Genomic DNA, 112,929 nt, shown 5'->3' with positions numbered 1-112,929 from the left:
CCGTACGAGCTGCCATGGAAGGTCAGTTTCCGCTCGCCGAGGGCGGCCCGGAGGGCGTCCACGTCCCGGACCGTCTGGGCGGTGTCAAGGTGGTCGAACACCGGGCCGGTACGGGCCCGGCAGTCGGCACCGAGCCGCCTGTTGTACGCCATGGTGGCGTCGAAGTCCGCCTGGCTCTTCAGCTCCGGTGACGGCCGCTCGGCAAGCAGGGCGCCGGAGCAGGTCACAGGGGCGCTGCCGCCCACGCCCCGCGGGTCGAAGCTGACGATGTCGAACCTGCGGCGGATCTCGGGGCTGAACCGGCTGATACGCCCCACCACCATCTCCACACCCGAATCGCCCGGCCCGCCGGGGCCGAACACCATCGAGCCGACGCGTGCGCCGGGGTCGGTGGCCTTGCGGCGGGCCACAGCCAGGTCGAGTCTCGGCCCGTCCGGGTGGGTCCAGTCGACTGGCACCGAAAGAGTGGCGCACTCGGCTCCCGGCTTCTCCGGGTCGTCACACGGTGCCCACCGCAGGGCCCCTGCGGCAGACGGCGACGCGTGGACCGCGGGAGCGGCGGGGAGGCCGGTGATGACGGCCATGGTGGCTGCCACGGCCATGGTCGTGCCTCGCACGGCAATGCGCCGCAGTGCGGATCTGCCCCTTAACGGCATGGAACCTCCTCGTGAAGAGAGCGGTCGTGTCAGGCATGCGGACCCGGCCCGTGCACCGTCGTCACGTTAGGTGCACTGTCGACCATGTGGAGCCCCTGTCAGGGGCTTCTCCGGGTCTGATCGGGGACTGCTCAGGGGCGATCGGGGCCCCAGGGCGGAAAAGGTCCGGGTCGGGTCAGGGAAAGGGCTCTGCCGCAGTCTCGGTCGGCCCGCCAGTCGACGCCGACCTCTACGAGAAGGGAAACACCAGCGAGCGGCTGATCAACAAGCGGAGGCCGCGGCATCGGCCACCCGATACGACAAGAAGCCGGACAGCTACCTCGCCGGCCTGCTCCTACGTGCCTCGATGATCTGGGACAAAGGCCCTCGATGGGCCACCCATTGATCAGGACTCGCTACGCGCCCAAGTTGCATGTGCCGGGACACTCCGGCAGCGGGCTTGTGGGCCGCCTGCCATGCGGCGCGGAGTCGCCCGGGACTGGCGGCCGTGGAATCCTCGACGAGGAGCGGTAGCATGCGCGGTCCTCGGTTTCGGGCGGGCTGTCGGTCGGCCGGTTACGGCCACGAGAGCCGCAGTCACAGGGCCGCCAAGCATCGCCCTCGGGCCGGACTCGGTTCCGCCGTCAAGCTGAGGGAGCCTGCCACCAGAGGAGGGCATCAGCGTGTCGGCCCTGCGCTTGAGGTAGCACGCCAGCGGCCGGTGCCAGCCTGCAAGCAGATGCCGCGAAGCCAGGAAGCCGGTCCGGCTGTCAATGCCGAGCCTCAATCACCGCTGCACCACCTTGGTGGTTGAGCCCGTCGGTCATCCGGTCCAGCTCGGGGCGCGGGCGACGGTCGTTCCGTCGAGGTCAACGAAATGACGCTGGACGCCGCGTCGTACGTCTTGGATTACGACTTCGACGTCTGAGTGCGAGCGCGGCCAACCGGCGTGTCTGGCCTCGCTGCACGTTTGGTGCGTGGTCGGCCCTGGCGGATGTCACTCTTGGCCATCGACGAAGCCCGGCCGTCGGTCGGGTCCCGGGTCGCTCCCGGGCCGCCCCCGGACAGGACCGGGGATGCAGCCGCTCCACAGAGCTGGACGCCCTCGGAAGCCGACCACGCGTTCAGCACACCAGCGACGACCACTGACGATGTCGGGTGCCGCAGAAGTCACGAGCACGTCCCTCGCTCGCACGCTCGGCACAAGTGAGGGGCGTATCCACCGGGTGTTGTCAGCCCATGCTCTTCGCGCCGTCCAGGGTCTCCCGGATGATGTCGGCGTGACCGGCGTGCTGGGCGGTCTCGGCGATGATGTGCATCAGCACCCGGCGGGCCGACCACTGTGCGTCGGCCTCGAACCACGGGGCCTTCGGCAGCGGCCACGCGGCGTCGAGGTCGGGGAGGGTGGCGACCAGGTCGTCGGTGCGGCGGGCGACCTCGGCGTAGGCGGCCAGTACGCCGTCCAGCGTCTCACCGGGCAGCATGCGGAACTCGGCGTCCCGCTCGGCCCAGTCGGCCTCGGTCATGGCCGTGAAGTCGCCCATCGCGGACGGGCCCTCCAGGATGAAGTCGACCCAGCCCCGCTCGACCGACGTCACGTGCTTGATCAGACCGCCCAGGCACAGCTCGCCGGCGGTGGGCCGGAGGCCGGCCTGCTCGTCGGTGAGGTCGCGGGTGGTGAAGCGCAGGAAGTGCCGGTGCTTGGCCAGCATCTCCAGCAGGTCGGCGCGCTCGCCGGTGGCTGCCGTCGCCGTGGCCGCTTCGCGGGTGGTCTGCTCGTTGGAGGTCATGGTGTCCGCCTTCCGGGGTTCCTGCTCCGTCGGTGTAGGACCACGCTATGAGGCATCGAGGTCAGATCTTGTCCTACTTCGCGCGGGGCACCCGCGCATCTCGCGCGACCGTCCCGCCCTCAGCCGTTACGATCGCGGCCGAGGGCGGGACGTAGCGCAGCGGTCGACGCGAGCGGTCTCCAGAACCGCGAGGACGCCGGTTCGAATCCGGTCGTCCCGCCCTCTTCGAGGGACTTACGCGGGCTCCACCGGGAGCCACAGTTCGCAGGTCGCCGTCGAGAAGTCCCCCGCGCGGTCGAGGACGGCGACGATCGAGGGGCCCGGGCGCAGTCGCCACGGGTTGGACGGGAACCATTCCGAGGCGGTGGCCGCCCAGGTCGTCTGGAGGGTTTCCGGGTACGGGCCCGCGCTGCGGAAGACCACCCACCGGCCGGCCGGTACCTCGATGGCGTCGAGGTCGTCGGGGGCCGGGGTGTCCCGGGTGACGGCGACCCCGTGCAGGTAGGTCAGTTCGCTGCCCTCGGGGCTGTCGGGGGCCAGGTCGTCGCAGACCTGGAGCAGGCCCGCCGGGTCGGTGTCGCCGAGGGACTTCAGGCGGGCGTGCTCCTGCTGCGGCAGCGCGGCGATGTGCTGCTGGATGTGCGGGTTGACGCCCTCGTGGATGAGTGGGACGCGGGTGGCGTGGCCGATCAGGCGGAAGGCGGGGCGGTCGGCGAAGCGGGTGTCCATGGGGGTGCTCCCTTCGACGGTCAGGCGGAACCTGAGCTGCGGTTGTGTCTGAAGGGGGCCTCCGTCACGGCGTACGTCACGCGGAGCGGCGCCGTGGACCGTCCGGAACGCACGTCCGAACGCCTCCGTGGAGCCGTATCCGTAACGTACGGCGATGCTCAGCAGGTCGTCCTCACCGCGTACGACGTCGGCGGCGGCGACCGTCATGCGGCGCCGGCGCACGTACTCCGACAGCGGCATGCCCGCCAGCGACGAGAACATCCGGCGCAGGTGGTACTCGGTGGTGCCGAGCGTTCCGGCCAGTGCGGGGACGTCGAGTTCCTCGGTGAGGTGTTTTTCGACGAGGTCGATGAGCTTGTTGAGTGCCGAGATCACGAGGCCTCCTTTCGACATCCACCGTGGCAGGGGGCGGGGGTGCGCTTCCCGATCGTTGGGGTCCGGTTCGGTCGGGTGCGGGGGAGGGGCGTGGTCAGGGGTGCGGCATGCCGTACAGCTCCGGCAGGTCCACCAGTTGTACGTCCGGTGACGTGTCGGCGGCCTGGCGGGTCTTGTCGTTGAAGCCCGTGCCGCTGAAGCAGAGGAGCTTCGTGCGGCTGGTGTCGTAGCGGGCGGTGCGGGTGATGACGTCGCGGATGTGGCACAGGCGGTCGATGTGGGCGATGCCCGTCGTGTCGTTCCACTCGGCCTCGCCGATCGCCAGCAGGGGAGGCTTTGTACCGTCGGCGACTCCCACGACGGCGACGTCCACCTCGTGGAACGTGCGTGTCGGAGGGTCGTTCACGACGCCGTGGCCGACGTGGGCGGGGAGACCACCGAGGAGGTCGGGGTCGGCGTGATGCAGGGCCCACTCGCGGCAGACCTGTTCGAAGTGGGGGCCGAGGACGTTGGCCACGAAGCGGCGTCGGCTGGCCTTCCAGACCCGGGCCGCGTTGCCCGGGCGTTCGAGTTGGGGCCAGACCGGGCGCATCACGGCGTGGTAGAAGGCGATCAGGGGTTCCGAGATGCGATAGGTGGAGCGGTTGGCGCGGAAGGCGTCCGCCTCGCGCTGAAGCAGGCCCGGCGTCCTCCAGGACGTTGATGGGATGGGCGATGTCGGTGGCCTTGCGTTCCAGGTAGCCGGCCATGCCGCCGCGCGTGGTGTTGCCCTCGGCCACCGCTCCGAGTACCGAGAGGTAGAGCGCGGTGTCGCGCAGGTCGGGTTCCTCGGCGAGGAGGTAGCGCGCTTCGCGGAAGAGGGGCGTCTCCGGGTTCAGTACGGTGCGGATCACCCAGTCGTCGAAGTCGTCCGGTCCGGAGGGGCTGTCCCATCTCTGCGGCGCTCGCGGCTCAGCCCGCCGTCGTCAGCCGCCCTCGCCCCCGCCGCCGGCCTCGCAGCCCCTCCCACGCCGCCCCCAGCGCCAGTGACTGGGCCAGCGCCGACAGCACGATGCCGCCGACGAGGAACCACGCCGGGGCATCGCCGCCCCAGCCCGCCTCGCCGAGCCACGCCACGAAGCCGAAGGCCGGGAAGGTGAACAGGGCCGGCCAGACCCAGATGAGGGAGGCGTCCGGGTTGTTCGCGAACAGGGGTTCCAGTGCCGCGACGGCCATCGCGCCGCCGACCAGGGCCAGGTAGACGGCCGAAGCGCGGTTGGCGACGGTCAGGCGGGTGAGCGTGCGTATCCGGGTGCTGGTCTTCATCGGGTCTCGGTCTCCCCGGGGTCGTCTTCGTCCTCTTCCTGTTCCAGGGTGGGACGCGGCACGCCGGGGAGCCTGAGTACCCGTACTCAAAGCGGGGCCGGGCCTAGACCGTCAGCGGTACCTCGTGGATTTCGTCCGCCCTGTGGCCCGCGCGTTCGTGGACGCGCTGGACCGCGTCGGCCGACGGGCCCTCGGAGAGGCAGTAGATCGTGCCGGAGCCGGGGTCCGCCCACGCCCGCTCGAAGTGGACGTTCTCGTCCTTCTCCAGGGCGAGGTCCGCCTGGTGGGCCTGGTGGAGCTGGTCTGCGGTGATGCCGTGCATGCCGTGGTGCACGTCCATGAAGTGAGCCATGGCCTCGCACCCCCTTCAGGGTCTTCGCTGGGTCCTTCTTCCAGGGTGCGCGCTTACGGCGGCCGGGGCGAACCGGCCGCCGTGCCCTCGCTCAGCCGGCGCTGACGCTACGAGCGGGTCAGCCGCACTGGCAGGGGTTTCCCGACTGGCAGCCGCAGCCGCAACCCGAGCCGCAGCCGCAGGCCGCGATCAGGGGCAGGGCGCGGATCTCCGGGGGCCGCTCGGTGCGGCGTTCCCGGGTGGGGTCGGGCTGCTTCGTGCCGGGCGTGCTGGGGGAATCGGCCATGGTTCCTCCTGGAGGCTGGTGTGCCTCGGTCCATTGCACGCCCGGAGCGGCCGTCGCATCAACGGCGCACTGGGGTGACCAGGTGCGCCCCCAGGCGGCCCGAGCGGTCTCAGGCGCCCTCGACCTGCGTCGTCGGCTGGATGTCCGGCTGGAGCTCGTCCGCGTGCTCGCCGGTGACCAGGTAGACCACGCGCTTGGCGACCGCGACGGCGTGGTCGGCGTAGCGCTCGTAGTAGCGGCCCAGAAGGGTGACGTCGACGGCCGTCTCGATGCCGTGCTTCCAGCGGTCGTCCATCAGGTGCTGGAAGAGGGTCCGGTGCAGGAGGTCCATCGCGTCGTCGTCCTGCTCCAGCTGGAGGGCCAGGTCGACGTCCTTCGTGGTGATCACCTCGGCCGCCTTCGCCATCAGGCGCTGCGCGAGCTGGCCCATCTCCAGGATGGTCGCGTGCAGGTCGTGCGGCACCGCGCGCTCCGGGTAGCGCAGCCGGGCCAGCTTGGCCACGTGCTGGGCCAGGTCGCCCGAGCGCTCCAGGTCGGCCGACATCCGCAGCGAGGTGACGACGATGCGCAGGTCGGTGGCGACCGGCTGCTGCCGGGCCAGCAGGGTTATCGCCCGGGCCTCCAGCTCGTGCTGGAGTTCGTCGACCTTCTGGTCGGCCTCGATGACGGCCTCGGCCAGCTTCAGGTCGGAGTCGAGGATCGCCGTCGTGGCGCGTCCGATCGCCGACCCGACCAGCCGGGCCATCTCCACCAGACCGTCGCCGATCGAATCCAGTTCCTCGTGGTACGCGTCCCGCATCAGGGTTCCCTCTCGTGCGTCTGTTTAGGAGGCTCGCGCCGGTTCGCATCGGCTCGCACCCCTTGCCGTGCCCCCACGCTTACACGTTCCGGCCTGTACGCGTCCGTTTCCGTCACCACAAATGAACCATCCCTGGCTCCAAGGTGAACTCTGGGCGACGAGTGTTCGAGGTCGCAGTCGGATGGCTGGGGCGGGACCGTTCGCCGTGCCTAACCTGGAGGCATGGACGTGAACGCGGCGGTCGCCGCAGCGGCAGCGATCGCCGGAGTGCTCACCGGCGTCATCGCCATGCTGGCGTTCCGCTGGAGTGAGCGGGAGCAGAAGCGCCCCACGCGCACCTCGCTCCACACGGACCCGGTGCTCCCGCCCGGCGTCGACACCGTGCTGTCGGTGCTCCGCTCCTCCGCCGTCGTCCTCGACGAGGCCGACGCGGTGGTCAAGGCCAGCTCGGCGGCGTACGCCCTCGGACTGGTCCGGGGCGGCAAGCTCGCCGTCGAGCCGATGCTCCAGATGGCCCGCGACACCCGCCGCGACGGCGAGATACGGCAGGTCGAGCTGGACCTTCCGCGGCGCGGGAACGGGCGGGGGGAGGCCCTCGCCGTCTCCGCGCGCGTCGCGCCGCTCGGGTCACGGCTGGTGCTGCTGCTGGTCGAGGACCTCACCGAGGCCCGTCGCATCGAGGCCGTACGGCGCGACTTCGTCGCCAATGTGAGCCATGAGCTCAAGACGCCGGTCGGCGCGCTCTCGCTGCTGTCCGAGGCCGTGATGGACGCCTCCGACGATCCGGGGGCCGTGGAGCGGTTCGCCGGGCGGATGCAGATCGAGGCCACCCGGCTCACCAACCTGGTGCAGGAGCTCATCGACCTGTCCCGGGTCCAGAACGACGACCCCCTCGACGACGCCGAGCCCGTCCGCGTGGACGAGCTGGTCGCCGAGGCCATCGACCGCTGCCGGCAGGCAGCCGGCACGAAGCAGATCACCATGGCCGCCGGAGGAACGGCGGATCTGCACGTGCGCGGCAACCGCGGCCAGCTCGCCGCCGCGCTCGGCAACCTCGTCGAGAACGCCGTCAACTACTCGCCCGCCCGCACCCGCGTCGGCATAGCCGCCCGCCGCGTGAACGCTCCCGGCGGCGACCTGATCGAGATCGCCGTGACCGACCAGGGCATCGGCATCTCGGAGAAGGACAAGGAGCGCGTCTTCGAGCGCTTCTACCGCGTGGACCCCGCCCGCTCCCGGGCCACCGGTGGTACCGGTCTGGGTCTCGCGATCGTCAAGCACGTGGTCGCCTCGCACGGCGGGGAGGTCACGGTGTGGAGCGCCGAAGGCCAGGGCTCCACCTTCACGCTGCGACTGCCGGAGTCGGGCCCCGCCCGCGACCGTGCACAGCGGCGACCCGACCGCACCGGACTCAGCGCCGAGAACGAGCGGTCCCCCTCATCCCCCCATACTTCCCCGTACGAAACGCTTCCCGCTCCGGAGGTCCTTCCGTGACCCGTGTGCTCGTCGTCGAGGACGAGGAGTCCTTCTCCGACGTCCTGTCGTACATGCTCCGCAAGGAGGGCTTCGAGGTCGCCGTCGCGACCACCGGCCCCGACGGACTCGACGAGTTCGAGCGCAACGGCGCCGACCTCGTCCTCCTCGACCTGATGCTGCCCGGTCTGCCGGGCACCGAGGTCTGCCGCCAGCTGCGCGGTCGATCGAACGTCCCCGTGATCATGGTGACCGCCAAGGACAGCGAGATCGACAAGGTCGTCGGGCTGGAGATAGGGGCCGACGACTACGTCACCAAGCCCTTCTCCTCCCGCGAGCTGGTCGCCCGCATCCGTGCCGTACTGCGCCGGCGCGGCGAGCCGGAGGAGGTCGCCCCGGCCGCCCTGGAGGCCGGTCCCGTCCGCATGGACGTCGACCGGCACGTGGTGACCGTGGGCGGCACCAAGGTCGACCTGCCGCTCAAGGAGTTCGACCTGCTTGAGATGCTGCTGCGCAACGCCGGCCGCGTGCTGACCCGCATGCAGCTGATCGACCGGGTGTGGGGCGCCGACTACGTCGGTGACACCAAGACCCTCGACGTCCACGTCAAGCGGCTGCGCGCCAAGATCGAGCCCGACCCGGGTGCGCCGCGGTACCTGGTGACGGTGCGCGGGCTCGGGTACAAGTTCGAGCCGTAGAGCGGCCGGCGCTCCCGGGCGCCCACGCGACGTACGGCGAAGGGCGGGACCTCCAGGGAGGTCCCGCCCTTCGCCGTGCCCGCGGTGCTCAGTGGCCGGCTTCGGCGCCGGTCCCCTCGGAGGCGGTGGCCGCTCCGGTCTCGTCCGCCTCGCCGGAGGGGGTGCCAGTGGCGCCCTCCGGGCCGGTGGCGGACTCGCCGTCGGACGGAGCGCCGGAGGTTTCGCCGTCGGACGGACGGCCGGACTCACCCTGGGACGGCTTCGCCGACGCGCCGGGCGCCGCCGGGACGTCGCTCGGGCCCCACTCGGAGAAGTAGCTCTCGGCGGGGACGACGAAGGCCTCCAGGCCCACCTCGCCGGTCTTGCTGAAGGTGAAGGTGATCTTCTGCGCGTTGCCGTCCTGGACGGCCTCGCGGCTGCTCGGCAGGACGGCGGAGGCGTTGCCCTCGCCGCCGAGGATCAGGGAACCGCCCGCCGGGACGGTGAGGCCGCCGTCGGCGCCCTTCTGGCCCTTGGCGGGCTTCAGCTCAGCGGACTTGTCGGTGCCGTCCACGGTGATGGACTCGAGGGTCTGGTCCGTCCTGCCGTTGTTGAAGAAGGTGGCGGAGACCACGGCGGGGCCGGTCGACTCCAGGTCGGGCTGCGTGATGACGACCGCGTTCTGGATCTGGATGTCACCGACCGTCGTCGCAGCGTTGTCCGGCTTGATCTCCAGCGACTGGGCGTTGTGACCGGCACCGCACGCGGCGAGCGAGGCGATCGAGAACGCGATGGCGGCGGCGGCGAGGGCGCCGCGTCGAAGGCTGCTGCTCACGGCGGCGGCAACTCCTTGGACTCGAGCGAGGCGGCGGCAACGGATAAAGCCGCCCTAAGTGACTGTCAGCGGCCTCAGGCTACCGAGCCGTTCCCGGGCGGCCGCACCCGACCCTCCCCGAAGGGGATCCGCTTCGCCCGGCAGGCGGTAGGACGGGCCGCGCGGCCCACTCACTTCCGGGTGCACGGCGAGGGCGCCGGCGGACTGCTCCGCGGCTCGTTTTGCGGCCCGCACTCGTCCGCCATTCACATAAGAAGCCCTTCGTCATACCGGTCGCCGATCGGTGCGCGAATTTTCCGTGAAGGAATGCGCGGACGGACAGGAAATCGATCATCCGAGCGTCGGCCGGGGCGGCTCGTGATCAATTCCGGAATCGGCCGGAACCCCGTCCCGGCCACCGAACGGAGTAGCGGAAGTCGCACGCCTGGAACCGGACATATGGGGATCTTCGGACAGGTGAGACGGCCTCCGGATGTGTGTGACATGCGCGTTTCGCCCCGCCCGAAGAGCCGCTCCGACCTGCGAATACTTTCTTCCGCTCGCCCGGCGCAGCACGTTCATGTTGCTGTTGTCAAGCCCCGAGATATGCCCTGACCTGCGAAAACGCCATTCAGAAGACGCCGTATCCGTGTTACCCTGGATAGCCACGGAAGGGGTACCTGTCACATGACGTTCAAGGTTGGCGACACCGTGGTCTATCCCCATCACGGGGCCGCGCTGATCGAGGCTATCGAAACTCGCCAGATCAAAGGCGTGGACAAGACCTACTTGGTGCTGAAGGTCGCCCAGGGCGATCTGACGGTACGTGTGCCAGCGGACAATGCGGAGTTCGTCGGCGTGCGTGATGTGGTCGGTCAGGACGGGCTGGACCGGGTCTTCGAGGTGCTGCGCGCGCCGTACGCCGAGGAGCCCACGAACTGGTCGCGTCGTTACAAGGCAAACCTGGAGAAGCTCGCCTCCGGCGACGTCATCAAGGTCGCGGAAGTCGTACGCGATCTGTGGCGCCGCGAGCGCGAGCGCGGACTCTCCGCCGGTGAGAAGCGCATGCTCGCCAAGGCCCGCCAGATCCTGGTGAGCGAGCTGGCTCTCGCGGAGAACACCAACGAGGACAAGGCGGAGGCCCTGCTCGACGAGGTGCTCGCCTCCTGACGCGCCTCCCGAGGCGAGGCGCAGGCCGCTGCCCGCTCGGTTCAGCGCACTGAAATGCCGCGGTGCCCGATGACATCTCTGCTGTCGCCGGGCGCTGCGGCATGTCCGTACCCGGACCAGGTCCTCGTACGATCACCCGGGAGACTTCCCCCGTCCTGGCGTGCCGGGCCCGGGCTGCTGGCTCGACCAGGGTCACGGAAGGGTCCGGTCAAGGCGTCGCGCCCGGCACGGTGAGGCCATACCCAACTAGGTCGAGCACACAAACCTGACAGGAACCGATGTCTGACGAATCACGTCACTCGCCCGCTCAGATGCTTCCCCACACCCGTGCCAACACCCGCACCGCGGTCGTGATTCCGGCCGCCGGCCGGGGCGTACGGCTCGGACCGGGCGCCCCGAAAGCCCTACGCGCGCTGGGCGGCACGCCCATGCTCATCCACGCGGTGCGGGCGATGGCCGCCTCCCGCCGGGTCTCCCTGGTCGTGGTCGTCGCCCCGCCCGACGGCGCGGCCGAGGTCAAGAGCCTGCTCGACGCGCACGCGCTGCCGGAGTGGACGGACTTCCTCGTCGTCCCCGGCGGTGAGTCGCGGCAGGAGTCCGTACGGCTCGGTCTGGACGCGCTGCCGCCCGAGTACGACATCGTCCTCGTGCACGACGCGGCCCGGCCGCTGGTTCCGGTGGACACGGTGGACACCGTGATCGAGGCCGTGCGCGAGGGGGCGCCCGCCGTGGTGCCGGCGCTGCCGCTCGCCGACACGGTCAAGCAGGTCGAGCCGGCCGCCGTGCCGGGCGAGCCGGAGCCGGTGGTGGCGACGCCGGAGCGGGCGCGGCTGCGTGCGGTGCAGACGCCGCAGGGATTCGACCGGGAGACGCTGGTGCGGGCCCACGGGACGGTGACCGAGAACGTCACCGACGACGCGAGCATGGTCGAGCAGCTCGGGCTGTCCGTGGTGGTCGTGCCGGGGCACGAGGAGGCGTTCAAGGTGACGCGGCCCCTCGACCTCGTGCTCGCGGAGGCGGTGCTGGCGCGCAGGAGGCTGAACGATGGGTTCTGACACGGACGGTTCCGTCCTGCTGCCGCAGGTCGGGATCGGTACGGACATCCACGCCTTCGAGGACGGGCGCGAGCTGTGGTGCGCCGGACTGAAGTGGGAGGGCGAGGGGGCCGGGCTGGCCGGGCACTCCGACGCGGACGTCGTCGCGCACGCGGCGTGCAACGCGTTGTTCTCGGCGGCGGGGCTCGGGGACCTCGGGCAGCACTTCGGCACCGGCCGCCCGGAGTGGTCCGGGGCCTCCGGGGTGACGCTGCTGACGGAGGCGGCGCGGATCGTACGGGCGGCGGGGTTCCGGATCGGGAACGTCGCGGTGCAGGTGGTCGGGCCGAGGCCGAAGATCGGCAAGCGGCGGGACGAGGCGCAGAAGGTCCTGTCGGAGGCCGTGGGGGCGCCGGTGTCCGTGTCCGGCGCGACCACGGACGGGCTGGGCTTTACCGGGCGGGAGGAAGGGCTGATGGCGGTGGCCACGGCATTGGTCGTGCGGGTGGGCTGAGCGGGGGCGAGCCGACCCGGCGGCGGGCCGGTGGCGGCGGGCGTGCCGTGCGGGGCCGCGCCCCCGCACCCCGCGGCTCCGGGCCGGGGCGGGGGACGATCGGGCAACGACGTGGGCACGTGCGGCCCGTGGCACTGCCCCGCGCCCACTACCCTGGAGACGTGACTATTCGCCTGTACGACACCAGCGCCCGGCAGATCCGTGACTTCGCCCCCCTCACGCCGGGCTGCGTCTCGATCTACCTGTGCGGTGCCACCGTGCAGGCCGCCCCGCACATCGGGCACATCCGGTCCGGGCTGAACTTCGACATCATGCGCCGCTGGTTCGCCTACCGCGGCTACGACGTCACCTTCATCCGCAACGTCACCGACATCGACGACAAGATCATCAAGAAGGCCGCGGACCAGAACCGCCCCTGGTGGTCCATCGGGTACGAGAACGAGCGGGCGTTCAACGACGCCTACGACGCCCTCGGCTGCCTCCCGCCGACGTACGAGCCGCGTGCCACCGGTCACATCACCGAGATGGTCGAGATGATGCGCGGCCTCATCGAGCGCGGCCACGCCTACGAGGCCGAGGGCAACGTCTACTTCGACGTACGGTCCCTGCCCGGGTACCTGTCGCTGTCCAACCAGGACCTCGACGAGCTGCGCCAGCCCTCCGGGGAGGGCGAGACCGGCAAGCGGGACCCGCGGGACTTCGCCATGTGGAAGGCGGCCAAGCCCGGGGAGCCGAGCTGGGAGACGCCGTGGGGGCGGGGGCGGCCCGGCTGGCACCTGGAGTGCTCGGCCATGGCGCACAAGTACCTGGGCGAGGAGTTCGACATCCATGGCGGCGGGATCGACCTGATCTTCCCCCACCACGAGAACGAGATCGCCCAGGCCGAGGGCTTCGGCGACGCCTTCGCCCGGTACTGGGTGCACAACGCCTGGGTCACCATGAGCGGCGAGAAGATGTCGAAGTCGCTCGGCAACAGCGTGCTCGTGAGCGAGATGGTCAAGCAGTGGCGGCCGGTCGTGCTGCGGTACTACCTGGGCACCCCGCACTACCGCTCCACCATCGAGTACAGCCAGGAGTCCCTGCGCGAGGCCGAGTCGGCGTACGCGCGCATCGAGGGATTCGTACAGCGCGTCACCGAGCTGGCCGGCCACGCCGTCGAGCCCGCCGCCGAGGTGCCGCCCGCCTTCGCCGACGCGATGGACGACGACCTGGGCGTCCCGGGGGCCCTCGCCGTCGTGCACACCACTGTCCGGCAGGGCAACAGCGCGCTGGCCGCCGACGACAAGGAGGCCGCCGTCGGGCGCCTCGCCGAGGTGCGGGCCATGCTCGGTGTGCTCGGGCTCGACCCGCTGGCACCGCAGTGGGCGGGGGAGCAGGAGCAGGGCGAGGACCTGCGGCACGTCGTCGACAGCCTCGTACGGCTCGTGCTCGACCAGCGCGAGTCCGCGCGGGCCCGCAAGGACTGGGCCACGGCGGACGCCATCCGCGACGAGCTGGGACGGTCCGGGCTGGTCATCGAGGACGGCCCGCAGGGGCCCCGCTGGAGCCTCGGCTCCCGCTGACCCGGCCGGGTGCCGGAGCCCGGCCCCGTAGATCGATTGTGCCGCCCGGCCCTCCGGGCGGCACACTGCACAAGACGCACGTACGACGCACACTCCCGTAGAGAGCGGAGACAGGTAACTCATGGCCGCGAACAACCGCCGCATGTCCGGCAAGAAGGGCGCGCAGGTCGGCAGCGGCGGCAAGCGGCGCCGGGGCCTGGAAGGCAAGGGGCCGACGCCTCCCGCCGAGATGCGCAAGGGGCACGCCAAGCAGCGCGCCGCCAACGCCAAGGCGCGCCGCGCCACGGGACGCACCCAGCAGCGGCGCGGCGGCGGACGGTCGACGTCCGAGCTCGTCGTCGGCCGCAACCCCGTCTACGAGGCCCTGCGCGACGGCGTGCCCGCCTCGACGCTCTACGTCCAGCAGTTCATCGACAACGACGAGCGGGTGCGCGAGGCGCTCCAGCTCGCGGCCGAGCGCGGCGGCATCAACCTCATGGAGGCGCCGCGCCCCGAGCTGGACCGGATGACCAACGGGCTCAACCACCAGGGCCTCGTCCTCCAGGTCCCGCCGTACGAGTACGCGCACCCCGAGGACCTGGTCGCCGCCGCGCACGACGAGGGCGCGGACCCGCTGATCGTCGCCCTCGACGGCGTGACCGACCCGCGCAACCTCGGTGCCGTCGTCCGCTCCGTCTCCGCCTTCGGCGGACACGGCGTGGTCGTGCCCGAGCGGCGCGCGGCCGGCATGACGGCGGGCGCCTGGAAGACGTCCGCCGGCACGGCCGCCCGCACGCCGGTGGCCCGCGCCACCAACCTCACCCGGGCGCTGGAGCAGTACCAGAAGGCCGGGATCACGGTCGTCGGCCTCGCCGCCGACGGCGAGGCCGAACTCGGTGACCTGGAGGCCCTGGACGGGCCCGTGGTCATTGTGGTCGGCAGCGAGGGCAAGGGGTTGTCCCGGCTCGTCGGGGAGACCTGCGACTTCCGGGTGCGGATTCCGATGCCCGGCGGCGCGGAGTCCCTGAACGCCGGTGTGGCGGCGGGCATCGTGCTGTACGAGGCGGCGCGGCGGCGCTCCTGAACGGGCGTTCGGCGGCGTAACCCCTACGTGGTGTTCCGGGGGATTCGGGCAGGCTTGACGCGGTCCGGACAGATCTGGACGGTCAAGGCAGTGTCCTAACGACACGTCACTCGGTTAGATGAGTGTGGACACCAGAACACCCCGCACACCCACGGGGGACCGCTCGTCGGGATACGACGACGCTCCCGCGCTGAGCATGGTGAAGGTGCCGAGCGATCCGGCCCAGGTCATCGTCAATCACGCGACCTTCCGCGTGCAGCTCGGTGCCTCCGCCGGGCGGACCCGGTCCCCGCGGATCGCGCGGCACTTGAGCGCCACCCAGGACCCCGCCCGCATGCCCGTGACGGGCACCGCACCCGGCGCCGCCCGCCGCCGCGCCGTCGTCTGGAGCGGGCGGTCCGACCCCGACGACACCGGCGCCCACCGCCTGCTCCAGGCGGTGCGGGCCGGCGCCGGCCGCCACGCCGAGGACCCGGCCGCCGACACCTCCGCCGACGCCGGAGCCACCCAGGTCATCCCCCGCGTCGGCATCGACGGAGGCGCCCCGGGCCACGACGGCTACCAGGGCTACGACGGCTACGACGACGGGCCCGCCACCCAGACCATCGAGACCCCCCTCGTCGGCGCCCAGCGCGGCCCCGTCCCCGAGGGCACCCGGCTGCTGCCCGCCATGCGCACCGTCGGCAGCGTCCACGACGAACCCGCCTACGCCGGCGAGGACTTCACCACCGGACCCGGACAGTACGACGACGGGTACGGCTACGACGAGGGCACGGAAGAGCCCGAGCCGCGCACCCGGCGGCACGCCGACGACGACGCACGGCACGCCTACTTCCCCGGCCGCCGCATGAACCTCGGCGTCGTGCTGCTCCCGCTGCGCGTCTTCCTCGGCTTCATCTCCATCTACGCCGGCATGGGCAAGCTCTGCGACCCCGTCTACTTCGACGGCGGCGAACGCGGCTCCATGGTCAAGTGGCTCAACACCCTGCACCCCTGGGACGTCGCCGAGCCGCTGCGCCAGTTCGCCCTCGCCCACCCCGTCGGCGCCGGGCTCGTGATCGCCTTCCTCCAGGTGCTCGTGGGCGTCCTGACCGTCCTGGGCTGCTGGCAGCGCGTCGCCGCCGTGATCGGCGCCGGCCTGTCCGCCGCGCTGCTCGTCACCGTCAGCTGGAAGAGCATCCCCGTCTACGACGCGCCCGACATCATCTACCTCGCCGCCTGGTCCCCGCTGATCATCGCCGGCGCGCCCGTCTACTCCGTGGACGGCAGGCTCGCCGGCAGCGCCTGGCGACGCCTCGGCCCCCGCGCCGACATCTGGGACCTGCGCCGCTACGTGCTGCGCCGCGGCGCCCTCGTCACCTTCCTCGTCGCCGGTGTCACCCTCCTGGTCGGCTCGCTGCTCGGCGGAGCCGTCCGGGACGCCGACCGCGTGGTCGTCCCCGGACCCGGCGAGGCCCCGCGCAACGAACTGCCCGGCAGCCCGCTCCCGCAGGAGTCCGGTACCCGCGAGCCGAAGACCTCACCCGAGGCCTCCGCCTCCCCCACCCGGGGCGCCACCGGCGACGCGGCCACGCCCTCCGCGGACGCCGCGACCACGTCCGGAGCGACCCGCGACAGCACCACTGCCGGCGTCACGCCCAGCCAGACCCAGGGCACCACGGGCCAGGCCCCGCCCCGGCAGTCCACCCCGGCCGACCGGGCACCGAGCACCACGGCCGGGCCGACCGCGGGCGGCACCACGACGGGCGGCGGCAGCGGCTCCAGCGGCGGCGGGAGCGACAGCGACGGCGGCGGTGGCTCCTCCTCCACCGGAGAGCCGGGGGGCAGCCGCCTGGTGGGCGGCCTCCTGGGCTAGCCACCACCCGGCGCCGCCCACGCGGCCGTACGTACGCCGGAGGGGCCTCGCACATGATGCGTGCGGGGCCCCTCCGGCGTACGTACGGCGAACCATCGGCTGCCTGGACCGCCCTGAAAGCTCAGCGGCTCAGCGGCCGGTCGGCGCCGCCAGCTCCCGTGCCGCCTCCGTCAGGTCCTTCGCGGTGTCGATGGCACGCCAGTAGGAGCCCTGCGGGATCGGGAAACCGGCCAGCCGGCGCTCACGGGCCAGCCTCGGGAACGTCGTCCGCTCGTGGTCACCGCGCTCCGGGAGCATCGAGGCGAACGCCGACGAGAAGACGTACACGCCGGCGTTGATCTCGAAGGTCGACGGCGGCGCCTCGATGAAGTCGGTGATGTGGCCGAAGCCGTCCGTCTGCACGGCGCCCCACGGCAGCCGCGGACGGGCCAGGGCGAGGGTCGCGACGGCGTCCCGCTCGGCGTGGAAGTCGGCCATGTCGCGCAGCGAGAAACGGGTCCAGATGTCACCGTTCGTGGCGTACCAGGGCCGGTCCGGGTGGGGGAGATGCGCCGCGGCGTACTTGAGGCCGCCGCCTCGGCCCAGCGGCTCGGTCTCGACAACGGTCGTGACGGAGAGCGGCAGGTCGGCAGCCCCCAGCCACTTCTGCAGCACCTCGGCGAGATGGCCGCAGGACACCACGACGTCCGTCACGCCCTCCTCGGCGAGCCAGGCGAGCTGATGGCCGATGATCGGGGTCCCGGTGCCCGGGATCTCCACCATCGGCTTGGGCCGGTCGTCGGTGTACGGGCGCAGCCGGGAACCCTGACCGCCGGCCAGGACGACGGCTTGAACGGGGCGGCGGGACGCGGCGTTCGGATCGGTCATGCCCGAACTGTACGCGGCGCCCCGCGGGCCCGAGCGGAGTCCTCGACGTACGACCTCGTCAGCAGCGCACGGCCTCCGCGCTCATCGGCACCTCAGCGCACAGCGCCTGGGCTCATCGGCACCTCAGCTGTGCGCGGCCAGTACGCCCGAGGCGAAGGCGGTGTCGCAGACGGGGCGCGCGTACGACTGGGCGCGGGTCGGGCCGTACACCTTGACCGCGGCGCGGCCGAGGGCGCGGGCGATGGAGGCGCAGTGCCCCGCCAGCGACGGACGCTCGTTCACCGCCTGCTGGAGGTGGGTCAGGGCCACGCCCGGGTCCTCCTCCTGCAGTTCCGTCAGCAGCCGGTCGCGCAGCACCTCGTGCGGTGCGCGCTCGGCGGCCCGGGCTGAGGCGGCCTTGGCGGCGGAGGCCTCGGACGCGGCGAGCACCGAGTCCGAGGGGCCCCCCGACCAGTTGACTCGGGTGACCGCGAGGGTCCCGGAGAGCACCAGGACGACGGGCAGGACGAGGGCGAGAGAGCGGCCGATCCGGTGGGCGGGGCCCCGGCCGCGTCGCGTCTGTCGGGTGGTGGAGTGCTTCACGGAGTGCTTCACGCGAGTGAGGGTAGCGCCCGGTAATGATTTGGCGACATTTAGTCACCCCTTCAGGGGATGAGGGGCGGCGTCGAAATGGGTAAGGGGTTGACGCACACTGCTCGAAACGTCCGTTGTGCCGGGGTGCGCGTCGACAACGACAAGAGCCCCGCAGCAGGCCGCGGGGCTCTTGTCGTCAATGCGGGTGAATTCACCCGGGCGTGTGGTTTCCGCGAGCTCCGGTTTGCCGGTGCGCGCGGAGCCGGGCTCGGCCCGGAGCGGCGTCAGTCGGAGAGACGCTCACCCGTGGAGGACGAGAAGACGTGGCTCTCGCCCGGCCGCGGCACGACGTGGACGGTCGCGCCCTTCTCCGGCACCGCACGGCTGCTGACGCGGACCACGAGGTCCTTGGACTCGCCACCGACCTCGACCGTGCCGTAGATGTAGCCGTCGGCGCCGGTCTCCTCGACGACGTTCACGGAGACCGCGAGACCCGCGGGGGCGTCCTCGGAGTCCTTCGACAGGGTCTTGGCCGCGCCGCCGTTCAGCTCCACCACGTCGAAGTGCTCGGGGCGGACGCCGACGGTGACCGTGCGGTCGCCCCTGTCGGAGGCGGCCTTGAGGGCCTCCCGGCTGACCGGGACCACACTGTTGCCGAACTTCACGCCGCCGTCGGTGATCGGGACCTCGATCAGGTTCATCGCCGGGGAGCCGATGAAGCCGGCGACGAAGAGGTTGGCGGGCTTGTCGTACATGTTGCGCGGGCTGTCGACCTGCTGGAGCAGACCGTCCTTGAGGACCGCCACGCGGTCGCCCATCGTCATGGCCTCGACCTGGTCGTGGGTGACGTAGACGGTGGTGATGCCCAGGCGGCGCTGGAGCGAGGCGATCTGCGTACGCGTGGAGACACGGAGCTTGGCGTCCAGGTTGGACAGCGGCTCGTCCATAAGGAACACCTGCGGCTCACGCACGATCGCGCGGCCCATCGCCACACGCTGGCGCTGACCACCGGAGAGCGCCTTCGGCTTGCGGTCCAGGTACTCGGTGAGGTCGAGGATCTTCGCGGCCTCCTCGACCTTCTGTCGGATCTCCGCCTTGTTGACGCCGGCGATCTTGAGCGCGAAGCCCATGTTGTCGGCGACCGTCATGTGCGGGTAGAGCGCGTAGTTCTGGAACACCATGGCGATGTCCCGGTCCTTGGGCGGCAGGTGCGTGACGTCGCGGTCACCGATGCGGATGGCGCCGCCGTTCACGTCCTCGAGCCCCGCGAGCATGCGGAGCGAGGTGGACTTCCCACAACCGGACGGGCCGACCAGGACGAGGAACTCGCCGTCCTCGATCGCGATGTCGAGACCGTCGACGGCGGGCTTGGTGGAACCCGGGTAGATACGGGTCGCCTTGTCGAACGTAACAGTGGCCATGGTGATGGGCCCCCTTCTACCGGCAGGAACGTGCCGGACGATCCGTTGTAGGAAGGTGGTGTGGTGTAGTCCACACGGGTGAACTGGCACAGGACGGTACCTGGCGTTCACCTGATCTGTCAGTACCTGTGGGGCTGTGAACTTCGCCGAAACTTTCGCGTCACATCGTTCACCGGCTCTGTGTACAGTGGACCAGCCTCCGCGCGCGCCGCCGCGCGAGTGCCTCCTTAGCTCAGATGGCCAGAGCAACGCACTTGTAATGCGTAGGTCGTCGGTTCGAATCCGACAGGGGGCTCGGAAGCTGAGCGAAGGCCCCGCCGTCGGTGGACGGCGGGGCCTTCGGGCGATCGCGGGGCCGGTCGGGGTCCGGGGCGGCTACTTGCCCTCCGGCAGTGGTTCCGGATCGCGGACCGTGCCGGGCTTCGGGAGCTGGCCGTCGAGCAGAGGCCTTCGTGAACTCGGGCATCCTCCGCTCCACGTCGGCCACGGTGTAGCGGTCGCTGGAGTCGTCGCAGGTGATGGCTATGAAGGCGTCGTTCTCTGTCGTCGGTCGTGTCGTCGTCGGGGTCGCCGCCGGTCACGACCGCCAGGCCGACCGGGAGCGCGGGTCGACATGACCAAGGAGCCGGACGACACCTGAGAAGCGCCAACCAAGAAGGCCTGACCTGAATCCCGGAAATCTGCGCAGGAGACCCCCCATGTTCGGCGTCATTGACCCCGCCGCGATCATTCTGCTCGCCCTGGTGATTGCTCTGGTGGCCGCTGGGGTGTGGTGGCTCATACGCCGCTGCCCCCCTCGTAAGCGAACGCCTACGCCGTAGCCCCACCCGGCGGAGGCTTCGAGCAGCACTTCGAGGGCCACGGCGGCGTTCACGATCGCTTCGTCGTCCTAGCCGAGCGTGCAGCGCTGCTCGACGCACCACCGGGCGAAGTGCTCGAAGGCGAGCGTTCTGGCCGCCAGTTCGTTGAGCTCGACCAGCGCGTCGGTCCCGTCGGTGCCGTCGTCGGGGGCCTGGTCCACCCCTCCTCGGCCCTTTCGAGGGCGGGCAGGGTGGCGACTCCGGAGCCGCCGGGGCCGCCGAGGTCGAGGAGCAGGGAGCCGGGCTACTTGCGGTGGTGCCGGGGCGAGCCGGTCAGGTGCGGTTCGCGCTGGAGGGGCCGAAGAACTCGATCTCCGCGATGGCGACCTGTTTGTCTGCGGAGGCCGCGTGCGCCGACTCGATGGTGAAGCGGACCTTGGTGACCTCGCCGACGCGGAAGGGGCGGCGCTGGCCGCCGGCGCCCTGGTCGAGGGTGAGGTCGCGGGTCGTGGTGCTGCCGTCCTTCTTGGTGATGACCGCTTCGACGCGGTGCGGGAGGGCCGACTCGTTGAGCTGGTCGGGCTTGGTGGAGGTGCCCGGGGTGATGATCAGGTCAAGCAGCCGGGTCGGCTCGGTGAAGCTGACCTCGACCCACTGGCCCTGGCCGGACTGCGAGATGCCCGGGCCCCACCAGGTGTTGCTGCGCTTGTCGATGAGGAGTTCCGGCTCGTGGCCGGTGAAGGAGCGCGAGGCCGTGATGCGGTCCGGGGAGACCGGGGCGCGCTTGGCGAAGTGGTCGCGGGTGGCCTGGACGCCGTCGGGGATGTAGACGAAGCCGAGGACCACCAGGGTGATGACGACGGCCAGGGTGATCCAGGTGCCGATGCGGTCGAACACGCGGCGCAGGCGCGGCCGGTCGCCCGCCCAGGGGGTCTCGTTGCGCCGGCCGCCGAAGAGGCGGCGCCACCACGGGGCGGGGCGGGGTTCACCTTCGCCGGTGCGGTCCAGGGGCATCGCGCAGCGTGCGCAGTAGTGGCGGTCGGGCCGGTTGGGTGTGGAACACCACGGGCAGGGCGGCCCGTTGGCGATGTCCGGCTGGTGGCCGGGGGCGCGCACCTGGGGCCGGTCGGCGTCGGGGCGGCCGGGCAGCACCGGGGCGACCGCGGGGGGCGGGGCGGGGGCGGGCGTCTCCGGATCGGGGACGGGGACGAGGAGGGAGCGCGCGCGGTGGTTCATGGTGTCGCTGAGGGCGTTCGGGGCGGGGGCGGGAGCCGAGGTCATGGGGGTGGTGGGGGTGGTGTCCTCCGTGTCGCGGGTGGTTGTGGGGGTGGGGGCCGTGGGGGGTTGGCCGTCTGTCCGGGGAGGTGCGGGGGTGGGGGTGGGGTGCGTTGCGGCAGTGGCGGGGGGTGGCGTGGCTCCGGGGGCTGCCGGGGTCGTGGTGGCGGCGCCGGTCGACCAGGAGGGCGCGGAGGCGGCGGAGGGGGAGCGGGGGCCCGTGGCGTCGGTGTGGGCGGTCCCGGAGGGGTGAGGGGCGGTCGTGGTGCCGGGCTGGGCGGGCCCGGAGGGAGCGGGCGCCTCGGCGGATGCGGTCGGCGCGGTCGGTGCAGGGGGTGCAGGCGGTTCGGCTGGTCCGGTGGGCCAGGTGGTCTCTGAGGCTCCGGCTGGGCCGGTGGGCGCGGCGGTGGTGGCCGTTCCCGTGGTTCCTGCGGCGCCTGCGGCCACCCGCGCGGTCCTGGCGGCCCGCGCGGCCCTCGCCGCGCGTGCGGCGCTCACGGTGTCCGCGCCGGCGGGTGCCGTGCCGCTCGCTGTCGGTGCCGCGGTGCTTGCCGGTGCCGCGGTGCTCGCGGGTGTGCCGGTGACGTGGGGCTCCGCGGCGTGCGGGTCAGCGCTGTGCTGGGGCTCCGTGGTGCCGGCGGTCCCCGTGCTCGGTGCCGGGGGTGTCTCCGGGAGTGTCCTCGTCGCCGTGCCCGGCGTCGTCACCGCTCCCGGGGTCGTGTCCGGTCCCGTACCGGAGCCCGCCCCCGGACCCGTACCCGTACCCGTGCCGGTGTGCGCGCTCGGGGCGGGTGCGGGGCCGTCGGCGTGCGGCTGGCCGGGGGCGGTGGGCGCGGTCGGCCGTCCGTCCGGGGCGTCGGGGTCCGGGCCGGGTCCGGTGGGGGTCCGGTCCGCGAGGGAGGGTCGGGCCGGGGGCACGCCCGTGCCGCCGGGGCCCGGGCGGTCGAACACGTCCCAGCCGGGGTTCTGCCCGGACGAGGAGGAGGCGGCAGGGCGGGGGGCGCGGGCGGCGCCGGACTGTTCCCAGCGGAGTACGGCGCCGCACGCGTCGCAGAAGGACTGGCCCGGTTCCGCGCGCGTTCCGCACTCGGCGCAGTTCTGCGTGGTCATCTCTCCGGGGTCCTTTCGGAGGCGGTCACTTCGACGGTGTAGGGCATGTGGGCGGGGCGGGCCGCGGCGACGAGGGCGTCCAGGCGGTGCCGGTCGGCCGGGGTCGGGTCGGGCAGCCGGAGGGCGACGTGGAGGTGCGGGCGCGGGGTGCCGGGGAACGGGCCGAGGGGACGGGCGTTCCATGCGGCGCCGCCGCTCTCGGTGATGTCCGGCTCGGCGCCGAACGCGAGCCGTACGGCCTCCGCCAGCCCTCGCCGGGTGCCGCGTACGCGGTGCAGGCGGGCGGCGGCGGCGACGGCGGCGCGCAGCCGGGGCTCGGGTTCGGTGCCGTCGGTCTCGGCGCCGACCCAGGTGCCGAGCCATTGGGCGAAGTCGGCCGGGGTGAGGGCCGGGTCGAAGTAGGTGTCCAGGCAGTCGAGGACGCTGAGGATGGGCGCGAGGACGTCGTCGAGGCCGCCGACGAACCGCTGGGCGAGGTCGTCGTCGGCGAAGACGGCGGGCAGCATCGTGCCCAGGGGTAGGGAGGAGCCGAGGCCGTCGACGGAGCCCCGGTAGGGCGTCGTCGTCACGTGCCGTCCCCGATCACGCGGACCCGGTGGTCGAAGGAGAAGACCAGCGAGGGCGGTTGGAGGTCGATGCGGTCGGTGGGGTCGCCGCGCTTTCCGGTGAGGGGGTCGGCGGGGTGCAGGACGACCTCGTCGACGAGTTCGACGCCGGGGACGCGTTGCAGTACGGCGAAGACCTCACCGGTCTGCACGGGGCGGCCGAAGGGCCAGCCCTTGCCGTCGGTGCCGCCGGTGAGTGGGTCGAGGTGGCGGTGGAGGGCGTCGTGGGCCTGGCGGCGTACGCGGTCGGTGTCGACGCCGCGGAAGGCGTGGACGGTGGCGACGACGGTGACGCCCTGGTAGTAGGGCGGGCCGACGGCGAGGCGGGTGCCGATGAGGCGGCGGTCGTCGAGGTGACGGGTGATGCGGGCCAGCAGGGCGTCGCCGGGGACGAGTTGCTCGAAGCGGAGCCGGCCGCCCGGGTCGGGTACGGCCTGGGGGACGACCAGTACGCGGACCGCGTAGGCGCCGTGCTCGCCCTCCTCGCCCTCCAGGCAGGCGATGCGGGCGGTCTCGGGGGCGGCGCGGCGGGCGAGTTCCTCGTAGTCCCGCAGGGTGACCGCGCGTTCCTGGGCGCGGAGGGTGATCGGCGCCCGGAGCTTGGCCTCCTCGACGGTCTCGCCGTCGACGCCGCCGCGTGCGGCCTCGCGGTTGACGACCTCGGAGACGTACGGGATGGAGGTGCGCAGCACCTGTACGGCGCCGCGCGCCACGTTGCCCGCCCTGCCCCCGCCGGTGCGGTAGCGGCGGGCGCGGATGACGGCGCCCTTGGGTGCGACGGTGCCGTACTGGCGCAGGGTGCCGTCGGGTTCGCGGACGGCGGGGCCGAAGGCGATCTCGCCGGTGGCGGCGTCGAGGGTGATGTGGTGGTCGTCGGGGCGGGAGGCAGCGAAGTGCGGGACGACCTGCCAGTCCTGCCAACCGTCGTCGGCGGCGGTCTGGAGGAGGAGCGGCGGGTCGTCGGCGACCACGGGCGCGTGGGCGAGGCGCAGCCGCTGACCGGGCAGGCCGGTGGACTCTCCGAGGGCCTCGTCGTGGACGGTCTCGGCGTGCACGGCGCGGGTGGTGCCGCCGATGGTGTAGGCCTCGGCGGAACGGATGGTGGGCGAGGTGGTGTAGAAGGGCTGGCCGGGCAGCGGGTCGGTGACCCGGCAGCGTATCCAGCCCGCCTCGTGGCCGCCGTTGCGGGACAGGACGTGTCCGCCGGGGACGTGCAGCACGATGTCGCCTGGGCGGTTCAGGCCGCCGGTGCCGTCCTGGTCCACCTCGCAGGGCTGCCAGCCGTCCTCCGTCCAGGCCTCCCAGACCAGCGGCGGCTGGCGGGGGTCGACGCCGACGCCGTCGACGCGGCTGTCGAGTTCGAGGGCGAGGGCGCAGTCGGGGGTGGCGGCCGTGAGGCCGATGAGCATGCAGTCGCCGGGGGCGGGAGCCTCGGCGAAGCACATGAGGTCCTTGCCCTCGGCGAGGTCCGTGGTGCGGTCGGTGACGGGTTCGCCGCGGTGCTGCACCACCAGGTGGCCGAGCGCGCACGGTACGACGACCAGGTCGTGTTCGGTGGCGAAGACGACGGCGTCGTCCCGCTCGGTGCGCAGGGTGGCGACCTCCGCCCCGGACGGGATCAGGACCGCGTCCTCCTGGGGCGCGGACAGCCAGAACGTGACGTCCGTGCGGGCGGCGGAGGGCGGGAAGAGGGTGATGCCGACCAGGTCGAGGAAGGCCAGGTGGTTCTTCTCGGGGACCCGGTTGAGGCGGTAGACGATCTGGTCGGCCATGTGGGCGACCGTCTCGACGAGGGTGACGCCGGGGTCGGAGACGTTGTGGTCGGTCCACTCCGGGGCGCGCTGCTGGATGTAGCGCTTCGCGTCGTCGACGAACTGCTGGAAGCGGCGGTCGTCGAGGTTGGGGGAGGGCAGGGACATCAGCGGTCGCTTTCGGGAGAGCCCGGGAGGCCGGTGGGGCCGCCGGGACCGGATGTACCGGCCGGTCCGGCGGAGCCGCCGGGAAGGTCCGGCTCGTCGTGGGAGGGGATGACGTAGAACGGGAAGACGAGGCTGCGCGGGTTGTTGGTGCCGCGGATCGAGTAGCGGACGTCGATGTAGAGGACGCTCTGGTCGGTGCCGGTGCTGACGTCGACCTCGTGGACCTCGATGCGCGGCTCCCAGCGGTCGAGGCTGGCGTACACCTCGTGCTGGATGCGGCCCGCGGTCTGCTCGTTGACCGGGGCGAAGACCAGGTCGTGGATGGCGCAGCCGAACTCGGGGCGCATCGGCCGCTCGCCGGGCGCGGTGGCGAGGACGAGCCGGATGGCCTCCTCGACCTCGCGCTCGCCGCTGACCAGGGCGATGCCGCCGGTGGGCCCGATGCGCATGGGGAACGCCCAGCCGGAGCCGACGAACTGTTCGGCCATCAGTGGGCCACCTGCCTTCGTTTTCCTGTACGCGCCGTGGGCCCGTTGGGCCGGTACGGCGGTCGTCGTCCGGTCATGCGGGGAGCGGGTACTTCACGGTGTTGACGAACACGGCACCGAAGAGATCGACCTTGATGCCCTTGATGTTCACGTTGGCCACGGCGTTGACCGACACCATCCCGGTGGCGTTGATGGAGGTCATGCCGCTCGACGACAGGTTCATGGCGCCGCCCATCGCGTTGACGTTGACGGCCCCGCCCAGTGACGTGAGGCTGACCAGCGCCTTGCCCTTGAGGGTGAGCGGGCCGCCGCTGTCGATCACCACGGAGCGGCGCCCGCGCAGGGTGAGGCTGGTGCCCGCCTCCACCGACACCGACCGGCTGCCGGTGATGCTGACCGAGCCCTTGCTGTCGACCGTGATCTCGGTCTGGGTGCGGTCGAGGTTGATGATCAGCTTGTCGTTGCCGCTGGCGATCCGCACGCCCTGCTTGCGGCCACCGGTGCGCTGGCTGAGCAGGTCGACGCGGTTGCCCTGGCGGTCGGACAGGGTGTGCCGGGCGGCCTGCTTCTTCAGGCCGTCGTGCAGCGGCACGTCCGAGACCTTGGTCGGCAGGTCCCGCCCGTTGTAGAGACCACCGATGACGAACGGGTGGTCCAGCGCGCCCCGGTCGAAGCCGACCAGCACCTCGTCGCCGACGTCCATGGGGAAGACCCCGCCGCCGCCCTTGCCGCCCAGCTGCACGGTGCGCGCCCAGTCGCTGACGTAGGTGTCGTCCAGCCACGGGAACTGGAGCTTGACCCTGCCCTGCTTCAGCGGGTCCTGTACGTCGGTGACGATGGCGTTGGCGACGCTGGGCAGCCGGGCCGCGCTCGCGGCGTCCACGCCCCCGCCTCCGCCGCCGCCCGAGGCCAGCCCGTACAGGGAACGCCACTGGCGTCCGCTGACGGTGATCCAGGACTCGTAGTGCCTGCCGTCGCCGAAGACGTGGCGCACCGAGGTGACGGTGTACTTGCCCTCGAAGGGCTTGCCGACGTCGGAGAGGGCCACGGGGACGCCGGGCCTGAGGTCGGGGTTGCCGTAGACGGCGACCTCCAGCTCGGCGAAGGAGGAGGTGACGTCGGCGGCGAGGGCCTTGGCGGCGTGGCGGACCTCGTCCTGCTTGTCGTAGGGGTTGGCGGTCTCGACGAGTTTGGCGGGCTTGAACTTCCCGGCGGCCTGGCCGGGTGTCGAGCCGATGCTGATGCCGGGGTCGGTGGTGGCGGGCGCGACCTCGGTGATCTTCTTCTTCGTCGTGACGTTCCAGCCGCGCGACTCGACCTTGCCGACCTGGTCGGCGGCGGTGACGGCGGCCCGCAGCCGCAGGATGTCGTGGCCGGCCTGGAGGACGAAGGTGCTCTTGTCGCCGTCCGTCTTCGGGGAGGGCGCCCCGGCCGACGGCTTCGGCGTGACGAAGCGGAACTTCCCCTTGGCGTCCAGGGACATGACCATGTTGTTCTCGTCGGCGAGCCGGGACAGGAAGTCCCAGTCGGTCACGTTGGACTGGCTGATGAACCCGTACATGCCCATCGTCGGCTGGATGCGGCCGATGGACACGCCGTCCATGGTGGCGAGCTTGCGGGCGATGTCGGAGGCCTTCTGGTTGCGGTACGCGGCCACCCGGCGCTGGCGCATCATGCGGTGCCCGTAGTCGTACCCGCGGATGACGGTGAAACTGCCGGTGCCGTCGTAGTCGGCCTCCAGGCCGGTGACCTCGCCGGTCAGCAGGGGCTTGCCGATGCCCTGCCCGTCGGCGATCGGAGTGATGACGATCTTGGTGCCGAACTGCACGTCCAGCTTGCCCAGGACCAGACGGTAGGGGTCGCGGAAGGTGAGGCGGAACGCCGCGGGCACGCCGACGCCCTGGTCGACCCAGCCCTCCACGAGCATGGGCGCGATGTCGGAGGGCAGTTTCGCGCCACCGATCTTGACCTCGACGATGCTGGAGAACGCGGGACGCACCATCAGTGAGGCACCTCCTCGGTCGCGGGCAGCATCAGTTCGGTGCCGGTCGGCAGGCGGGAGGGGTCGTCGATGCCGTTGGCCTCGGCGATCGCCCGCCACGCGCTCGCACTGCCGTACTCGCTCCACGCCAGCGACTGCAGGGAGTCCCCGGCGACGACCCGGTGCACGCGCTGGGCGGTGAGCGCGCCGGAGGTCGGGTTCTGGCCCTGGGTCGGGCCGGGGATCTCCACGAGGGACACCTGGCAGGTGGCGCGGATCGGGACACCGGTGGTGCCGAAGAGGGTGTACTGCGCCTCGACGGAGGAGACGTAGGCGGTGAACCGGGCCGTGGAGAAGGAGCCCCACTCGAACACCACCCAGGGCGGCGAAGGCTGCTTGGCGGCGATGCTCTTGGCGGTCACCTCGCAGCACAGCAGCAGCGACTCCACCTTCTTCATCACGGTGTTGCCGTTGGGCTTCATCGAGGAGTCCAGGAAGACCTCCAGGGTCATCTCCCGCGGGTCGGCGCCCATGAACTCCGGTTTCGAACCGTCCCGCACGGCCATGGTCGGCGTTGCCTTCCACTGGGCGCGCTGGGTGAGGGACAGCTGCGCCGGGTTGAACTCGAAGCCGAACCTGCGCATCAGCGCGCCGGGCGTGGTGGTCGTGCCGGTGGGCGGTTCGTGGATGGCGAGGTTGGCGCGTACGAGGCTCTTGCCGGCGCCCTTGCCGCTCTGTGCCATGGCTCTCTTCCCTTTCTGTCCCTCTGCTGCGGGGGCGCCGTCAGTCCGTGAACCCGTGGTGGGCGATCTCCAGGACCTCCGTGGCCACGGCCGGGCTCGCGGGGTCGAGGCTGGGGCCCTGCCAGCTGACGGGCAGCACCTCGATGAGCCCCCAGCGGGCGACCAGCGAGCCGTCCGCGCGCAGTGCCGAGATCTGCGCGGTGGGCCGCTTGATGCCGGTCTGCACGGACGAGATCCACTTGGCGACCTTGGCCGTGTCCGGGGTGAGGGGCCGGGTCAGCCGGATGTTGGAGTACGAGACGCGGGTGGGCAGTTGCCACACGAACCCGTTGTTGCCGCCCTCCTGGCGCTGCTCGATCTCCACCTGGGACGACAGCCCTTCGCACCCGTTGAAGTAGCCGAGGCTCTCGCCGTCGATGGTGAGGGTGAACCAGATCGTGGAGCCCGGGTCCTGGCGGGGCATCGGGGGTGGCCTTTCTGTCGGTGAGCGAGCCGTGGGGCGCTGGGGTCGAGCGGCGCCCGGTCAGGCGCGGGGGTCGCGGAGTCTGCCGACGCGTTCGCGGTCCATGCGCAGTTCGGTGCGGACCAGGCGGGTCACGCGGCCGATGATGCGGTGCACCAGCTCGTCGAGCTGGAAGTCGGTGAGCTCGCGCGGGTCGAACCCGCCCGCGGGGACCGCCCTGTACGCGGGCGGCGGGTCCGTCTCCGGGGCGGCCGGGGTGCGGGGCGGGTGACCGCCGGGCGGGGTCGTGGCCGCGCTGTACGAGGGGGGCGGTCCGTAGGGCGGCGGCGGTGGGGTGTTCGACGGCGAGTGCGGGAGTGGCTGCGTGGACGCCTGCGTGGGTGACTGCTGGGACGAGGGCGGCCGGAAGTGTCCCAGGGTGGAGGCCACGGTGGCCGACGCGGCTGCGGCCAGCGCGCCGATGGCGCGGCCGGGGGCGCGCTGGACCGGGTGCGCGGGGGTGGTGGCCGCGGGTGGCGGCACGGAGGCGCCGGCGGAGTGGAGCGGCGGGTGCGGGGCAGCCGGTGGTGGGGTGAGGGGCGCCACGGGCAGCGGGGCGCGGACGGCGGCCGTGTCCGGCGGGCCGGACCGGCGCAGGGTTACGGGCTTGGCGGGGGTGCGCTGAACGGGGGTGCGCCGGCCGGGGGGAGCGGGGGCGCCGGGTGTCGGCGCGGGAGCCGTGGCGGGGGGTGTGGGCGCGAGGGGCGGGGCCGACGCCGTGGCCGACGCCGGGGCCGGTGCGGTGGTCCGCTGGACCGGGGGAGGGGCGACGGTCGCGGTGTGGGGCGTGCCGGGGCCGGGGGCCGGGGGTGCGGGCCAGGTGGGGGTGGTGGCTCGCTGGACCGGCGGGGGTGTGGGGGCGCCGGTGGTGTGGGGGGCCGGTACGGGTGCGGGTGCCTCTGTGGTCGGCAGGGGGGCGCGTCCGCCCGGCGGGGGTGTGGGGAGGGTGGGGACGCCGGGGAAGGACGCCGAGGGCGTGGGCACGGGTGTGGGTGGGGTCGGGGCGGTGGCTCGCTGGACCGGCGTGGTGGTCGGCGGGGCCGCGGGGAGGGGCCTGCTGTCGGCCGGGGCCGTGGTCAGGGGGGCGCCGAGGGGGGAGCGGCGTCGGCCGGTGGGGAGGGAGGCGGGGGCGGGGGCCGGGAGTGCGGGCGTGGCGGGCTGGGGCGACGCGGCCGGGGCCGGGGGCGCGGGCGAGGCCGGGAGGGCGCCGGCGGGTTGGGAGGTGGGTGCGCCGAGGCCCGCGCGTGGTGCCGCGGTGCTGCGCTGGACCGGGGGGACGGCGCGGGGGGTGCCGGTGCGGGGCGTGGAGCTGGGGTGGGGCGGGCGTACGGCGTCGGTGCTGGTGCCGGTGTCGGTTCCGCGTTCGGTTCCGGCGGAGTGTCGGGTGGTGGCCGTTTCGGTTCCCGGTCGGGCGAGGGGACGAAAGGTCCCTTCGGTGGCGCCCGGGAGCGACGGCCGTGCGGGAGTCGGCTTGGCGCCGGGAGTGGCGGTGCGGTCCGTGGAGCGCTGCACCGGGGGCGCGGCGGACGGGCCGGTGGGCGGGTGCGGTGCCGTGGTACGGGGCGTCGCCGCGCGTCGTTGGACGGGAGGTGGGGTGGCGGCCGCGTCGAGGGAGCGGTTCGCCGGAGGAGGGTCTGAGGACGGCCGCGGCCCGGTCATGCCGTGGACGGTCTGCGGTGAGGTGGGCGTGGTGGTGCCGGGGCGCCCCTTGCCGGCGGGGTCCGCCGGGGGCAGGCCGGTGGTGACGGGCGTGGACGGGTCCGGTGGCGGGGTGCCGCGGGGCACGGCTCGCCGGACCGTGGGCAGGGGGCTGCCGGGTGCCGCGCTGCCGGTCCCGTGAGGGGGCACACCGGCGCCGTGATCGCCGTCGCGCGTGCCGGGGGTCGCCGCTGTCGGACGGTCGTTCCCGGGTGTGGACCGCTGTACGGGGGTGCCCGTCGTCGGTGTGCCGGCGGGGGCGGGCGTTGCTCGGCCGGCGGCACCGGAGGGGCGGGTGTGCGGGGATGCCGATCGCGCGCCCGCGCTTCCGGTGGCCGTGCTGTCGGCGGCGGGCGCCCTTCGGGCACCGGCGGGGCTCGCGCCGGGGTCGGCGGCGGCCTGCGCGGGGCCGGAGGCGGGCACGGCCCGCTGGACCGGCGTGGCGGGTGTCGGCGTACCGCCGCTCGGTGTGGCCGTGCTTCGGACGTCGGACGCACCCGTGCGAGGGCCGGGCGTCGTTCGCTGTACCGGCGTACCGCCGCTCGGTGTGGCCGTGCTCCGGACGTCGGACGTGCCCGTGCGAGGGCCGGGCGTCGTTCGCTGTACCGGCGTACCGCCGCTCGGTGTGGCCGTGCTCCGGACGTCGGACGTGCCCGTGCGAGGGCCGGGCGTCGTTCGCTGTACCGGCGTACCGCCGCTCGGTGTGGCCGTGCTCCGGACGTCGGACGCACCCGTGCGAGGGCCGGGCGTCGTTCGCTGTACCGGCGTACCGCCGCTCGGTGTGGCCGTGCTCCGGACGTCGGACGTGCCCGTGCGCGAGCCGGACGTCGCCCGTTGCACCGGCGTACCGCCGCTCGGTGTGGCCGTGCTCCGGACGTCGGACGTGCCCGTGCGCGAGCCGGACGTCGCCCGTTGCACCGGGGCGTCGGCGACGGAAGTGCTCGCCGCCCCGTCGCCGGCCCCGTCGCCGGCCCCGTCGATGCGCGGCGCCGGGGTGCCGCCGGATGCGGGTGTCGCCCCCCGCCGGTTCACGACTCGTTGGACCGGCGCGCCGGACGCCGGGGCAGTGTGCCCGGAGCCGGAGCCGGAGCCGGAGCCGGAAGCAGCTGCGAAACCGGAGACGGAAGTAGCCGCGAAACCGGAAGAGGATCCGGAACCGGAAGTGGAGCCGTGCCGGGACGCGAGGCCCGGCACCGGAGCGCCGCCCGCCGACCCGCCCGCCGACCCGCTTGGGGACGCGGCTGTCCCCCGGAATCCGGCGGTGTCCGTTGGCCGTGCGGGCGAAGGACGGGATGAGCCCGCCGCCCGCTGGACGGGCCCCCCGGTCGGCGCGACCGCACGGCCACCGGACGGTCCCGTCCCGGGCACGGAACGGTCGGCGGGTGTGACCGGGGCTGAAGAGGACACAGGGGCTGGCGGGGCTGGAGAGGACCGAGGGGCGACCGGGGCCCGGGAGGACGAAGGAGCATCCGTAGTCGAAGGAGACGCCGGGGCGGTCGGGGCGGAGGGGGAGGCAGAGGCCGAAGCAGCGCCGTGATCCCCTCGTTCGCCGTCCGGCGACGACGGCCCATCCCCCGCCCCGGGGGAGCCGGACACGTCACCGGTCGCCCCTCGGCTCGCGGGCAGGGCCCGGCGCTGCACGGCCGCCGGAACGGACGGTGCCTTGGTGAGGGATTCCCGGGCCCGGGACGCGGCGGGCGGCACGGGCGTCGCACGGACGCCGTGGGCCCCCCGCACCACCGCGCCCACCGGAGCCGCGGGCGCCGAGGACGCCGACGGCCTCGCGGAGGGCGACCGCTGGACCGGCGGGAGCGGAACCGGGGACGACGCGGGCGTCGCGGCGGGCGACGGGGACTGCCCGCGCCCCACGGGCGCGGTGGTCGCACCCGACACCGGCTCCCACGACGCGGACGTGGCCGTCCCCGAACCCGCCCCCGGTGATATCGCCCGCAGCGGCGCGACCGGCATCCGCCGCACCGCCGGTTCACCGCCCGGGGACGCCGACGGCAGACCCCGCGAGGGGCGTTCGGCTCCCGTGGCGGGCCGTGCCGGCTCGGCGAACGCGCCCGAGAGCAGGCCGTGGCCGGCCGTCGGGTCCAGGACCGCGGGGGACGGTGCCGCGCTGAACGACGGGTTCTGCCACGTCGGCAGCCGCCCGCCGAACCCGGAGTCCGCGACGCCGGTCCGGCCGCCACCCGTCGCCCGCTGGATCGGCGGGAGGGCCGTCCACGCGGCGGCGGCCACCGCACCCGACGGGCCCGCCACACCGGGCACGTCCACCCCGGCCGACGTGCCCGCGGCACTCCCGCCCGCGGGCGTGTCCCCGGGCGCGGTCGTGCTCACGGCCGCGGCGTGGCCCGCGGAACCCGCCCCGCCGTCACCCTTGCCGGTGCCGCCGTCGCGTCCCCGCAGCCGGTCCAGGAATCCCACCGATCAGCCCTCCGCCGCGCCGCGCGTCACGAGGGACGCGATCTGCTCCGTGTACCGGCGCCGGTCCTGGTGCTCCAGGTCCAGGATCGCGTCCAGGCCCCAGTGGAAGTGGTAGGCGACGTACGCGATCTCCTCGTGCAGCCGGTCGGTCGCGTACGTCACGATTCCCCCAGGCGGCTCCCGCCGAGTTCCACCTCGAAGGGTTCCGAGCAGTGCGGGCACTGCACGGCCGCGCGGGTGTGCCCCTCCGCGTTGATCTGGCGGTAGAAGTCCTGGAGGAACGCCAGGTCGGAGGCGAACATGTTCTCCACGATCCCGTCGTGCACCATCGTCAGCGTGCCCAGCCGGGTGATGACCCGGCCGAGCAGCACCACCGACAGGTACGCGGGGTTCTCCTGCACGCGCACGTCGCGCAGCGGGACCAGTTCGTCCCGTGCCGTCGACAGGCGCATCACACCGTCCCGGTGGACGGTGCCCGACTCGTCGACGTAGCCGCGCGGCAGCTCGAAGGGGAACTCGGTGACCAGTTCCCGGCGGGGTGCCGGGTCGGCCGGTGCCTCCGTCGGCGCGGCGGCGGGAGCCGAACGGGGGAAGTCCGCTCCCGCCGCCGCAGTCTGGGGTGGTGCCGCGGCGGGTGCCTTGGCAGCCGTACGCCGCATTACTCGATGACCAGTTCTTCGAACACGATGGTGACGGTCTCGGTCAGGGCCGCCGCCTCGCCCGCCTTCACCGTGCTCGTGTCGATCTTGCTGCACCAGGCGTTGCGCAGGTTGTACCGCTTCACCGGGTTGTCCTGGAAGTCCATCATGATGATCGACGCGTTCTTCCGGGCGGTGCTCATCTGGCCGCGGATCGAGTCGTTGATCCACTGGGTGAACGACGCCGACTGGGTCATGCCGCGCACGACGGTGCACTGGCCGTTCTTCTGGACGCCCGGCAGCAGAGCCACCTCGGCCCGGCCCTGCGCGCTGTTCTGCTGGTAGGTGATGACGTCCTGTTCGAGGGTGAGGCCGCTGACCTCGGCGAGGTACTCGACCATCACACCGTCGATCTGGAGGCCGAAGTTGTGTGAAGTGAGGGCGTCACCCGGCTGGAGACTCATGTGTTCGCTGTCCTTCTGGGGATGGGAGGGGGCTTACGGGGAGTGGGCGGACGCGCCTACTCCTCCAGCTCCCCGCTGCCGCTGGAGAACTGGGCCAGCCGGAAGATCACGAACTCGGCGGGCTTGACCGGCGCGATGCCGATCTCGCAGATGACCCGGCCGAGGTCGACGGACTCCGGCGGGTTGGTCTCCTCGTCGCACTTGACGTAGTACGCCTGCTCGGGGCTCTGGCCGAACAGGGCGCCGTTGCGCCACTCGTTGACCAGGAACGCGGAGACGTTGCGGCGGATGCGGGCCCAGAGGTTGTGGTCGTTCGGTTCGAAGACCACCCACTGGGTGCCGATCAGGATCGACTCCTCCAGGTAGTTGAAGTACCGGCGGATGTTCAGGTAGCGCCACGCCGGGTCGGAGGAGAGGGTGCGGGCGCCCCAGACGCGGATGCCGCGGCCCGGGAAGGCGCGGATGCAGTTGACGCCGATCGGGTTGAGCAGGTCCTGCTCGCCGCGGGTGATCTGGAGTTCGAGGTCGACGGCGCCGCGGACGACCTCGTTGGCGGGAGCCTTGTGCACGCCGCGCTCGGAGTCGTTGCGGGCCCAGATGCCGGCGACGTGGCCGCTCGGCGGGATCATCCGGGACTGGCCGGAGGCCGGATCGAAGGTCTTGATCCAGGGGTAGTAGAGGGCCGCGTACTTGGAGTCGTAGCCTGCCGTCTCCTGGCGCCAGACGCGTATCTGCCGGGCGTTCAGTCCGGGCGGCGGGTCGATGACGGCGACGCGGTCGCCCATCAGCTCGCAGTGGGCGATCAGACCGAGCTGGACCGCCTTGACGGCCTCCAGGTCGATCGCGCCCCGCTGGTAGGCGGCCATCAGGTCGGGCACGGCGACCATGGAGACCTCGTCGACGGCCTCCAGGCCACCGAAGCCGGTGCGGTCCGCGGAGTCACCGAGGTACTGCGCCGGGCCGGGGTGCGAGACCTCGCCCTTGGCCGCCGGGGCGGCCGTGTCGACGGGGGCGGCGGGCGGCGCGGGCAGCGTCAGGGTCTGGTTCTCCGGGCGGGCCAGCTGCGCGGACGGCGCGGCCTCCGTCACGGTGATGAGCGCGGAGCGCTCCTTGACCTGGGTGACGACGTAGGCGCGGTTGCCCTTCTTGGCGCTCACGTCGAAGGTCTCGACGGGCTTGTCGCCGTCCTTGACGATCAGCTTGAAGCGCTCGGCGGGGCCCTCGCCCTCGGGGTCGGCGACCTCGACGGACAGCGGACCGTGCCGGCCGGCGGCGGTGGCCGTGACGGCGAACGTGCCGAGCTGCCTGGGCTCGGCGGCGGGGAGAGCGGCGGGGGCGGCCGTGCCCGTGACCGCGGCGGGCGCGGCGGCCGAGCCCTCGCCGGCGGCGTCCTCGGCGGAGCCGCCGACCCGGACGACGTACGCGGCACTGCCGCCGTTGTTGAAGAACCCGTAGACGGAGTGCGCGAGGAAGTACCCGTCGGTGAAGTCACCGAACGCCGCGACGTACTGCGTCCAGTTGGTGACCAGCGTGGGCTCGTTCAGCGGGCCGGTCGGCGCGAGCCCGACGAAGGCCGCGACGGAGGTGCCCACCCCCTCGATCGGGCGCGAGCCGCTGGCCACCTCCTCGACGTAGACGCCGGGCGACAGGTAGGACGGCATGCTCTGCTCTCCTCGGGGTACGAGACAGTACGCCCCTCACCCTCGCGCGCGCGTTGCGCCCGCCGAAACGGCCCCGGGGGCCGGAGCGGGGGCACCGACACTGCCCCCTGCCGTGCCCGTTGGGGCAGGACGGCCGTCACGGGAGAGACCTTCGCAGGAGCGGCCCGCACGGCGAAGGCACCTTCAGGGGGACGGCGGAACGCCGGCCGCACCGCATGCCCCTGGAGCTGCCCTCGCGGACCTGTCGGCAGTGGGGGCGCGCCGGTGAGGGTGGGTGGTCAACCGACCGGTGTCGAAGGGAGCATCGTGCGCGCGCACGGAACGCGGAGCCGGCCGTCCGACGAGCGGGACACGACTCGCCGCGCCATCCCGCCGAGCGCACCGGTCCAACGGATGCTGAACCTGCAGCACATGGCGGGGAACGCGGCCGTGGCCCGGGCCGTCGAGACGCAACGGCACCGGCACGGCCCGGGATGCGGGCACGAGGCCCCGGCCGTGCAGCGCCGGGAGGCCGTGGGGCACGAGCACGGGCCGGGGTGCGACCACGGAGGGGCCGGGGAGGACACCGCGCCGGAGGCCCAGCGCAGCCTCCTCGAGGCCGCCAAGGCCACACCGAGCAGCCCGCTGCCGGGGGAGTTCCTCGCGCAGGCGAAGTCGTTCTACCGGAACGACAGGCTCTCCGAGGGCCGCGTCCACGACAACCCGACGGCCCAGCGCGCCACCGCGGCACTGGGCGCTCAGGCCATGACGGTCGGCAAGGACATCTTCCTCGGCCCGGCCGCGGTCGGTAACACGGAGATCCTCGCGCACGAGACCAGCCACCTCGACAAGAACCTCCGGGGCATCCGCGAGACGGGCGACGACAACGGCGCGGGCGTGACCGTGACCGACCCCGGGCAGGGTTCCGAGCGTGCCGCGGAGGCCGACGGCGCCGCCTTCCGGGCGGGCGCGAGCGTCGCCCCGTCCGTCGTCGCGCAGCGGGCGGAGGAGGAGTAGCGGGATCGCCCGGGGCGGTGAGGTCTCGTGGTGTCCGCCCTTTCGGGCAGCAGGCCCTGCCCCGGCGGCTCCTGACGACTCGGCGACTCCCGCTTAGCGTCGAGGCGTGAGCCTTTGGACTTCCCTGGAGCCCGCGTCCGTCACCGTCGATCCCGGGAGCAGTACGCGTGTGCGCCTTCGGGTGCGCAACACCGGCGACGTGGTGGACGAGTACCGGTTCGAGCCCGTGGGGGACGTGGCGCCCTGGACAACCGTGGAGCCGCAGACGCTCAGGCTCTACCCCGGGACCACCGGCACCGTCGAGGTGACGTTCGCTCCGCCGCGTACGCCGGATGCCGTGGCGGGGCCGAATCCGTACGCCGTGCGGATCACGCCGACGGAGCATCCGGAGGCGGTGACGGTTCCGGAGGGCAACCTGACGATCACGCCGTTCACCGAGGTGCGGGCGGAGTTGGTGCCGCCGACGGTGAAGGGCCGGTTCCGGGGGCGGCCGCGGCTGGCGGTGGACAATCTCGGTAATACGAAGGTCACGGCGTCGGTTTCCGGGAGTGATACCGGGGATCATCTGTCGTACGAGATCCGTCCGGGGAATGTGCAGATCGAGCCGGGGCGTGCGGCGTTCGTGGAGACGACGCTCAAGCCGCGGCAGGTCATCTGGTTCGGGTCGAAGGAGGAGCGGCCGTACACGTTGGCGGTGCGGCGGTCGGGGGTCGATCCGACGGAGGTGGAGGGGACGTATGTCCAGCGGGGATTCCTGCCGCGCTGGCTGGCGACCTTCTTCGGTTTCGCGCTGGCACTGACCATCGCGTTCGTGATGATCTGGATCGCGTACAAGCCGCAGGTCCGCAGCAGTGCCACCGAGCAGGTGGAGCAGGCGGGCGCCGCCCTCGCGCCGAGCCCCAGCGCGTCGCCGGAGACCCTCCCCAGCTCCGCCGAGGCGGCCCCCGAGGTACCGCTCGCGCCCGAGCAGCCGGCATCCGAGGAACCGAAGAACGACGGAGGCGGAGGCGGTGGCGGCGGTGGCGGCGAGTCCAAGGGGCCCGAGAAGCCCAAGCCGGTGGTGCCCGCCGAGAACGTCCTGCTGCGCAACGCAACCACCGGTATGTGCGCCGAACTCCCCGGCCGTGGGAAAGGGGAGATAGACGGCCCGGTCCAGCAGGCCGTCTGCGACGACACCGACGGGGACAACCAGATCTGGGACCTCGAGGTGAAGTACGAGAAGGGCGGCCCCGGCGGGGCGGCTCTCTTCCAGATCCGGAACGTCAAGGACGAGTTCTGCATGGACCTGGGCGAGCACGGCTCCCGGCCCATCACGACGCCCGTCTCCGAGTTCCACTGCGACGGCACGCTCGCCGACAACCAGCTCTGGTGGATCGACAAGCAGCCCAGCGGCGCCTACTGGATCCGCAACTTCGTCAGCGAGAACAGCTGCCTGGACGTGTCCAACGCCAACGGCGGCGGCCTCTTCGCCCGGCTGACGATCTACACCTGCACCAACTCCGACGACCAGGAGTGGGAGATCGTCCCGGTGGAGAAGGACTGACAGCGATGGTCGCTGCGGCTACGCCCGGGGTCTGACGGTCACCAGCCGCCTTCGCCGGGCACCAGCCGCCCGGCCTTGCGGTACTCCCGGCGGGCGCCCTCCAGGAGGTCGTCCGCCGTCACCGTCCCCCCGCGTCCGGCGGCCAGGTAGGCGGCGGTGACCACCGCGCTGCGGATCGAACCGCCGGCCAGCTCGAAGTCCCGGGCCAGCGGCTCCGGATCGATGCCGTCGGCGGACGGTACGTGGGTCAGGCCGTGCCGCCACAGCGCCAGCCGCTGCCCCGGGTCCGGGAACGGGAAGTCGACCACCAGGTCCAGGCGCCGGGTGAACGCCTCGTCGATGTTGGCGCGCAGGTTGGTGGTCAGCAGCGCGATGCCGTCGAAGGACTCCAGCCGCTGGAGCAGGTAGGCGCTCTCCATGTTGGCGTACCGGTCGTGCGAGTCCTTGACCTCGGAGCGCTTGCCGAAGACCGCGTCGGCCTCGTCGAAGAGGAGGACGGCGTCGGTGCGGTCGGCCTCCGTGAAGATCCGTTCCAGGTTCTTCTCGGTCTCGCCGACGTACTTGTCGACGATCGACGACAACTGGACGACGTAGAGGTCCAGGCCCAGGTCGGCCGCGACCACCTCGGCCGACAGGGTCTTGCCGGTGCCGGACTCGCCCGCGAACAGGCCGAGCACGCCCCGGCCGCGCCCGCCGCCCGCGCTGAGCCGCCAGTCGCCGAGTACGCGGTCGCGGTGGCGGGCGCGCAGGGCGAGTTCACGCAGCTGGGTGAGGGGTTTGTCGGGCAGGACCAGGTCGTTCCAGTCCACGGCGGGCCGGATGCGCCGGGCGTGGCTCTCCAGCCCGGAAGCCGACTGGCGGCGGGCGGCGAGCCGGACGTGGTCGGCGGTGACCGGGCCGCCGTCGAAGGCGGCTAGGGCGCGGGCGGCCTCGGCGGCCCGCCGGACGCGGTCGCCGCCCAGGCGGTACGGGGCGACGGTGGCGGCCAGGTCGAAGGCGTCGGCGTCCGTGCCCAGGGCGGCCCGCCAGGCGGCCGTTCCGCCGGCCCGGCGGGACGGCGCCTCCAGGACCAGGGGGTCGTTCGGCGACCAGTGCGGGTCGTAGGGGCGGGGGTCCGTCAGCAGCACGGTCACGTCGCTCGCCGCGGTCAGCGCCCGCACCAGCGGGCCGGGCCGTTCGGGCAGGCCCGGCACGACGATCAGCCGGCCGCCGAGGCGGGCCTCCCGCAGCAGCTCGGGGACGTGGTCCCCTGGGTCCGGGCAGTGCAGCGCGTCGAGGCCGGCCAGCCGCAGGGCGGAGGCGATGGCGGCCAGGCCGTCGCCCTCGCGCTGTTCCCGCAGGTGGACGGTGTGCGGGCCGGCCAGGAGGCGGGTGGCGAGCCGGTGCGCGAAATCCTCGGCGGCGGCGTCGGCGGGCAGCGGCTCCGGCATCGGGTGCAGGCGGCCGAGCAGGGCGGCGTCCGGGGTGTCGTCACCGAGGAGGTGGCCGATCAGCCGGTCGGGGACGCTCAGCGAACGGGTCAGGAACGGGCGTTCCGGCTCCTCGACGTCCAGCAGGCCGAGGGCACGCAGCGGTGCCGAGGCGTGCAGCCGGGCGCGGGCCGCCGCGGCGTGCGCGGGTACGGCGCACAGGTCGAGGGCGAGGCCGACGGTGGCCCGGCGGCGGCTCACGTCGTCGTTGAGGTAGCCGTAGAGCGGCTCGAAGGTGCGGTCGACGTCGGGGGCGAGGGCGGCGAGCAGCACGGCGACGTCCAGCTCGGTCAGCCCCGCCCGGACTGCCAGGGAAGCCAGCCGGTCGGCCGTCCGGCCGTCGGTCGTCTGCGTGCCCTGGTCGGTGGCGGGGCCACCGCCGAGGCCGGCGCCGAGGCCGGGGTCCGCCCCGGGGCCGTCGTCGCCGGTGGCCGTGGGCGGCCAGGTCCGCAGCAGGTGCCGTACCGCCTCCTCGGACAGGTAGAGGCCCCGCAGCGGGTCGTCGGCGGTGGGATCGCCGGCGGCACGCCGTTCGACCAGCGCGGTCACCCGCTCCCGCAGCACGGCCAGCCGGGTGAGGAGGGCGGGGGCGGCGGCGGGGGCGCCGCGGGAGGCGGTCGGGCCGCCTGGGTCCTGGCCGTACCGGGGGGTATCTGTGCCCGGGCGTTCGTCGTGCACGGGGTCCGTCGCGGGCCCGTGATCGGGGGCCGGACCGCCGGAGGTGGTGTGGGGGGCGGTCACCGGGGGTCCGCGGGGCGGGCGGCCGGGTTCTTGCGGGCGGCGGCGCGGGCGGCGCGGGCGGCCGCGACCTGGTGGGGGCGGTGGGAGCGCCCGGTGGGCTCCGTCGTGTCGTCGGCCAGGTCGCGCACCCGGACGGTCGCGCCCTCGGTGACCGGGGGCCCGGCGTCGTACTCCGGGAAGGCGGGGAAGGGCGCGGTCACCACCAGGTCCAGGGACGGCTTGAGCTCGCCGCCCAGGGCGGACCAGATCTCGGCGAGGGAGCGGGACTCCGTCTGGATGCCGGCCACCGTCAGCGGCACCGACAGGCCCAGAGCCCGCAGGGAGCCGGGGAGTTCGGAGGGGGCCAGGAGCTCGCGGGGCAGCAGGGTCGCGAGTACGGCGGACAGCAGCCGGTGCTCGTCCTGCGGGGTCTTCGTCCACGCCGTCACCAGGTACGACAGCCGGAACCAGCGCGGTGGCTGGCGGCGCCGTACCACGATGTCGTCCTCGTCGCGCACCGCCATCTGACCGCGCTGCCGACGGGCCACGTCCTCGCGGATGTCGTACAAGTAGGCGTTGACGGAGGGAGCGTTGCGCCGGGCCGCCCAGTCGCGGGTGGGGGCCTCGAAGGACACGTCGATGCCCGATCCCGTCAACGCCCCGCCGGAAAGGAGGTTCTTGAGGACCTCGTCCACCTCGTGGATCACTCTCGCGCTCCCGCCCTGCCCGCACTGCCGTTCCGCCCGGCCCGCCGTCCGCCCCGATCGTGCCCCGGGCGGCACACCGCGCGCAGGCGCGCCGGGGACGGCGTCCGGGCAGGCCGCTTTGCCCCATCGGCCCCTACGGGCCGCGTTCGACTGCCTGTTCGGTCAGATGTAGCCTTCCCGCAGGGCATAGGCCACGGCGTGCGCGCGGTTGCGCAGGTGAAGTCGCGTGGTGAGTCCGTGCATGACGTTCTTGACGGTCCGTTCGGAGTAGGACAGCTTGCCGGCGATCTCACCGGTGTCGAGACCCTCGGCCACCAGTCGCAGGACGTCCACCTCGCGGGGCGCGAGGCCCAGTGAGGGGGCGCCGGGACGGCCCGCCGCACCCCGGTGCAGGGTGCCCACCTGGCTGATGAGCCGCCCGATCAGGTCGGCGGGCAGGTCGCCGTCGCCGCGGGCGGCGGCCAGCACCGCCTGCACCAGCCGGTGGGCGGTGGCCTCGTGGCGCCACACGATGGCGCCGACACCGCACTCGACGACGTCCAGCAGTTCGTTCTCGCGGATCGTGCCGACCACGAGCACGGCACGCGCGCCCTCGCTGCGCACGATGCGCCGCAGCCGGGTGAGCGCCGTCTCGTCCAGCGCGTCCTCGATGAGCAGGGCCACCGTGCCGGGGCCGGACTCCTCGCGCAGGTCGATCTCCGGGTGCCGCCGCAACTGGCTGACCGCTCCCTCGCGGCTGATCGGGTCCGGAGCGGACACCGCCACCGGGACGCGCCGGTCGGTGACACCGGTGGTCCGGCCGGTGCCGAGAGCGAATGCGGCGGTGGTCCGGGGTGAGTTGAACAACCGTTTCCCCCATGTTCTCGAGCCCGCCGTCCGGCACTGGCCGGTAGCGGATGAGCGTGTTCCACACTTCTGTGACTGCTGGGACCGCGCAATCGTGGACCACCACGAGGCACACCACGAGGCCACGACGACAACCGTCGCCAACGCGCCTCGGGCAGACGTTTCAGCAGGTCAGAGGATCCTGCGCAAGGGAGCGCGGGTTCGTGGCCGTGGGCGGGCAGCACCGTGAGCCTCGCCACAGCCACCGTCCGGCCCACGGAACACCGTTGCCACGCGTGGGCCACGTCACACCACGCCCGACCGCATTCGTACGTCTCACAGACCGGCGGAGCACCAACCACCACAGGAGGCACCCGATGACCGGATCGCTCCGTGAACGCGACGACGCCCGGGCGCTGGTGGCGGCGGAGACCGAGTGCGCCCTGGCCGGCACCGGGGGTCTCGTCCTGTTGCGCGGCGCCACCGGGACCGGCAGAACCGCCGTACTGGAGCACGCCGCGCGGCACGCCGCGGACCGCGGCCTGCGGGTCCTGCGTGCGCGCTGCTCGCCCGAAGGCACGGCGGTGCCCTTCGCCACGGTCCGACAACTCCTCTGCCCGGTGGCGGAGTTCACGGACCTCGCGCCCGGCGGCGACGACCGCGGCAGCGCGGCCCGGCTGTGGCGGCTGCTGCGGTCGTACGCGGACGAGGGTCCGCTGATGATGGCCGTCGACGACGTCCACCTGGCCGACGACCCCTCGCGCCGCTGGCTGTTGGAGGCGGCCCGGCGTCTGGACCGATTACCGGTACTGCTGGTGGTCACCGAGCGCAGCCAGTACGACGTAGACCCGCGGCCGGCCGGTCTCACCCAGACCCTGTCCCCCTCCCTCGTGCGCACCCACACCCTCGCCCCGCTCGGCGACGGGGCGGCGGCCGGCCTGGTCCGGGACGCCTTCCCGGGGGCCGGGCCGCGCTGGACGGCGCAGTGCGTACGCGCCGGCGCCGGCAGCCCGCTGCTGCTGCACGCCCTGCTGGACGACCTGGGCGGCGCCCCGCGCCCGGACGGCTCCGCGCCCGACGGCGTTCCGCCCCTGCCCGCCACCTGCGCCGAGCTCTACCCCGGCAGTTACCCGGCGGCCGTCTCCTGGTGGCTGAACAGCGCCGGCACCGCGACGGCCGACGTGGCCCGCTGCCTGGCGGCACTGGAACAGGCGTGGCCCAAGGGCCCGGACGGCGACCGGGCGGGGCTGCCGGCGGAGGGGGACGCCGGTGATCGGGGTGGGCTGTTCGGAAGCGCGGACGCCGTTGGTCGGGATGGGCTGCTCGGTAGCGCGGACATCGGTGGCCGGGGTGGCCCGCGTGCCGGGACGGACAGGGACGGCTGGGGTGGCCCGCGTGCCGAGGCGGACCCCGGTGATCCGGTCGTTCTGCTGGCCGAGGCGGCCGGGGCCGACCCCGCCCGTGTCGCCGGGTGGCTCGCCGCCATGACGCGGCTCGGGCTGCTGCGGCGGGACGCCTCCGGCCGCCCCCGCTACGCCCACCCACTGCTGCGCGACGCCGTGCTCACCGGCTGGCCCCGCCCCCGCCGGGAGGCGGCGCACCGGGCGGCGGCCGAGGCGTCGCTGCGCCGGGGCGGCCGGGTCGAGGCGGTCGCCCGGCACCTGCTGCGGACGCCGGCCGTCACGGAGCCCTGGGCGCTGCGCGTGCTGCGGGACGCGGTGACGGTCGCCGTGCACGACGCCCGGCCCGCGGACGCCGTCGCCTACCTGCGCCGGGCGCTGGACGAGCCGCTCGCCGACGACCTGCGGCAGCGGCTGCTGACCGAACTGGGCTCCCTGGAGTACGCGTCGGCCGACGCCCCCGCCGCCATCGCGCGCCTCGCCGAGGCCCAGCACCTGCCGGCCGACCCCCGCAACCGGGTCCGTACGGCCGTCGCCCTCGGCACCGCCCTCGCGTCCCGCGGCGAGATCCGTACGGCCATGGAGGTGCTGCGCCGCACGGAGGGCCGGCTGTCCGGCCACCCGGGCCTCACCCGCACCGTGCAGGCCGCCGGCGCGCTGCTGTCCGACCAGGACCTGGCGACCCGCCAGGAGGTGTACCGGTGGCTGTGCGAGACCGGCGAGCACGCGCCGGAGCTGCTCGGCACCACCGGACAGGCGCTGCTGGTGCGGTACGGGGCGACCGCCGGGCTGATCTCGGCGCAGGAGGCGATGACGCGCGTACGGGCCCTGCTCGCGCAACCCGGCGATCCGCTGGCGGAGCCGTTCCTGCTGGGTACGGCCGCCGCGGTCGCCCAGTGGGCCGACGAACTCGACGAGGCGGAACGGCTCGTGGAGCGCGGGCTGGCCGGGCAGCACCCCGCCCTGCTGCACCCGATGCAGCACGCGCTCCTCAACACCCGCGCCGACATCGCCGCGGCCCGCGGTGACCACGCCCGCCTGCTCGCCGACGACTTCCGCGCCGACGCGGGGGCTCCCCGTACCGCGCCCACCAACCGGGACGCCCACGCCCTGATGGCACTCGTCCACACCGGCCGGACCGAAGCGGCCGGACGGCTCGCGCGCGCCTTCGACCTGCGCCGGGCGCCGGAGTCCTGGGAGCTGAACCGCTTCCTGTACGCACGGGGCGTGCAGCGGGCCGCCGCCGGTGACGTGGTGGGAGCGCTCCACGACTTCCTGGAGTGCGGACGGCGGCAGGCGGCCCGCGACGTGGTCAGCCCCGTCGTCACCCCGTGGCGGACGGCGGTCGCGGAGTGTCGGCTGGCGCTGGGCGGTGGCCAGGACGCGCTGGCCCTGGCGACGGAGGAACTGCGGCTGGCCCGGGTGTGGAACACCCCGCGCACCGTGGGCCGTGCCCTGCGCGTACTGGGCTCAGCGACCGGGGGCCGGCGCGGTCTGGAGCTCGCCGAGGAGGCCGTACGGACCCTGCGGGACGGGCCCGTCGACACCGGCACGGAACTGATCGAGGCGCTGCTCGCCCAGGGCCGCCAGCTCCTCGCCGCCGGCGAACGCGGCCGTGCCCGGAACCGCCTGCGCGAGGCGGCGGACCTGGCCGAACGCAAGGGCGCCGTACGGCTGCTCGCCCTGGCCGGGCAGGTTCTGCGCGACAGCGGCGCCAGGAGCCCGGTGAGCGCCGGGACCGGCCCCGGGGCGCTGACCGGCAGCGAGCGCCGGATCGCCGAACTGGCCGCCGCCGGACGCACCAACACCGAGATCGCCGACCTGCTCCACCTGGCCCGGCGCACCGTGGAGACCCACCTGACCAGCGCCTACCGGAAGCTGCGCATTCGCCGCCGAACCGAACTGCCGGCCGCCCTGGCCCCCGACCGCCCCCACGGCACCCGCTCTCTCCCGCAGGACTGAGTCCACCGGGCTCGGCCCGGCGGCCTCCAGGGACTGCCGAGGGCTCACGGCGTGCGAAGCGTCCGCCCGATCTCCAGTTGTACGGCTTCCAGCGGGTCGCCGTCCTCGACGTTCCACAGGCAGTTCTGCAGGACGCGGCCGAGGGTCCAGGCGCGGGCCCGTTCCCGGTCGAGTCCGAGGACGTCGGTCATGGCGTCGAACCGCCATAGGGTCTCGTCCGGGTCGTAGCGGTTGTCGAGGGCCGGCATCAGGTCGAAGGCGGGGTCGCCGGCCAGCGGCTTGGGGTCGATGGCCAGCCACGGGGCGCGATCGGAGCCGAGGACGTTCTCGTAGTGCAGGTCCCAGTGCAGCAGCCGGTCGCCGGGCTCGCCCGCGACCTCCCGCACGGCGGCCGCGCAGTCGGCGACCAGGCGCCGGTCCGCCGGGTCGGGGACGCGTTCCAGGGCCCGGGGTGTCCGCTCCAGCATGCCGCGCGCGATGTCTCCGAGGCGGCGCACGCCGGGTGGCGCCGGGGCCGCGGTGAGGTGGGCGAGCAGCCGGGCTACGACCAGGACGGCCTCGCGGGAGTCCGCGACCCCGTTGAGCGTGCGGGCCGGGTCCAGCCGCTCCAGCAGCATGGTTCCGGTGGCAGCGTCGTGGTCCAGCAGCCTTACCGCCCCGTCGCCGTCCCACAGGCGCAGTGCGACGGGCTCGCCCTCGGTCTCCGCGTCGAGGATCTGGAGCTTGAGCACGGCCGGGGTGCCGTCGCGGCGGACGACGGGCAGGACGAGGGCCGCCCAGCCGTGCATGGCGGGCCCGTCGAGGCGCAGCTGCCAGCGGTCCAGGAAGCCGGCGGCCAGCGCGGGCAGCGCGTCGACGAAGGCGCGGCCCGCCTCTCCGTTGTACTTCGCCTGCGCGGCGGCGAGCGCCTCCGGTACGTCGATCACGTCGGCCGACGCTACCGGTGGTCGGCCCGGGGGGCACGGCATTTATCGGCTTCCGAGTGCTCCCGCACCCGGCGGTCAATACACCTAGGCCACCGGTTCCGGCACCGGCCGGTCGGCCGGGGCGCCGTGCTTCGGGGCCTTCGCCGTCACCATCAGGCCCGCGACCAGGCCCGCCAGCAGCATGATGCCGGCGGCCAGCCAGATGGCGACTGTGTAACCGTGGACGATGCCCTCCCGGACGACCTGCTCCCGCTGGGTCGGGTCGGTGAGGTGGGAGGCGATCCAGGAGGTGCTGGTGCTGGTGGCGATCGTGTTGAGCAGCGCCGTGCCGATGGAGCCGCCCACCTGCTGCGAGGTGTTGACCGTCGCCGAGGTCACGCCGGAGTCCTGCGGGGCCACTCCGGCGGTGGCGGTGGAGAAGACCGGCATGAAGGTCAGGCCCATGCCGAGGCCCATAAGGATCAGTGCCGGAAGGATCCGGGAGGCGTAGGCCGAGTCCACGGTCAGCTGGGTGAGGATCACCATGCCGCCGGAGGCGAGGAGCATGCCGGGGACCATCAGCATGCGCGGGCCCACGCGGCGCAGCAGCCGGGCCGAGATCTGGGTGGAGCCGACGACGATCGAGGCGGTCATCGGCAGGAACGCCAGGCCGGTCCTCACGGGCGAGTACCCGAGGATCTCCTGGAGGTAGTAGGTCATGAACAGGAACAGCCCGAACATGCCGATGACGGCCAGCATCATGGTCAGGAAGCACCCGGCGCGGTTGCGGTCGCGGATGACGTGCAGCGGCAGCAGCGGCACCGGCGCCCGGGTCTGCCACCACACGAAGGCCGCGAGGAGGACGACGCCCGCGGCGAACAGCGCCAGCACCAGCGGATCGGTCCAGCCGCGCGGCTGCGCCTCGCTGAAGCCGTAGACGAGGGCGACGAGCCCGCCGCAGCCCAGCAGCACGCCGGGCACGTCGAGGCGGGCGCCGGGGCGGCCGGGGCGGTCGTGCAGCAGCACGAAGGCGCCGACCACGGCGGCGACGGCGACCGGGACGTTGACGTACAGGCACCAGCGCCAGTTCAGGTACTCGGTGAGCACACCGCCGACGATGAAGCCGATCGCGGCGCCGCTGCCGGCCAGCGCGCCGTAGATGCCGAAGGCCTTCCCGCGTTCCTTCGGGTCCGTGAAGGTCGTCGTCAGCAGGGACAGCGCGGACGGCGCCAGGACGGCGGCGAAGACGCCCTGGAGGGCGCGGGAGCCGAAGAGCATCGCCGGTGTGGTGGCGGCGCCGCCGATCGCGGAGGCGGCGGCGAAACCGATCAGTCCGATGACGAAGGTGCGCTTGCGGCCCACCAGGTCGGCGACCCGCCCGCCGAGCAGCAGCAGACCGCCGAAGGCGAGGGTGTAGGCGGTGATCACCCACTGCCGGTTGCCGTCGGACATGCCCAGGTCGCGCTGGGCCGACGGCAGCGCGATGTTCACGATGGTCGCGTCCAGGACGACCATCAGCTGCGCCAGCGCGATCACCACCAGCCCCCACCAGCGGCGGGGGTCGGCGTCCGCGGGCGTGGCCGGCTCACCTGTCCGGGCGTTCATCTGGCCAGAAGACCATGCATCGGGGCGTATCGCATCCCACCGGCGGCCGTCCGAGCCCGTCCGCCGAGCGTGTGGTGGGCCTCGTGCACGGTGACCTTGGCGCCCGCCTCGGCGGCGGTGATGGCCGCGGTCAGTCCGGCCGCCGGATGTGGCATGAGGCCGCAAGGAGGCGGTTCGCGCAGGTCGGCGCGGGTTGTCAGTGGCGGGGTGCAGCATGGAGGGCATGGCGAGGAGAGCGGCGGGCGGCGGCGGTGCGGGTTCGGCGCCGGGTACGGCATCGGTGCGGGAGGCGCGCCGCCCCGAGCTGCGGCTGCCGCCACTGGAGCCGTACGACGGCAATGGGCTGGAGCCGGACGGGGACTACGACGGGCTGGAGTTCCGGGAGACGGACCTCACGGGCCAGGACGGCGTGGGCGCCCGCTTCATGGACTGCGCGCTGACGGGGTGCGCGCTGGACGAGGCGTCCCTGCCCCGGGCCCGGCTGCTCGACACCGTCCTCAATAGCGTCCGGGGCGTCGGGGTGAATCTCGCCGAGGCGACCCTGCGCGACGTCGAGCTGCACGACGCCCGCCTGGGCGGTACCCAGCTGCACGGCGCCGTGCTGGAACGGGTCCTGATCCGCGGCGGCAAGATCGACTACTTGAATCTGCGCCGGTCCCGGCTCAAGGACGTGGTCTTCGAGGGCTGCGTCCTCGTCGAGCCGGACTTCGGGGGCGCCCGCCTGGAGCGGGTCGCGTTCGTGGACTGCGCCCTGAAGGAGACGGACTTCAGCGCGGCGACCCTCACGGACGTCGACCTGCGCGGCGCCGCCCCGCTGGAGCTGGCCCGGGGCGTGGACCGGCTGTCCGGCGCGGTGATCAGCCCGGCCCAACTCCTCGACCTGGCCCCCGTACTGGCGGCGGAGCTGGGGATGCGGGTGCTGGCACCGGAGTAGCGAGGACCCGTGTCCGGGGGCGCGCGGTGTTCAGGGAACGCGCGGAAAGCGGGCCTGGAGGGTCCAGATCGCCGGGTTGTCCGCCAAGTCCTCGTGCATGTCGCTGAGGTCGGCGATCAGGTCGTGCAGGAAGTCCCGGGCCTCCCGGCGCAGTTCGGCGTGCGAGAAGGACAGCGGGGGCTCGTCCGCCGGCATCCACTCCGCCTCGATGTCGACCCAGCCGAAGCGGCGTTCGAAGAGCAGGCGGTCGCTGGACTCGGTGAAGTCCAGCTCCGCCCGCTGCGGCCGGGCGGCGCGGGAGCCCGCCGGGTCCCGGTCGACGCGCTCCACGATGTCGCACAGGGCCCAGGCGAAGTCGAGCACCGGCACCCATCCCCAGGCTGTGGACAGCTCCCGGTCCGCCTCGGTGTCGGCGAGGTACACGTCGCCGCAGAACAGATCGTGTCGCAGGGCACGGACGTCCGCGCGACGGTAGTCGGTCTGCGGAGGGTCCGGGAAGCGGGTGGAGAGGGCGTAGCCGATGTCGAGCACGCAGGTGATGGTGTCACGGTCGCGGACCCGGCCGGTCGCCGCTCCCCGGTTCCGGCGTCGGTTGCGGCGGTCGAGGCGCGGCGACCAGGCCGTGGCTGTCGTGGTTCGCGGCTCTCACGGTCCACAGCTCTCATGGTCCACAGCGACTCGAAGCAGTCGGTGCTGTCGGTGGGCGACGAAGGCGGGAGCAGCGAGGCGACGGGGACGGGAGCAGCGAGGCGAAGGGGACGGGGGCAGCGAGGCGACGGGGACGGGAGCAGCGAGGCGAAGGGGACGGGGGCAGCGAGGTGACGGGGACGGGCCGTCTCACGACCGGTCCGGCCTGCCGTCCCCGTACAGCCAGTCCTCCCAGACCCCCGAGAAGTCCTCGTCCGGCGCCGACTTCTCCACGTACGCGGTGAAGTCCCCGGTGTCCGCGTTGCCGTGCCGGTGCGCGGCGGCCCAGCCCCGCAGGAGGTCCAGAAAGGCGTCGTCGCCGACCGTCTGGCGGATCTTGTGCAGGACCATCGCGCCGCGCTGGTAGACGGGGCTCGCCGAGATGTGCTCCGCGTCCGGCGGCTCAGCGGGCGGGAACGCCCAGATCGAGTCGTTCGCGTCCTCGTCGCCGTAGTAGGTGCCGTCGTAGAGCGCGTCGAAGGTCTCCTGGGCGGTGTCGCCGCCCTCGTCCTCCTCCCACAGCCACTCGGCGTAGGTGGCGAATCCCTCGTTGAGCCACATGTCGCGCCACGTCTTCGGGCTGACGGAGTTTCCGTACCACTGGTGCGCGAGCTCGTGGACGAGCAGGACGGTGTCGGGGGCACCGGGGAAGTAAGGCCGGTTCTGCGTCTCCAGGGCATAGCCGGCGTCCTCCACCCGGTCGACGATCGCCCCGGTCGAGGAGAAGGGGTACGGGCCGAAGTTGTCCCGGGCCCATCCCATGATCTCCGGGATCCGCCCCAGTGCCTCGCGGCTCGCGCCGGCCTGCCGCGGGTCGACGGCCGTGTACACGGGCACTCCGTCGTCGGTGGTGGAGCGGTCGGTCTGCCACTCCCCGACGGCGACCGTCACGACATGACTCGCCATCGGCTCGGCGACGTGCCAGGTGGACGTCGTACGGCCGCCGCGGGTCACTTCGCCCGTCAACTCGCCGTTGGAGACGGCACCGAGTCCCTTGGGCACGGTCACCCTCAGGTCGTACGTCGCCTTGTCGAAGGGGTGGTGGCTGCCGGGGAACCAGGCCATCGAGCCGGTGGGCTGGCCGAGCCCGACCGCGCCGTCGGCGGTGGGCAGCCAGCCCTCCTTCGAGTCGTCCGGGTCCTTGATCGTCACCGGTTCGCCGGAATAGCGGACGGTCACGCGGAAGGTCTCCCCGTCCTCCAGCTCGTCGGCCGGGCGGACGGTCAGCTCCTGACCGGCCCGGTTGAAGCGGGCGTCCCGGCCCTCGACGGTGACCTCCTCGACATCCAGGCCCTTGAGGTCGAGGTTGAAGGCGGACAGGTTCTGGGTCGCGCGGGCGGTGATCGCCGCCGTCCCGGTGAGGTGCTCGTCGTCGGGGTCGTAGGTCAGGGTCAGGTCGTAGTGACCGATGTCGTAGCCGCCGTTGCCCGCCTTGGGGAAGTACGGGTCGCGCACGCCTGAGCCACCGGGAGCCCCGTCGACCGAGCCGCCGCCGCTGCACGCCGCGAGTGCGGTGGCGGTGGCGGCGGCTACGAGCAGGCGGGTGGTGCGCACGTCGTGATCCTATGGGGCGTTTCACGTGAAACGCCCGTTGGGACCGGCTGTTGGGCCGACCGGGCGGGCTCGCGCCTGCCGGGAGGGCGTCAGTTCGGCGCCGGACGGCGTCAGTTCAGCGCCGCCGCGCCCGCCTGCGCGTACTTCTCGTCCAGGGCGCCGGACGGGGCGCCCGCCACACCGATGCCGGCGATCGGCGCCTTGCCGGACGTGACCGGGACGACATCGCCCAGGAACAGGGTGCCGGGGATGTCCTTCAGGTTCAGCGGCCCCGCGGGCCCTGGCCGCCCTGCCCCTCACCCTCTTCGACGACCAGGCCGTCCTGGACGTCACCGACGACGGACACGGCTTCGAACCGGCGGCGCTGTCCGACGCCCCCGTCGGGGCGCGCGGACACGGGCTGCCCGCGATGCGCGCCCGGCTGCGTCAGCCGGGCGGCACCCTGACCGTCGAGTCGGCACCGGGCGAGGGCACCGCCCTGTTCGCCGCCGTACCCCTGGAAGCGCCCCGCCCCGACCCGTCGGATACCGCGGGAGGGTCCTCGGTGACCGCTTCGGCCGTTCCGTACGGGGGTTCCCCAATGCGCTTCGGCCGTTTCGCGCGAGGCTCCTCGGTGACCGCTTCGGCCGATCCGCACCAGGCCCCTCGGTGACCGCTCCGGCCGACCCCCAGGAGGCCCACGATGAACCCTCCGGCGGACAGCGTGCCCGCCCCCGTCCGCATCCTGGTCTGCGACGACCACGCCGTCGTACGGGCCGGACTGCTCGCCCTGCTCGACAGCGCCCCCGGCATCGAGGTGGTCGGCGAGGCGGGCACCGGCCAGGAGGCCCTGGCCCTCGCGGCGCGGCTGGCGCCGGACGTGGTGCTGATGGACCTTCAGCTCGGCGCCGGCATCGACGGCGTGGAGGCCACCCACCGCCTCACCAGCACCCCCGCGACCGGCTCCGGCCGCGTCCCGCACGTCCTGGTGCTGACCACGTACGACACCGACGCCGACATCACCCGCGCCATCGAGGCCGGCGCGACCGGCTACCTGCTGAAGGCCGAGCGCCCCGAAAAGCTCTTCGCCGTCATCCACGCCGCCGCCGCACGACGCTGTCCGGGCCGGTGGCCGGCCGGGTCATGGCCAACATGCGCAGCCCGCGCCCCTCCCTCACCGACCGTGAACGCGACATCCCGGCCCAGCCCGTCACCGGCCTCGGCAACCGGGAGATCGCCCGCGCCCTGTTCATCAGCGAGGCGACGGTGAAGACGCATCTGCGCCGCTTCTACCACAAGCTGGGCGTCGACACCCCGCGCGGGCGCGGATGTGGTGGCGAAAGAACGGCGCCTGCTGTCCTGAGGCCGCCGCCGGAACGCCGAGGCCGCTGCCGGAACGCCGAACCCGCCCCCGGAACGCCGAAGGCCCCCCGGCCGGACGTCCGGGGAGCCTTCGTAGGAACGCGCGAGCGAACGTCAGACGTTCACGCCGAAGTCCTGGGCGATGCCCACGAGACCCGAGGCGTAGCCCTGGCCGACGGCGCGGAACTTCCACTCGGCGCCGTTGCGGTAGAGCTCGCCGAAGACCATGGCGGTCTCGGTGGCCGCGTCCTCCGACAGGTCGTAGCGGGCGATCTCGGCGCCGCCGGCCTGGTTGACGATGCGGATGTAGGCGTTGCGCACCTGGCCGAAGTTCTGCGAGCGGTTCTCCGCGTCGTAGATCGAGACCGGGAACACGATCTTCTCGATGTCGGCCGGGAGGGCGGCGAGGTTGACGTTGATCGCCTCGTCGTCGCCGGCGCCCTCACCGGTGCGGTTGTCACCGGTGTGGACGATGGTGTTGTCCGGCGTCTGCTTGTTGTTGAAGAAGACGAAGTGGGCGTCGGAGTAGACCTTGCCCTGCGTGTTGACCGCGATCGCGGAGGCGTCGAGGTCGAAGTCGGTGCCGGTGGTGGTACGGACGTCCCAGCCGAGGCCCACGGTGACTTCGGTCAGGCCCGGAGCCTCCTTGGTGAGCGAGACGTTGCCACCCTTGGACAGGCTTACAGCCATTGTTGGGAGTCCCTTCCCTCGTTTACGTACGGCAAGAAAGCTACAGCTACCCCCATGAACGACGAGGGGGGTCCACAAGGTTCCAGCTCTCTTTACTTTCTTTACCGAGGCCGGGGCCGAGGATAATGGGGTGACGTGGACCGGACGGGGACGGGAACATGGACGGCATGTCCGGTCCCCATGTCATCCGCGGCTCCGTCTCCCTGCCCGAGGCCGAGCTCGTCTGGCGTTTCTCGCGCTCCTCGGGGCCGGGCGGGCAGCACGTCAACACCACGGACACGGCCGTGGAGCTCCGCTTCGACCTGGCGCGCACCGAGGCGCTGCCCGAGGTGTGGAAGCGGCGCGCGCTGGAGCGGCTGGCCGGGCGCCTGACCGACGGGGTCGTCACCGTCCGTGCCTCCGAGCACCGCTCCCAGTGGCGCAACCGCGAGGCCGCCGCCGTACGCCTCGCGTCGCTGCTCGCCGAGGCCACCGCGCCCCCGCCCAAGCCCCGCAGACCCACCCGCATACCGCGCGGCATCAACGAACGCCGGCTGAGGGAGAAGAAGCAGCGCTCGGAGACCAAGCGGGGACGCTCCCCGAAGAACTGGGACTAGCTGGTTCGCGGACTGCGCCCAGCCAGTCCTCGGCGGTCACCGCCCCAGCCTCAGCACGCCCACGACCTCCCCCTCGCTGGTCTCCCCGTCGGGCCGGAAGCCCATCCCCAGGTAGAAGCCCTCGGGACCGGACGACCCCCGGTGCCACGTCACGTAGCACTCCTCGCCGCCGCGCCGACGGACCTCCTGGGCCACCGACTCCACCGCGAAGCGCCCGTAGCCCCGCCCTGCTCCCCGGCCGTGATGTTCAGCCACCACAGCCCGGAGCGCCGCACGCTGCCGTCCTCGTACCAGTCGATGTCGAAGAAGGCCATGAGGAAGCCGACGGGACGGTCGCCGTCGAGGATCAGGCGGGGCCAGGCGACGCCGGGATGGAAAGAGGCCTCGGCGAGGGACTTCACCACCGGTTCGACGGCGAATTCCTGGTCGGGGCGCACCCGGATGCCGAGGGCGGCCTCGAAGTTCGCGGGAGTGATCTCTTCGAGGCGGAGCCCTGTGCCGGTCGTCATGCGCGCACCCCAGGCGGGCGCCGCCGGGACCGGCGAGCGATCACCGCTCACCCCAACTGCCGGTACCGTCCCCGGAAGTACGCCAGTGGCCCTCCGTCCGCGCTCGGCAGCGAGGCGGTCAGCACGCGGCCGATCACCAGGGTGTGGTCCCCGGCGGACACGCGCTGCTCGGTGCGGCACTCCAGGGTGGCCAGCGCCCCGCCCACCAGGGGCGCGTCGGTCGCCTCGCCCCGCAGGTAGGGGATGTCCGCGAAGAGGAGCCGGTCGCTGACGCGGCCCTTCATCGCGAAGCGGCCGGCGATGTGCCGCTGGCTCTCGGACAGCACCGAGACCGCCCACAGTGGCTGCTCGTCCAGCAGGTCGTCCATGCGGGAGCCCTCGCGCAGGCTGACCAGGACCAGCGGCGGGTCCAGGGACACCGACATGAAGGCGGTGGCCGTCATCCCGACGTCCTCGCCGCTCGGCGCCTGCGGGTCGTCGGGGTCCAGCGGCTCCTCACGCGCGGTCACCAGGACCACGCCCGAGGCCAGCCGGGACATGGCGGCGCGGAACTCCTCGTTGCTCACCCCCTCAGCATGCCCGGCGGCGGGCGACGGCAACGGGAGCGTGGGGGACGCGGGGGACGTGAGGGAGGGAGTGTTCGGCACGTCATCACGCTAATCGCCGGGGCGACGGCCCCGCATCGGGCCCCGGGCCGAACCGGGACCTAGGACCACAGAACGAGCCGACAGGAGACGTGCGCATACCTACGAAATTTGCTTTCAGTAAACGCACGGGAAAAACGCAGAAACTTCACTCAATTGTTCACCTTTCACTGTGACTTGAGTCACAGGAGGTGGCAATTGTTGACCCTGTGTACCGAGTGGGCAGCGCGCTGTGATTCAGTGGCGGGGAACCGGAAGGGCACCATCAGCAAAGGCGCCGAGGCAACCCTTGATTCGCTGCGAGGTCTCGGGGGGAGGGCGAGCATGGAGACCGAGTCGGAGCCCTACGTCCGTCTTGCGTCCCTGCGGCAACTGCACCAGGTCATGGCCGACATGAACAAGGCCCGCAGCCTGGCCGACACCCTGCAGGCCGTCGCCGACGGCGTCGTCCAGGCCCTCGGGTACGAACTGGCGTGCGTCAACCTGGTCCGGCCCGACGGTGACCTCGTCGTCGCCGCCTTCTCCGGCAACCAGGCCGCCGAGGCCCTCATCACCGGCCGGGCGGGCTCCCGCGAGTCCTGGGACCGGCGGCTGAACATGGGCGAGCAGTGGGGCGACCTGATCTTCATACCCCACACCGAGGGCTGGGTCCTCGACGACGACGACGTCCCGCAGTGGTACACCGACGGGCCCGCGCCCCGCTTCGAGGACGAGTGGCACCCCTCGGACCGCCTCTTCGCCCCGATGTACGCCCCCGGTCCGCAGGGCGGCGGCAACAGCGGCGAGCTGATCGGCGTCCTTTCCGTGGACCGGCCGCGCAACGGTCGCCGCCCCGGCGCCTGGGGCCGCGAGGCTCTGCAGATGTACGCGTTCCAGGCCGCCATCGCGATCAGCAACGCCCGGCTCCGCTCCAACATGCAGCGCGCCCTGGTCCGCCTCGAGCGCGACCAGCAGGCGCTCAGGGCCAGCGAGGAGAGCTTCCGCCAGGCCTTCGAGTACGCCCCCTCGGGCATGGCCATCGCCGAGATGGGCGGCGACCAGCACGGCCGCATCCTGCGCACCAACGACGCCCTCTGCCGCCTCCTGGGCCGACCCGCGTCCGCGATGCGCCGCTACGCCTTCTCCGACCTCGTGCACCCCGAGGACATCGGCACCCTGCTGCGCACCTCCGCCGAGGGCGGCCGGGCCGAGTTGCGCCTGGGCCGCCGCGACGGGACGTACGTATGGGTCTCCCTGCGCAACAGCGTCGTCGCCGACGCCGCCGACGGGCCGCGCTTCCTGCTCACCCACGTCGAGGACATAGAGGAACGCAAGCGCCGCGAGCTCCAGCTCGCCCACCGCGCCTCCCACGACTCCCTCACCGGACTGCCCAACAGCGCCGAGCTGCGCTCCCGCCTCGCCGCCCGGCTGTGCCGGCGCCCGCAGTCGCCCCACGCGGGCGTGGTGGACGCGATGGACGCCGCCTACGGGGACTCCGCCGTCTTCGACACCGGCGGCCACACCTTCGACTTCGGGGTGGCGACCGCCGAGCCGTACGGCGCCTACGACCACCATGTGCACGCCGTGGCCCCCGAGGACGGCCGCGACGACGGCACGAAGGGGCTCGCGGTCCTCTTCTGCGACCTGGACGGCTTCAAGTCGATCAACGACCGGTTCGGGCACAACGCCGGCGACGCCGTGCTCATCGAGGTCGCCCGCCGGCTCAGCGGGGGCGTGCGCGACGGCGACACGGTCGCCCGGCTCGGCGGCGACGAGTTCGTGATCCTCGCCAACGGACTCGGCCGGGCCGACGCCCAGGACCTCGCCGTACGCCTGCGAAACGAGATCATCCAGCCGATCCGCGCCGAGGGGCGGGCCGTCCGCGTGGGTGCCAGCTTCGGCATCGGTTGGGCCCACTGCGGCATGACGGCGGACGAGGTGCTGAAGTCAGCTGACGAACGGATGTACGTCGAGAAACGATCTCGTCCCAAACAGCACCGCCGAGCTGGATGATCACCAGGTCAGAGCGCTGATGCGGTCTGAGTCACCCTTTCGGGTCAGTGGGAGCGGGTAGGCTCGCCCTCTCACACCCATACCGCACACGCACCGCATCTGGTTAGGAGACCAAGGGATGACGCCCGGCAACAACGGCGCGAGCACGCCCGAGGACGACGACCCCTTCGGCTACCTCTACGCCGACGGGCAGGCCAACGGGGCCCAGCCGCCGTCCGGTGGCTACGGCTACCCCAACTCCGTCAACCGGGTGCGTCCCGTCGGCACACGGCAGTACGGCGGCGCGGCGCAGGGCCAGGCGGCCCCGACCGCCCCCTACGGCCAGGCCGCCCCGCAGCAGGGCGCCTACGGGCAGCCCAGCGCGCACTACGCAGCGCCGGAGACGCTCCCCGGCGGCGGCGCCCCGAACGGCCCGCAGCAGCCGGGCCGCGGTGCGGGCGGCGGCGGGCGCCGCGGGCCCAACACCAAGGGCCTGCTGATCGGCGCGGTCGCGGTCGTCGCCGCGGTGGTCGTCGGTATCGCCGTCGCCATGACGAGCAGCAGCTCGGAGGACGACAAGGGCGGCGACGAGGCCGGTGGCACCACCGCTCCCACCCAGTCGCAGTCCACCGATCCCAGCCCCTCGGCCGGCGACGGCGCCGAGCCGGAGGCCGAGCTCCCGGCGGCCGACGCGAAGTCGCTCAAGCTGTCGCCCGGAGTGGCCACGGCCTCGGAGATCGAGGGCGCCCGGTCGGACGGCGGCGTCTACGTGGCCAATCTCAACCAGCCCGGCGCCTCGGTCACCTGGACCGTGGACGGCATCCCCGAGGACGGCCTCTACACCCTCTTCGCCGGCTACAGCGCGGCCGGCGAGGACCAGTCGATGACCCTGACGGTCAACGGCAAGGAGTTCGGCAGCAAGCTGAACATGGGCAACTTCACCGGCGCCAAGGACGGCGACTTCGCCAAGGGCTGGACCACCACCTACGCCTGGCCCACCCTGAACAAGGGCACCAACACGATCACGCTGTCCTGCGCGGACGGCGACAAGTGCAACGTCCTGCTGGACCAGTTCTCCCTGAAGAAGGGCCAGGTCAAAAACTAGGCGCCGGGCCGAGGGACAGGGCCGGTCCGGAACGAGGGCCGGCTGGTCGGGCCCGGTGAGCCGGGACCACGGCGCGCCCGGCGGGCGGCACGGCCCCCGGCGCCTCAGGCCGCGCCCGCCTCCGCCGTCACCGCGACCCCGCGGCCCAGCAGTTCCTCGTACGCCTCCCGGTCGAACTCGCCCGCCACCGGCGCCAGCACCGTCGCCGCCGACAGGGCGACCGCGCGGGCCAGCCGGTCCGGCCAGGGCAGGTGCTCCACCAGGCCGGAGAGCAGCCCCGCGACCGCCGAGTCGCCGGCGCCGGTCGGATTGCCGTGGACATGGGCGGGCGGGGCCGCGCGCCAGCGCCCCTCCGGGGTCTCCGCGAGCAGCCCCGCGGCCCCCAGGGAGGCGACCACCGAGCGGGCGCCGCGGCGCCGGGCCGCCTGGGAGGCCCGCAGCGGCTCGTGCGAGCCGGTCAGCTCGGCCAGCTCGTCGGCGTTCGGCTTGATCAGATCGGGCCGGGCGGCGACCCCCCGGCGCAGCGGCTCGCCGCTGGTGTCCAGCAGCACCGGCACGCCCGCCGTCCGGGCGGCGCGCACCAGCCCGGCGTACGCGCCCACCGGGACGCCCGGGGGCAGGCTCCCGCACAGGGCGACGGCCGAGGCGCCGTCGAGGAGATCCTCGTACGCCTCCTGGAAGGCGTTCCACTCGGCGGGTGCCACCACCGGGCCCGGTTCGTTCAGCTGGGTGGTCTCGCCGGTGAGCTCGTCCACGACGGCGACGGTGCGCCGCGTCGTCCCCGCGACCGGCACCAGCGCGTCCGCCACCCCGGGCACGCCGGTGAGCCCCGCGCGCACGACGTCCCCGGTGACGCCGCCCGCGAAGCCGGTGACGGTCACCTCGTGTCCGAGGGCCGCCAGCACCCGGGCCACGTTCAGGCCCTTGCCGCCGGGGCGCTCGGTCACCTCGGACACCCGGTGGGAGGCGTGGGGCCGCAGGCCCTGGACGCGGTAGGTGATGTCGAGCGCGGTGTTGAGTGTGACGGTGAGGATCACCGTGCCGACCTCCCCCGATCGTCTGCGGCTGGCGTGTGCCCATGGAGCTGTGCTCCACGACACGATCATGCCAAAAGCGCGCCGGTCGGCCCAGTCCCCGCAGCGGCCGTCGTGGACCGGCCCCGGGAGGACTCCGGGACGGATCAGCCCAGTTGCGGAGCGACCACCCATTCGCCCCGACGCATGACGCCCACCAGGTCGAACGCGTCGTCCAGGACCACCAGGTCGGCGTCCTTGCCGGGCTCCAGGGAACCGATCCGGTCGTCCAGGCCGAGCAGCCGCGCCGGGTTGGCGGAGATCGCCGCGACGACGTCCCCGACGGGCAGGCCGTCCACCGTCACCGCCCGCTTGAAGGCGCGGTCCAGGGTGAGCGTCGAGCCCGCGATCGAGCCGCCCTCCACCAGCCGGGCCACCCCGTCCGCGACCTCGACCTCCATCGGGCCGAGCAGGTAGCGCCCGTCGCCGAAACCGGCCGCGTCCATCGCGTCGGTGATGAAGGCGACCCGGGCGGCGCCCGCGTGGTGGAAGGCCAGCCGGAGCGCGGCCGGGTGCAGGTGCGTGCCGTCGTTGATCAGCTCGACGGTGATCCGCTCGTCCTCCAGGAGCGCCGTGATCGGCCCCGGGGCGCGGTGGCCGAGCGGCGGCATCGCGTTGAACAGGTGCGTGGCGACGGTCGCGCCCGCGTCGATGGCCTGGAGGGTCTGCTCGTACGTCGCGTCCGTGTGACCGACGGCCGCGATCACGCCGTGCTCCGTGAGCAGCCGTACGGAGTCCAGGCCGCCCGGCAGCTCGGTGGCGAGCGTCATCATCCTCGCGTGGCCGTGCGTGGCGTCGACCAGCTTGCGGACCTCGGCCGGGTCCGGGTCGCGCAGCAGCTGCTCGTCGTGGGCGCCCTTGCGGCACGGGGAGATGAACGGCCCCTCGAAGTGGACGCCGGCGATGTCGCCCTGCTGGGCCAGCTCGGCGAGCATCCCGGCCTGCCGGGCGAGGAAGTCCAGGTCGCCGGTGACGGCGGAGGCGACCACCGTGGTGGTGCCGTGCCGGCGGTGGGTCTCGACGCCCTGGAGGACGTCCTCGGCGGTGCCGCCGGTGAAGGAGGCGCCGCCGCCGCCGTGGTTGTGGATGTCGACGAAGCCGGGGACCACCCAGTGGCCCGACACGTCGACGACGTCCGCCCCGGGGGGCGCCGTGTCCGCGATCCGCGTGCCGTCGACGATCACGCGGCCGTCGTCCACGGTCCCGGTGGGCAGTACCACCCGGGCACCGGCGAGAACCTTGCTTGGGGCCATCAGGTGGTTACCTCCGGGGAAGTCGCGGTCGTAGTAGTGGTGCCGGCGGCGCCGGTGGTGGCGCCAGCGGGGTCGGTGCCGGCCCGGTCGGGCGCGGTGGGGGCGGGACCGACCGGTTCCGGACCGACCGTTTCGCTACCGTGCGGGCCGGTGCCGAGCAGGTCCCAGGCCATGAGCCCGGCACCCAGGCAGCCGGCGGTGTCCCCCAGCGCCGCGGGAACGATTTCCGGCAGCTTCTGGAAGGTGACGCGCCGCCGGACGGCGTCCCGCAGCGGTGAGAACAAGGTTTCCCCGGCCTCGGCCAGGCCGCCACCGATGATCAGGACGCGCGGGTCCAGCAGAGTGAGCGCGGTGACCAGCCCGTCGGCGAGCGCGTCCACGGCGTCCTGCCACACGGCCAGTGCCCGCGCGTCCCCCGACTCGACGGCCTCGGCGCAGTCGGCGGCGTCCGCGGCCGGGTCGCCGCACGCCTCGGCCCATGCCTGGCTGACCGCCGACGCCGACGCGAACCGCTCCAGGCAGCCGCGCTGCCCGCACGGGCACGGGATGCCGCCGGGGCGCACGACGACGTGGCCGATCTCGCCCGCGAACCCGTGGGCGCCCGACTCGACCCGGCCCTCGACGCCGATGGCGCCCGCGATGCCGGTGCCCAGCGGGACGAAGAGGAACCGGTCGGCGCCCCGCCCGGCCCCGATCCGGCCCTCGGCGAGCCCGCCGGTGCGCACATCGTGCCCGAGGGCGACCGGGATGCCGCCGAGCCGGTCGCCGAGCAGCGCCCGCAGCGGTACGTCGCGCCAGCCGAGGTTGGCCGCGTAGACGGCGGTGCCGTGCTCCTGGTCGATGATGCCGGGGACGGCCACACCCGCCGCGACGGCGGGCTCGCCGAAGCGGTCGGCGCCCAGGGCGCGCAGCTCGGCCGCGAAGTCCAGGATGCCCGCGACGACCGCCTCGGGCCCGCGGTCGCGGCCGGTGGCCCGGCGTGCCTGGTGCAGAAGCTCACCGCCCGGCCCCGCCAGGGCGGCCTTCATCCCGGTGCCGCCCACGTCGAGGGCGATGACATGTCTCACGGGGACAGTGTGGCCCGTTGACCCGGGAGAGGTCTAGTCCACTGCCGTGGTGTAGACCTTGATCCGGTAAACGGACAAGCGCACAAGCGCGAACGAGCGAACGACGGCGGCAAGCAGTGCACGACGCGTCTCGTCGGCAGGGTTGGGGAATCAGGGTGCAGCGGCGTAGGACAGGAACGATCGCGGTGGCGTCCGCACTGGGCATGACGGCGGTCCTCGGCGGCTGCGGTCTGACCGGCGGCTCCGGCGAGGTGACGCTGAAGCTGGTCGCCGCCGACTACGGCGACAGCAAGGCCAACAGCTCCCAGGTCTACTGGGACGAACTGGCCACGGCCTATGAGGCCAAGAATCCCGACGTGAACGTAGACGTCACCGTTTACTCCTGGAACGACGTGGACCGAAAGGTCCGCGAGATGGTCGAGGACGGCAAGGCGCCCGACCTGGCGCAGATCGGCGCCTACTCGGACTACGCGGACCAGGATCTGCTCTACCGGGCCGACGACGTGCTCTCCATCCCGGTCCAGGCGAACTTCGTCTCCCAGCTCTCCACCGCCGGCCGGGTCAACGGCGTCCAGTACGGCCTGCCCTTCGCGGCCTCCACGCGGGTGCTGTTCTACAACAAGACCCTCTTCGCCAAGGCCGGCGTCACCCCGCCCAAGAGCTGGGACGACCTCGCCGACGCCGCCGAGGCGCTGGAGGCGGAAGGCGTGAAGTACCCGTACGCGCTGCCGCTGGGCCCCGAGGAGGCGCCGGCCGAGACGATGCAGTGGATGCTCAGCGGCGGGGGCGGCTACACCGACGACGTCGGCACCTACGCCATCGACTCGCCGCAGAACGTCACCACCTTCACCTGGCTCAAGGACGAACTGGTCGACAAGGGCCTCACCGGGCCGGTCGCCCCCGGCAAGCTCAACCGGGCCGACGCCTTCGCCGCCTTCGCGGCCGGCGACGTCGGCATGCTCAACGGCCACCCCACGCTGATGAAGACGGCCTCCGACAAGGGCGTGAAGTACGGCATGGTGCAGACCCCCGGCATCGACGGTGCCTCCGAGAACACGCTCGGTGTCACCGACTGGATGACCGCCTTCAAGAAGAACGGCCACCAGGAGGAGATCGGCGACTTCCTGGACTTCGTCTACAGCGACGAGAACGTCCTCGCCTTCTCCCGCCTGTACGACCTGCTGCCGGTGACCACCTCCGCCTCCCAGGTGATGAGCACGGCCGAGGAGGACGAGAACCTCAAGCCCTTCCTGGACGAGCTGCTGCTCTCCGAGCTCTACCCGGTCGGCAAGACCTCCTGGGCCTCGGTCAGCGCGGACATCAAGAAGCGCATCGGCCAGGCCGTCGCCCCCGGCGGCAACCCCAGAGAGGTGCTCGGCCAGATCCAGGCCACGGCGATGCGGGCGGGCAGCGTCGAGTAGCGGGCGAGCGGGGGAGGGGCCGCTGTCGGTGGCGGGCGTTACGGTGCCGTACATGGACCTGGGACAGAGGGAGCTGGACATCCTCGCGCTGGAGCGCCGGAGCTTCTCCGGCCCCGGCGCGAAGGAGCGAGCCGTCCGCGAGGAGCTGGGCCTGGCCCCCGTCCGCTACTACCAGCTCCTCAACGCCCTCCTGGACGACCCGCGCGCTCTCGCCGCCGATCCGGTGACGGTCAACCGCCTGCGCCGGGTGCGGGAGTCGCGTCGTTCGGAGCGGTGAGGCGGCGGTGAGGCGGCGGTGAGGTTGCCTTCCGCCCCGGCGGGATAGGTTCGCGGTATGGGCAGCCACCAGGACTCCACCCGTGACGACTCCCCGGACCACCTGCCGACCCCCGCGACCGGGGCCGGACGCGAAGGGCTCGACGCCCTCCTCGCCGGCCCCGGCCGCGCGGTGGTCGCGCTCGACTTCGACGGCACGCTGGCCCCGATCGTCGCCGACCCCGACCGGGCCCGCGCCCACCCGGAGGCCGTACCGGCGCTCGCGGCCCTCGCCCCGAAGGTCGCCGCGATCGCGGTGATCACCGGCCGTCCTGCCGAGGTCGCCGTCCACCACGGCGGCTTCGCGGACGTCCCCGGCCTCGACCACCTCGTCGTCCTCGGCCACTACGGCGCCGAACGCTGGGACGCCGCCACCGGCACCCTCACCACCCCCGACCCGCACCCCGGCGTCGCCGCCGTCCGCGCCGAGCTGCCGGGCCTGCTGGAGCGGTCCGGCGCGGGGGAGGGCGCCTGGATCGAGGAGAAGGGCCACGCGGTCGCCGTCCACACCCGCCGCGCCCCCGACCCACAGGCCGCCTTCGACTCCCTGCGCGCCCCGCTGACCGACCTGGCCTCTCGCAACGGCCTGATCGTGGAACCGGGCCGCATGGTCCTGGAACTGCGCCCACCCGGCATGGACAAGGGCGCCGCGCTGAGGAAGTACGTCCGCGAACTGGACGCCGCGTCCGTCCTCTACGCCGGCGACGACCTCGGCGACCTCCCCGCCTTCACCGCCGTCGACACCCTCCGCACCGAGGGCACCCCCGGCCTCCTGGTCTGCAGCGGCAGCGACGAGGTCCCGGACCTCCGCGAACGAGCCGACCTGGTGGTGGACGGCCCGGAGGGCGTGGTCCGCCTGCTGCGCGCCTTGGCCACCCACCTCGCCTAGACCGCCGTCCCGCAGTCTGCGGGCATGCGTGCACCCCACGCCCCCGCAGCCGCGGGCACACGCGCCGCCTGGGGCGGCACGGGTGGGCGCAGGCGGCCCCCGCGACGCCGGGCCTCGCACCCACCCCCGTTGCCGGTCACCCGGCAACGGGGCTCACCCCCTCAACGCCTCCAACTGCTCCAGGAACCACCGCGCCGGCGGCAACGCCGTCCCCGCCGCGGCCAACCGCTTCGACCGCTCCGCCCGCTCCCCGGCCCCCACCGACAACGCCTCGTGCAAGGCCTCCGCCGTCCCGGACACGTCGTACGGGTTCACCACCACCGAGTCCTCACCCAGCTCCTCGTACGCCCCCGCCTCCCGCGACAGCACCAGCACACACCCCTCGTCGGAGACGACCGGCACCTCCTTCGCGACGAGGTTCATCCCGTCCCGGACGGGATTGACCAGCGCCACGTCCGCCAGCCGGTACGCCGCCAGCGACCGCGCGAAGTCGTCCTTCACGTGCAGCACGACCGGCGTCCACCCCGCCGTACCGAACTCCGCGTTGATCGACTCGGCCACCCGCCGCACCTCGGCGGTGTAGTCCCGGTACACGGCGAGATCCTGCCGCGACGGGTACGCGAACGCGACGTGCACGACCCGCTCCCGCCACTCCGGCCGCCCCGCCAGCAGCTCCCGGTAGGCCAGCAGTCCCCGCACGATGTTCTTGGACAGCTCGGTCCGGTCCACCCGCACGATCGTGCGGCGCGCCCCGCCGTCGGGAGCCGTACCGATCTCCTCCCGCAGCGCGGCCATCCGCTCGTCCACGTCGGCCTCGTGCGACCGCTTCCGCAGGAACTCCGCGTCCGCGCCCAGCCCGTGCACTCCGATCCGCGTGTCACCGACCCCGCCCACCAGCGCCTCGCAGCACGCGGTGAAGGCGTCCGCCCAGCGCCGGGTGAGGAACCCGAGCCGGTCCGCGCCCAGCATCCCCCGCAGCACCTGCTCGGCGATGTCGTCGGGGAGCAGCCGGAAGTAGTCGACCGGCGCCCACGGCGTGTGCGAGAAGTGGCCGATGCGCAGGTCGGGCCGCAGTTCGCGCAGCATCCCCGGCACCAGCGTCAGGTGGTAGTCCTGCACGATCGCGACCGCGCCCTCGGCGGCCTCCTCGGCCAGCGCCTCAGCGAAGGCCCGGTTGTACTTCTCGTAGGAGGCCCACTTCAGCCGGAACTCCGCGTCGAAGACCGGCTCCAGCGGTGTCTGGTACAGCATGTGGTGCACGAACCACAGCACCGAGTTCGCGATCCCGTTGTACGCGTCCGCGTGCACGTCGGCCGGCACGTCCAGCATTCGCACGCCGTCCTCGCCGACCCCGCGCCGCACCGCCTCGCGGTCGCCGTCGCTCAGCGCGGAGCACACCCACAGTGCCCCCGCGTCCGGCCCGATGGCCGACAGTCCGGAGACCAGCCCGCCACCGCCGCGCTTCGCGTCGAGCGAACCGTCCTCCCGCACCTCGTAAGAGACGGGCCCCCGATTGGAGGCGACCAGCACCTGAGCAGCACCGAAGCTTGAAGCCATACGCCTCAACCTAGCCCGGCCCCGAAAACCTCAAACGTGCCCGGGGATCACTTCGGCGGCGATTCGGTCACACCGCTTGTGTGAGAGATGTGAACGGGCCGAGGATATGAGGTGCGCATTTCAACTTCCTGGGGGGTGGGCCGCGTGCCCGTACCTATACGCCTGCGCGGACTCGCGGCCTGCGTGGCACTGGCCGCCGCCGCGTCGGCGCTGGCCGGCTGCGGCGACGGAAGCACCGGTAGGGAGGCGGACGAACGGCCCGCGACGGCCACCGCCGCACAGAGCAGCCCCACCCCTGCGGCGTCCGCCACCATAGAGCCCTCCACGCCGGCCGCGGCCGAGCCCCCGTCGCCGGCCGCCGCCACGCTGCCGGACCACACCGGCCGGGACGTCGCAGGGGCCGTGCTCGCGGCCAAGGCGGCCCACGTCGACTACACCGTCCGGCTGCAGGGCACCGGGCGGCAGGCCTCCACGTGGGACCTGGACGATGAGGTCTGCGAGCAGACCGACGGCCCCGACGGAGTGACGTTCACCGTCCCCCGCGACGGCCGCGACTGCGCCGGTCGCCTGCTGCGCACACCGGAACCGGTCCCCTCCCCCGCTCCGGAGAGGACGAGGGACACGGGCACCGGCGGCACCGGCGGCGGCACCGGCGCCTGCGAGCTCACCAGCCCCGCCGGCAACTGCTACGCCGACGGCCAGTTCTGCGCGAAGAAGCACCGCGGACTGAGCACCCACGGCCGTGGCGGCGAGTACCTGACCTGCGAGCCGGACTCCGGCGGCTCCTGGCGCTGGTCGGACGGCGTCACCGGCTGAGCCCTTCGCTCACGCCACCCTGCGGGCCGCGTACTCGGCGATCCCCGTCATCGGGGGCCGCTCCTCCGTGTCCACGGAGTACGTACGCGGCTCGAAGCCGTCGGCGCCCCGCTCGAACTGGGTGAGACAGGGCCGGACCAGGTGGCCGCGGGCCAGCCGGAGCTGGGCGGTGCGGTAGATCGCGGCGGACATGCGGCCCAGCGCCTGGCCGTCCTGGTGCCGGTGCCTGCGGACGCCGACGTCGACCTGGGCGAGGGCGTCCAGGCCCACCAGGTGCAGGGCGTCGACCAGCATCCCCAGCTCGACGCCGTAGCCGACGGGGAAGGGCAGCTGTTCGAGCAGCGAGCGGCGGGCCGCGTACTCGCCGCCGAGCGGCTGGACGAAGCCGGCCAGCCGCGGCCAGTGCATGTTGAGCAGGGGGCGGGCCATCAGCTCGGTGACCCGGCCGCCCTGACCGGGTGCCGCGCCGAGCGGGCGGTCGTACATGGCTTTGACGAGGTGCACGTCCGGGTCGGTGAGCAGCGGACCCACGATGCCGGAGACGAAGTCGGCGCGGAACTCGCGCAGGTCGGCGTCGACGAAGCAGACGATGTCGCCGCCGGTGACCAGCAGCGAGCGCCACAGGACCTCGCCCTTGCCGGGCACCGCCGGGATGCGCGGCAGGACCGCGTCCCGGTGCACGACCCGCGCGCCGGCCGCGGCGGCCACCGCCGACGTACGGTCCCGCGAGCCGGAGTCCACCACGACCAGCTCGTCGACGAGCGGGACCCGCTCCATCAGCTCCCGGCGGATCACCGAGACGATGTCACCGACGGTCGCCTCCTCGTCGAGCGCGGGCAGCACCACGCTGACCGACTGGCCGGTGGCGTGCTTGGCGGCCAGGAGCTGCTGGAGGGGCCGGTCCGTCACGGACCAGGAGCGTGCGTCCAGCCAGCGCTCGACTTCTTCCAGCACGGTCGGTGGCTCCCTCTGTGATCCATCTCGCGGTTCGGACGACTGTCTCAACGGTCATGGCCGTCGGTTACAGTCTTGAACAACGCGGGCGACCATCGCATGCCGGGGTCGCCGCGTGACCAACAACTGAACACCGCTCATCCAGAGGGGCAGAGGGATACGGCCCGATGAAGCCCCGGCAACCCTCCAGTCGGTTCTTGTCACACGGACGTGGCGAGGCTCCCGGCTAGGGAAGGTGCCAAATCCGTCTCACGGCGAGATGCGTCGTGAGGAAGATGAGGAGAAAGGGCCTCGCCTCACATGGCTGTGCAGACTGTCGACAGCACCACCGACACCGCCGCTTCCACCCCCTCCGCCGCTTCCCCGGTCGACCTCGGTCCCGCCGCGGCGCTCTCCTGCCGCGAGTGCGGCCACCGCGTGCCGCTCGGTCCGGTCTTCGCCTGCGAGGAGTGTTTCGGCCCGCTGGAGATCGCCTACGACTTCTCGGCGTACGACACCGAGGAGCTGCGGAAGCGGATCGAAGCGGGCCCCGCGAACATCTGGCGTTACGCGCCGCTGCTGCCCGTCCCCGCCGACGTGGCGACCAAGCCGAACATCAACCCGGGCTGGACCAAGCTGGTCAAGGCCGACAACCTGGCCCGCGAGCTGGGCGTCGAGGCCGGCAAGCTGTTCGTCAAGGACGACTCCGGCAACCCGACGCACTCCTTCAAGGACCGTGTCGTCGCCCAGGCCCTGGAGGCCGCCCGCGCCTTCGGCTTCACCACCCTCTCCTGCTCCTCCACCGGCAACCTGGCCGGTGCCGTCGGCGCCGCCGCCGCCCGCGCCGGCTTCCGCTCCTGCGTGTTCATCCCGCACGACCTGGAGCAGGGCAAGGTCGTCATGGCCGCCGTCTACGGCGGTGAGCTGGTCGGCATCGAGGGCAACTACGACGACGTCAACCGCTTCTGCTCCGAACTGATCGGCGACCCGGCCGGCGAGGGCTGGGGCTTCGTCAACGTCAACCTGCGCCCGTACTACGCGGAGGGTTCCAAGACCCTCGCGTACGAGATCTGCGAGCAGCTCGGCTGGGAGCTGCCCGAGCAGATCGTCGTCCCGATCGCCTCCGGCTCGCAGCTCACGAAGATCGACAAGGGGCTGCAGGAGCTGATCAAGCTCGGGCTCGTCGAGGACAAGCCGTACAAGATCTTCGGCGCTCAGGCCGAGGGCTGCTCGCCGGTGTCCACCGCGTACAAGGCCGGGCACGACGTCGTACGCCCGCAGAAGCCGGACACCATCGCCAAGTCGCTGGCCATCGGCAACCCGGCGGACGGGCCGTACGTCCTCGACATCGCGCGCCGCACCGGCGGTGCGGTGGAGGACGTGACCGACGAGCAGGTCGTCGACGCCATCAAGCTGCTCGCCCGCACGGAGGGCATCTTCGCGGAGACCGCCGGCGGCGTGACGGTGGGCGTGACGAAGAAGCTGGTCGACAGCGGCCTGCTCGACCCGTCGAAGACGACCGTCGTCCTCAACACCGGCGACGGCCTCAAGACCCTCGACGCGGTGGCCGGCACCGGCCTCACCGCCACCATCCGACCGAACCTGGACTCCTTCCGAGAGGCTGGCCTCGCATGAGCGTGACCGTTCGTATCCCGACCATCCTGCGCACCTACACCGGCGGGCGGGCCGAGGTCAGCGCCGACGGCGCGAACCTCGGCGAGGTCATCGCCGACCTGGAGAAGAACCACACCGGCATCGCCGCCCGCGTCCTGGACGACCAGGGCAAGCTGCGCCGCTTCGTCAACGTCTACGTCAACGACGACGACGTCCGCTTCGAGCAGGGGCTGGAGACCGCGACGCCGGACGGCGCGGGCGTCTCCATCATCCCGGCGGTCGCCGGCGGCTGATACGCCTCGTAGTGCCCATTGCCCCCTCCGTGAGAGAAGCGGAGGGGGCAATTCCATGTGATTGAGCGCGGTAGAGTTGGGGAACGCGCCTCCGATCGAAAGATGCGGAGCCCCCAATTCCTGCTTTGCGCCCGACAAGATGCAGCCAAAGTGTCGGCGCATTTCGCGGCTTTTGTTCCCTTTATAGCACCCGACTTGACCCGTATTCAGGTGAAAGTTCGCCACATTCCGGGCCGGGTGCGTCCAGATTTCTCGTCCGATTGACCTGTTGCAGACGGCAGTTGGACAGATACATTCGGCCGCGGTCGACGCGTTCCGGCGCACGCCCCCAGTCGTGGGGGGTGAGGTCTGACCCGGATCCGCGAAGTGTGGATCTGTGCAAGGGCCAGTAATAGGGGAGTTAGGCATGGCTCAGGGCACCGTCAAGTGGTTCAACGCGGAGAAGGGGTACGGCTTCATCGCGGTCGACGGTGGTGCGGATGTTTTCGTCCACTACAGCGCGATTCAGATGGACGGCTACCGCACCCTCGAAGAAGGCCAGCGGGTCGAGTTCGAGATCTCGCAGGGTCAGAAGGGCCCGCAGGCCGACATGGTTCGCCTCAGCGCCTGAGACGTTCGGCCACCGCAAGCGAACGGTTCTTCTCCGAAGGGCCCGCACCTCACCCGGGGTGCGGGCCCTTCGGCCTGCCCGGACGGACGGCCCGGTTCCCTGTTCGCGGGTGGCTGAGCGCGCGGCCCGATCCGCGGTAGGCGCTTGCACTCTATGGGGGCGAGTGCTAATCATTGGCGTTAGCACTCTGAAGGTGAGAGTGACAACGAAGGACCGGGTCGGTGAGGCCCGCAGGCCGGGTGGGGAAGGAACCACGAGGCCGGCGAGCCGTCCGTCGCGGGCGCGGGCGCGGTCCGAAGGAATCACCCCCAGTCCTGGAGGGACCACTTCACATGGCCAAGATCATCGCGTTCGACGAGGAGGCGCGGCGCGGCCTCGAGCGCGGCATGAACCAGCTCGCGGACGCCGTCAAGGTGACGCTCGGCCCCAAGGGCCGCAACGTCGTCCTCGAGAAGAAGTGGGGCGCGCCCACGATCACCAACGATGGTGTCTCCATCGCCAAGGAGATCGAGCTCGAGGACCCGTACGAGAAGATCGGCGCCGAGCTGGTCAAGGAAGTCGCCAAGAAGACGGACGACGTCGCCGGTGACGGTACGACCACCGCGACCGTTCTCGCCCAGGCCCTCGTCAAGGAAGGCCTGCGCAACGTCGCGGCCGGTGCCAACCCGATGGCCCTGAAGCGCGGTATCGAGAAGGCCGTCGAGGCCGTCTCCGCCGCCCTGCTCGAGCAGGCCAAGGACGTCGAGACCAAGGAGCAGATCGCCTCCACGGCCTCCATCTCCGCCGCCGACACCCAGATCGGCGAGCTCATCGCCGAGGCCATGGACAAGGTCGGCAAGGAAGGCGTCATCACCGTCGAGGAGTCCCAGACCTTCGGTCTGGAGCTGGAGCTCACCGAGGGTATGCGCTTCGACAAGGGCTACATCTCGGCGTACTTCGCCACCGACATGGAGCGTATGGAGGCGTCGCTCGACGACCCGTACATCCTGATCGCCAACTCCAAGATCGGCAACGTCAAGGACCTGCTGCCGCTCCTGGAGAAGGTCATGCAGTCGGGCAAGCCGCTGCTGATCATCGCCGAGGACGTCGAGGGCGAGGCCCTGTCGACCCTGGTCGTCAACAAGATCCGCGGCACCTTCAAGTCCGTCGCGGTCAAGGCCCCGGGCTTCGGCGACCGCCGCAAGGCCATGCTCGGCGACATCGCCATCCTCACGGGCGGCGAGGTCATCTCCGAGGAGGTCGGCCTCAAGCTGGAGAACGCGACCCTGGACCTCCTGGGCCGCGCCCGCAAGGTCGTCATCACCAAGGACGAGACCACCATCGTCGACGGCGCCGGCTCGACCGACCAGGTCAACGGCCGCGTCAACCAGATCCGCGCCGAGATCGAGAACAGCGACTCGGACTACGACCGCGAGAAGCTCCAGGAGCGCCTGGCGAAGCTGGCCGGCGGCGTGGCCGTCATCAAGGCCGGTGCCGCCACCGAGGTCGAGCTCAAGGAGCGCAAGCACCGCATCGAGGACGCCGTCCGCAACGCGAAGGCGGCCGTCGAGGAGGGCATCGTCGCCGGTGGTGGCGTGGCCCTGCTCCAGGCCTCCCAGGTCTTCGAGAAGCTGGAGCTGTCGGGTGACGAGGCGACCGGCGCCAACGCCGTGAAGCTCGCCCTGGAGGCTCCGCTGAAGCAGATCGCCGTGAACGGTGGTCTCGAGGGCGGCGTCGTCGTGGAGAAGGTCCGCAACCTGACCGTCGGCCACGGCCTGAACGCCGCGACCGGCGAGTACGTCGACATGATCGCCGAGGGCATCATCGACCCGGCGAAGGTGACCCGTTCCGCACTGCAGAACGCCGCCTCCATCGCCGCGCTGTTCCTCACCACCGAGGCCGTCATCGCCGACAAGCCGGAGAAGGCCGCCGCGGCCGGTGCTCCGGGCGGCATGCCGGGCGGTGACATGGACTTCTGATCGACCGGTTCCGGTTGATCGACCGTCCAGCACGGACCGAGGGCGGCACTCCCCGACAGGGGGGTGCCGCCCTCGGGCGTTCCCGGGACCGTTCCCCTAGTCGGCTTCGCCCTCCGGGCCGTCCGCCCCCTGCGTCCCGCCGGTCTTGTCGGGCACCAGGGCGAGGCTGATGATGTGCCGGACGCGGCCGTCCCCGACCCCGTGCCCGGTGCGGCGGGCGACCACGGCCTCCAACTCCTCCACCAGTTCGGCGAACTCCTCGGGCGTCGCCCACACCGCGCCCTGCCGGTACAGGACGCCCTCGCGGGCGGGTTCGGTGTCCTCGCGCGCGAGGTAGCGGTCGAAGTCGGCCATCATCGCCCCGGTGAAGACGGTGAAGGCCTGCCGGTGGTCCTCCTTGGACATGGCGGTGCGGGCGTCCTCGTCGACGAGGGCCTCGTCCTGCCGGACCCGGTAACTGCGCTCGACGGTGCCGCGCACGCGTCTTTCGTGCACCACCTCCAGGATGCCCGCCTGGGTGAGGGTGGCGACGTGCCGGTACATGGTGGCCGGCGAGACGTCGGGCAGCCGGTCGCGCAGCTGGGCGGTGGTCAGCTCGCCGGCGCCGACCAGGGTCTGCAGGATGCGCATCCGGACGGGGTGGAGGAGGAGGTTCGCGGTGGCCATACAGCTATGGTCTCACATCTGATAACGTTCTCGTCGTTGAGAGTAATCGATAGCGGTCGGTTGGTGGACGAGAGGGGCGGAGCCTTGCCCGAGATCGACATGACGGTCGCCGCGGACGACGGGACTTTGCTGGCCGGCACCCTGACGCTGCCGTCCGGCCCCGGTCCGCACCCCGCCGTCCTGCTGCTGCACGGCTCGGGCCCCCTGGAGCGCGACGGCAACACTCCGAAGCTCGTGATGGACCTGGGCCGGCCCATGGCCGACGCCCTCGCCGCCGCGGGCATCGCCACCCCGCGCTACGACCGGCGCGGAGCCGGGGCTACCCCGGCGACTGGCGGGCCGCCGGCTTCACCGGCAACCCTGAGGACGCCGCCGCGGCCCTGCGCGCCCTGGCCGCCCCCCGACCTCCGGGCCGACGCGGTCGGCGTCGTCGGCCACGGTGAGGGCTCCGAGCCCCGGCCCCGTGACGCAGGCCCGGATCATCGGCGTGCAGACGGTGGCGCTGCTCATGGTCGCCGGCCGCCGGTCGACGGCCGCGCAGGGCTGTGACCTGCGCCACTGATGGTGGGCGGCCGGAATGGGCGGGGCGGGCGGCCCGGTTGACACCGGCAGGTTCATGCGTATGCACATACCGCCCGGTACCTCCAGAGGAGCCCCCACGTGACCGTCACCGCCGCGGACGCCGCCTCGCGCGCCGCTCAGATCCTCGCCCGCCCGGCCACCATCAACGGCCTGACCGTGCCCAACCGCATCGCGATGGCCCCGATGACCCGGATGTTCTCGCCGGGCGGCATCCCCGGCGAGGACGTGGTCTCGTACTACTCCCGCCGCGCCGCCGCCGGTGTCGGCCTGATCGTCACCGAGGGCACCTACGTCGGGCACGACTCCGCCGGGCAGAGCGACCGCGTGCCGCGCTTTCACGGCGAGGAGCAGCTGGCCGGCTGGGCGAAGGTGGCCGAGGCGGTGCACGCGGCGGGCGGCACGATCGTGCCGCAGCTGTGGCACATCGGCATGGTCCGCGAGCAGGGCGACCAGCCCTTCCCCGACGCCCCCGCCGTCGGCCCCTCCGGTCTGCGCGTCGGCGCGGACGAGGCCACCGGCAAGGCGATGACCCAGCGCGACCTGGACGACGTCATCGGCGCCTTCGCCCGGGCCGCCGCCGACGCCGAGCGCATCGGCTTCGACGGCGTGGAGATCCACGGCGCCCACGGCTACCTCGTCGACCAGTTCCTGTGGGCGGGCACCAACCGCCGCACCGACGCCTACGGCGGCGACCCGGTCTCCCGCACCCGTTTCGCCACCGAGATCGTGGCTGCCGTGCGCGAGAAGGTCTCCCCCGAGTTCCCGGTGATCTTCCGCTACTCGCAGTGGAAGCAGGACGCCTACGACGCCCGCCTCGCCGAGACCCCCGAGGAGCTTGAGGCCATCCTCGCGCCCCTCGCCTCGGCCGGCGTCGACGCCTTCCACGCCTCCACGCGCCGCTACTGGCAGCCCGAGTTCGACGACTCCGACCTCAACCTCGCCGGCTGGACCAAGAAGCTCACCGGCAAGACCGCCATCACGGTCGGCTCGGTGGGACTGGAGGGCGAGTTCCTCAAGTCCTTCCAGGGCGAGGGTGCCGGGCTCGGCAGCCTCGACAACCTCCTGGACCGTTTCGAACGAGACGAGTTCGACATGGTCGCCATCGGCCGCGCGCTGCTCCAGGACCCGCAGTGGGCGGACAAGGTGCTCTCCGGCCGCTTCGACGAGCTCGCGCCGTTCGACGCGGCGGCTCTGAAGACCCTCAGCTGACCCGGCCGGGCCGGGCCGGGCCGGGCCGGGCCCGACCCGGCCCGCTCCGGCGGCGCACCGCGGCGTAGGGTCCGTGGAATCACCAACTACTGCCGTACGTAAGTCCAGCGGCGTCCAGTGAGGGAGTGATCCATGACGAACCCAGAGGCCCTTGAGCCCGTGGTGCGCACCGCCGCCGGTGCGGTGCGCGGACGACGGGAGGACGGCCTCACCGTCTTCCGCGGCATCCCGTTCGCCGAACCCCCCGTGGGAGGGGACCGGTTCGCCGCCCCGCGCCCCGCCGGCCCCTGGGACGGCGTGCGCGAGGCGTTCGCCTTCGGCCCGCCGCCCCCGCAGGACGCGGGGATCGCGGGACCTGCCGCCGCCCTCCTCGAGGGCGACGACTGGCTGACGGTCAACGTCTGGACCCCCGCTCCCGACCCGGCGGCACGCCGCCCGGTGATGGTGTGGATCTACGGCGGCGCCTACCGGATCGGCCACGCCGGCAGCCCCGGTTACGACGCCCGCCGCATCGCCGAGGACGGCGACCTCGTCGTCGTCACCCTGAACTACCGCGTCGGCATGGAGGGTTTCGCCCGCATCGAGGGCGCCCCCGCGAACCGGGGCCTGCTCGACCAGGTGGCCGCGCTGGAGTGGGTACGGGACAACGTCACCGCGTTCGGCGGCGACCCGGAGCAGGTCACGGTCTTCGGCGAGTCGGCGGGCGCCGGCTCCGTGGCCTCCCTGCTGTCCATGCCCCGCGCCGTCGGCCTCTTCCACCGCGCCATAGCCCAGAGCGTGCCCGGCACGTTCTTCTCCGACGAACTCGCCCGGGACATCGGCACCGTTCTCGCCGCCGAGCTGGGCCTGCGCCCCACCGTCGCGGACCTGGCGGCCGTCGACCCGGCCGAGCTGGTCAAGGCGGGCCGGACCCTCGCCCCACGGATGCCCCAGTACGTGGACCGCTGGGGGCAGGCCGCGCCCACGGTCACCCCGTACTCGCCGGTCGTCGACGGCGACGTCCTGCCGGTGACGCCGTGGCAGGCGCTGGCGTCCGGCGCGTCCCGGGACGTCGAGCTGATCGCCGGCCACAACCGCGAGGAGAACCGCCTGTTCACCGCCATGGCGGGCAAGCTCGGCCAGATCACCGGCGAACGCGCGTCCAAGGCGTTGCGGCTTTACGCGCCGGGAGGAGAGGACGCCTACCGTGCCGCGTACCCCGGCCGGCCCGCGAACGACCTGTACGAACGCGTCCAGACGGACTGGCTGTTCGCCATGCCGTCCCTGCACCTGGCCGAGGCCCACCTCGCGGGCGGCGGCCGCTCCCACGTCTACGAGCTGACCTGGCCGGCCCCCGGCAACGGCGGCGCCCTCGGCGCGTGCCACGCCCTGGACGTGCCCTTGCTCTTCGGCACATTCCGGGCCGACCTCGGCCCGTTCCTCTTCGGGGACGCCGAGCCGTCCGCCGAGGCGCTGGCCCTCTCCTCCCGCTTCCGCGCCTCCTGGACGTCCTTCGCCCGCACCGGCGACCCCGGCTGGCCCGCGTACGACACGGAACGGCGCCTGGTCCAGGTCCTGGACGCGGAGCCGACCGTCGTGCCCTACCCGGAGGAGGCGTCGCGGCGCCTGTGGGAGGGCCACGAGTTCGCTGCGCTGCCCCTGCTGGAGCCGTAGGGCTCGTGGGGGGTGAGGCCGGGGCACCGGCCTCTCCGGCGAGGAGCCGGCCGGTCAGGCCGGCTGTGAGTCGCGCTCCTGCGGGCCCGGGCCGGCGGGCGCGGGGTGGCCGGCACCGGAGGCGAGGAGGGCGGCGAGGAGCCGCTTGCGGTGGCGGCTGCGGCGCACGGCGGTGACGAGGACGATGACGGCGCAGATGCCGATCCCGAGGGCGGGGAGGGCGATGACCAGGACCAGTCCGCCGGCGAAGGTGGCCAGGACCCCGGTGCCCCCGAGGGCGTACCGGGAGAGCGCCTGGGAGGAGCAGGTAACCGTGTAGTCGCCCGCCTGCGACACGTCGATGACTTGGACCACGTGCCAGGCCTCGTCGCCGGTGAGGAACACGTCGGTTCCCGGCTCGGTGAGACGTGGTCCTCCCGGCCCGGTGATGTCGCACCGGGGGCCGGGCGAGCGGCCGGGGTACTTGGCCCAGATCGCCCTCTCGGCCCCCGGCTCGAGCCGCAGGGTGACGGTGTCGCCGTTGGCGAACTGGTGGTCGGTGTCCACCGTGTCGGTCAAACTGGCGAACCGGTACACGCCGAAGGCCACACCCAGCACGGTCAACGCGACGGCGATCGCCGCCGCCGTGACGTACCAGTGACGGCCGGGCCGGCACTCGTTCGCCGTTATCCGCGGCGGCGGGAGGGGCTGCATCGGCACACCCTAGCCCGCCCTGCATCCCGGTCGGCGAGCCGCCCGGCCGCGTCGACGAGGGTGTGCGGTGCGTGGCCGGCGTGACCGCCGACGTCGCCGGCCCCGGGGCCTCCCGGCTTCCAAGTGGCCGTGGGGGCCGCCCGCTTCCTGGTCAGTGTCGTGCTTCCGCGAGCCGAGTAAAGGGCGTTCCCTGCGGTCGCGTCGGCTGCGCCGATGCCCCTCCGGGTCGCCCTTGACTCGGTTCGCTCCAGCACGGGTGAGAAGCGTGCGGGCGGCCCGGGGAGAGTGGTGGCCCGGCCGGTGAGTTCCTTGCATGGTTGCGTGGGCGTCCGGCGTGTGGGGGCGCGTCGGCGTCTCGCCGGCACGCCGGGGGCTGAGCGGCTTGCGGTGGTGAGTGGTGAGTGGCGGTGGGGGGCGGGTGGTTTGTGGTGGGGGCGGGGGTGGTGGTCTCGAAATGGATGACACTCCGGGGCGGAGTGTCATCCATTTTCGAGGGGGTGTCCCCCCCCCGGGCGCCGCCGTCGGGGTCTTGTCGCCCGCCCGGGGCCGCGCCGCCGAGACGGCGTGGCGCGTGCCGCCACCGGAGCTGACGCGCTCCCGTGCGCCGGGTGGGTACGCAGGCGGCGTGGGGGACCGGCGTGGCTGGGCCACCACTTTTCCGCGCCGCTCGCTCGCGAGAGGAGGTTGTACGTCTGCCGCTGGTGGCGCACGACGGTGGGTTCATCCTCCAGCCGCCCGGTGCCGACACCCTCGAAGTACACCAGTGGCGGTGCACTCTCGAAGTCCATCAGCTTGATGGCATGTGGCCGAGTGCCTGGGCCATCACCTCGCGGCCTCCGGTCACCCGTCGTAACGCTGCTTCATCCAGTACGACCCACGACTGAGGCTCTGTTGGATCGGCGAGGAGACGGGCCCGTTCCATCCGGGCCGCAACCAGTTCCTCGATCACCTCGTTCGGTGCCGTGGGTTGGTAGGCACGGCAAACCGCCCGTGTACATGCGGGCGTCTGCAGCAGTCCGGGGATCAGCAGGGGCGCGTACTCCCTGATCTCCGTGGCGACGGCCTCCGCCTCCGCCGCCTCCGCGAAGTGCTCGGGATACCTCGACTTCGCCGAAGCCGCGCAGTTGCACCGGAAGAAGTCCTCCGTCCCGAGGACGTCGTCCAGCATCCGCGCGTACTCCGGTTGCATCCTCCGCAACCGGACTCCAGTTGTCCGATGAACGAGCCGCTGACGAACAGCCGCCCGCCCAGCTCCTCCTGGCTGAACCCGGCCTTCTCGCGGGCGTGACGCAGCTCCGCGCCGAGCAGGGCGCGAGGGGACGACGAGGGGTCGAGGCCCTTCGGTCCAGGCACGGTGACGGGACTCCCGGTCGTACGACGAGGGTTGTTGGGGCGCCCTGTATGGGCAGGTTAGAGCCGCGACCGCCACGCTGTGTCGCGAATCGGGAACTCTGTGTGGAGGTGAGGAAGCGTGCGGTCGACCGAAGAAGTCGTCGAAAGCCTGCGGCAGGCCCTCGTGGATGCCGGCATCGTGCTGCCGTCGCTGTGCGTCGATCCGGTGACCGGTGCGAGCGAGGAGCCGTTCGCGCTGGTGGACCTGGGGCGTTGCAACGTCCGGGTCGCGGAGCGGCTGGCGTCGGTGGTGCGGGGCGAGCGGCCGGCCGTCGGTACCCACGCCGTGGACGCGCGGGACGGGCGGGTGGGGGAGGTCCTGGCGCACGACGGCGGTGACGTACGGCTGCGTCCCGTCGGCGGCGGCCGGGAGTGGGACTGTCCGGCCGCGTCGCTGGTGGCCGCGCGGCCGGAGGAGGTGATGCGGGCCCGGCTGCGGCGGACCAACCACGAGAGCGCGCGGTCCTAGCGGGCACCGCGCCGCGTTGCCGTCAGGCGGGTGGCCAGCCCCGCAGGGCCATGTCCGCCACCCGCTGGAGGTCCTCCTGGGTCGCGCCGCCGGCGGCCTGGACGGCGATGCCGTTGGCGACGGTCATGAGGTAACGGGCGAGGCCCACGGGGTCGGAGTCGGGGGGCAGGTCGCCGTCGTCGACGGCCTGCCGGAAGCGGTCGCCGAGGCGGGTGACGCCTTCGTTGCGCCAGTCGGCGAGCAGGTTCCGGACGGGAAGCCCCGGGTCGCCGGCGGCGAGGGAGCCCTGGACGCCGAGACATCCGGGCGGGCAGCCGGGGCGCGTGCTGGTCCGGACGGCGCCGTTCAGGAACGCGGTGGCCACCTCGCGGGCGGTGGGCTCCCGCAGAGCCCGGGCCACGTACGCGGCGGGGCCCTCCTCGTAGCGCGCCAGGGCCTTGCGGAACAGGTCCTCCTTGTTGCCGAAGGCCGCGTACATGCTGGTGCGGGTGATGCCCATGGCGCTGGTCAGGTCGGTGAGGCTGGCGCCCTCGTAGCCCTGCTTCCAGAAGACCCGCATGGCCCGTTCGAGCGCCTCGTCGGCGTCGAACCCCCTCGGCCTGCCGACCGGCCCCTTACGTCGCGTCTCCATGGCCCCCACTCTACGCCTTCGGTACCGGTCGGTGCGGATTGTGTTACGGTCGATTTCAGTACCGAGCGGTACTGAAATCTCGTGGAGGGCACTCGTCATGGGACAGCTGGAAGGCAAGACCGCCGTCGTCACCGGCGGCGGCACCGGAATCGGCCTCGCCACCGCGGTGCGCCTGGCGGCCGAGGGGGCGCACGTCTTCATCACCGGCCGGCGCAAGGCCGAGCTGGACGCGGCCGTGGAGGCGATCGGTCCGGACAGGGCCACGGCGGTGGCCGGGGACGTGACGGACCTGGCCGACCTGGATCGCCTCTACGAGGCGGTCCGCGCCCGGGGCCGGGGGCTGGACGTGGTTTTCGCCAACGCGGCGACCGCCTCGCTGGTGCCGCTGGAACAGATCACCGAGGAGAAGTACGACCAGATCTTCGGCGTCAACGTGCGGGGCGTGCTCTTCACCGTGCAGAAGGCACTGCCGCTGCTCAACGACGGCGCGTCGGTGATATTGAACGCCTCCACGGCCGGTGACAACGGTGCCGAGGCGTTCAGTCTGTACGCCGCATCCAAGGCCGCCGTCCGGTCCTTCGCGCGGGGTTGGGCCAATGAACTCAAGGGCCGCGGCATCAGGGTCAACGCCGTCTCCCCGGGACCGGTCGACACTCCCGGGATCAGGAACCTCTTTGGTGCGCAGAACGCGTCCGACGTCCGGACGAAACTCGCCGGGGACATCGCCATCGGGCGGATGGGGCGTCCGGAGGAGGTCGCCGCGGTGGTGGCCTTCCTCGCCTCCGGGCAGAGCAGCTTCGTCCTCGGGGCCAACTGGTACGTCGACGGTGGTGAGAACCAGATCTGACCCGGTGAGAGCCAGATCCGGTGGGGCGACCCGCTCAGATCCCGCCCATCGGCTCGATGTCCACCCGTACCGGCGTCCCCCACACCCGCAGCACCTCGTAGTCGGTGAACTCGTGGACCAGCCGGTACGCCATCGCCGCGCGGGGAGCCCGCAGTTGGGCCGCGATGTACAGCTCGGCCTCGCGGCGGTCGCGGCGCGGGGTGCCGCACAGTTGCCACGCCTGGCCGTTCCACAGCTCGGGCAGCCAGCGCTGCTGGGGCTGCGGCCGGTCGCCGCGGACGCCGTAGCGGGACTGGACCGGCTCGGTCGAGGGCCGGGCCGGGAGCGGGCCGCCGTTGTACTCGGCGCGGCGGGCGGTGCGGCGGCGGGTCTCGCAGAGGAGGCAGAGGTCGGGGGCGGCCCTGTCGACCGGGCCGTTCGGGTGCTCGGGGCAGCGGGTGCTGGGGGCCGTCGTCCCGACGCTCTCCTCCAGCAGGTCCAGCGCCCGCTTCAGGTCCGCGCGGACCTCGTGCAGCTTGGCGTCCGGGGTGTCGGTGCTCAGGGCCTCGCCGTGCTCACCGAGGAGACGCAGGGCGCGGCCCAGGGCGGTCAGCTGGGCGTGGTTCATGTTCCTCAGGGTCGCACACGGGGCGGGCCGCGCCGTCGGGCAGACCGAAGAAGTACGTCGCCAGGAAGCCGACCGCGTACCCGGTGAGCAGCCCGCCGCCGTACACCCCGGCCGTCACCGCCCAGCCCCCGCCGCCCGCGAGGAGCGGGAACAGCGCCCAGCCCGACGGGCCGATCGCCGTCGCCCCCACGTCGGTGCCGAGCATCGCGAACAGGCCGACGAAGGCGCCACCCGCCGCCCCACCCACGCAGGCGGTGAGGAAGGGGCGCCCGAGGGGGAGGGAGACGCCGTAGATCAAGGGCTCGCCGACGCCGAGCAGGCCGGCCGGCAGCGCCGATCTGATCGTCGTGCGGAGGGTGGTGTCGTGGCGGAGGCGGACGTAGACCGCCGCCGCCGCGCCGACCTGACCCGCGCCCGCCATGGCCAGGATGGGGAGCAGGACCGTGTGGCCCTGCTGCTCGATGAGGGTGGTGTGGATGGGGATGAGGGCCTGGTGCAGTCCCAGCATCACGAGGGGGAGGAAGAGGCCGCCGAGGACCAGGCCGGCCAGGGCGCCCGTGGTCGTCAGGAGCCAGTTCGCCGCCGTGCCGATGGCCGTGGCGACCTCGCCGGCCGCGTACATGAGGACGTAGAGGGTGACGAGGCCGGAGACCAGGACGGTGAGGGTCGGGGTGAGCAGGACGTCCAGGGTGCCGGGGAGGCGGGCACGGCACCACCTCTCGACGTACGTGCCGAGCATCGCCGCGGCCAGTGCACCGAGGACGCCGCCCTGGCCGGGGGCGAGTGCCGCCCCGAACGCCGTCACCTTCGCGACGCCCGGGTAGACGACGACGGCGGCGACCGCGCCGCCCAGCACGGGCGTGCCGCCGAACTCCTTCGCCGTGTTGTGGCCGACGAACACCGCGATCAGCGCCATGAAGGCGGAGGAGAGGGCGGCCAGGGCGGGGGTGAGAGCCGGGAGCCAGCGCAGGTTCGTCAGCAGACCGGCGACGCCCGCGACGATGCCGCAGCCGATCAGGGCGGGGATGAGGGGGACGAAGATGTTCGCGACGCGGCGCAGGGCCGTCTTGAGCGGGGTCGCGTTGCGGGCCTTCCGGCGCGCCTTCAGTTCTGCGCCGCGCCGGGCGAGGGCGGCCGCCGTGCCGCCCGGCGGCCGGTCGGTTCCGGCGCCCGCTACGCCGTCCGGTGACCCGTCCGTCCCGCCGCCCGTCCCACCGTTCGGTGACCGGTCCGTCCCGATGCCCGTCCCGCCGTCGTCCTTTCTCGCCAGCAGCGCCTCGAAGGCCTCCGTCACCCGGCCGACCACCCCCGGACCCAGCACCACCTGGTACGAATCGCCGTCCTCCACCACCCCGAGCACCCCGGGCAGCGCCCGCAGCGCCGCGTCGTCCACCCGGGAACGGTCGGCCAGGCCCAGGCGGAGGCGGGTCATGCAGTGGGCGACGGAGGTGACGTTCGCGGGGCCGCCGACCAGGGGGAGGAGCGCTACGGCCGTGAGGTGGGGGTCCTTGTGCACTCCCCGAGCGTGCGGTCAGGCCTTCGCCGTCGCCAGCGCGGCACGCAGGTGGCCGCCCGAGTCCTCCAGAAGGCGGGCGGCCGTCGGGCCGTCCACATCGGCCAGCAGGGTCAGGATCGCGTGCTTGACCTCGCCGTCGGTCGCGGTCAGGGCGCGCTCGATCTCGTCGTCGGCGGCGCCGGTGGCGAGGGCGACGATACGGCGGGAGCGGGCGCGCAGCTTCTCGTTGGAGGCGCGGACGTCCACCATCAGGTTCCCGTACGTCTTGCCGAGGCGGATCATCGTGATCGTCGACAGCATGTTGAGGACCAGCTTCTGCGCCGTACCGGCCTTCAGGCGGGTCGAGCCGGTGATCAGCTCGGGTCCGGTGACGACCTCGACGCCGTGCTCGGCGGCGGCGGCCAGGGCGCTGCCGCTGTTGCAGGCCAGCCCGACGGTCAGGGCCCCCCGCGCGCGGGCGTGCTCGACGGCGCCGACGGCGTAGGGCGTGCGGCCCGACGCGGAGACGCCGACCACCGTGTCGTCGGCGGTCAGGCCGAGGGCGTCCAGGTCCGCGCGGGCCAGCCCGGCCGAGTCCTCGGCGCCCTCGACCGAGGTCACCATGGCCTGAGGGCCGCCCGCGATCAGGCCGACGACCTGACCGGTGGCGGTGTTGAAGGTGGGCGGGCATTCCGAGGCGTCCAGCACACCGAGCCGGCCGGCGGTACCGGCGCCCGCGTAGATCAGCCGCCCGCCGCGCGCCATACGGGCGGCGATCGCGTCCACGGCCGCGGCGATCTCCGGCAGCCGCTCGGCGACGGCGGCCGGGACGGCGGTGTCCTCGCCGTTCATCACACGGGCGATCTCCAGGGTGGGCATCCGGTCGATCTCGGCCAGCTCGGGACGGAACGCCTCGGTGGTCAGCGTCGCCAACTGGGAGCGAAGGTCGGGGTGGTGGGGGATTGAGGTCATGACGGAGCGGCTCTCTTCGGTCACTTGTCCAGTGTCGGTCGATCCAGCTTGCCCAAGGGCGCGGTGCCGCATCGCCTGCGGCTCCGCCGCGCGGGCGCGATCAGCCACGGACGGCCCGCAGCCGTCCACGACGATCAACCCCTACGGTCTCCCGCGCGCCCCGTGCCGATGAGCCAACGCCTCGTAGGACGCCGCCAGCGCCGGCGCAGCCGATTCGTACGTCCGCTGCGCCACCCCCACGAACAGGCAGTCCACCACCAGCAGCTGACTCGTCCGCGACGACATCGCCGCCGGCCGCAGCTCGCTCTCCCGGGACGTCGACGTGGTCAGCACGTGGTCGGCGTACTGGGTGACGGGGCTGTCGGGACGCCCGGTGACGGCGACGGTCGTCGCACCGCGCTCGAAGGCGACCCGCAGCGGTTCGATCACGTCCCCGGTCGAACCGGAGTGCGTGATGGCGATGGCGACGTCCCCGGCCCGCAACTGCACCGCGTTGGTGACGGCGAGGTGCGGATCACCGGGCGCGTGGGCTATCAGCCCTATGCGCAGGAGCTTCTGGGTGAGGTCCTGGGCGACCAGGCCGGAGGCGCCGAGGCCGTACACGTCGGTGCGGCGGGCGGCGGCGAGCGCGGTGACGGCCGCGCCGAGCTGGACGGTGTCCAGGCCGGCGGCGGTGTCGGCGAGGGTCTGCTGCTCGTCGTAGGCCAGCTTGGCCACGACGTCCGCGATCGGGTCGTCGACCGCGATGTCGGTGGTGATGGCCGGCGCGCGGCCGGACTGCTGCTGTGCGGCGAGCCCGGCGAGCGCGAGGCGCAGGTCCCGGTAGCCGGGGTAGCCGAGCAGCCGAGCGGTGCGTACGACCGTCGCCTCGCTGGTGCCGGTGAGCTCGGCGAGGCCGGTGACCGTGAGGGCCGCGCAGCCGGCCGGGTCTCCCGCGACGGCCTCGGCGACGCGCTGCATGGAACGGGTCATCGACGGTGCCAGCGTGCGGACTTTGGCCGCCAGTGCGCCGGGTGCGGGAGGAGAGGCGAAAGTTTCCTTCACGTCATCGGTCACTTGTGAAAGATATTTTCGTTTCGGTGCGGGGGTCAAGAGCGCGCACAATGGGTGCATGGACCCCATCAGCCCCCTGGAGCAGGCGCTGCACGCCGCGCGCGCCCTCGTGCTCGCCGACCTCATGGCGGGCCAGGTCGCCGAACCGGACGTCGTGTCGCTGGTGGAGAAGTCCGTCGCGCAGCGCCGCTGGTGGGTGGAGCAGTGGCCCGAGGGCGCCGAGTTCGTCGCCGGGCTGGTCGCGCAGGACGTGCAGGACGCGCTGCTGGAGCGGTACGGCCGCTGGCCGCTGTGCCCGGTGTGCGGCTCCGGCGACCCGCACGCGCTGGACGTCGAGCCGGAGCTGGGTCCCGACCCGCACTGGGTGTGCGCGAAGGCGGGCGTGAAGGTCGCCGCGGTCGGCTCGCTGGGCGGGGCCGGCGGCGGCCCGCAGCCGTCGTGAACGGACCGAGGACGACCCGGTGACCGTCTACATCGATCCGCCGACCTGGCCGGGCCACGGCCGCATGTGGTCGCACCTGGTCAGCGACGTCTCGTACGCCGAACTGCACGCCTTCGCCGAGGCGCTTGGCGTGCCGCGCCGCGCCTTCGAACGCGACCACTACGACATCCCCGCCGATCGGTACGCCGACGCGGTGTCCGCCGGTGCGCTGGAGGTCGGCAGCCGCGAGGTGGTGCGGCTGCTGCACGGGGCGGGACTGCGCCGGCGCAAGGGCGCCGGCTCCGGCGCTCAGCCGCGCAGTTCGTAGGTGAGAAGTTCCTCGTCCTCGGCGACCAGGCGGTAACCGGCACGGGTGACGACCGCCTGCGAGCGGACGTTGGTCCGCTCGATCTTCGCGCGGAGCGCGGTGCCGTTCCGCCGTGCCGGTGACCATGCCGACAGCGCGCGCAGTGCCTCGGTGGCGTAGCCCAGGCCGCGGGCGTCCTCGGCGAGGTCGTAGCCGATCTCGGCCCGGCCCTCCTCGTCCGGCGGCCCGTGGAAGCCCATGGCGCCGACCGCGCGGCCGTCCTCGCTCCGTACGAGCACGAAGAGACCCCACTCCGGCTGGTGCGCACCCGCCTCGTACGCCTTCAACAGCATTCCGGCGGCGTCCCGGGTGCCCTGGTAAGGGCCGCTGTCGACCCACGCGAACCCGCCGTCGCCACCGGCGGCGAGGTCGGTGGCGGACGCGGGGGTGACGCCCTGGAGGGTGAGCCGGCCGGCGGGGATCACGATGGTGTTCCTCCAGCGCCATTCGGTGACCGGGGCGCGTCCGGGCAGCTCACCGCGGCCGGTGGCCCACAGCAGGGTGCGCCAGGGGTCGGTGCCGGGCTGGACGTGCGGGAAGATCCGGGCGAGGACGTCCGCGCACAGCTCGGCGGGCGGCTCGTAGGCGAGGCCCAGGCCCTCGGCGATGTCGTGCGTGTGGACCAGTACCTCGGTGACCCCCATCGCGGCGAAGCCCTCGCGGTTCGCGCTGCGGAAGGGGTACGGGTGGAAGGCCCGGACCTCGCGCGGGGTGGTGCGCAGGGTGGCGGCGAACAGGGCGCCGGTCGTCTCGATGACGTGCAGGACGTCTTCGTTGCCGGTGCCGTCGTCGAGGGTGATGTCGAAGGGGACCCATGCCTGCGTGGCGCGTCCGGCGAGCTGGCCCGCGTAGGCGATGAGGACGCCCGCGAGGTGCTCGGCCGTCTGCCGGCAGTCCCACTCCGGCCGGCCGGCCCGCACCGCTGTCCAGTCCCGGTCCGTCGCCGTCCGCAGCAGCGCCACGGCGCCCGCGAGGGCCTCTTCCACCTGTTCCCCGCCCATGGTCAGCATGCGGGGCAGGCTACGGGGCCGGTTCGCCCTCGGGCGACAGCATTTCCAGTTCGCCGGTCAGGTTGCAGCGGGCGGTCGCCTCCCACTCGCGTCGGCCGTGCGAGGTGTGGAACAGCCGGGGGAGTTCGAGGAGTTGGCGGAGGATCGCGGCGCGGCCCTCGCGGAAGGCGTCGTCCGGGACGAAGTGGTACTCCTGTCGTACGGCCGCCGTGTACGCCGCGTACGCCGACGGCGGCGAGGCGAGGATCGCCAAATCCGCGTCGCACAGCACCTGCCCGTCGCGGTCGTCCCCGGCCGGGGAGTGGGTGACGGTGAGCCTCACCAGCCGGGCCACCTCGGCGGTCTTCCCCGCCGGGACCCCGGCCTCGGGCAGGGCGCGCTCGGCGAGACGGGCGGAGCGCTCCTCGTTCTCGGAGCGGTCGGGGAGGTAGACCGCGTCGTGGAACCAGGCCGCGAGGCGCACCACGTCCGCGTCGTCGGCGTACTCCTCCAGCACGTCGACGTGGTCGAGCACCGCCGTGAGGTGCGCGAGCGTGTGGTAGCGCCGCTGGGGTTCCTGCCAGCGGGCGATCAGGTTGTCGGCGTACGGCGCGGGGTCGGGGCCGGAACCGGGAGCGCGGGCTCCGTCCAGGGCGCGGGCGAAACGGGAGCGCAGGGCGTCGGGGTCGGCCATGGGCCCATTGTCCCAGTGGGGAGACCGGTAGCTGCGGTGATAGCCTCTAACTGAATCTTGACCTCGCAGGCACGCAGGAGCGGAAAGGGCGGCGGCCATGACGCAGGCGCGTACCGGGACCCCGCGCGAGCGCTACCGCGACCAGGTGCGCGCGGAGATCAAGGAGCACGCGCGGGAGCAGATCGCCACGGCCGGTGCGTCCGCCCTCTCCCTGAACGCGATCGCCAAGCGGATGGGCCTGAGCGGGCCCGCCCTCTACCGGTACTTCGCCGGCCGCGACGAGCTGATCACCGAACTCGTCAGGGACGCCTACCGGAGCCTCGCCGACACCTTCCGGGCGGCCGCCGCCTCCGGCGCCGACCTGACCGGGCTGGCGCGCACCATGCGCTCCTGGGCGCTCGCCGACCCCCAGCGGTACTTCCTGGTCTTCGGCACCCCCGTCCCCGGCTACCACGCGCCCGCCGACGTCACCCGGATCGCCTCCGAGACCATGGCCGTCATCATCGACGCGTGCGCCGCGCTGCCGGACGAGGGTGACGGGCCGACGGCGTTCGACGCGCACCTCGACGGCCACCGGCAGTGGGCGGACGGACATCCGGCTTCCGCGGCAGCCCTGCGCCGGGCCCTGTCCTTCTGGACCCGGCTGCACGGCGTCCTGTCCCTGGAGCTGGCCGGTCACTTCACCGGCATGTCCTTCGACCCGGCGCTCCTCTACGCCGCCGAACTGGACGGCCTGTCGGCGCACTGACCGCGGGGTCGCCGCGCCCCTAACGTGGAGCCATGACGACTCCTGCTGACGTGCACGACGTACGCGACCCCGAACGGCCCGGGCGGCTGCTGGCCATCGAGCGGGACGAACTGGTGCCGCTGCTGCGGTCCCGGGCGGACGGCGACTTCGCGCTGCCGGTGGCCGCGTGTCCCGGCTGGTCCGTGCGGGACGTGCTGGCGCACTGCTCCTCCGCGCTGATGAGGGCGGTGGAGAACCGCTTCGAGGACGGCGTCTTCTCGCCCGAGTCCAACGACCGCGACATCGCCGAACGCGCCGACTGGACCAACGCCCGGGTCGTCGACGAGCTGGCGCGCGGCATGACCGAGGCCGGTCCGGTGATCGGCCGCGCGGGCGGCGCGCTGGACCTGCTGGCGCTGGGCGAGTGGGTGCACGCGGGTGACGTGCGGGTGGCCCTCGGCGAGCCGGGCGCGTACGCCGGGCGCGCACTGCCGGAGGCGCTGGCGCTGCTGGGCACGCTCACCCGTGACCGCGGCCACGTACCGCTGCACGCCGACCTCGACGACGTGGACGAGCCGCTGAAGCTGGGCGGGGCGAGCGGTGAGCGGCCGCCGGGGCGGTTCATCGGGGACGCGGCGACGCTCGTGAGGCTGTACGCGGGCCGGCCGGTGGACGGCGCGGCCGGCTACGAGCTGGCCGGGGCGGAGGCGGCGGAACTGAACCTCTTCGGCGGCTGAGGCCGGGTGGCGGCGCGGGGGAGTCCTGGCCGGCCACGGGAGCGTAGGCTGGATTGGACTAGACCTGTAGCAGGCCGACGAATGGGGTCCCATGAGCAAGCGTGCAGTCCTGGAGGTGATCGCCCTCGATGTCGAGGACGCGGTCGCCGCCCAGGCCGGAGGCGCGGATCGCCTCGAACTGGTCACCGACATGGCGGCCGACGGACTCACCCCGCCGACCGAGACCGTCGCCGCGATCCGCGCCGCCGTCGACATCGACCTGCGGGTGATGCTGCGGCTGGCGGACGGGTTCGCCGCCGGGGACGTCGAGCGGCTCGTGGGGGTCGCCGGGCGGATGCGGGAGGCCGGGGCGACGGAGTTCGTGCTCGGGTTCCTCGACGCGGACGGTGACGTCGACATCGCGGCGGTGGAGCGGGTCGCCGGGGCGCTGGAGGGGTGCCGGTGGACCTTCCACCGCGCGATCGACCGCGCCGCGGACCGGGACGCCCTGCGCAAGCAGCTCGCGGACTTCACCGGGCTGGACACGTACCTCACGGCCGGGTCGGCGGGCGGGGTCGACGACGGGCTGAGCGTGCTGCTCGCGGAGGCGCGGCGGCGGGGGGAGCCGGGGTACGAGCAGCAGCTGCTGGTGGGCGGTGGGCTGCGGCTGGAGCACGTACCGGGGCTGCTGGAGGCGGGGATCGACGGGTTCCACATCGGCGGGGCGGCGCGGACCTCCGGGTGGGACGGGCCGGTTTCGGCGGAGGCGGTAGGGGAGTGGCGGCGGGTGCTGGGGGGCTGAGCGTCGGCTGGGGGTGCACCCGCGTCGGTGCTCGCTTGAGGGCGCGGCCCGGTGCGGGCGGTCGTGCCTCCCCCAGTGCCTGAACGGCCTGGGAGGTCGCTGGGGTAGCTGTGGCGACCACCGCAACTACCCCAGCTGCGGCGGCAGCTCCGTCGCGTGCGTCACGATCAGTCCGGACACCGCACGGGTCAGGCACACGTACAGCCGCCGCAGTCCCGTCCGTTCGTCCGGTTCGCCGTCGATCACGGCCCGTGGCTCGTCCAGGACCACGTAGTCGTACTCCAGGCCCTTGGCCAGCGAGGCCGGGACCAGGGTCAGGCGGGTGGCCCGCGTCGTCTCCTCGCCGGGGCCGACGAAGCCGACCCCCGCCGCCCCGAGCGCCGACGCCAGCTCCGGCACCCGCGCGTCGGCGGCGATCAGACCCACCGACCCCTCCCGTTCCAGCAGCTCGCGGCAGGCCGCCAGCACGTCCGCCGTTCCCTCGGCCTTCTCACGGACGTCGAAGAACCCCGGGTTCTCACGGATCGACGCCACCGGCGTCAGGCCCGGTGCGATGTGCGGCAGCAGCCGGGACGCGTACGCGATGACGTCCGTCGGCACGCGGAAACCGGCCGTCAGCTCCTCGACCACGGCTCCCTGCTTGCCCAGGTGGGTGAGCGCCTCCGTCCAGCTGCGGGTCGCCCACGGCGTCGTGCCCTGCGCCAGGTCGCCCAGGACGGTCGCCGAGCCGGTGGTGCAGCGTCGGCCCACCGCGCGGTACTGCATGGGGGAGAGGTCCTGCGCCTCGTCGAGGACGACGTGCCCGAGGGAGTGGGTGCGCTCGATCAGGTCGGTGGCCTCGTCGATCAGCACGGCGTCCGCGGGCGACCACTTGGCCGACTTCACCGAGCGGGCCGGCTTCACCCACAGCACCGCCTTCTGCTCCTCCTCGGTGAGGATGCCCTCGGCGTGCTCGGCGAGGAAGTCCGCGTCGGTCAGGAGGCGCAGGACCAGCTTCGCCGGGTCGACCTGCGGCCAGGCGGTCTTCACGACCGCCTTGACGGCGGCGTTGCGCGCCACCGCGTTCTGCACCCGGTCGTCCGGCGCCTCACCGGCCCGCTCCATCTGCACCAGCACGGCGTGCGCGATCCGCTGCGGAAGGGCCTCGCGGGCGGCGCCGTAGCGGATGTCGCGGGCGAGCAGCTCGCGGACGATCTCCTCCAGCTCGTACGCCGCCACCCGCCAGCGGCGCGAGCCGCGCACCACCACGACGCCCTCGGTGGGCAGGGCGACGTGCGAGTAGAGGGCCCGCCGCAGCACCCGCGCCATCCGCGCGTCGCCCTTGGTCACCGCCGCCGTCGCCTCGTCCGCGCCGCGCACCTCGACGTGCGCCACCAGGTCGTCGACGGTGGCCTGGCGGACCGTCAGCTCGCCGAGGGCCGGGAGGACCTGCTCGATGTAGTGCAGGAACGACTTGTTCGGCCCGATCACCAGCGTCCCGGTCCGGGCCAGGCGCTCGCGGTGGGCGTAGAGGAGGTAGGCGACCCGGTGCAGGCCGACGGCGGTCTTCCCGGTGCCGGGCCCGCCCTGCACACAGACCGACCCGGACAGCCCGGCGCGCACGATGTCGTCCTGCTCGGGCTGGATGGTCGCCACGATGTCCCGCATCGGGCCGACGCGGGGCCGCTCGATCTCCCGCTGGAGCAGTTTGCTGGTTGTCGCGGCCTCGGTGGGGTCCGACAGGTGCTCGTCCTCGTACGCCGTCAGGTCGCCGCCGGTGTAGCCGAAGCGGCGGCGCAGAGCGACGTCCAGCGGGTTCTTCTTCGACGCCTGGTAGAACGGCTGCGAGACCGGCGCCCGCCAGTCGATCACCATCGGGTCGCCGTCCGCGTCGTGCACGTGCCGGCGTCCGACGTAGAAGCGCTCACCCTCCGCGCCCTCCGCCCGATCGGCGCCGGGTGCGTGCAGGTAGTCGAGCCGGCCGAAGAACAGCGGGGTCTCGCTCAGGTCGGCGAGGGCCTTGATGCGCTCCTCGATCTGGTTCTCCAGCACGGCGGCGTTGACCCAGTTCGCGGTGACGTCGGTGATGTCGAGGGACTCGACGTCCTCCCGCATGGCGCGCAGGGCGGAACGCGAGGCGGCGAGGTGGGAGCGCTCCTCGGCGAGGGGGTCGTCGTGGACGGGCGTGGACAAGGGGGTGCCTCCGGATGACCTGCGGTGTGGTGGGCGCGGTTCCGCGCGCGGTGGGCCGGCCGGTTTCCGTCCGGTCGGCGGCGCTCCGTGGGGAGGCGGGCAAGAGCGGAGATTCTAGGGGAGCGGCGGCGGCGCGGGCCAACGGTTTTTCCGTGCCCCGCCGTTCCGCCCCGTCCGCCCCCTAGGGGATCGCGTACTCCGCTCTGGGGTATGCGCTCCCTCCACGGTCGTAGCGGCAGGCGGCGGGGGTTCGGCCCGCAGACCGATGCCGGTCGGGGGCGGGCAGTCGCACCATGGAGACATGAGCGCAGCAACCATCTCCCCCGCCCCGGGACCGGGCCGCGCGTCCGGTGCCACGCCCGTGGCCGGCAGCCACCGGCACCGGCTCGGTGACGCTCTGCGCGCCGTGCGGGTGTTCACGGGCGCCGCCTTCGACGTCGTCATCCTCGGCGAGTACGGCGAGGAGGCAGGCGTCCGCCGCCGGTGACGCCGCGTCCCTCGCCGGTGACTCCGCGTCCCTCGCCGGTGGCGCCCGCGTCCACCGGTGGCGCCGCGCCCGCCGCCGCGCGGAGTGAGTAGGCACGCATACCGGTCTGAGTACGCACGCCGGTGCGCGGGGCACGCCCGCGCGGCTTGACTTGCCGCATGAACCCACAGCGCCCCACGGCATGGCCGGCGTACCCTGCCGCCCGGCGGAACCCACGGGAGCAGCGGGACCGCACGGCGTGGATCGCACCGACCGTCGCCACCGTGCTCCTTACGGTTCTGGTACCGGCGGCCGCGTTCCTCGGCCTGCTGTCGGTCATGGCGACCGACAGCTGCGGCACCGACTGCTCGCGGGCGCTGACGACCTCGCTGACGCTGATCCACGGGACCCTGTTCTTCGGCGCCTTCCTCACCCACGGAGCCTGGGTCACCGCCTGGGCGCTGCCCTGGACCCGGCGCTGGTCCGCCCTGCGGATCTGGACGGCCGCGCTGTCGCTGCTGCCGCCGGTGTTCGTCCTGATCCTGGTGTTCACCCTCCCCGGGGCCTGATCGACCAGCTCGACGAACCGTCCCCGGGGCCCGGCCGGACCTGACCCGGCCGGGGTGTCCGCTCAGCTCTCCGTCAGCAGCTCGTCCGCGTCCACGATCCGGTACGCGTACCCCTGCTCCGCCAGGAAGCGCTGGCGGTGGGCGGCGAAGTCCTGGTCGAGGGTGTCGCGGGCGACGACCGAGTAGAAGTGCGCCTGGTGACCGTCGGCCTTCGGGCGAAGCACCCGGCCGAGCCGCTGAGCCTCCTCCTGCCGGGACCCGAAGGTGCCCGACACCTGGATCGCGACCGTCGCCTCCGGCAGGTCGATGGAGAAGTTCGCGACCTTCGAGACGACCAGGACGCTGATCTCGCCCTGCCGGAAGGACTCGAAGAGCTTCTCCCGCTGGGCGTTGGAGGTGTCGCCCTTGATCACCGGTGCGCCCAGGTGCTCGCCCAGTTCGTCGAGCTGGTCGATGTACTGGCCGATGACGAGGATCTGCTGCCCGGCGAAGCGACGCACGATCGCCTCGGTGACCTTGCGCTTGGTGTCGGTCGTCGCGCAGAAGCGGTACTTCTCCTCCGCCTCGGCGGTGGCGTACGCGAGCCGCTCGGAGTCGGTGAGGTTGACCCGGACCTCCACGCAGTCGGCGGGCGCGATGTAGCCCTGCGCCTCGATCTCCTTCCAGGGCGCGTCGAAACGCTTCGGCCCGATGAGGGAGAACACGTCCGACTCGCGGCCGTCCTCGCGGACGAGGGTCGCGGTCAGGCCGAGGCGGCGGCGCGCCTGGAGGTCGGCGGTGAACTTGAACACCGGCGCCGGCAGCAGGTGCACCTCGTCGTAGACGATCAGTCCCCAGTCGCGGGAGTCGAACAGCTCCAGGTGCGGGTACACGCCCTTCCGCCGCGTCGTCAGAACCTGGTACGTGGCGATCGTGACCGGCCGGATCTCCTTCTTCGTGCCGCTGTACTCGCCGATCTCGTCCTCGGTCAGCGACGTGCGCTTGACCAGCTCGTGCTTCCACTGCCGGGCGGAGACCGTGTTGGTGACCAGGATCAGCGTCGTCGACTTCGCCTGCGCCATGGAACCGGCACCGACCAGCGTCTTGCCCGCGCCGCAGGGGAGCACGACGACACCGCTGCCGCCGTGCCAGAAGTTCTCCACGGCCTGCTTCTGGTACGGACGCAGCGCCCAGCCGTCCTCGGCCAGCTCGATCGGGTGCGCCTCGCCGTCGACGTACCCGGCCAGGTCCTCGGCGGGCCAGCCGAGCTTCAGCAGCGTCTGCTTGATCTGGCCGCGCTCGGAGGGGTGCACGGCCACCGTGTCGGGGTCGATGCGGGCGCCGACCAGCGGCGCGATCCGCTTCGACTTCAGCACCTCCTCCAGCACCGGCCGGTCGGTGGTGGTCAGGACCAGCCCGTGCGCCGGGTGCTTGGAGAGGGTGAGGCGGCCGTAGCGGTCCATCGTCTCGGCGATGTCGACGAGCAGTGCGTGCGGCACCGGGTAGCGGCTGTACTCGACGAGCGCGTCGACGACCTGTTCGGCGTCGTGGCCCGCCGCCCGCGCGTTCCACAGGCCCAGCGGGGTCACCCGGTAGGTGTGGATGTGTTCCGGCGCGCGCTCCAGTTCGGCGAACGGCGCGATGGCCCGACGGCAGTCGCCGGCCTGCTCGTGGTCGACCTCGAGGAGCAGGGTCTTGTCGGACTGGACGATGAGCGGACCATTCACGGGCGGCACCCTTTCGCGTGCGTACGGCCGACAGCGACTCGACGGATCGGCCAAACGTCCAGTGTGCCTGATCGCGCGGCCGGGCTACCTGCAACTGATGTTGCCGATCAGGGGGCCTTCGATGGTGACCCCCTCCGTGACCGGGGACTCCACGCCGGTGGGCGGCAGCGGCAGGGGAAGTGCGGCGGCCTTGGGAGCGAGCGCGCCGAACAGCGCGGCGGCGGTGATCAGGGCGGCGACGGAGACGGCCACGGCGGAGCGGGCGGCGGAGCGCGCCGTGTCGTGCGCCGTGTCGTGTGCGCTGTCGTGTGCGGTGGTGTCGTGGTCCGGATCGCGGAGCTCGGAGCGCATGAGGTGCCTTTCGGGAGACCGGGAGAACCGGGAGAACGCGGGAGAACCGCGGGGAGGGGCTAGGAGCGGACCGGGCCCAGGGGGGCTGGGACCCGGCCCGCCGGCACGGGACGTACCCGAACGAAGGGGTCAGGAGGCGATCAGAGGGTCAGACCTCCGCCGAGGTCGATGCCGACCGCGGCGGCCTCGGCGGCGAACGCCGCGATCAGCGTGGCGGTGGAGGTCAGGACGGTGGCGACTCGACGTACGGCACGCATCGGATGATTCCTTTCGCGTTCGGTGAGCAGGACACCCGGTGGCTGCCCGACCGCCGAAAAATCGATGCGGAATATGAAAAAAGCTCCCTCGCAGGTGCTAATCACCCGGCGTGGCGTGCATGATCCCGCCGTTACCCCCGAAAGAAGGGCGCACCGGGGCGCGTTCAGGGCGCGTCGTCGGCCAGTTCGGCCACGCCGGTGATCCGGTGCAGCGGATACGTGCGCACCTCGTCCGCCGTGTGGTCGTACGCCGTCACGAAGCCGCCCTCCACCCGGATCGGGGCGATGACGCGCTGGCTGGCGGCGCCCTCCGCGTTCACGTAGCCGATCCACAGCGCCTCGCCGGTCAGCACGGCCGCCTGCACGGTGGCGAGAGTCTCGGCGGCACTCGTGCGGGGCAGCTCGCCGCCCACCGCCGGGCCGCCGTCCGCACCGTCCGCGTGCCCCGGTTTGCGCGGGGCCGTGGAGGCCAGGTCACCGGCCCGGATGGCACGGATCGCGGCCGTCAGCAGCGTGTCGTCGGGGACCGGCGGGCCGTCCGGAACGGGCTCCGGCGCCGCCCGCGGCGGCGTGCGGCGGGCGTCGGCGCGGGCGATCAGCACATCGCCCGCGGCGGACTCCGCGGCCGGCGCGAACCCCATCGCGCGCAGCCCGTCCAGCAGCGCCGCCGGGTCGGTCTGCGCGGCCAGCACGGTCGGTGCGAGGCGGCGCAGACCGAGGCCCGTGGCCCGCTTGTCGGCGAGGATCTCGTCCAGCGTCGCGTCGTCGTCGCAGCGCACGTACGCCGAGGCCGCGCCCACCCGCAGCCGCCCGTGCCGGCGGGCCACGTCGTCGATCAGGTAGGTGAGCGGCTGCGGTACCGGCGTACGCGAGTGCCGGGACAGGAAGGCGTGCAGGTCGGCGGCGGTCCGGCCGGCGTCCAGCGCGCGGCGCACCGAGCCCGGCGTGAACCGGTAGACGGTCGCCCCGCCCTTCGACTCCACGTCCGCGAGCACCCCCAGCACGTCGGCCAGCTCCCGCTCCAGAGGCCCCGGCGCCACCGCCGTCAGGTCGGCCTGGAGCAGCACGTGGTCCAGCGGCTCGGGGAACAGCGGTGCGAGCAGCCGGGCCGCGGCCGCGGTGGCGGCGCCCCGTTCGGCGGGGGTCACGGGGGCGGGCGCGAGGGGCGCGCGGTGGTGGTGCACGGGGAGCTTGTCGCCGGGGCCCACGGGCTCCGGCTGAGCCGCCGGGTGCGCGGGCTCCGGCGCGCCGATCAGCGCCCGGCCGGGCGCCGCCAGCGCTCCTCGCCCGGTGACGCCCAGCAGCTCGGCCTCGGTCAGCGTCCACCGGGCGAGCCGGCTGCGCAGGTCGTCCTCCCGCTGCTCCCCCTGCTCCCGCTGCGGCCCGCGCAGGGGCCGCTCCCAGCGCAGCCTGGCCAGCACCGACTCCGCGTCGGGCGCGGCACCCTCGGGCAGCCCCGCCAGCAGGGCCAGCACCCGGTGCCGTACCTCCGGCGCCGCCGAACGGTCCAGGTTCGGCCCGAGCGCCGAGAGCGTGCGGTCCTTCGCGTCCCGCCCGCCGACCAGCCCCGAGGTGCGGGTGGCCGTCAGCCACGACTCGGCCAGCCGCGCCCAGCGCTCGGCGGGCGGCAGCTCGCGCCACTCGTCGTACGCCGGGGTCGCCGCGTACCGCTCGTCGGCCTCCCCGTCGGAGGCGACCAGTCCGGCCGCGTAGGCCAGCTCGACCCAGAAGGCGGCGACCGGCTCGGGCACGTCCAGGGCGACGGCCGTCCGCTTGAGGTCGCGCACGCTCAGCCCGCCGGCCCGCAGCACCGCCGGGCCGCCCTCGTCCCACTCCTTCAGCAGCTCCTCGACGGTCGCCAGCGCCGCCAGCGCCTGCCCGGCCGCGGTGGCGTCCACCACCTGTGGACGGTGCGTGGCCGCCGCCTCCACCGGCGGCGGCACCGGCTCGGGCGTACGGTGTGCCCGTCCCGCGCGCAGGTGCAGGGCGACCTCCCGGGGCAGGACGACGGTGCCGGGAGCCGTCGGCAGCAGCAGACCCCGGTCCAGCAGCGCCCGCAGGTGCGGCGCCGGATCGTGGGTGACCTGACCGTACGGCGGGCCCCACACCAGGCGGTCCAGCACTTCCCGGGACTCCCCGGGCAGCGCGGCCAGGAGCGCCGCCGTCCGCGTCCGGTCGGCGAACAGCTCGCCGAGCGCGGACACCGCGGAGACGGAGTCGTGGGTCGAGGCGAGACCGACCGCGGCGAGGATCTCCTGGATCCGCCCCGGCGACATCCCCGCCGTCGCCTCCCGCACGGTGGGGCCGAGCCCCGTCGGCGAGGGGTGCTGCGGGGAGGGCGCGAGCAGCTCGCGGGCGGTGCGCACCAGCCGCAGCCGGTCGTCGGCGCCCCACACCAGGGCCTGTTCGCGCAGCAGGGCCACGGCCCGGGGCAGGGCGGCGGTGACGGCCGGGTCCCCCTCGTCACCGGCCATGAGCCCGAGCAGCTCCTCGTACGGCGCCGGGTCCGCCGCCACCGCCAGCGCCTGAGCCGTCTGCAGCGCGAACCGGTCCAGCCGCTCCAGGGCCCGGACGACCGATGCGCGGGTGCCGGCGCGGGTGGCGAGCTGCGTGAGATCCGTGGGGACGGGGGTGACGAGGTCGGGACGGCTGCGCAGGAGGGCGGCCAGCGAGACGTCGTCCCTGACGCGGAGCGCCTCCGCGAGGGACCGGGGGGCCGCGGACTTCTCCTCGGTGCTCATCCGGCCCACGTTAGCGGGTGGGTATGACGGTGGGGTGGCGCGTGGACCGGTGAGGTGTGCGGTGGTGTCCACCGCGCACGGGAGGATTCGGTACCTTCGTCCGACGGGGTACCACAACACACCGCCCCGGAGGGGTCTGTGGGGATCGAGAGCGACCAGGTCGTCTTCGAGTATCTGAGCCGCGTCGGCGACGTGGCCCAGCAGCGGCAGCTGCCGTCGGCCACCCGCATGCGGCTGGTGTCGGAGCTGCGCAACGAGATCGACCGCAGCCGGGCGAAGACCACCGTGGACAGTCCCGCCGCCGTGCGCCGCATCCTGGACCGGCTGGGCAGCCCCGACGACGTCGTGGACGCGGCGGGCGGTACGAGCGGTGACCGCCGGCCGCCGGTGCCGCCGCCCACCGCCGTGCCCGAACAGCCGGACGGCGGGCCGCGCGAGAAGGAGAAGCGCAGGGGGCTGCGCCGCGCCGTCCCGCGCCCCACCGCGTCCGAGGCCGCACCGGCCCCCTCCCCGGCATCCACCGCCTCCCCGCCGCACCTGGCGGGCGCCCACGAGCTGGGCGACAGCGCGGCGCGGCGCGACTGGTGGCGGGTGGACAGCGGTCCGTACGGGGGGATCGGCGACCAGGCACCCGGGTTCGTCGGCGGGGTGGAGATCCCGGACCTGCTCAAGCCCCCGCCGGGGGAGCGGGACGAGGCCGAGCGGAAGGAACGGGAGCAGCGGGCCGCCGAGAAGACCGAGACGGTGGAGGAGGCCGCCGAGCCGGTCGCCGCGGAGACGGTCGCGGTCCGGCGCCGCCGACTGCCCCGCCTGTGGCCCGAAGGCGGCTGGAACAACCCCCTGCTGCTCCTGGCCGCCGCCCTGCTGATCGCCGGTGCCGTCTTGGGCAGCCTGATCCCGATGGGCCTGGGCTGGCTGATCGCCTACCTCTCCCGGCGCCTGACGCCCGCCCAGTCGAAGTGGGCCGTGCTGGGCCTGCCCGGCACGGTCGCCGCCGCCGGGGCCGTCTGGCTGTGGGGCCGCACGGAGGGCCGCTGGGGCGACCCCATCGCCGAGGGCCAGATGAACGACGTGGTCGCCGAGACCTGGCCCTGGGTCCTGCGCACCGCGGCCGTGGCCACGGCCCTGTACCTCCTGTGGCGGGCCCGTCGGCCACGGGGCTGAGCGGTGGGACGCGGTGCCCGGACGGCGCGGCGGCGGACGGCGGGCCGTCTCCCGGCGGGCCGGCGCCGGCCCGCCGGGAGGCACGCGCTTCGCCGCCCCGGGCCACGCGGGCGGCGAGCGGCGGTACGACCCGGCCGGGGAGCGACAGCACCCATCGGGCGCCCCGGCGCGCCCGGCCTGGCCCCGGGCCGGGGCCCGGCAGCTCTCCCACCGACGTGAGCCCGTCCCGCGCCTGCCGCCCGTTCGGCCCGCCCGGCACCGGGCTACCGCCCGGCAGGCCCCGTCGGCTCGCCCGGCCCGGGCGTACCGTCCCCTCTGACCGCACCGGCTCCCCCGGCACCGGCTACCGCCCGGCACCGGCGCACCGTCCAACCGCCCGCACCGGCTTGCCCGGCACCGGCGCACCGCCCCGACGGCCCCGTCGGCCCGCCCGGCACAATGGAGCCCATGGCCTCCACGACCCGCCCCGCGCCCACCGTCGGCTTCGATCTCGACATGACGCTGATCGACTCGCGCCCCGGCATCCGCGCCTGCTACGTGGCGCTGACCGAACGGACCGGGACGTACGTCGACGCCGACCTGGCCGTCACCCGGCTCGGGCCGCCGCTGGCCGAGGAGCTGGCGCACTGGTTCCCGGCCGAGGAGATCGAGGCCGTCGCCGACCTGTACCGGGAGATGTACCCGACGTACGCGGTCGCCGCCACGCCCGCGCTGCCCGGCGCCCGCGAGGCCGTCGCCGCCGTCCGCGAGGCGGGCGGGCGGGCGATCGTCGTCACCGCCAAGTACGAGCCGAACGCCAAGCTGCACCTGGCGCACCTCGGCATCGAGCCGGACGCCGTGATCGGCGACCTGTGGGCCGAGCAGAAGGCCGTGGCGCTGCGCGAGCACGGCGCGGACGTGTACGTCGGCGACCACCTCGGCGACGTCCGCGGCGCCCGCGCCGCGGACGCCCGCTCCGTGGCCGTGGCCAGCGGCCCGTGCAGCGCCGAGGAACTGCGCGCGGCCGGTGCCGACGTGGTCCTCGGCGACCTGACGGAGTTCCCGGAGTGGCTCGCTGACTACCGCGCGGCCGGCGCCGACGGGGCGGACGCCGCCCGGGCCTGACGCCGGCCCGCCGCGATCGACTGGAAGACCCCGGCGCCGGCGATGAGGAAGCCCACTCCCATCAGCATGCTCAGCACGAACATGTAGGTGGGGAACGGTGTCGTGCCCAGCAGCAGCGGGGCCACCGTGACCAGAGTGGCCACGGTGCCGATGAGGAAGACGATCGCTCCGGCGCGGATCAGTCGGTCACCGGGCCCGGCGGAATTCGTTTGGGTTTTGTCACGCACCCGACCAGGGTAGTTCCCAGCCCTGAGGAACAGCCGGGGGACGTCTTGTCACCGGGCTGAAGACCATTAGCCTGGGTACCGGCGGGTCGGACGACCCGCCCAAGTGCTATCAAGAGCCGTTTCCGAGCAGTTTCCCGACGAGTACGAGGACGAGGACAGACGTGCCTACCGGCAAGGTCAAGTGGTTCAACAGCGAGAAGGGCTTCGGCTTCCTCTCCCGCGACGACGGCGGTGACGTCTTCGTGCATTCCTCGGTCCTCCCCGCCGGAGTCGAGGCACTGAAGCCGGGGCAGCGAGTGGAGTTCGGCGTGGTCGCCGGGCAGCGCGGTGACCAGGCACTCTCCCTCACCCTGCTGGACCCGGCCCCGTCGGTCGCGGCCGCCCAGCGAAAGAAGCCCGACGAGCTGGCGTCGATCGTCCAGGACCTGACGACCCTCCTGGAGAACATCACCCCGATGCTGGAGCGCGGCCGCTACCCCGACAAGACCGCCGGCAAGAAGATCGCCGGCCTGCTGCGGGCGGTCGCCGACCAGTTGGACGTCTGACCGCCTCGCCCTTACGGGAACGCCAGCGCGTCCGGGCCGAGGGCCGGTACCAGGCCCTCGGCCGCCGCGCGGGTCAGCAGGCCCCGGATCGCCGCGTAGCCGTCCTCGCCGAGGTCGGCCGTGAACTCGTTGACGTACAGCCCGATGTGCTGGTCGGCGACGGCCGGGTCCATTTCCTGCGCGTGCTCCATCACGTACGGCCGGGACACCTCCGGGTCGTCCCAGGCGGCCCGGACCGAGGCGCGCACGGACTCGGCCAGCCGCGTCAGCGTCGCCTCGCCCAGCGACCGCTTGGCGATGATCGCGCCGAGCGGGATCGGCAGCCCGGTGGTCTGCTCCCAATGCTCGCCCATGTCGGCGAGCTTGTGCAGCCCGTAGTTCTGGAACGTGAAGCGCGCCTCGTGGATCACGAGCCCCGCGTCGACCTTCCCGTCCCGCACCGCCGGCATGATCTCGTGGAACGGCATGACGACGATCTCGCCGACCCCGCCGGACACGGTGTCCGCGGCCCAGAGGCGGAAGAGCAGGTACGCGGTCGACGTCTCGCTCGGCACGGCGACCGTACGGCCCCGCAGGTCCGTGTCCGCCTCCCTGGTCAGCACCAGCGGCCCGCAGCCCCGGCCCAGCGCGCCGCCGCAGGGCAGCAGGGCGTACTCGCCGAGGACGTACGGCAGCACGGCGTACGACACCTTCAGCACGTCGAACTCGCCGCGCTCGGCCATGCCGTTGGTGACGTCGATGTCCGCGAACGTCACGTCGAGCGCGGGGGCGCCCGGGACGCGGCCGTGGGCCAGGGCGTCGAAGACGAAGGTGTCGTTGGGGCAGGGGGAGTACGCGATCCGAAGCGGCTCGGTCCGCAAGGGCTCAGTCGTCATGTGGGTTCCAACTCGTGAGGACGGGTGCGAGCTTCCCGAAGGCTTCCGTCAGGGCCGCCAGCGCGTCGCCGATGCGCCAGGCGGCACGGTCGCGCGGGCCGACCGGGTTGGAGACCGCGCGCAGTTCCAGCACGGGCGCCCCGTGCGCGGCGGCGGCCTCGGCGACGCCGAAGCCCTCCATGCCCTCGGCCAGGGCGCGCGGGTGGCGGGAGCGCAGCAGCGCGGCGCGTTCGGCGGTACCGGTGACGGTGGACCCCGTCAGGACGGTGCCGGGGCGGGCGCCGGTCGCGGCGGCGACGGCGGCGACGAGAGCGGCGGGCGGGTGGTGGGTGACGGTGCCGAAGCCGAGTTCGGTCACCGGCAGGAAGCCGTCGGCCGTCTCGGCGCCCAGGTCGGCGGCGGTGATCTCGTCGGCGACGACGAGCGAGCCGAGGGGCGCGTCAGGTGCGAAGCCCCCGCCGATGCCGGCCGAGACGACCAGCCCGTAGGGGGCGCCGTCGAGCGTCGCGGCGGTGAGGGCGGCGGCGGTGGAGGCGGCGGCGAGGGCGGGGCCGACACCGGCCGCCAGGAGGTCCCATCCCTCCGGGAGGCGCCGCAGCGTCACCCCGGGGCGGGGCACCTCGGCGCCCGGATCCGGGAACGCCCGAGCCACCGCGTCCCGTTCGACGGGGACCGCGGTGGCCACGAGGACGCGCACGGGGGACGTGGTCAGTCGTCCTTCTTCAGCCGGAAGGACCACAGACCCGTGGCCTCCTGACTGTCGTCCTTGCCGTCGCCGACCTTGATGGTGACGAGCGTCGAGTCGCCCTGGGCGCCGTACTGGGCGTTGAAGAACACGCTGCCCGGCACGGTGCGGTAGGTGTTGTCCGTGTCGTCGGTCAGCTGCTGACCGTTCATCAGGATCGTCCAGCGCTCGTCCGCGACCTCCGGGTCCACGCCGAAGCGGACGGTGTCGTCGGGGTTGACCGTGATGGAGTCGACGTCGTCGTTCTGGAGGCACTTCTGGATCTCGGCGGTCTCCAGGGTCTTGCCCTCGCCGCCACAGGTGGCCTCGGAGCTGACCGAGTCGCTCCCGACCGTGACCGTCGACATCGGGGTCGGCTGGTCGCAGGCGGACAGCAGGAGCAGTCCGGCGGATACGGCGCCGGCGGCGGCGACGGCGCGGCGGCGTCGCACAGCGGATTGCAACGTGGTCATGGTGCGAAGGCTATACGGCGCCCCCGGCCCGCCCCCCACCTGGGTACGGCGTGGCGTGATCACGCCACCCTCGCCCGGCCCGGCCCCTTGTGCCGGGCCGAGTCGGTCAGCCCCCGTACGGTCGTCAGCCACCCGGCGGCGATGATCGCCGCTCCCACCGCGAGGCCCAGCGTGCCGTTGAGCGGCAGCACGATGCCGACCGCCCCGCCCAGCACCCAGGACACCTGGAGCAGCGTCTCCGAACGCGCGAACGCCGAGGTGCGGACCTGCTCCGGGACGTCCCGCTGGATCAGCGCGTCCAGCGACAGCTTGGCCAGCGCCTGCGCGAACCCGGCGACCGCCGCCAGGCACGCCACCAGCACCGTGGTGAAGAACACCGCGGCGATGATCCCCGTACCCAGCACCACCGCGACCACGGTCACGATGATGATCTCCGGGGCCCGCGACCGCAGCCACGCCCCGACCGCCGTGCCCAGCGCGTTGCCCGCGCCCGCCGCGACCCCCACGATGCCCAGCGACACGGCCGCGCTCTGCCCGGACAGCGGATGCACCCGCAGCAGGAAGGCCAGGAAGAAGATCAGGAAGCCGGACAGGCAGCGGATCGCGGCGTTGGCGGCCAGCGCGTGGGTCACCGCCGGGCCCACCGTGCGCAGCCCGGGACGCTTGACGGGCTTGCGGTGCGGGCCGTGCAGGTGCCGTTCGTCGGCGGCGAGCAGCGCCCGGTCCTCGCCCCGCGCCGAGTCCACCTTCCGCGGCAGCGTGAACGACAGCACCGTTCCCGCCACGAAGATCACGAAGGCGCCGTACAGCGGCCAGCGCGGCCCCACCGCCTGCAGCCCCGCAGCGATCGGTGCGGCCACCCCGGTGGCGAGCAGCCCGCACAGCGTGACCCGCGAGTTCGCCTTCACCAGGGAGAACCGGGGCGGCAGCAGCCGCGGCACCACCGCGCTTCTGACCACGCCGTACGCCTTCGAGGCGACCAGCACGCCGAGCGCCGCCGGATACAGCTCGATGCCGCCGCTGATGACGGCCCCGGACAGCACCAGCGCGAGCAGCGCCCGCGCGCCCATCGCGGCCGCCATCGCCGCGCGCCGGCCGTGCGGCAACCGGTCCAGGAGCGGGCCGATCACCGGCGCGAGGAGCGTGAACGGCGCCATGGTGATGGCCAGGTAGAGCGCGACCCGCCCGCGCGCCTCGTCGGTCGGCACGGAGAAGAAGACGGTGGAGGCGAGGGCGACGGTGATCATCACGTCACCGGCGCCGTTCACGCCGTGCAGCTCGATCAGCTTGCCGAGGCCGGACTCGCCGGCGCCGTGCGCGTGCGTCGCCTTCCGGATGCCGCGCGCCGTTCCGGTCACCGGCAGGCGCAGCGCCCGGCCGACCGCACGGAACCGGGAGCCGGGACCGCGCCCCCGGCTCCCGCCCTTGAACTCCGTACGTGCGGCTGCCACCCCGTCATAGTGCCCCGGAAGCCGGGGCTGTAGCGTCGATACGGCACGTATGGCGGCCATCGAGTCGGGTGACGGCGGTGCCGCCGCCGGGCCGGCGCGACCGGGGAACGTCAGGCCGTACCCCGCCGAAACTCCCGTCGGTGTAGGCCCAGCGCACATGAGCAGGTAGCGTGCGTAGCGCGCCGTGGCGAACGTTCTCGGCCGCGCGCCTCACGGGCATCCCGCAGAATGGATGACGTAGGTGCGCCCGAGCGCGATCGGGCGCGGACGTCGACGCGGTCCACAGGTCCGCTCCGTCCGCCCCTCGCAGGCAGGGGCGCACTCGTGAGACGGCGTATGGAGAGAAGCGATACCTGTGAGCGCAGCGACAACGCGAAGCCGCACCCCTGACCGCCTGTGCGCCGAGGCGGTCGACCTCGCCCGCTCCGCCGCCGAGGAGGCCGCCGCACCCGGCGTCGTCGGCGAGCACGAGGGCATGGTGTCCGAGGGCGACCGGGTCGTCACCCACCACTTCGCCTGCAAGGAGCTCGGCTACCGCGGCTGGCGATGGGCCGTCACCGTGGCCCGCGCCTCCCGCGCCAAGATCGTCACGGTGGACGAGGCGGTGCTGCTGCCCGGCCCGGACGCCCTCCTCGCCCCCGAGTGGGTGCCGTGGAGCGAGCGGCTGCGCCCCGGCGACATGGGCCCCGGCGACCTGCTGCCCACCGACGCGGACGACCTGCGGCTGGAGCCCGGCTGGACCGGCGAGGACGAGCCGCCGCCGAACTCGGCCGTCTCCCACGAGATGGCCGACCTGGTGGAGGCGGAGGACGCCGAGCTCACGGCCGGACCGCCCGCCGAACTGTCGGCGGTCCCGGCCCGCGGCACGATCTCCGCGGTCGCCGAGGAACTGGGCCTGCGCCGCTCCCGGGTGCTGTCCCGCTACGGGCTGCACGTCGCCGCCGACCGCTGGGAGGAGTCCTTCGGGCCGAAGACCGCGATGGCCCAGGCGGCTCCCGCATCCTGCGTGAGCTGTGGCTTCCTGGCGCGGATCGGCGGGTCGCTGGGGCAGGCCTTCGGGGTGTGCGCCAACGAGTTCTCCCCGGCCGACGGGCGGGTCGTGTCGCTGGCCTACGGGTGCGGCGGGCACTCCGAGGCCGCGGTGATGCCGAAGCCGCCGCGGGTGGCTCCGCCGGTGATCGACGAGACGCGGGTCGATCCGTTCCCGCTGCGGCCGGCGGCGGACTCCGGGTCGGTGTCCGTGGCCGAGGACGAAGCGGCGGATCTCGGGCACTCGTAAGGTTCGGGGCGTTTCGCGTCCGCGGGTGCGGGTGCGGGTGCGGGTGCGGGTGTGTCGCGACTCGTGTCCCCGGGGCCGCGCCCCGGACCCCCTTTCGGCCTCGACGGCCTAGTCCTCGAACGCCGGACGGGCTGAAGTGCCCTGACCGGCGTCGGATCGGCGAGGGCGGGACCTCGCGGTACCTTCGTGGTCCGTCGATGAGGAGAGTCACCGTGAGCATGTTCGTGCGGCCTGCTGTCGAGGGCGCGGATCCGTTCGGTACGGCACGTCTGCGGCGCGGGGTGCTGGACGCCTGGGCGACGAGCCCGGCCAGGTTCCGTGAGGACGCCAACGCGGAGGAGGACCTCGTCCTCGGCGGCTACCGCGACCGGCTGGTCGTGGAGCTGGCGCAGAACGCCGCCGACGCCGCCGCCCGGGCCGGGGCGCCCGGCCGCTTCCGGCTGACCCTGCGAGACGGTGTCCTCGTCGCCGCCAACACCGGCGCCCCGCTGGACGCGGCCGGCGTCGAGTCGCTGTCCACGCTGCGCGCCTCCGCCAAGCGGGACGCCGGTCAGGGCGCCGTCGGCCGGTTCGGGGTCGGCTTCGCCGCCGTCCTCGCGGTCACCGACGAGCCCGCCGTCGTCGGCCGGCACGGCGGGGTGCGCTGGTCGCTGGCCGAGGCGCGGGGACTGGCCGGCGACACCGCCCTGCACAGCCCCGGCCTGGGCGACGAGATCCGGCGGCGCGACGGACACGTCCCGCTGCTGCGGCTGCCGTTCCCCGCCGAGGGCAGCGCCCCGAGCCCGTACGACACGGCCGTCATCCTCCCGCTGCGCGACACGGCCGCAGCCGACCTCGCCGAACGGCTCCTGCACGACGTCGACGACGCACTGCTCCTCGCCCTGCCGGGGCTGGAGGAGGTCGTGGTGGAGGTCGGGGACGAGACGCGCACGCTCGCCCGCCGCGCCGAGGGTCCGTTGACGGTTGTCGAGGACTCCCGGGAGGGCACCACCCGCTGGCGCACCTCCGTCGCGCACGGCCCGCTCACTCCCGACCTCCTCGCCGACCGGCCGGTCGAGGAGCGGCTGCGCCCCCACTGGTCGGTGACCTGGGCGGTGCCCGTGGACGCCGACGGCGGCCCCGAACGCCCCCGCACCAGCCCCGTCCTGCACGCGCCCACGCCCAGCGACGAACCCCTCGGCGTGCCCGCGCTGCTCATCGCGTCCTTCCCGCTGGACTCCACCCGCCGGCACGCCGCGCGCGGCCCGCTGACCGACTTCCTGGCCGAGCGGGCGGCGGACGCCTACGCCGGACTGCTCGCCGACTGGAGCCCGGTCGCCGCCGGCCTCATCGACCTCGTGCCCGGCCCGCTGGGCAAGGGCGAGCTGGACGGCGCGCTGCGGCAGGCGATCCTCGAACGGCTGCCCCGCACCGCCTTCCTGCCGCCCGCCGCCGCACCGCGCGAGGACGAACCCGACCTGCCCGAGTCCCTGCGCCCCCGCGACGCCGAGGTGGTGGAGGGTGCGGGCGCCGGCACCGTGCGGGTCCTGGCCGAGGTGCTGCCGACGCTGCTGCCCGCCGGTCTCGAGCGCCGAGTGGAGCTGCGCACGCTCGGGGTGGCGCGGGTGCCGCTGACCGACGCGATCGACCGGCTGGCCGGCCTGGAGAAGGCCCCCGCGTGGTGGCGGCGGCTCTACGACAGTCTCGCCGGGGTCGACCCCGACCGGCTGTCGGGGCTGCCCGTGCCGCTCGCGGACGGACGCACGACCATCGGCCCCCGGCAGGTGCTGCTGCCCTCACCGGACGCAGCCTCCCTGGACGCGGAGGTCCTCACCCGCCTCGGCCTGAAGGTCGCCCACCCGGACGCCGCGCACCCGCTCCTGGAGAAGCTCGGCGCCCTCCCCGCCACCCCGCGCGCCGTGCTCACCACCCCGCAGGTGAGGGCCGCCGTCGCCGCCTCCCTTGACGACGAGGGCGGCACCAACTGGGAGGAGGACACCCTCGACGCCGACGACCTGGCCGAGACCGTCCTCGGACTGGTGCGCGACGCCGGACTGGAGCCCGGTGACGAGCCCTGGCTGGGCGCCCTCGCCCTTCCCGACGAGGACGGCGAACTCTCCCCGGCCGGTGAACTCGTCTTCCCCGGCGGCCCCTTCGCCCGGGTCATGCGCGAGGACGAACTCGCCGCCGTGGACGCGGAACTGGCCGAGAGGTGGGGCCCGGACCCGCTGGCCGCCTGCGGTGTCCTCGTCACCTTCGCCCTGGTCCGCGCCACCGACGTAGTCCTCGATCCGGACGAACTGGAGCCTCGCGAAGGGGACTTCGCCGAACCGGACGACGCGGGGCTGCTGGACGCCGTGGACGTGTGGAGCGAGGACGTCCTCGACCGCTTCCCCGACAGCCCGGTCCCGCCGGTCGCCACCGAGATCGTCGCCGTGCGCGACCTGGACCTCGTGGACGACGGCCGCTGGCCCGAGGCCCTCGCCCTGCTGTCCCGGCCGCCGCTGCGGGACGCGCTGGTCCAGCCGGTGCGCATCCTCCTGCACGACGGCACCCACGAGGTCGTACGGCCCTACACCGCGTGGTGGCTGCGCGGGCACCCGGTGCTCGGCGGACGCCGCCCGGCCGGACTGCGCGCGGCCGGCGGCGACCCGCTGCTGCGCGGCCTGTACGACGAGGCCGACGCGTCCGGCTTCGAGGACGAGCAGGTGCTGCGGGCGCTGGGTGTGCGCACCTCGGTGGCCGCCCTGCTCGACGAACCCGGTGGCGCGGCCGAGCTGCTGGACCGCCTCGCCGACCCCGACCGCCCGGTCACGGCCGCCCAGCTGCACGCCCTGTACGGTGCGCTGGCCGACCTGGATCCGGAGCAGGTCACGCTGCCGGACGAGGTGCGGGCCGTGGTCGACGGGCGGGTGGAGGTGGTGGACGCCGCCGACGCGGTGGTCGTCGACTCGCCTGACCTGCTGCCCTTCACGTCCGGTGTGCCGCTGCTGCCGGTCCGGCCGGCCCGGGCGGCCGAGCTGGCGGAGCTGTTCCAGGTGCGGCGGCTGAGCGAGTCCGTCACCGGTGCGGTGGACTCCGAGGGCACCGAGCACGCCGTGCCGGAGCCGGTGCGGGTGCTGCTCGGGGCACGGACCCCGGCGTCGTACGTCGAGCACGAGGAACTGGTCGTCGACGGCGTGGAGATCGACTGGCGGGTCACGGACGACGGTGTGCTGCACGCGGCGACGCTGGAGGGGGTGGCGGCGGGGCTGGCCTGGGCGGCGGGGCAGTGGCCGCGGCGGTTCGAGGTCGCGGCGCTCCTGGAGGACTCCTCGCGCACGGAGGAGTTGGCGCGGGACCGCTGGTTCGACTAGGTGTCCTTTTTCGTGTGAGCACTTGGTGCGGTTATGTCATCGGGGCGCTCAACTGAGCGCCCCGATGACAACAGGGGTCGAAGTGCTCACGCTTTCCCGGCGACAGTCCCCTGCGACGGGACCTCCGGCTGGGTGTTCTGCCCGGGGAGGCGGCGGTCGACCCACCGCCACGCCAGCTCCAGGACCGCCGCCGCCGTCACGGCGATACCGACGGCGGCCCACGGCATCGTCACGCCCACGAGCTTGAGCGCGAAGAAGTCCTGCAGCCACGGCACCGCCAGCACCACCACGAAGCCCAGTCCCATCGCCGCCACCAGCAGCACCCGCCACCACGTGTACGGGCGGGCGATGATCGCCAGCACCCACATCGACACCAGGAACAGTGTCAGCGTCGCCGCGCTGGTCTCCGCGTCCAGCGCGCCCGGACCGGAGTAGTGCTGCCGGGCCACGAGGTACGTCGTGAAGGTCGCCACCGCGGCCACCACCCCGCCCGGGATCGCGTACCGCATCACGCGCCGCACGAAGTGCGGTTTGGCCCGTTCCGTGTTCGGGGCGAGGGCCAGGAAGAAGGCCGGGACGCCGATGGTGAGAGTGGAGAGCAGGGTCAGGTGGCGGGGCAGGAACGGGTACTCGACCTGCGAGCAGACCACGAGGATCGCCAGCAGCACCGAGTACACGGTCTTCACCAGGAACAGGGTCGCGACCCGCGTGATGTTGCCGATGACGCGGCGTCCCTCGGCCACCACCGACGGCAGCGTGGCGAAGCTGTTGTTCAGCAGCACGATCTGCGCGACCGCCCGCGTGGCCTCCGAACCGGACCCCATCGCCACGCCGATGTCGGCGTCCTTGAGCGCCAGGACGTCGTTGACGCCGTCGCCGGTCATCGCGACCGTGTGCCCGCGTGACTGGAGGGCGCCCACCATGTCCCGCTTCTGCTGCGGGCCGACCCGCCCGAACACCGTGCCCTCGTCCAGGGCGCCCGCCATCTCCTCCCGGTCGGCGGGCAGTCGGCGCGCGTCGACGGTCGCGCCGGACAGTCCGAGCTTGGCGGCCACCGCGCCGACCGACACCGCGTTGTCGCCGGAGATGACCTTGGCGCGGACGTCCTGGTCGGCGAAGTAGCGCAGGGTGTCGGCGGCGTCCGGGCGCAGCCGCTGCTCCAGGACGACCAGGGCCGTGGGCGTCACTTCCCGGGCCACCTCGGGGGCGTCGAGGTCCCGCCGGGCGCGGGCCAGCAACAGCACCCGCAGGCCCTGCTCGTTGAGCCGCCCGGTCTCGGCGAGGGCGGGGTCGTCGTCCGCCAGCAGTACGTCGGGCGCGCCCAGCAGCCACGTGCTGGAGACGCCGTCGCCCTCGCTGAAGGCGGCGCCGCTGTACTTGCGGGCGGAGGAGAAGGGCAGCGACTCGGTGCAGCGCCAGTCCTCGGGGGCCGGGTACGCCGCGATCACGGCCTGGAGGGAGGCGTTCGGGCGCGGGTCGGACTCGCCGAGGGCGCCGAGCACCGTACGCACGTAGTCCTCGTCGGCGCCGTCGAGCGGGCGGAGTTCGGTGACGTCCATGCCGCCCTCGGTGAGGGTGCCGGTCTTGTCCAGGCAGACCGTGTCGACACGGGCCAGGCCCTCGATGGCGGGCAGCTCCTGGACGAGGCACTGCTTGCGGCCGAGCCGGATGACGCCGATCGCGAAGGCGACGGAGGTCAGCAGGACCAGGCCCTCCGGGACCATGGGCACGATGCCGCCGACGGTCCGGGCGATCGAGTCGTCCAGCTCGTTGTCCTTGGCGAGCAACTGGCTGAGGATCAGGCCGATCGCGGTCGGCACCATCATCCAGATGACGTACTTCAGGATCGTGGAGATGCCGGAACGCAGCTCGGACTGGACCAGGGTGAAGCGGGACGCCTCCTCGGCGAGCTGTGCGGCGTACGCCTCGCGGCCCACCTTGGTCGCCCGGAACGCACCGCCGCCCGCGACCACGAAGCTGCCGGACATGACCCGGTCCCCGGGCCGCTTGACGACCGGGTCGGCCTCGCCGGTCAGCAGCGACTCGTCGATCTCCAGCCCGTCCGACTCGACGCACACCCCGTCGACCACGGCCTTGTCTCCGGGGCCGATCTCGATGACGTCGTCCAGCACGATCTCCGAGGTGCTGATCTCGGCGGCCGTCCCGTCCCGGCGCACGGTCGGCCGGACCTCGCCGATCAGGGCCAGGGAGTCCAGCGTCTTCTTCGCCCGCCACTCCTGGACGATGCCGATGCCGGTGTTGGCGAGGATCACGAAGCCGAACAGGCTGTCCTGGATCGGCGCGACGATCAGCATGATCACCCAGAGCACGCCGATGATCGCGTTGAAGCGGGTGAAGACGTTGGCGCGGACGATGTCGGTCAGCGACCGGCTGCTGCGCACGGGCACGTCGTTGACCTGGCCGCGCGCCACCCGTTCGGCGACCCCGGCCGCCGTCAGGCCGGTCGCCGGGGTCGGGGCGTGCGCGGGGTGCGCCAAGTCGAGTCGGTCGTCCGCGTCGAGATGCGTCATGCGTTCGACGGTACGTGCGGTTCTGGGGCGTCACCCGCCGAATGTGCGGAAGTTCCGACCGGGGTAGGACGGGCGGCCGCGGCGAATGATGCCGTGGTACTACGGCCCGGGTCCAAGTGCCGGCTCCCGCTCGGGCATGAGCGTCAGGCGGTGTCCCGTGCGGCCCGCTTGAGGGCGGCGTCGCGCTTGCGCACGTACCAGATGCCGATCAGGCCGAGCCCGCCGCCGGCCAGGCACGTCCACACCCACCAGGTGTGCCCGCGGTCGTCGAACCAGCCGTAGAACGGCAGCTGCACCAGGAAGAGGACGAACCAGAGGACGGTGCCGCCGACGATGGTCGGAACCACGGGGCCCTCCAGGGGCGCCGGTGCCTCGTGCCTGGGTGTCCACTTCGTCATGCGTACAGCTTACGAGGCGGCCGGAGGCGGCCCTGCGGCGTGGCGCCACCTCGGTTCTACGCGCGGAGATAGCAAACCGGGGCTCATACGTTCATACTGAACCCGTTTGTCTCTGACCGCTTTCATTCGTAGGAAACGCCAACAAGGCCGTGGGGGAACCTGTTGGTGATGAGGTCCACCCATGCCCACCTCGGCCTCCGCCAAGGTCCCCCCGTCCCCCGAGTCGCCGGAAGACCGGCGGCTCCCGCAGAACGGCCTCGACCGCTACTTCAAGATCTCCGAGCGCGGCAGCACTCTGCCCCGCGAGATCCGGGGCGGCTTCGCCACCTTCTTCGCGATGGCCTACATCATCGTGCTGAACCCGATCATCCTGGGCAGCGCGAAGGACATGTACGGCAACCAGCTGGACAACGGTCAGCTGGTCACCGCGACCGCCCTCACGGCGGCCTTCACCACGCTGCTGATGGGCGTCATCGGCAACGTGCCGATCGCGCTGGCCGCCGGCCTCGGTGTGAACTCCGTCGTCGCCCTCCAGCTCGCCCCGCGGATGTCCTGGCCGGACGCCATGGGCATGGTGGTGCTGGCGGGCTTCGTCGTGATGCTGCTGGTCGCCACCGGCCTGCGTGAGCGCGTCATGAACGCCGTGCCTCACGGCCTGCGCAAGGCCATCGCCATCGGCATCGGCCTGTTCATCATGCTGATCGGCCTCGTCGACTCCGGCTTCGTCACCCGCATGCCCGACGCCGCGCAGACCACCGTCCCGCTCCAGCTCGGCACGGGCGGCCACCTGCTCGGCTGGCCGGTGCTGGTCTTCGTCCTCGGTGTGCTGCTGACCCTGGCGCTGATCGTCCGCAGGACCCCCGGCGCGATTCTGATCTCGATCGTCGTCATGACCGTCCTGGCGATGGTCATCAACCTGATCGCCGACGTCCCCTCCTGGGGCCTGACCACCCCGGAGTGGCCCGGCAACCCCGTCGCCGCCCCCGACTTCGGCCTGGTTGGCGAGGTCAGCCTGTTCGGCGGGTTCGAGAAGGTCGGCATCCTGACCGGGGTGCTGTTCGTGTTCACCGTCCTGCTGTCGTGCTTCTTCGACGCGATGGGCACGATCATGGCCGTCAGCGACGAGGCGAAGCTGACCGACGGCGAGGGTCAGATGCCGGGCATCAACAAGGTCCTGTTCGTCGACGGCATCGCGGTCGCCACGGGCGGCGCCAGTTCCGCGTCGGCGACGACCTGCTTCGTGGAGTCCACGGCGGGCGTCGGCGAGGGTGCCCGCACCGGCTTCGCGAACATCGTAAGCGGCGCGCTGTTCGCCCTGGCCCTGTTCCTCACGCCGGTCGCCACGATGGTGCCGTCCCAGGCGGCCACCCCGGCGCTGGTCGCGGTCGGCTTCCTGATCCTGGCCGGTTCGATCAGGGAGATCGACTGGAGCGACTTCACGATCGCCATCCCGGCCTTCGTGACGATGCTGATGATGCCGTTCACCTACTCGATCACCAACGGCATCGGCATGGGCTTCATCGCCTTCTCGGTGCTGCGCCTGGCCGCCGGTCGGGGCCGCGAGGTCCCGGTCACGATGTACGCGGTGTCGGCGGTTTTCGCCTTCTACTACCTGATGCCGGCCCTGGGTCTCACCTGACCGGTGGGGTCAGGTGGCCCCGTGGAACCGTTCCGTCTCCTTCACGGCGGACTGGAACCGCTCGTCGAAGCCATCGCGGATGAGCGTCCGGACGACATGGTCCTGGACGCTCATTCCTCTTTTGGCCGCACGGTGCCGGAGCCGGTCGAGCAGCTCCCCGTCCATCCGCAGGCTGAGCACGCTGGTCCCCATGGCCACGAGAGTCACCCCCACGCACCGGGTGATGCTCCGTTTTCCGGCAACGGCTCACTCGTACGGGTGAACCGCGGGTTTCAGTGGCGGGCGTCACGGGCACGCGGGTGGTTGTGCGGTGGTATTTCGCCAGACTAATGAGTTACGCTAAGGAACATGCCGGACCTCAACCATG

The 112,929-nt window shown here is 73.1% G+C and carries 102 protein-coding genes, 2 tRNA genes, 8 pseudogenes and 1 riboswitch (2 of these 113 only partly in view); of the genes and pseudogenes, 49 read left to right on the top strand and 63 right to left on the bottom strand.

Translation table 11 applies throughout. The features are described 5' to 3' along the window. Positions 1-656: the beginning of an alpha/beta hydrolase gene (locus IE142_RS08155; RefSeq protein ID WP_191885015.1), read on the bottom strand. 829 nt of this gene lie to the left of the window's left edge; 656 of the gene's 1,485 nt are visible here — the first part of the coding sequence; the start codon lies at positions 654-656; its stop codon lies beyond the left edge, outside the window. Between the two features lie 146 nt (positions 657-802). Between IE142_RS08155 and IE142_RS38715 the strand changes: the two are divergent. Beyond that, a pseudogene (locus IE142_RS38715) lies at positions 803-1,041 on the top strand (hypothetical protein); the annotation flags it as partial. A gap of 438 nt (positions 1,042-1,479) precedes the next feature. After that, positions 1,480-1,563 (top strand): annotated as a pseudogene (locus IE142_RS38710) (GntR family transcriptional regulator); the annotation flags it as partial. A gap of 304 nt (positions 1,564-1,867) precedes the next feature. On the opposite strand, the gene IE142_RS08150 reads toward IE142_RS38710, so the two are convergent. Continuing rightward, positions 1,868-2,425 carry a DinB family protein gene (locus IE142_RS08150; RefSeq protein WP_191885014.1) on the bottom strand — a complete coding sequence of 186 codons (558 nt, stop codon included), beginning with the start codon at positions 2,423-2,425 and terminating at the stop codon, positions 1,868-1,870. A 145-nt stretch (positions 2,426-2,570) separates the two neighbouring features. Between IE142_RS08150 and IE142_RS08145 the strand changes: the two genes are divergently transcribed. Continuing rightward, positions 2,571-2,645 (top strand) — tRNA-Trp (locus IE142_RS08145). Between the two features lie 14 nt (positions 2,646-2,659). On the opposite strand, the gene IE142_RS08140 is transcribed toward IE142_RS08145, so the two are convergent. From IE142_RS08140 to phoU, 6 genes are all read right to left on the bottom strand, one after another. Continuing rightward, complete coding sequence (locus IE142_RS08140) at positions 2,660-3,529, bottom strand: AraC family transcriptional regulator (protein ID WP_191885013.1); 870 nt, start codon at positions 3,527-3,529, stop codon at positions 2,660-2,662. Between the two features lie 94 nt (positions 3,530-3,623). Continuing rightward, positions 3,624-4,121 (bottom strand): hypothetical protein, encoded by a 498-nt coding sequence (locus IE142_RS36425; protein WP_229830234.1) that lies wholly within the window; start codon positions 4,119-4,121, stop codon positions 3,624-3,626. Positions 4,122-4,480: 359 nt separating this feature from the next. Next, a complete protein-coding gene (locus tag IE142_RS08130) occupies positions 4,481-4,834 on the bottom strand; it encodes an SCO4225 family membrane protein (protein ID WP_191885012.1) in 354 nt (117 codons plus the stop codon). Positions 4,835-4,937: 103 nt separating this feature from the next. Beyond that, positions 4,938-5,186 carry an SCO4226 family nickel-binding protein gene (locus tag IE142_RS08125; RefSeq protein WP_191885011.1) on the bottom strand — a complete coding sequence of 83 codons (249 nt, stop codon included), beginning with the start codon at positions 5,184-5,186 and terminating at the stop codon, positions 4,938-4,940. A 118-nt stretch (positions 5,187-5,304) separates the two neighbouring features. Further along, a complete protein-coding gene (locus IE142_RS08120; protein WP_107489139.1) occupies positions 5,305-5,472 on the bottom strand; it encodes a hypothetical protein in 168 nt (55 codons plus the stop codon). Between the two features lie 109 nt (positions 5,473-5,581). Continuing rightward, the gene (phoU, locus tag IE142_RS08115) at positions 5,582-6,271 is read right to left on the bottom strand and encodes a phosphate signaling complex protein PhoU (RefSeq protein WP_043381908.1); all 690 of its coding nucleotides are present in this window, start codon (positions 6,269-6,271) and stop codon (positions 5,582-5,584) included. 222 nt (positions 6,272-6,493) lie between these two features. On the opposite strand from phoU, the gene phoR reads away from it, so the two are divergent. Together phoR and phoP are read left to right on the top strand one after the other, a co-directional pair. Beyond that, on the top strand, positions 6,494-7,765 hold the full coding sequence (gene phoR / locus IE142_RS08110) for a two-component system sensor histidine kinase PhoR (protein ID WP_191885010.1): 1,272 nt from the start codon (positions 6,494-6,496) through the stop codon (positions 7,763-7,765). Between the two features lie 5 nt (positions 7,766-7,770). Further along, positions 7,771-8,442 carry a two-component system response regulator PhoP gene (phoP, locus tag IE142_RS08105; protein ID WP_466747773.1) on the top strand — a complete coding sequence of 224 codons (672 nt, stop codon included), beginning with the start codon at positions 7,771-7,773 and terminating at the stop codon, positions 8,440-8,442. 88 nt (positions 8,443-8,530) lie between these two features. Here the strand turns inward: phoP and IE142_RS08100 are convergent, their stop codons facing one another. Continuing rightward, positions 8,531-9,256: a copper chaperone PCu(A)C domain-containing protein gene (locus IE142_RS08100; protein WP_191885009.1), complete on the bottom strand. Its 726-nt coding sequence runs from the start codon at positions 9,254-9,256 to the stop codon at positions 8,531-8,533. A 666-nt stretch (positions 9,257-9,922) separates the two neighbouring features. Between IE142_RS08100 and IE142_RS08095 the strand changes: the two genes are divergently transcribed. The 6 genes from IE142_RS08095 (at position 9,923) to IE142_RS08070 (ending at position 16,433) form a co-directional block, all read left to right on the top strand. Beyond that, positions 9,923-10,405, top strand: a complete 483-nt coding sequence (locus IE142_RS08095; protein WP_003953493.1) for a CarD family transcriptional regulator — start codon at positions 9,923-9,925, stop codon at positions 10,403-10,405. Between the two features lie 278 nt (positions 10,406-10,683). Beyond that, on the top strand, positions 10,684-11,460 hold the full coding sequence (gene ispD / locus IE142_RS08090; RefSeq protein WP_191885008.1) for a 2-C-methyl-D-erythritol 4-phosphate cytidylyltransferase: 777 nt from the start codon (positions 10,684-10,686) through the stop codon (positions 11,458-11,460). Further along, positions 11,450-11,953, top strand: coding sequence for a 2-C-methyl-D-erythritol 2,4-cyclodiphosphate synthase (ispF, locus tag IE142_RS08085; protein WP_043381897.1), 504 nt, complete (start codon positions 11,450-11,452; stop codon positions 11,951-11,953). The genes ispD and ispF overlap by 11 nt, the downstream gene beginning before the upstream one ends. A gap of 161 nt (positions 11,954-12,114) precedes the next feature. Continuing rightward, entirely contained in the window at positions 12,115-13,515 is a 1,401-nt protein-coding gene (gene cysS / locus IE142_RS08080; protein ID WP_191885007.1) for a cysteine--tRNA ligase, read from the top strand. Positions 13,516-13,636: 121 nt separating this feature from the next. Then, the gene (gene rlmB / locus IE142_RS08075; protein WP_043381893.1) at positions 13,637-14,578 is read left to right on the top strand and encodes a 23S rRNA (guanosine(2251)-2'-O)-methyltransferase RlmB; all 942 of its coding nucleotides are present in this window, start codon (positions 13,637-13,639) and stop codon (positions 14,576-14,578) included. 118 nt (positions 14,579-14,696) lie between these two features. Continuing rightward, a complete protein-coding gene (locus IE142_RS08070) occupies positions 14,697-16,433 on the top strand; it encodes a DoxX family protein (RefSeq protein WP_191885006.1) in 1,737 nt (578 codons plus the stop codon). Between the two features lie 129 nt (positions 16,434-16,562). Here IE142_RS08070 and IE142_RS08065 read toward each other — a convergent pair whose 3' ends face one another. From IE142_RS08065 to msiK, 3 genes are all read right to left on the bottom strand, one after another. Then, on the bottom strand, positions 16,563-17,300 hold the full coding sequence (locus tag IE142_RS08065) for a nucleotidyltransferase family protein (RefSeq protein WP_191885005.1): 738 nt from the start codon (positions 17,298-17,300) through the stop codon (positions 16,563-16,565). Positions 17,301-17,423: 123 nt separating this feature from the next. Beyond that, positions 17,424-17,882, bottom strand: coding sequence for a hypothetical protein (locus tag IE142_RS08060; protein ID WP_191885077.1), 459 nt, complete (start codon positions 17,880-17,882; stop codon positions 17,424-17,426). Positions 17,883-18,157: 275 nt separating this feature from the next. Next, complete coding sequence (gene msiK / locus IE142_RS08055) at positions 18,158-19,294, bottom strand: diacetylchitobiose ABC transporter ATP-binding protein MsiK (protein ID WP_191885004.1); 1,137 nt, start codon at positions 19,292-19,294, stop codon at positions 18,158-18,160. Between the two features lie 221 nt (positions 19,295-19,515). Between msiK and IE142_RS08050 the strand changes: the two genes are divergently transcribed. Continuing rightward, a tRNA-Thr gene (locus IE142_RS08050) sits at positions 19,516-19,589 on the top strand. 594 nt (positions 19,590-20,183) lie between these two features. Here the strand turns inward: IE142_RS08050 and IE142_RS37325 are convergent. The 13 genes from IE142_RS37325 to IE142_RS07990 all read right to left on the bottom strand — a co-directional run bounded on the left by IE142_RS37325 (position 20,184) and on the right by IE142_RS07990 (position 35,608). Continuing rightward, on the bottom strand, positions 20,184-20,315 hold the full coding sequence (locus IE142_RS37325; RefSeq protein WP_268252951.1) for a hypothetical protein: 132 nt from the start codon (positions 20,313-20,315) through the stop codon (positions 20,184-20,186). Positions 20,316-20,427: 112 nt separating this feature from the next. Next, positions 20,428-22,479 carry an NADase-type glycan-binding domain-containing protein gene (locus IE142_RS38705; protein WP_440862264.1) on the bottom strand — a complete coding sequence of 684 codons (2,052 nt, stop codon included), beginning with the start codon at positions 22,477-22,479 and terminating at the stop codon, positions 20,428-20,430. Beyond that, a complete protein-coding gene (locus IE142_RS08040) occupies positions 22,476-22,985 on the bottom strand; it encodes a phage tail protein (protein WP_191885076.1) in 510 nt (169 codons plus the stop codon). Before IE142_RS08040 ends, IE142_RS38705 begins: the two co-directional genes overlap by 4 nt. Before the next feature lie 59 nt (positions 22,986-23,044). Beyond that, on the bottom strand, positions 23,045-25,003 hold the full coding sequence (locus tag IE142_RS08035) for a putative baseplate assembly protein (RefSeq protein ID WP_191885003.1): 1,959 nt from the start codon (positions 25,001-25,003) through the stop codon (positions 23,045-23,047). Further along, positions 25,003-25,491 carry a GPW/gp25 family protein gene (locus IE142_RS08030; RefSeq protein WP_191885002.1) on the bottom strand — a complete coding sequence of 163 codons (489 nt, stop codon included), beginning with the start codon at positions 25,489-25,491 and terminating at the stop codon, positions 25,003-25,005. The genes IE142_RS08035 and IE142_RS08030 overlap by 1 nt, the downstream gene beginning before the upstream one ends. Before the next feature lie 73 nt (positions 25,492-25,564). Next, positions 25,565-27,493, bottom strand: a complete 1,929-nt coding sequence (locus IE142_RS08025) for a VgrG-related protein (protein WP_191885001.1) — start codon at positions 27,491-27,493, stop codon at positions 25,565-25,567. Beyond that, positions 27,493-28,215, bottom strand: a complete 723-nt coding sequence (locus tag IE142_RS08020) for a CIS tube protein (RefSeq protein ID WP_043381858.1) — start codon at positions 28,213-28,215, stop codon at positions 27,493-27,495. The genes IE142_RS08025 and IE142_RS08020 overlap by 1 nt, the downstream gene beginning before the upstream one ends. Before the next feature lie 40 nt (positions 28,216-28,255). Beyond that, positions 28,256-28,678: a phage tail protein gene (locus IE142_RS08015; protein WP_100049521.1), complete on the bottom strand. Its 423-nt coding sequence runs from the start codon at positions 28,676-28,678 to the stop codon at positions 28,256-28,258. Between the two features lie 60 nt (positions 28,679-28,738). After that, positions 28,739-30,565, bottom strand: a complete 1,827-nt coding sequence (locus IE142_RS08010) for a hypothetical protein (protein WP_191885000.1) — start codon at positions 30,563-30,565, stop codon at positions 28,739-28,741. Between the two features lie 2,283 nt (positions 30,566-32,848). Further along, a complete protein-coding gene (locus tag IE142_RS37490) occupies positions 32,849-33,007 on the bottom strand; it encodes a DUF6760 family protein (protein WP_019326686.1) in 159 nt (52 codons plus the stop codon). Next, complete coding sequence (locus tag IE142_RS08000) at positions 33,004-33,504, bottom strand: hypothetical protein (RefSeq protein WP_100048406.1); 501 nt, start codon at positions 33,502-33,504, stop codon at positions 33,004-33,006. Before IE142_RS08000 ends, IE142_RS37490 begins: the two co-directional genes overlap by 4 nt. Further along, a complete protein-coding gene (locus IE142_RS07995) occupies positions 33,504-33,947 on the bottom strand; it encodes a phage tail protein (protein ID WP_019326684.1) in 444 nt (147 codons plus the stop codon). The genes IE142_RS08000 and IE142_RS07995 overlap by 1 nt, the downstream gene beginning before the upstream one ends. A gap of 56 nt (positions 33,948-34,003) precedes the next feature. Continuing rightward, on the bottom strand, positions 34,004-35,608 hold the full coding sequence (locus IE142_RS07990) for a phage tail sheath subtilisin-like domain-containing protein (RefSeq protein WP_191884998.1): 1,605 nt from the start codon (positions 35,606-35,608) through the stop codon (positions 34,004-34,006). A 411-nt stretch (positions 35,609-36,019) separates the two neighbouring features. On the opposite strand from IE142_RS07990, the gene IE142_RS07985 reads away from it, so the two are divergent. Further along, complete coding sequence (locus IE142_RS07985) at positions 36,020-36,604, top strand: eCIS core domain-containing protein (RefSeq protein WP_229830232.1); 585 nt, start codon at positions 36,020-36,022, stop codon at positions 36,602-36,604. Positions 36,605-36,710: 106 nt separating this feature from the next. Further along, positions 36,711-38,147, top strand: a complete 1,437-nt coding sequence (locus IE142_RS07980) for an RICIN domain-containing protein (protein ID WP_191884997.1) — start codon at positions 36,711-36,713, stop codon at positions 38,145-38,147. A gap of 38 nt (positions 38,148-38,185) precedes the next feature. Here IE142_RS07980 and IE142_RS07975 read toward each other — a convergent pair whose 3' ends face one another. From IE142_RS07975 to IE142_RS07965, 3 genes are all read right to left on the bottom strand, one after another. Continuing rightward, positions 38,186-40,180, bottom strand: coding sequence for an ATP-binding protein (locus tag IE142_RS07975; RefSeq protein WP_370466316.1), 1,995 nt, complete (start codon positions 40,178-40,180; stop codon positions 38,186-38,188). Positions 40,181-40,353: 173 nt separating this feature from the next. Then, positions 40,354-41,043, bottom strand: a complete 690-nt coding sequence (locus IE142_RS07970; protein ID WP_191884996.1) for a Pvc16 family protein — start codon at positions 41,041-41,043, stop codon at positions 40,354-40,356. Between the two features lie 162 nt (positions 41,044-41,205). After that, positions 41,206-41,889 (bottom strand): helix-turn-helix transcriptional regulator, encoded by a 684-nt coding sequence (locus tag IE142_RS07965; protein WP_043381831.1) that lies wholly within the window; start codon positions 41,887-41,889, stop codon positions 41,206-41,208. A gap of 356 nt (positions 41,890-42,245) precedes the next feature. Between IE142_RS07965 and IE142_RS07960 the strand changes: the two genes are divergently transcribed. Next, entirely contained in the window at positions 42,246-45,230 is a 2,985-nt protein-coding gene (locus IE142_RS07960; protein WP_191884995.1) for a helix-turn-helix transcriptional regulator, read from the top strand. A 44-nt stretch (positions 45,231-45,274) separates the two neighbouring features. Here IE142_RS07960 and IE142_RS07955 read toward each other — a convergent pair whose 3' ends face one another. The 3 genes and pseudogenes from IE142_RS07955 to IE142_RS07945 form a co-directional block, all read right to left on the bottom strand. After that, a complete protein-coding gene (locus IE142_RS07955) occupies positions 45,275-46,198 on the bottom strand; it encodes an aminoglycoside phosphotransferase family protein (RefSeq protein WP_370466314.1) in 924 nt (307 codons plus the stop codon). Between the two features lie 42 nt (positions 46,199-46,240). After that, positions 46,241-47,740, bottom strand: a complete 1,500-nt coding sequence (locus IE142_RS07950) for an MFS transporter (RefSeq protein WP_191884993.1) — start codon at positions 47,738-47,740, stop codon at positions 46,241-46,243. A gap of 29 nt (positions 47,741-47,769) precedes the next feature. Beyond that, a pseudogene (locus tag IE142_RS07945) lies at positions 47,770-47,895 on the bottom strand (NAD(P)-binding protein); the annotation flags it as partial. 68 nt (positions 47,896-47,963) lie between these two features. Between IE142_RS07945 and IE142_RS37320 the strand changes: the two are divergent. Beyond that, entirely contained in the window at positions 47,964-48,674 is a 711-nt protein-coding gene (locus IE142_RS37320) for a pentapeptide repeat-containing protein (RefSeq protein WP_191884992.1), read from the top strand. Between the two features lie 30 nt (positions 48,675-48,704). Here IE142_RS37320 and IE142_RS07935 read toward each other — a convergent pair whose 3' ends face one another. From IE142_RS07935 to IE142_RS36410, 3 genes and pseudogenes are all read right to left on the bottom strand, one after another. Further along, positions 48,705-49,205: a hypothetical protein gene (locus tag IE142_RS07935; RefSeq protein WP_043383564.1), complete on the bottom strand. Its 501-nt coding sequence runs from the start codon at positions 49,203-49,205 to the stop codon at positions 48,705-48,707. A 306-nt stretch (positions 49,206-49,511) separates the two neighbouring features. Further along, the gene (locus tag IE142_RS07930) at positions 49,512-50,915 is read right to left on the bottom strand and encodes a M1 family metallopeptidase (RefSeq protein ID WP_191884991.1); all 1,404 of its coding nucleotides are present in this window, start codon (positions 50,913-50,915) and stop codon (positions 49,512-49,514) included. Positions 50,916-51,025: 110 nt separating this feature from the next. Beyond that, positions 51,026-51,178: pseudogene (locus IE142_RS36410) on the bottom strand (heme-binding protein); the annotation flags it as partial. A 5-nt stretch (positions 51,179-51,183) separates the two neighbouring features. Here IE142_RS36410 and IE142_RS36405 point away from each other — a divergent pair. The 4 genes and pseudogenes from IE142_RS36405 to arfB all read left to right on the top strand — a co-directional run. Then, positions 51,184-51,435: pseudogene (locus IE142_RS36405) on the top strand (ATP-binding protein); the annotation flags it as partial. Between the two features lie 162 nt (positions 51,436-51,597). After that, on the top strand, positions 51,598-52,164 hold the full coding sequence (locus IE142_RS07925) for a response regulator (protein WP_502266892.1): 567 nt from the start codon (positions 51,598-51,600) through the stop codon (positions 52,162-52,164). Next, entirely contained in the window at positions 52,047-53,072 is a 1,026-nt protein-coding gene (locus tag IE142_RS39405; protein ID WP_502266893.1) for a LuxR C-terminal-related transcriptional regulator, read from the top strand. The genes IE142_RS07925 and IE142_RS39405 overlap by 118 nt, the downstream gene beginning before the upstream one ends. A gap of 32 nt (positions 53,073-53,104) precedes the next feature. Continuing rightward, positions 53,105-53,542: an alternative ribosome rescue aminoacyl-tRNA hydrolase ArfB gene (gene arfB / locus IE142_RS07915; protein WP_043381813.1), complete on the top strand. Its 438-nt coding sequence runs from the start codon at positions 53,105-53,107 to the stop codon at positions 53,540-53,542. Positions 53,543-53,578: 36 nt separating this feature from the next. Here the strand turns inward: arfB and IE142_RS07910 are convergent. Further along, positions 53,579-54,051: pseudogene (locus IE142_RS07910) on the bottom strand (GNAT family N-acetyltransferase). Between the two features lie 47 nt (positions 54,052-54,098). Further along, positions 54,099-54,698 carry a flavin reductase family protein gene (locus IE142_RS07905; protein WP_071528893.1) on the bottom strand — a complete coding sequence of 200 codons (600 nt, stop codon included), beginning with the start codon at positions 54,696-54,698 and terminating at the stop codon, positions 54,099-54,101. Positions 54,699-55,019: 321 nt separating this feature from the next. Between IE142_RS07905 and cdgB the strand changes: the two genes are divergently transcribed. Further along, positions 55,020-56,687: a diguanylate cyclase CdgB gene (gene cdgB / locus IE142_RS07900; RefSeq protein WP_191884990.1), complete on the top strand. Its 1,668-nt coding sequence runs from the start codon at positions 55,020-55,022 to the stop codon at positions 56,685-56,687. Positions 56,688-56,805: 118 nt separating this feature from the next. Next, on the top strand, positions 56,806-57,771 hold the full coding sequence (locus IE142_RS07895; RefSeq protein ID WP_191884989.1) for a carbohydrate-binding protein: 966 nt from the start codon (positions 56,806-56,808) through the stop codon (positions 57,769-57,771). A 104-nt stretch (positions 57,772-57,875) separates the two neighbouring features. On the opposite strand, the gene IE142_RS07890 is transcribed toward IE142_RS07895, so the two are convergent. From IE142_RS07890 to IE142_RS07880, 3 genes are all read right to left on the bottom strand, one after another. Then, positions 57,876-58,808, bottom strand: coding sequence for a 1-phosphofructokinase family hexose kinase (locus IE142_RS07890; protein WP_191884988.1), 933 nt, complete (start codon positions 58,806-58,808; stop codon positions 57,876-57,878). Between the two features lie 143 nt (positions 58,809-58,951). Further along, positions 58,952-60,097, bottom strand: a complete 1,146-nt coding sequence (gene nagA, locus IE142_RS07885; RefSeq protein WP_191884987.1) for an N-acetylglucosamine-6-phosphate deacetylase — start codon at positions 60,095-60,097, stop codon at positions 58,952-58,954. Continuing rightward, positions 60,097-61,125, bottom strand: coding sequence for an ROK family protein (locus tag IE142_RS07880; protein ID WP_191885073.1), 1,029 nt, complete (start codon positions 61,123-61,125; stop codon positions 60,097-60,099). The genes nagA and IE142_RS07880 overlap by 1 nt, the downstream gene beginning before the upstream one ends. A 194-nt stretch (positions 61,126-61,319) precedes the next feature. Between IE142_RS07880 and IE142_RS07875 the strand changes: the two genes are divergently transcribed. The 3 genes from IE142_RS07875 to otsB are packed head-to-tail and all read left to right on the top strand — an operon-like array spanning position 61,320 to position 63,789. Beyond that, the gene (locus IE142_RS07875) at positions 61,320-62,585 is read left to right on the top strand and encodes an ABC transporter substrate-binding protein (RefSeq protein WP_191884986.1); all 1,266 of its coding nucleotides are present in this window, start codon (positions 61,320-61,322) and stop codon (positions 62,583-62,585) included. 52 nt (positions 62,586-62,637) lie between these two features. Next, positions 62,638-62,862: a DUF3263 domain-containing protein gene (locus tag IE142_RS07870; protein ID WP_043381791.1), complete on the top strand. Its 225-nt coding sequence runs from the start codon at positions 62,638-62,640 to the stop codon at positions 62,860-62,862. A 57-nt stretch (positions 62,863-62,919) separates the two neighbouring features. Continuing rightward, positions 62,920-63,789, top strand: a complete 870-nt coding sequence (gene otsB, locus IE142_RS07865) for a trehalose-phosphatase (RefSeq protein ID WP_191884985.1) — start codon at positions 62,920-62,922, stop codon at positions 63,787-63,789. Between the two features lie 153 nt (positions 63,790-63,942). On the opposite strand, the gene IE142_RS07860 is transcribed toward otsB, so the two are convergent. Continuing rightward, positions 63,943-65,346, bottom strand: a complete 1,404-nt coding sequence (locus IE142_RS07860; RefSeq protein WP_191884984.1) for an alpha,alpha-trehalose-phosphate synthase (UDP-forming) — start codon at positions 65,344-65,346, stop codon at positions 63,943-63,945. 144 nt (positions 65,347-65,490) lie between these two features. Between IE142_RS07860 and IE142_RS07855 the strand changes: the two genes are divergently transcribed. Continuing rightward, a complete protein-coding gene (locus IE142_RS07855; RefSeq protein ID WP_229830230.1) occupies positions 65,491-66,162 on the top strand; it encodes a hypothetical protein in 672 nt (223 codons plus the stop codon). Positions 66,163-66,171: 9 nt separating this feature from the next. Here IE142_RS07855 and IE142_RS07850 read toward each other — a convergent pair whose 3' ends face one another. After that, complete coding sequence (locus IE142_RS07850; RefSeq protein WP_191884983.1) at positions 66,172-67,116, bottom strand: glucosyl-3-phosphoglycerate synthase; 945 nt, start codon at positions 67,114-67,116, stop codon at positions 66,172-66,174. A 134-nt stretch (positions 67,117-67,250) separates the two neighbouring features. Then, positions 67,251-67,398, top strand: a riboswitch (SAM riboswitch). A gap of 18 nt (positions 67,399-67,416) precedes the next feature. Between IE142_RS07850 and thrC the strand changes: the two genes are divergently transcribed. The 4 genes from thrC to groL all read left to right on the top strand — a co-directional run bounded on the left by thrC (position 67,417) and on the right by groL (position 71,570). Then, a complete protein-coding gene (gene thrC, locus IE142_RS07845) occupies positions 67,417-68,730 on the top strand; it encodes a threonine synthase (protein WP_043381779.1) in 1,314 nt (437 codons plus the stop codon). Then, the gene (locus IE142_RS07840; RefSeq protein ID WP_019755636.1) at positions 68,727-69,002 is read left to right on the top strand and encodes a MoaD/ThiS family protein; all 276 of its coding nucleotides are present in this window, start codon (positions 68,727-68,729) and stop codon (positions 69,000-69,002) included. The genes thrC and IE142_RS07840 overlap by 4 nt, the downstream gene beginning before the upstream one ends. Before the next feature lie 406 nt (positions 69,003-69,408). Then, complete coding sequence (locus IE142_RS07835; protein WP_004929928.1) at positions 69,409-69,612, top strand: cold-shock protein; 204 nt, start codon at positions 69,409-69,411, stop codon at positions 69,610-69,612. Positions 69,613-69,944: 332 nt separating this feature from the next. Further along, entirely contained in the window at positions 69,945-71,570 is a 1,626-nt protein-coding gene (gene groL, locus IE142_RS07830; protein ID WP_043381772.1) for a chaperonin GroEL, read from the top strand. Positions 71,571-71,666: 96 nt separating this feature from the next. Here groL and IE142_RS07825 read toward each other — a convergent pair whose 3' ends face one another. Beyond that, positions 71,667-72,236 carry a helix-turn-helix domain-containing protein gene (locus IE142_RS07825; RefSeq protein WP_191884982.1) on the bottom strand — a complete coding sequence of 190 codons (570 nt, stop codon included), beginning with the start codon at positions 72,234-72,236 and terminating at the stop codon, positions 71,667-71,669. A gap of 84 nt (positions 72,237-72,320) precedes the next feature. Here IE142_RS07825 and IE142_RS07820 point away from each other — a divergent pair. From IE142_RS07820 to IE142_RS07810, 3 genes and pseudogenes are all read left to right on the top strand, one after another. After that, positions 72,321-72,686, top strand: a pseudogene (locus IE142_RS07820) (alpha/beta hydrolase family protein); the annotation flags it as partial. A 210-nt stretch (positions 72,687-72,896) separates the two neighbouring features. Then, positions 72,897-74,027, top strand: coding sequence for an NADH:flavin oxidoreductase (locus tag IE142_RS07815; RefSeq protein WP_191884981.1), 1,131 nt, complete (start codon positions 72,897-72,899; stop codon positions 74,025-74,027). A 132-nt stretch (positions 74,028-74,159) separates the two neighbouring features. Continuing rightward, positions 74,160-75,680, top strand: coding sequence for a carboxylesterase/lipase family protein (locus tag IE142_RS07810; protein WP_191884980.1), 1,521 nt, complete (start codon positions 74,160-74,162; stop codon positions 75,678-75,680). 54 nt (positions 75,681-75,734) lie between these two features. On the opposite strand, the gene IE142_RS07805 is transcribed toward IE142_RS07810, so the two are convergent. Together IE142_RS07805 and IE142_RS07800 are read right to left on the bottom strand one after the other, a co-directional pair. Then, a complete protein-coding gene (locus tag IE142_RS07805; protein ID WP_191884979.1) occupies positions 75,735-76,373 on the bottom strand; it encodes a hypothetical protein in 639 nt (212 codons plus the stop codon). Between the two features lie 665 nt (positions 76,374-77,038). Further along, positions 77,039-77,726 (bottom strand): annotated as a pseudogene (locus IE142_RS07800) (helix-turn-helix domain-containing protein); the annotation flags it as partial. Positions 77,727-77,844: 118 nt separating this feature from the next. On the opposite strand from IE142_RS07800, the gene IE142_RS07795 reads away from it, so the two are divergent. Further along, positions 77,845-78,234, top strand: coding sequence for a hypothetical protein (locus tag IE142_RS07795; RefSeq protein ID WP_100047281.1), 390 nt, complete (start codon positions 77,845-77,847; stop codon positions 78,232-78,234). A gap of 22 nt (positions 78,235-78,256) precedes the next feature. Here IE142_RS07795 and IE142_RS07790 read toward each other — a convergent pair whose 3' ends face one another. Next, positions 78,257-78,865 carry a TetR/AcrR family transcriptional regulator gene (locus tag IE142_RS07790; RefSeq protein ID WP_191884978.1) on the bottom strand — a complete coding sequence of 203 codons (609 nt, stop codon included), beginning with the start codon at positions 78,863-78,865 and terminating at the stop codon, positions 78,257-78,259. Between the two features lie 97 nt (positions 78,866-78,962). Between IE142_RS07790 and IE142_RS07785 the strand changes: the two genes are divergently transcribed. After that, positions 78,963-79,712: an SDR family NAD(P)-dependent oxidoreductase gene (locus IE142_RS07785; RefSeq protein ID WP_191884977.1), complete on the top strand. Its 750-nt coding sequence runs from the start codon at positions 78,963-78,965 to the stop codon at positions 79,710-79,712. Between the two features lie 34 nt (positions 79,713-79,746). Here IE142_RS07785 and IE142_RS07780 read toward each other — a convergent pair whose 3' ends face one another. The 4 genes from IE142_RS07780 to IE142_RS07765 all read right to left on the bottom strand — a co-directional run bounded on the left by IE142_RS07780 (position 79,747) and on the right by IE142_RS07765 (position 83,842). Next, positions 79,747-80,319 carry a hypothetical protein gene (locus tag IE142_RS07780; protein ID WP_191884976.1) on the bottom strand — a complete coding sequence of 191 codons (573 nt, stop codon included), beginning with the start codon at positions 80,317-80,319 and terminating at the stop codon, positions 79,747-79,749. Beyond that, positions 80,267-81,835, bottom strand: a complete 1,569-nt coding sequence (locus IE142_RS07775; protein WP_191884975.1) for a PTS transporter subunit EIIC — start codon at positions 81,833-81,835, stop codon at positions 80,267-80,269. Before IE142_RS07775 ends, IE142_RS07780 begins: the two co-directional genes overlap by 53 nt. A gap of 15 nt (positions 81,836-81,850) precedes the next feature. Continuing rightward, the gene (gene murQ, locus IE142_RS07770) at positions 81,851-82,786 is read right to left on the bottom strand and encodes an N-acetylmuramic acid 6-phosphate etherase (protein WP_191884974.1); all 936 of its coding nucleotides are present in this window, start codon (positions 82,784-82,786) and stop codon (positions 81,851-81,853) included. Positions 82,787-82,927: 141 nt separating this feature from the next. Beyond that, positions 82,928-83,842, bottom strand: coding sequence for a MurR/RpiR family transcriptional regulator (locus IE142_RS07765; RefSeq protein ID WP_107479500.1), 915 nt, complete (start codon positions 83,840-83,842; stop codon positions 82,928-82,930). A gap of 55 nt (positions 83,843-83,897) precedes the next feature. On the opposite strand from IE142_RS07765, the gene IE142_RS07760 reads away from it, so the two are divergent. Both IE142_RS07760 and IE142_RS07755 read left to right on the top strand, forming a co-directional pair. After that, positions 83,898-84,281: a DUF8819 family protein gene (locus tag IE142_RS07760; RefSeq protein WP_191884973.1), complete on the top strand. Its 384-nt coding sequence runs from the start codon at positions 83,898-83,900 to the stop codon at positions 84,279-84,281. A gap of 19 nt (positions 84,282-84,300) precedes the next feature. Next, entirely contained in the window at positions 84,301-84,588 is a 288-nt protein-coding gene (locus IE142_RS07755) for a DUF4031 domain-containing protein (protein WP_191884972.1), read from the top strand. Here IE142_RS07755 and IE142_RS07750 read toward each other — a convergent pair. Together IE142_RS07750 and IE142_RS07745 are read right to left on the bottom strand one after the other, a co-directional pair. Then, the gene (locus IE142_RS07750; protein ID WP_191884971.1) at positions 84,570-85,637 is read right to left on the bottom strand and encodes a GNAT family N-acetyltransferase; all 1,068 of its coding nucleotides are present in this window, start codon (positions 85,635-85,637) and stop codon (positions 84,570-84,572) included. The two genes, IE142_RS07755 and IE142_RS07750, sit on opposite strands and share 19 nt — an antisense overlap. 10 nt (positions 85,638-85,647) lie before the next feature. Further along, positions 85,648-86,310 carry an HD domain-containing protein gene (locus tag IE142_RS07745; protein ID WP_191884970.1) on the bottom strand — a complete coding sequence of 221 codons (663 nt, stop codon included), beginning with the start codon at positions 86,308-86,310 and terminating at the stop codon, positions 85,648-85,650. 97 nt (positions 86,311-86,407) lie between these two features. Between IE142_RS07745 and IE142_RS07740 the strand changes: the two genes are divergently transcribed. The 3 genes from IE142_RS07740 to IE142_RS07730 all read left to right on the top strand — a co-directional run bounded on the left by IE142_RS07740 (position 86,408) and on the right by IE142_RS07730 (position 88,555). Then, positions 86,408-87,058 (top strand): TetR/AcrR family transcriptional regulator, encoded by a 651-nt coding sequence (locus IE142_RS07740; protein ID WP_191884969.1) that lies wholly within the window; start codon positions 86,408-86,410, stop codon positions 87,056-87,058. Positions 87,059-87,090: 32 nt separating this feature from the next. Further along, on the top strand, positions 87,091-87,774 hold the full coding sequence (locus IE142_RS07735; RefSeq protein ID WP_191884968.1) for a maleylpyruvate isomerase family mycothiol-dependent enzyme: 684 nt from the start codon (positions 87,091-87,093) through the stop codon (positions 87,772-87,774). A gap of 91 nt (positions 87,775-87,865) precedes the next feature. Next, positions 87,866-88,555, top strand: a complete 690-nt coding sequence (locus IE142_RS07730) for a copper homeostasis protein CutC (RefSeq protein ID WP_191884967.1) — start codon at positions 87,866-87,868, stop codon at positions 88,553-88,555. Between the two features lie 126 nt (positions 88,556-88,681). Here IE142_RS07730 and IE142_RS07725 read toward each other — a convergent pair whose 3' ends face one another. Then, complete coding sequence (locus IE142_RS07725) at positions 88,682-90,727, bottom strand: HelD family protein (protein ID WP_191884966.1); 2,046 nt, start codon at positions 90,725-90,727, stop codon at positions 88,682-88,684. 301 nt (positions 90,728-91,028) lie between these two features. Here IE142_RS07725 and IE142_RS07720 point away from each other — a divergent pair, with 301 nt between their 5' ends. Both IE142_RS07720 and IE142_RS07715 read left to right on the top strand, forming a co-directional pair. After that, positions 91,029-91,214: a hypothetical protein gene (locus IE142_RS07720; protein ID WP_191884965.1), complete on the top strand. Its 186-nt coding sequence runs from the start codon at positions 91,029-91,031 to the stop codon at positions 91,212-91,214. 158 nt (positions 91,215-91,372) lie between these two features. Further along, positions 91,373-91,762 carry a hypothetical protein gene (locus IE142_RS07715; RefSeq protein WP_191884964.1) on the top strand — a complete coding sequence of 130 codons (390 nt, stop codon included), beginning with the start codon at positions 91,373-91,375 and terminating at the stop codon, positions 91,760-91,762. A 62-nt stretch (positions 91,763-91,824) separates the two neighbouring features. Here the strand turns inward: IE142_RS07715 and IE142_RS07710 are convergent, their stop codons facing one another. The 3 genes from IE142_RS07710 to IE142_RS07700 form a co-directional block, all read right to left on the bottom strand. Beyond that, positions 91,825-93,468, bottom strand: coding sequence for a DNA repair helicase XPB (locus IE142_RS07710; protein ID WP_100049637.1), 1,644 nt, complete (start codon positions 93,466-93,468; stop codon positions 91,825-91,827). Between the two features lie 84 nt (positions 93,469-93,552). Continuing rightward, the gene (locus tag IE142_RS07705) at positions 93,553-93,819 is read right to left on the bottom strand and encodes a hypothetical protein (protein WP_191885078.1); all 267 of its coding nucleotides are present in this window, start codon (positions 93,817-93,819) and stop codon (positions 93,553-93,555) included. 421 nt (positions 93,820-94,240) lie between these two features. Further along, complete coding sequence (locus IE142_RS07700) at positions 94,241-96,817, bottom strand: helicase C-terminal domain-containing protein (protein WP_191884963.1); 2,577 nt, start codon at positions 96,815-96,817, stop codon at positions 94,241-94,243. A gap of 138 nt (positions 96,818-96,955) precedes the next feature. Here IE142_RS07700 and IE142_RS07695 point away from each other — a divergent pair, with 138 nt between their 5' ends. Further along, a complete protein-coding gene (locus IE142_RS07695) occupies positions 96,956-97,981 on the top strand; it encodes a hypothetical protein (RefSeq protein ID WP_191884962.1) in 1,026 nt (341 codons plus the stop codon). 447 nt (positions 97,982-98,428) lie between these two features. Further along, positions 98,429-99,085, top strand: a complete 657-nt coding sequence (locus tag IE142_RS07690; RefSeq protein WP_191884961.1) for an HAD family hydrolase — start codon at positions 98,429-98,431, stop codon at positions 99,083-99,085. On the opposite strand, the gene IE142_RS07685 is transcribed toward IE142_RS07690, so the two are convergent. Continuing rightward, positions 99,040-99,312: a hypothetical protein gene (locus IE142_RS07685; RefSeq protein ID WP_043381701.1), complete on the bottom strand. Its 273-nt coding sequence runs from the start codon at positions 99,310-99,312 to the stop codon at positions 99,040-99,042. The two genes, IE142_RS07690 and IE142_RS07685, sit on opposite strands and share 46 nt — an antisense overlap. 161 nt (positions 99,313-99,473) lie before the next feature. On the opposite strand from IE142_RS07685, the gene IE142_RS37485 reads away from it, so the two are divergent. After that, the gene (locus tag IE142_RS37485) at positions 99,474-99,857 is read left to right on the top strand and encodes a cold-shock protein (protein WP_073729623.1); all 384 of its coding nucleotides are present in this window, start codon (positions 99,474-99,476) and stop codon (positions 99,855-99,857) included. Positions 99,858-99,868: 11 nt separating this feature from the next. Here IE142_RS37485 and IE142_RS07675 read toward each other — a convergent pair whose 3' ends face one another. The 4 genes from IE142_RS07675 to IE142_RS07660 are packed head-to-tail and all read right to left on the bottom strand — an operon-like array spanning position 99,869 to position 103,440. After that, positions 99,869-100,732, bottom strand: a complete 864-nt coding sequence (locus IE142_RS07675) for a 1,4-dihydroxy-6-naphtoate synthase (RefSeq protein ID WP_191884960.1) — start codon at positions 100,730-100,732, stop codon at positions 99,869-99,871. Beyond that, positions 100,722-101,429: a futalosine hydrolase gene (locus tag IE142_RS07670; protein WP_229830227.1), complete on the bottom strand. Its 708-nt coding sequence runs from the start codon at positions 101,427-101,429 to the stop codon at positions 100,722-100,724. The genes IE142_RS07675 and IE142_RS07670 overlap by 11 nt, the downstream gene beginning before the upstream one ends. 11 nt (positions 101,430-101,440) lie before the next feature. Next, positions 101,441-101,929 (bottom strand): DUF2771 domain-containing protein, encoded by a 489-nt coding sequence (locus tag IE142_RS07665; protein ID WP_229830225.1) that lies wholly within the window; start codon positions 101,927-101,929, stop codon positions 101,441-101,443. Positions 101,930-101,988: 59 nt separating this feature from the next. Then, complete coding sequence (locus IE142_RS07660; RefSeq protein WP_370466313.1) at positions 101,989-103,440, bottom strand: MFS transporter; 1,452 nt, start codon at positions 103,438-103,440, stop codon at positions 101,989-101,991. Positions 103,441-103,735: 295 nt separating this feature from the next. Between IE142_RS07660 and IE142_RS07655 the strand changes: the two genes are divergently transcribed. Then, positions 103,736-104,659: a DUF3027 domain-containing protein gene (locus IE142_RS07655; protein WP_191884957.1), complete on the top strand. Its 924-nt coding sequence runs from the start codon at positions 103,736-103,738 to the stop codon at positions 104,657-104,659. A gap of 212 nt (positions 104,660-104,871) precedes the next feature. Then, positions 104,872-107,994: a sacsin N-terminal ATP-binding-like domain-containing protein gene (locus IE142_RS07650; protein WP_191884956.1), complete on the top strand. Its 3,123-nt coding sequence runs from the start codon at positions 104,872-104,874 to the stop codon at positions 107,992-107,994. A gap of 86 nt (positions 107,995-108,080) precedes the next feature. Here the strand turns inward: IE142_RS07650 and IE142_RS07645 are convergent, their stop codons facing one another. Both IE142_RS07645 and IE142_RS07640 read right to left on the bottom strand, forming a co-directional pair. Further along, positions 108,081-110,525 carry a cation-translocating P-type ATPase gene (locus IE142_RS07645; RefSeq protein WP_191884955.1) on the bottom strand — a complete coding sequence of 815 codons (2,445 nt, stop codon included), beginning with the start codon at positions 110,523-110,525 and terminating at the stop codon, positions 108,081-108,083. Between the two features lie 143 nt (positions 110,526-110,668). After that, positions 110,669-110,923 carry a DUF2530 domain-containing protein gene (locus IE142_RS07640; protein WP_071528891.1) on the bottom strand — a complete coding sequence of 85 codons (255 nt, stop codon included), beginning with the start codon at positions 110,921-110,923 and terminating at the stop codon, positions 110,669-110,671. A gap of 181 nt (positions 110,924-111,104) precedes the next feature. Between IE142_RS07640 and IE142_RS07635 the strand changes: the two genes are divergently transcribed. Continuing rightward, entirely contained in the window at positions 111,105-112,562 is a 1,458-nt protein-coding gene (locus tag IE142_RS07635) for an NCS2 family permease (protein WP_191884954.1), read from the top strand. 9 nt (positions 112,563-112,571) lie between these two features. On the opposite strand, the gene IE142_RS07630 is transcribed toward IE142_RS07635, so the two are convergent. After that, positions 112,572-112,754 carry a ribbon-helix-helix protein, CopG family gene (locus IE142_RS07630; RefSeq protein ID WP_191884953.1) on the bottom strand — a complete coding sequence of 61 codons (183 nt, stop codon included), beginning with the start codon at positions 112,752-112,754 and terminating at the stop codon, positions 112,572-112,574. Between the two features lie 156 nt (positions 112,755-112,910). On the opposite strand from IE142_RS07630, the gene IE142_RS07625 reads away from it, so the two are divergent. Next, on the top strand, positions 112,911-112,929 hold the beginning of the coding sequence (locus IE142_RS07625; RefSeq protein WP_043381673.1) for a MarR family winged helix-turn-helix transcriptional regulator. Its footprint extends 419 nt past the window's final position; only the first 19 of its 438 coding nucleotides appear in the window; its start codon is at positions 112,911-112,913; its stop codon lies off the right edge, out of view.

The organism is Streptomyces mutabilis, assembly GCF_014649815.1.
GTDB classification, from domain to species: Bacteria; Actinomycetota; Actinomycetes; order Streptomycetales; family Streptomycetaceae; genus Streptomyces; species Streptomyces mutabilis.
Note: the sequence above shows the minus strand (reverse complement) of the source record. Positions and strands in the feature narration are given on the sequence as shown.

Coding starts and splice junctions, on each gene's coding strand:
- IE142_RS07805 (WP_191884979.1), bottom strand. CDS start 76,373: ATGCAGCCCCTCCCGCCGCCGCGGATAACGGCGAACGAGTGCCGGCCC.
- IE142_RS07810 (WP_191884980.1), top strand. CDS start 74,160: ATGACGAACCCAGAGGCCCTTGAGCCCGTGGTGCGCACCGCCGCCGGT.
- IE142_RS07990 (WP_191884998.1), bottom strand. CDS start 35,608: ATGCCGTCCTACCTGTCGCCCGGCGTCTACGTCGAGGAGGTGGCCAGC.
- thrC (WP_043381779.1), top strand. CDS start 67,417: ATGGCTGTGCAGACTGTCGACAGCACCACCGACACCGCCGCTTCCACC.
- IE142_RS07720 (WP_191884965.1), top strand. CDS start 91,029: ATGAGCGCAGCAACCATCTCCCCCGCCCCGGGACCGGGCCGCGCGTCC.
- IE142_RS39405 (WP_502266893.1), top strand. CDS start 52,047: ATGCGCAGCCCGCGCCCCTCCCTCACCGACCGTGAACGCGACATCCCG.
- otsB (WP_191884985.1), top strand. CDS start 62,920: ATGGGCAGCCACCAGGACTCCACCCGTGACGACTCCCCGGACCACCTG.
- IE142_RS07960 (WP_191884995.1), top strand. CDS start 42,246: ATGACCGGATCGCTCCGTGAACGCGACGACGCCCGGGCGCTGGTGGCG.
- IE142_RS07645 (WP_191884955.1), bottom strand. CDS start 110,525: ATGACGCATCTCGACGCGGACGACCGACTCGACTTGGCGCACCCCGCG.
- IE142_RS08120 (WP_107489139.1), bottom strand. CDS start 5,472: ATGGCCGATTCCCCCAGCACGCCCGGCACGAAGCAGCCCGACCCCACC.
- IE142_RS07955 (WP_370466314.1), bottom strand. CDS start 46,198: ATGCCGTGCCCCCCGGGCCGACCACCGGTAGCGTCGGCCGACGTGATC.
- IE142_RS08095 (WP_003953493.1), top strand. CDS start 9,923: ATGACGTTCAAGGTTGGCGACACCGTGGTCTATCCCCATCACGGGGCC.
- IE142_RS07760 (WP_191884973.1), top strand. CDS start 83,898: ATGGACCCCATCAGCCCCCTGGAGCAGGCGCTGCACGCCGCGCGCGCC.
- IE142_RS07690 (WP_191884961.1), top strand. CDS start 98,429: ATGGCCTCCACGACCCGCCCCGCGCCCACCGTCGGCTTCGATCTCGAC.
- IE142_RS08035 (WP_191885003.1), bottom strand. CDS start 25,003: ATGTCCCTGCCCTCCCCCAACCTCGACGACCGCCGCTTCCAGCAGTTC.
- IE142_RS07735 (WP_191884968.1), top strand. CDS start 87,091: ATGACGACTCCTGCTGACGTGCACGACGTACGCGACCCCGAACGGCCC.
- IE142_RS07745 (WP_191884970.1), bottom strand. CDS start 86,310: ATGGCCGACCCCGACGCCCTGCGCTCCCGTTTCGCCCGCGCCCTGGAC.
- IE142_RS07740 (WP_191884969.1), top strand. CDS start 86,408: ATGACGCAGGCGCGTACCGGGACCCCGCGCGAGCGCTACCGCGACCAG.
- IE142_RS07895 (WP_191884989.1), top strand. CDS start 56,806: ATGACGCCCGGCAACAACGGCGCGAGCACGCCCGAGGACGACGACCCC.
- ispF (WP_043381897.1), top strand. CDS start 11,450: ATGGGTTCTGACACGGACGGTTCCGTCCTGCTGCCGCAGGTCGGGATC.
- ispD (WP_191885008.1), top strand. CDS start 10,684: ATGTCTGACGAATCACGTCACTCGCCCGCTCAGATGCTTCCCCACACC.
- IE142_RS37320 (WP_191884992.1), top strand. CDS start 47,964: ATGGCGAGGAGAGCGGCGGGCGGCGGCGGTGCGGGTTCGGCGCCGGGT.
- IE142_RS07700 (WP_191884963.1), bottom strand. CDS start 96,817: ATGAGCACCGAGGAGAAGTCCGCGGCCCCCCGGTCCCTCGCGGAGGCG.
- IE142_RS08150 (WP_191885014.1), bottom strand. CDS start 2,425: ATGACCTCCAACGAGCAGACCACCCGCGAAGCGGCCACGGCGACGGCA.
- IE142_RS08000 (WP_100048406.1), bottom strand. CDS start 33,504: ATGCGGCGTACGGCTGCCAAGGCACCCGCCGCGGCACCACCCCAGACT.
- IE142_RS07715 (WP_191884964.1), top strand. CDS start 91,373: ATGAACCCACAGCGCCCCACGGCATGGCCGGCGTACCCTGCCGCCCGG.
- phoU (WP_043381908.1), bottom strand. CDS start 6,271: ATGCGGGACGCGTACCACGAGGAACTGGATTCGATCGGCGACGGTCTG.
- rlmB (WP_043381893.1), top strand. CDS start 13,637: ATGGCCGCGAACAACCGCCGCATGTCCGGCAAGAAGGGCGCGCAGGTC.
- IE142_RS38705 (WP_440862264.1), bottom strand. CDS start 22,479: ATGACCACGCAGAACTGCGCCGAGTGCGGAACGCGCGCGGAACCGGGC.
- IE142_RS08030 (WP_191885002.1), bottom strand. CDS start 25,491: ATGGCCGAACAGTTCGTCGGCTCCGGCTGGGCGTTCCCCATGCGCATC.
- IE142_RS07860 (WP_191884984.1), bottom strand. CDS start 65,346: ATGGCTTCAAGCTTCGGTGCTGCTCAGGTGCTGGTCGCCTCCAATCGG.
- IE142_RS07675 (WP_191884960.1), bottom strand. CDS start 100,732: ATGACGACTGAGCCCTTGCGGACCGAGCCGCTTCGGATCGCGTACTCC.
- IE142_RS08040 (WP_191885076.1), bottom strand. CDS start 22,985: ATGCTGCCCGCCGTCTTCGCCGACGACGACCTCGCCCAGCGGTTCGTC.
- IE142_RS07985 (WP_229830232.1), top strand. CDS start 36,020: ATGGCGGGGAACGCGGCCGTGGCCCGGGCCGTCGAGACGCAACGGCAC.
- IE142_RS36425 (WP_229830234.1), bottom strand. CDS start 4,121: ATGCGCCCGGTCTGGCCCCAACTCGAACGCCCGGGCAACGCGGCCCGG.
- IE142_RS07880 (WP_191885073.1), bottom strand. CDS start 61,125: ATGAAGGCCGCCCTGGCGGGGCCGGGCGGTGAGCTTCTGCACCAGGCA.
- IE142_RS07790 (WP_191884978.1), bottom strand. CDS start 78,865: ATGGAGACGCGACGTAAGGGGCCGGTCGGCAGGCCGAGGGGGTTCGAC.
- groL (WP_043381772.1), top strand. CDS start 69,945: ATGGCCAAGATCATCGCGTTCGACGAGGAGGCGCGGCGCGGCCTCGAG.
- IE142_RS07750 (WP_191884971.1), bottom strand. CDS start 85,637: ATGCTGACCATGGGCGGGGAACAGGTGGAAGAGGCCCTCGCGGGCGCC.
- IE142_RS08025 (WP_191885001.1), bottom strand. CDS start 27,493: ATGGTGCGTCCCGCGTTCTCCAGCATCGTCGAGGTCAAGATCGGTGGC.
- phoR (WP_191885010.1), top strand. CDS start 6,494: ATGGACGTGAACGCGGCGGTCGCCGCAGCGGCAGCGATCGCCGGAGTG.
- nagA (WP_191884987.1), bottom strand. CDS start 60,097: ATGGCCCCAAGCAAGGTTCTCGCCGGTGCCCGGGTGGTACTGCCCACC.
- msiK (WP_191885004.1), bottom strand. CDS start 19,294: ATGGCCACTGTTACGTTCGACAAGGCGACCCGTATCTACCCGGGTTCC.
- IE142_RS07730 (WP_191884967.1), top strand. CDS start 87,866: ATGAGCAAGCGTGCAGTCCTGGAGGTGATCGCCCTCGATGTCGAGGAC.
- IE142_RS07840 (WP_019755636.1), top strand. CDS start 68,727: ATGAGCGTGACCGTTCGTATCCCGACCATCCTGCGCACCTACACCGGC.
- IE142_RS08070 (WP_191885006.1), top strand. CDS start 14,697: ATGAGTGTGGACACCAGAACACCCCGCACACCCACGGGGGACCGCTCG.
- IE142_RS07660 (WP_370466313.1), bottom strand. CDS start 103,440: ATGGCCGCCATACGTGCCGTATCGACGCTACAGCCCCGGCTTCCGGGG.
- IE142_RS07640 (WP_071528891.1), bottom strand. CDS start 110,923: ATGACGAAGTGGACACCCAGGCACGAGGCACCGGCGCCCCTGGAGGGC.
- IE142_RS07785 (WP_191884977.1), top strand. CDS start 78,963: ATGGGACAGCTGGAAGGCAAGACCGCCGTCGTCACCGGCGGCGGCACC.
- IE142_RS08020 (WP_043381858.1), bottom strand. CDS start 28,215: ATGGCACAGAGCGGCAAGGGCGCCGGCAAGAGCCTCGTACGCGCCAAC.
- IE142_RS08065 (WP_191885005.1), bottom strand. CDS start 17,300: ATGACCGATCCGAACGCCGCGTCCCGCCGCCCCGTTCAAGCCGTCGTC.
- murQ (WP_191884974.1), bottom strand. CDS start 82,786: ATGACCTCAATCCCCCACCACCCCGACCTTCGCTCCCAGTTGGCGACG.
- IE142_RS08015 (WP_100049521.1), bottom strand. CDS start 28,678: ATGCCCCGCCAGGACCCGGGCTCCACGATCTGGTTCACCCTCACCATC.
- IE142_RS07995 (WP_019326684.1), bottom strand. CDS start 33,947: ATGAGTCTCCAGCCGGGTGACGCCCTCACTTCACACAACTTCGGCCTC.
- IE142_RS07780 (WP_191884976.1), bottom strand. CDS start 80,319: ATGAACCACGCCCAGCTGACCGCCCTGGGCCGCGCCCTGCGTCTCCTC.
- IE142_RS07950 (WP_191884993.1), bottom strand. CDS start 47,740: ATGAACGCCCGGACAGGTGAGCCGGCCACGCCCGCGGACGCCGACCCC.
- IE142_RS07665 (WP_229830225.1), bottom strand. CDS start 101,929: ATGACCACGTTGCAATCCGCTGTGCGACGCCGCCGCGCCGTCGCCGCC.
- IE142_RS08125 (WP_191885011.1), bottom strand. CDS start 5,186: ATGGCTCACTTCATGGACGTGCACCACGGCATGCACGGCATCACCGCA.
- arfB (WP_043381813.1), top strand. CDS start 53,105: ATGGACGGCATGTCCGGTCCCCATGTCATCCGCGGCTCCGTCTCCCTG.
- IE142_RS07835 (WP_004929928.1), top strand. CDS start 69,409: ATGGCTCAGGGCACCGTCAAGTGGTTCAACGCGGAGAAGGGGTACGGC.
- IE142_RS07630 (WP_191884953.1), bottom strand. CDS start 112,754: ATGGGGACCAGCGTGCTCAGCCTGCGGATGGACGGGGAGCTGCTCGAC.
- IE142_RS07705 (WP_191885078.1), bottom strand. CDS start 93,819: ATGCGCTCCGAGCTCCGCGATCCGGACCACGACACCACCGCACACGAC.
- IE142_RS07925 (WP_502266892.1), top strand. CDS start 51,598: ATGAACCCTCCGGCGGACAGCGTGCCCGCCCCCGTCCGCATCCTGGTC.
- IE142_RS07825 (WP_191884982.1), bottom strand. CDS start 72,236: ATGGCCACCGCGAACCTCCTCCTCCACCCCGTCCGGATGCGCATCCTG.
- IE142_RS07635 (WP_191884954.1), top strand. CDS start 111,105: ATGCCCACCTCGGCCTCCGCCAAGGTCCCCCCGTCCCCCGAGTCGCCG.
- IE142_RS08130 (WP_191885012.1), bottom strand. CDS start 4,834: ATGAAGACCAGCACCCGGATACGCACGCTCACCCGCCTGACCGTCGCC.
- IE142_RS07870 (WP_043381791.1), top strand. CDS start 62,638: ATGGACCTGGGACAGAGGGAGCTGGACATCCTCGCGCTGGAGCGCCGG.
- cdgB (WP_191884990.1), top strand. CDS start 55,020: ATGGAGACCGAGTCGGAGCCCTACGTCCGTCTTGCGTCCCTGCGGCAA.